This is a genomic window from Sinobacterium caligoides (genome assembly GCF_003752585.1).
Lineage (GTDB): Bacteria > Pseudomonadota > Gammaproteobacteria > Pseudomonadales > Sinobacteriaceae > Sinobacterium > Sinobacterium caligoides.
The window spans coordinates 323,304-438,646 of sequence record NZ_RKHR01000005.1; the positions used below are offsets into that span (position 1 = coordinate 323,304).

The 115,343-nt window shown below is 47.7% G+C and carries 93 protein-coding genes (2 of these 93 cut by a window edge); 38 read left to right on the forward strand and 55 right to left on the reverse strand.

Features of this window, described 5'->3' with window-relative positions:
• The 4 genes from EDC56_RS13730 to EDC56_RS13745 form a co-directional block, all read left to right on the forward strand.
• Positions 1-262: the 3' end of a DUF6603 domain-containing protein gene (locus EDC56_RS13730; RefSeq protein ID WP_162844197.1), read on the forward strand. The gene continues 2,822 nt to the left of window position 1, outside the view; only the last 262 of its 3,084 coding nucleotides appear in the window; its start codon lies beyond the left edge, outside the window; its stop codon occupies positions 260-262.
• A 77-nt stretch (positions 263-339) separates the two neighbouring features.
• On the forward strand, positions 340-2,760 hold the full coding sequence (locus EDC56_RS13735; protein ID WP_123713144.1) for a hypothetical protein: 2,421 nt from the start codon (positions 340-342) through the stop codon (positions 2,758-2,760).
• Positions 2,761-2,762: 2 nt separating this feature from the next.
• Complete coding sequence (locus tag EDC56_RS13740) at positions 2,763-6,761, forward strand: hypothetical protein (RefSeq protein WP_123713145.1); 3,999 nt, start codon at positions 2,763-2,765, stop codon at positions 6,759-6,761.
• A gap of 62 nt (positions 6,762-6,823) precedes the next feature.
• Positions 6,824-9,670, forward strand: coding sequence for a hypothetical protein (locus EDC56_RS13745; RefSeq protein WP_123713146.1), 2,847 nt, complete (start codon positions 6,824-6,826; stop codon positions 9,668-9,670).
• A gap of 95 nt (positions 9,671-9,765) precedes the next feature.
• Here the strand turns inward: EDC56_RS13745 and EDC56_RS13750 are convergent, their stop codons facing one another.
• From EDC56_RS13750 to EDC56_RS13815, 14 genes are all read right to left on the reverse strand, one after another.
• On the reverse strand, positions 9,766-10,062 hold the full coding sequence (locus EDC56_RS13750; protein WP_123713147.1) for a c-type cytochrome: 297 nt from the start codon (positions 10,060-10,062) through the stop codon (positions 9,766-9,768).
• A 337-nt stretch (positions 10,063-10,399) separates the two neighbouring features.
• Positions 10,400-10,948 (reverse strand): cytochrome b, encoded by a 549-nt coding sequence (locus EDC56_RS13755; RefSeq protein WP_211333698.1) that lies wholly within the window; start codon positions 10,946-10,948, stop codon positions 10,400-10,402.
• A 234-nt stretch (positions 10,949-11,182) separates the two neighbouring features.
• Positions 11,183-12,361: a hypothetical protein gene (locus EDC56_RS13760; RefSeq protein WP_148059414.1), complete on the reverse strand. Its 1,179-nt coding sequence runs from the start codon at positions 12,359-12,361 to the stop codon at positions 11,183-11,185.
• 100 nt (positions 12,362-12,461) lie between these two features.
• Positions 12,462-16,733: a hypothetical protein gene (locus tag EDC56_RS13765; RefSeq protein WP_123713149.1), complete on the reverse strand. Its 4,272-nt coding sequence runs from the start codon at positions 16,731-16,733 to the stop codon at positions 12,462-12,464.
• A gap of 466 nt (positions 16,734-17,199) precedes the next feature.
• Entirely contained in the window at positions 17,200-17,328 is a 129-nt protein-coding gene (locus EDC56_RS19960; RefSeq protein WP_281273366.1) for a hypothetical protein, read from the reverse strand.
• A gap of 209 nt (positions 17,329-17,537) precedes the next feature.
• Positions 17,538-19,598 carry a BspA family leucine-rich repeat surface protein gene (locus EDC56_RS13775; RefSeq protein ID WP_123713151.1) on the reverse strand — a complete coding sequence of 687 codons (2,061 nt, stop codon included), beginning with the start codon at positions 19,596-19,598 and terminating at the stop codon, positions 17,538-17,540.
• A gap of 355 nt (positions 19,599-19,953) precedes the next feature.
• Entirely contained in the window at positions 19,954-20,862 is a 909-nt protein-coding gene (locus EDC56_RS13780) for a ParB/RepB/Spo0J family partition protein (protein ID WP_211333699.1), read from the reverse strand.
• Between the two features lie 9 nt (positions 20,863-20,871).
• The gene (locus EDC56_RS13785) at positions 20,872-21,990 is read right to left on the reverse strand and encodes an AAA family ATPase (RefSeq protein WP_123713153.1); all 1,119 of its coding nucleotides are present in this window, start codon (positions 21,988-21,990) and stop codon (positions 20,872-20,874) included.
• A 239-nt stretch (positions 21,991-22,229) separates the two neighbouring features.
• Positions 22,230-22,769, reverse strand: coding sequence for a YgjV family protein (locus EDC56_RS13790; RefSeq protein WP_123713154.1), 540 nt, complete (start codon positions 22,767-22,769; stop codon positions 22,230-22,232).
• A 255-nt stretch (positions 22,770-23,024) separates the two neighbouring features.
• Complete coding sequence (locus tag EDC56_RS13795) at positions 23,025-23,882, reverse strand: hypothetical protein (protein ID WP_123713155.1); 858 nt, start codon at positions 23,880-23,882, stop codon at positions 23,025-23,027.
• Between the two features lie 3 nt (positions 23,883-23,885).
• The gene (locus EDC56_RS13800) at positions 23,886-25,115 is read right to left on the reverse strand and encodes a hypothetical protein (protein WP_123713156.1); all 1,230 of its coding nucleotides are present in this window, start codon (positions 25,113-25,115) and stop codon (positions 23,886-23,888) included.
• A gap of 403 nt (positions 25,116-25,518) precedes the next feature.
• Positions 25,519-26,838 (reverse strand): Na+/H+ antiporter family protein, encoded by a 1,320-nt coding sequence (locus EDC56_RS13805; RefSeq protein WP_123713157.1) that lies wholly within the window; start codon positions 26,836-26,838, stop codon positions 25,519-25,521.
• Between the two features lie 230 nt (positions 26,839-27,068).
• The gene (locus tag EDC56_RS20045; RefSeq protein ID WP_123713351.1) at positions 27,069-27,236 is read right to left on the reverse strand and encodes a cellulose-binding domain-containing protein; all 168 of its coding nucleotides are present in this window, start codon (positions 27,234-27,236) and stop codon (positions 27,069-27,071) included.
• Between the two features lie 148 nt (positions 27,237-27,384).
• A complete protein-coding gene (locus EDC56_RS13815; RefSeq protein WP_123713158.1) occupies positions 27,385-28,158 on the reverse strand; it encodes a hypothetical protein in 774 nt (257 codons plus the stop codon).
• A gap of 306 nt (positions 28,159-28,464) precedes the next feature.
• Here EDC56_RS13815 and EDC56_RS13820 point away from each other — a divergent pair, with 306 nt between their 5' ends.
• Entirely contained in the window at positions 28,465-29,322 is an 858-nt protein-coding gene (locus tag EDC56_RS13820; RefSeq protein ID WP_148059415.1) for a hypothetical protein, read from the forward strand.
• 135 nt (positions 29,323-29,457) lie between these two features.
• Here the strand turns inward: EDC56_RS13820 and EDC56_RS13825 are convergent, their stop codons facing one another.
• The 4 genes from EDC56_RS13825 to EDC56_RS13840 all read right to left on the reverse strand — a co-directional run bounded on the left by EDC56_RS13825 (position 29,458) and on the right by EDC56_RS13840 (position 32,822).
• Positions 29,458-30,096 carry a LysE family translocator gene (locus tag EDC56_RS13825; protein ID WP_211333701.1) on the reverse strand — a complete coding sequence of 213 codons (639 nt, stop codon included), beginning with the start codon at positions 30,094-30,096 and terminating at the stop codon, positions 29,458-29,460.
• A 107-nt stretch (positions 30,097-30,203) separates the two neighbouring features.
• Entirely contained in the window at positions 30,204-30,872 is a 669-nt protein-coding gene (locus tag EDC56_RS13830) for a sulfotransferase family protein (RefSeq protein WP_123713160.1), read from the reverse strand.
• Between the two features lie 376 nt (positions 30,873-31,248).
• Positions 31,249-31,848, reverse strand: coding sequence for a DJ-1/PfpI family protein (locus tag EDC56_RS13835; RefSeq protein WP_123713161.1), 600 nt, complete (start codon positions 31,846-31,848; stop codon positions 31,249-31,251).
• Positions 31,849-32,336: 488 nt separating this feature from the next.
• Complete coding sequence (locus EDC56_RS13840) at positions 32,337-32,822, reverse strand: MarR family winged helix-turn-helix transcriptional regulator (protein ID WP_123713162.1); 486 nt, start codon at positions 32,820-32,822, stop codon at positions 32,337-32,339.
• A 113-nt stretch (positions 32,823-32,935) separates the two neighbouring features.
• On the opposite strand from EDC56_RS13840, the gene EDC56_RS13845 reads away from it, so the two are divergent.
• Positions 32,936-33,718, forward strand: coding sequence for a type 1 glutamine amidotransferase domain-containing protein (locus tag EDC56_RS13845; RefSeq protein ID WP_123713163.1), 783 nt, complete (start codon positions 32,936-32,938; stop codon positions 33,716-33,718).
• 359 nt (positions 33,719-34,077) lie between these two features.
• Here EDC56_RS13845 and EDC56_RS13850 read toward each other — a convergent pair whose 3' ends face one another.
• Positions 34,078-34,590, reverse strand: coding sequence for a hypothetical protein (locus EDC56_RS13850; RefSeq protein WP_148059416.1), 513 nt, complete (start codon positions 34,588-34,590; stop codon positions 34,078-34,080).
• Between the two features lie 412 nt (positions 34,591-35,002).
• On the opposite strand from EDC56_RS13850, the gene EDC56_RS13855 reads away from it, so the two are divergent.
• Positions 35,003-35,470, forward strand: coding sequence for a hypothetical protein (locus tag EDC56_RS13855; RefSeq protein WP_123713165.1), 468 nt, complete (start codon positions 35,003-35,005; stop codon positions 35,468-35,470).
• Positions 35,471-35,748: 278 nt separating this feature from the next.
• Here the strand turns inward: EDC56_RS13855 and EDC56_RS13860 are convergent, their stop codons facing one another.
• Positions 35,749-36,777: a DctP family TRAP transporter solute-binding subunit gene (locus tag EDC56_RS13860; RefSeq protein WP_123713166.1), complete on the reverse strand. Its 1,029-nt coding sequence runs from the start codon at positions 36,775-36,777 to the stop codon at positions 35,749-35,751.
• A 574-nt stretch (positions 36,778-37,351) separates the two neighbouring features.
• On the opposite strand from EDC56_RS13860, the gene EDC56_RS13865 reads away from it, so the two are divergent.
• The gene (locus EDC56_RS13865) at positions 37,352-38,545 is read left to right on the forward strand and encodes an MFS transporter (protein WP_123713167.1); all 1,194 of its coding nucleotides are present in this window, start codon (positions 37,352-37,354) and stop codon (positions 38,543-38,545) included.
• A 96-nt stretch (positions 38,546-38,641) separates the two neighbouring features.
• On the opposite strand, the gene EDC56_RS13870 is transcribed toward EDC56_RS13865, so the two are convergent.
• The 3 genes from EDC56_RS13870 to EDC56_RS19815 all read right to left on the reverse strand — a co-directional run bounded on the left by EDC56_RS13870 (position 38,642) and on the right by EDC56_RS19815 (position 41,774).
• Positions 38,642-39,130, reverse strand: a complete 489-nt coding sequence (locus tag EDC56_RS13870; RefSeq protein WP_123713168.1) for a hypothetical protein — start codon at positions 39,128-39,130, stop codon at positions 38,642-38,644.
• A gap of 92 nt (positions 39,131-39,222) precedes the next feature.
• Positions 39,223-39,744, reverse strand: coding sequence for a hypothetical protein (locus EDC56_RS13875; protein WP_123713169.1), 522 nt, complete (start codon positions 39,742-39,744; stop codon positions 39,223-39,225).
• On the reverse strand, positions 39,741-41,774 hold the full coding sequence (locus tag EDC56_RS19815; RefSeq protein WP_211333702.1) for a hypothetical protein: 2,034 nt from the start codon (positions 41,772-41,774) through the stop codon (positions 39,741-39,743). The genes EDC56_RS13875 and EDC56_RS19815 overlap by 4 nt, the downstream gene beginning before the upstream one ends.
• 631 nt (positions 41,775-42,405) lie before the next feature.
• Here EDC56_RS19815 and EDC56_RS13885 point away from each other — a divergent pair.
• The 10 genes from EDC56_RS13885 to EDC56_RS13930 all read left to right on the forward strand — a co-directional run bounded on the left by EDC56_RS13885 (position 42,406) and on the right by EDC56_RS13930 (position 53,013).
• Positions 42,406-43,185, forward strand: coding sequence for a BspA family leucine-rich repeat surface protein (locus EDC56_RS13885; protein WP_123713170.1), 780 nt, complete (start codon positions 42,406-42,408; stop codon positions 43,183-43,185).
• Between the two features lie 155 nt (positions 43,186-43,340).
• Positions 43,341-43,517, forward strand: a complete 177-nt coding sequence (locus EDC56_RS19820; protein ID WP_211333703.1) for a YjfI family protein — start codon at positions 43,341-43,343, stop codon at positions 43,515-43,517.
• A gap of 716 nt (positions 43,518-44,233) precedes the next feature.
• Positions 44,234-45,685 carry a DUF4332 domain-containing protein gene (locus EDC56_RS13895; protein WP_123713171.1) on the forward strand — a complete coding sequence of 484 codons (1,452 nt, stop codon included), beginning with the start codon at positions 44,234-44,236 and terminating at the stop codon, positions 45,683-45,685.
• Positions 45,686-46,172: 487 nt separating this feature from the next.
• A complete protein-coding gene (gene ribA / locus EDC56_RS13900) occupies positions 46,173-47,234 on the forward strand; it encodes a riboflavin biosynthesis intermediates N-glycosidase (protein ID WP_123713172.1) in 1,062 nt (353 codons plus the stop codon).
• A 380-nt stretch (positions 47,235-47,614) separates the two neighbouring features.
• On the forward strand, positions 47,615-48,499 hold the full coding sequence (locus EDC56_RS13905; RefSeq protein WP_123713173.1) for a hypothetical protein: 885 nt from the start codon (positions 47,615-47,617) through the stop codon (positions 48,497-48,499).
• A 111-nt stretch (positions 48,500-48,610) separates the two neighbouring features.
• A complete protein-coding gene (locus tag EDC56_RS13910) occupies positions 48,611-49,804 on the forward strand; it encodes a hypothetical protein (protein ID WP_123713174.1) in 1,194 nt (397 codons plus the stop codon).
• Positions 49,804-50,667, forward strand: coding sequence for a hypothetical protein (locus tag EDC56_RS13915; RefSeq protein WP_123713175.1), 864 nt, complete (start codon positions 49,804-49,806; stop codon positions 50,665-50,667). The genes EDC56_RS13910 and EDC56_RS13915 overlap by 1 nt, the downstream gene beginning before the upstream one ends.
• Positions 50,668-51,151: 484 nt before the next feature.
• A complete protein-coding gene (locus tag EDC56_RS13920; RefSeq protein WP_123713176.1) occupies positions 51,152-51,757 on the forward strand; it encodes a hypothetical protein in 606 nt (201 codons plus the stop codon).
• A gap of 81 nt (positions 51,758-51,838) precedes the next feature.
• Complete coding sequence (locus EDC56_RS13925; RefSeq protein ID WP_148059417.1) at positions 51,839-52,186, forward strand: hypothetical protein; 348 nt, start codon at positions 51,839-51,841, stop codon at positions 52,184-52,186.
• The gene (locus EDC56_RS13930; RefSeq protein ID WP_123713178.1) at positions 52,174-53,013 is read left to right on the forward strand and encodes an alpha/beta hydrolase; all 840 of its coding nucleotides are present in this window, start codon (positions 52,174-52,176) and stop codon (positions 53,011-53,013) included. The genes EDC56_RS13925 and EDC56_RS13930 overlap by 13 nt, the downstream gene beginning before the upstream one ends.
• 292 nt (positions 53,014-53,305) lie before the next feature.
• On the opposite strand, the gene EDC56_RS13935 is transcribed toward EDC56_RS13930, so the two are convergent.
• From EDC56_RS13935 to EDC56_RS13955, 5 genes are all read right to left on the reverse strand, one after another.
• A complete protein-coding gene (locus EDC56_RS13935) occupies positions 53,306-54,151 on the reverse strand; it encodes a hypothetical protein (protein ID WP_123713179.1) in 846 nt (281 codons plus the stop codon).
• Positions 54,152-54,307: 156 nt separating this feature from the next.
• Positions 54,308-54,835 (reverse strand): hypothetical protein, encoded by a 528-nt coding sequence (locus EDC56_RS13940; protein WP_148059418.1) that lies wholly within the window; start codon positions 54,833-54,835, stop codon positions 54,308-54,310.
• Positions 54,832-55,452, reverse strand: coding sequence for an AHH domain-containing protein (locus tag EDC56_RS13945; RefSeq protein ID WP_123713181.1), 621 nt, complete (start codon positions 55,450-55,452; stop codon positions 54,832-54,834). The genes EDC56_RS13940 and EDC56_RS13945 overlap by 4 nt, the downstream gene beginning before the upstream one ends.
• A gap of 175 nt (positions 55,453-55,627) precedes the next feature.
• Positions 55,628-56,035 (reverse strand): hypothetical protein, encoded by a 408-nt coding sequence (locus EDC56_RS13950; RefSeq protein ID WP_123713182.1) that lies wholly within the window; start codon positions 56,033-56,035, stop codon positions 55,628-55,630.
• Positions 56,036-56,092: 57 nt separating this feature from the next.
• Complete coding sequence (locus EDC56_RS13955; RefSeq protein ID WP_211333704.1) at positions 56,093-56,785, reverse strand: hypothetical protein; 693 nt, start codon at positions 56,783-56,785, stop codon at positions 56,093-56,095.
• A gap of 131 nt (positions 56,786-56,916) precedes the next feature.
• On the opposite strand from EDC56_RS13955, the gene EDC56_RS13960 reads away from it, so the two are divergent.
• Complete coding sequence (locus EDC56_RS13960; RefSeq protein ID WP_123713184.1) at positions 56,917-57,891, forward strand: transposase; 975 nt, start codon at positions 56,917-56,919, stop codon at positions 57,889-57,891.
• A 372-nt stretch (positions 57,892-58,263) separates the two neighbouring features.
• On the opposite strand, the gene EDC56_RS13970 is transcribed toward EDC56_RS13960, so the two are convergent.
• The 9 genes from EDC56_RS13970 to EDC56_RS14010 form a co-directional block, all read right to left on the reverse strand.
• Positions 58,264-58,527 carry a hypothetical protein gene (locus EDC56_RS13970; RefSeq protein WP_123713185.1) on the reverse strand — a complete coding sequence of 88 codons (264 nt, stop codon included), beginning with the start codon at positions 58,525-58,527 and terminating at the stop codon, positions 58,264-58,266.
• Between the two features lie 53 nt (positions 58,528-58,580).
• The gene (locus EDC56_RS13975; protein WP_211333705.1) at positions 58,581-60,347 is read right to left on the reverse strand and encodes an anti-phage dCTP deaminase; all 1,767 of its coding nucleotides are present in this window, start codon (positions 60,345-60,347) and stop codon (positions 58,581-58,583) included.
• Positions 60,348-61,529: a restriction endonuclease subunit S gene (locus EDC56_RS13980; protein WP_123713186.1), complete on the reverse strand. Its 1,182-nt coding sequence runs from the start codon at positions 61,527-61,529 to the stop codon at positions 60,348-60,350.
• Entirely contained in the window at positions 61,526-63,124 is a 1,599-nt protein-coding gene (locus EDC56_RS13985) for a type I restriction-modification system subunit M (protein WP_123713187.1), read from the reverse strand. Before EDC56_RS13985 ends, EDC56_RS13980 begins: the two co-directional genes overlap by 4 nt.
• A gap of 143 nt (positions 63,125-63,267) precedes the next feature.
• Positions 63,268-66,756: a DEAD/DEAH box helicase family protein gene (locus EDC56_RS13990; RefSeq protein ID WP_245980706.1), complete on the reverse strand. Its 3,489-nt coding sequence runs from the start codon at positions 66,754-66,756 to the stop codon at positions 63,268-63,270.
• Positions 66,757-66,816: 60 nt separating this feature from the next.
• On the reverse strand, positions 66,817-68,151 hold the full coding sequence (locus EDC56_RS13995) for a protein NO VEIN domain-containing protein (RefSeq protein WP_123713189.1): 1,335 nt from the start codon (positions 68,149-68,151) through the stop codon (positions 66,817-66,819).
• Positions 68,148-68,726 carry a class I SAM-dependent methyltransferase gene (locus EDC56_RS14000; protein WP_123713190.1) on the reverse strand — a complete coding sequence of 193 codons (579 nt, stop codon included), beginning with the start codon at positions 68,724-68,726 and terminating at the stop codon, positions 68,148-68,150. Before EDC56_RS14000 ends, EDC56_RS13995 begins: the two co-directional genes overlap by 4 nt.
• A 404-nt stretch (positions 68,727-69,130) precedes the next feature.
• On the reverse strand, positions 69,131-69,922 hold the full coding sequence (locus EDC56_RS14005; protein ID WP_123713191.1) for a VPLPA-CTERM sorting domain-containing protein: 792 nt from the start codon (positions 69,920-69,922) through the stop codon (positions 69,131-69,133).
• A gap of 268 nt (positions 69,923-70,190) precedes the next feature.
• Positions 70,191-71,048, reverse strand: coding sequence for a VPLPA-CTERM sorting domain-containing protein (locus EDC56_RS14010; protein ID WP_123713192.1), 858 nt, complete (start codon positions 71,046-71,048; stop codon positions 70,191-70,193).
• A gap of 362 nt (positions 71,049-71,410) precedes the next feature.
• Here EDC56_RS14010 and EDC56_RS14015 point away from each other — a divergent pair, with 362 nt between their 5' ends.
• From EDC56_RS14015 to EDC56_RS14025, 3 genes are read left to right on the forward strand one after another with little or no spacing between them, the layout of a single operon-like run.
• Positions 71,411-72,640, forward strand: coding sequence for a hypothetical protein (locus EDC56_RS14015; RefSeq protein WP_123713193.1), 1,230 nt, complete (start codon positions 71,411-71,413; stop codon positions 72,638-72,640).
• 32 nt (positions 72,641-72,672) lie between these two features.
• Positions 72,673-73,533, forward strand: coding sequence for a hypothetical protein (locus EDC56_RS14020; RefSeq protein ID WP_211333706.1), 861 nt, complete (start codon positions 72,673-72,675; stop codon positions 73,531-73,533).
• 21 nt (positions 73,534-73,554) lie between these two features.
• On the forward strand, positions 73,555-73,923 hold the full coding sequence (locus tag EDC56_RS14025; RefSeq protein WP_123713195.1) for a hypothetical protein: 369 nt from the start codon (positions 73,555-73,557) through the stop codon (positions 73,921-73,923).
• Positions 73,924-74,013: 90 nt separating this feature from the next.
• Here EDC56_RS14025 and EDC56_RS14030 read toward each other — a convergent pair whose 3' ends face one another.
• Positions 74,014-74,685 carry an outer membrane beta-barrel protein gene (locus EDC56_RS14030; RefSeq protein WP_123713196.1) on the reverse strand — a complete coding sequence of 224 codons (672 nt, stop codon included), beginning with the start codon at positions 74,683-74,685 and terminating at the stop codon, positions 74,014-74,016.
• Positions 74,686-75,683: 998 nt separating this feature from the next.
• On the opposite strand from EDC56_RS14030, the gene EDC56_RS14035 reads away from it, so the two are divergent.
• From EDC56_RS14035 to EDC56_RS14050, 4 genes are all read left to right on the forward strand, one after another.
• The gene (locus tag EDC56_RS14035) at positions 75,684-76,067 is read left to right on the forward strand and encodes a diacylglycerol kinase (protein ID WP_123713197.1); all 384 of its coding nucleotides are present in this window, start codon (positions 75,684-75,686) and stop codon (positions 76,065-76,067) included.
• Positions 76,068-76,219: 152 nt separating this feature from the next.
• Positions 76,220-77,023 carry a ribonuclease H family protein gene (locus EDC56_RS14040; RefSeq protein ID WP_123713198.1) on the forward strand — a complete coding sequence of 268 codons (804 nt, stop codon included), beginning with the start codon at positions 76,220-76,222 and terminating at the stop codon, positions 77,021-77,023.
• Between the two features lie 378 nt (positions 77,024-77,401).
• Positions 77,402-80,149 carry a winged helix-turn-helix domain-containing protein gene (locus tag EDC56_RS19885; protein ID WP_123713199.1) on the forward strand — a complete coding sequence of 916 codons (2,748 nt, stop codon included), beginning with the start codon at positions 77,402-77,404 and terminating at the stop codon, positions 80,147-80,149.
• A gap of 111 nt (positions 80,150-80,260) precedes the next feature.
• Positions 80,261-80,767, forward strand: coding sequence for a helix-turn-helix domain-containing protein (locus EDC56_RS14050; protein ID WP_148059419.1), 507 nt, complete (start codon positions 80,261-80,263; stop codon positions 80,765-80,767).
• Between the two features lie 46 nt (positions 80,768-80,813).
• On the opposite strand, the gene EDC56_RS14055 is transcribed toward EDC56_RS14050, so the two are convergent.
• Both EDC56_RS14055 and EDC56_RS14060 read right to left on the reverse strand, forming a co-directional pair.
• A complete protein-coding gene (locus tag EDC56_RS14055) occupies positions 80,814-81,170 on the reverse strand; it encodes a RidA family protein (RefSeq protein WP_123713201.1) in 357 nt (118 codons plus the stop codon).
• A gap of 262 nt (positions 81,171-81,432) precedes the next feature.
• A complete protein-coding gene (locus tag EDC56_RS14060; protein WP_123713202.1) occupies positions 81,433-82,344 on the reverse strand; it encodes a hypothetical protein in 912 nt (303 codons plus the stop codon).
• Positions 82,345-82,873: 529 nt separating this feature from the next.
• On the opposite strand from EDC56_RS14060, the gene EDC56_RS14065 reads away from it, so the two are divergent.
• A complete protein-coding gene (locus EDC56_RS14065) occupies positions 82,874-84,571 on the forward strand; it encodes a DUF885 family protein (RefSeq protein WP_123713203.1) in 1,698 nt (565 codons plus the stop codon).
• Here EDC56_RS14065 and EDC56_RS14070 read toward each other — a convergent pair.
• Together EDC56_RS14070 and EDC56_RS14075 are read right to left on the reverse strand one after the other, a co-directional pair.
• Entirely contained in the window at positions 84,562-85,596 is a 1,035-nt protein-coding gene (locus EDC56_RS14070; protein ID WP_123713204.1) for an NAD(P)H-dependent flavin oxidoreductase, read from the reverse strand. The two genes, EDC56_RS14065 and EDC56_RS14070, sit on opposite strands and share 10 nt — an antisense overlap.
• A gap of 194 nt (positions 85,597-85,790) precedes the next feature.
• The gene (locus tag EDC56_RS14075) at positions 85,791-86,027 is read right to left on the reverse strand and encodes a CDGSH iron-sulfur domain-containing protein (RefSeq protein ID WP_123713205.1); all 237 of its coding nucleotides are present in this window, start codon (positions 86,025-86,027) and stop codon (positions 85,791-85,793) included.
• Positions 86,028-86,241: 214 nt separating this feature from the next.
• Here EDC56_RS14075 and ahr point away from each other — a divergent pair, with 214 nt between their 5' ends.
• Positions 86,242-87,252, forward strand: a complete 1,011-nt coding sequence (gene ahr, locus EDC56_RS14080) for an NADPH-dependent aldehyde reductase Ahr (protein WP_123713206.1) — start codon at positions 86,242-86,244, stop codon at positions 87,250-87,252.
• A 30-nt stretch (positions 87,253-87,282) separates the two neighbouring features.
• Here ahr and EDC56_RS14085 read toward each other — a convergent pair whose 3' ends face one another.
• From EDC56_RS14085 to EDC56_RS14105, 4 genes are all read right to left on the reverse strand, one after another.
• Positions 87,283-87,513 carry a DUF2789 domain-containing protein gene (locus EDC56_RS14085; RefSeq protein ID WP_123713207.1) on the reverse strand — a complete coding sequence of 77 codons (231 nt, stop codon included), beginning with the start codon at positions 87,511-87,513 and terminating at the stop codon, positions 87,283-87,285.
• 1,548 nt (positions 87,514-89,061) lie between these two features.
• Positions 89,062-90,549 (reverse strand): PepSY-associated TM helix domain-containing protein, encoded by a 1,488-nt coding sequence (locus EDC56_RS14095; RefSeq protein ID WP_148059420.1) that lies wholly within the window; start codon positions 90,547-90,549, stop codon positions 89,062-89,064.
• A 7-nt stretch (positions 90,550-90,556) separates the two neighbouring features.
• The gene (locus EDC56_RS14100; RefSeq protein ID WP_123713210.1) at positions 90,557-91,102 is read right to left on the reverse strand and encodes a hypothetical protein; all 546 of its coding nucleotides are present in this window, start codon (positions 91,100-91,102) and stop codon (positions 90,557-90,559) included.
• A 25-nt stretch (positions 91,103-91,127) separates the two neighbouring features.
• Positions 91,128-93,329 (reverse strand): TonB-dependent siderophore receptor, encoded by a 2,202-nt coding sequence (locus EDC56_RS14105; RefSeq protein ID WP_162844198.1) that lies wholly within the window; start codon positions 93,327-93,329, stop codon positions 91,128-91,130.
• 551 nt (positions 93,330-93,880) lie between these two features.
• On the opposite strand from EDC56_RS14105, the gene EDC56_RS14110 reads away from it, so the two are divergent.
• From EDC56_RS14110 to EDC56_RS14130, 5 genes are all read left to right on the forward strand, one after another.
• Entirely contained in the window at positions 93,881-95,593 is a 1,713-nt protein-coding gene (locus EDC56_RS14110) for a pyridoxal phosphate-dependent decarboxylase family protein (protein ID WP_123713212.1), read from the forward strand.
• Entirely contained in the window at positions 95,593-96,957 is a 1,365-nt protein-coding gene (locus EDC56_RS14115) for a lysine N(6)-hydroxylase/L-ornithine N(5)-oxygenase family protein (RefSeq protein ID WP_123713213.1), read from the forward strand. The genes EDC56_RS14110 and EDC56_RS14115 overlap by 1 nt, the downstream gene beginning before the upstream one ends.
• Complete coding sequence (locus EDC56_RS14120; protein WP_123713214.1) at positions 96,948-98,174, forward strand: MFS transporter; 1,227 nt, start codon at positions 96,948-96,950, stop codon at positions 98,172-98,174. The genes EDC56_RS14115 and EDC56_RS14120 overlap by 10 nt, the downstream gene beginning before the upstream one ends.
• A 79-nt stretch (positions 98,175-98,253) precedes the next feature.
• Positions 98,254-100,752 carry a GNAT family N-acetyltransferase gene (locus EDC56_RS14125; RefSeq protein ID WP_211333707.1) on the forward strand — a complete coding sequence of 833 codons (2,499 nt, stop codon included), beginning with the start codon at positions 98,254-98,256 and terminating at the stop codon, positions 100,750-100,752.
• A 63-nt stretch (positions 100,753-100,815) separates the two neighbouring features.
• A complete protein-coding gene (locus EDC56_RS14130; RefSeq protein WP_123713215.1) occupies positions 100,816-101,922 on the forward strand; it encodes a heparan-alpha-glucosaminide N-acetyltransferase domain-containing protein in 1,107 nt (368 codons plus the stop codon).
• Here EDC56_RS14130 and EDC56_RS14135 read toward each other — a convergent pair.
• Entirely contained in the window at positions 101,919-102,425 is a 507-nt protein-coding gene (locus tag EDC56_RS14135; RefSeq protein ID WP_148059421.1) for a hypothetical protein, read from the reverse strand. The two genes, EDC56_RS14130 and EDC56_RS14135, sit on opposite strands and share 4 nt — an antisense overlap.
• Positions 102,426-103,129: 704 nt before the next feature.
• Between EDC56_RS14135 and EDC56_RS14140 the strand changes: the two genes are divergently transcribed.
• Together EDC56_RS14140 and EDC56_RS14145 are read left to right on the forward strand one after the other, a co-directional pair.
• Positions 103,130-104,413, forward strand: a complete 1,284-nt coding sequence (locus tag EDC56_RS14140) for an outer membrane protein transport protein (RefSeq protein ID WP_123713217.1) — start codon at positions 103,130-103,132, stop codon at positions 104,411-104,413.
• Positions 104,414-104,469: 56 nt separating this feature from the next.
• Positions 104,470-106,953: a hypothetical protein gene (locus tag EDC56_RS14145; RefSeq protein ID WP_123713218.1), complete on the forward strand. Its 2,484-nt coding sequence runs from the start codon at positions 104,470-104,472 to the stop codon at positions 106,951-106,953.
• Positions 106,954-107,022: 69 nt separating this feature from the next.
• Here EDC56_RS14145 and EDC56_RS14150 read toward each other — a convergent pair whose 3' ends face one another.
• The 7 genes from EDC56_RS14150 to EDC56_RS14180 form a co-directional block, all read right to left on the reverse strand.
• Positions 107,023-107,298 carry a hypothetical protein gene (locus EDC56_RS14150; RefSeq protein WP_123713219.1) on the reverse strand — a complete coding sequence of 92 codons (276 nt, stop codon included), beginning with the start codon at positions 107,296-107,298 and terminating at the stop codon, positions 107,023-107,025.
• 195 nt (positions 107,299-107,493) lie between these two features.
• Entirely contained in the window at positions 107,494-107,862 is a 369-nt protein-coding gene (locus tag EDC56_RS14155; protein WP_123713356.1) for a YajD family HNH nuclease, read from the reverse strand.
• 88 nt (positions 107,863-107,950) lie between these two features.
• Positions 107,951-108,919: a TIGR01777 family oxidoreductase gene (locus EDC56_RS14160; protein ID WP_123713220.1), complete on the reverse strand. Its 969-nt coding sequence runs from the start codon at positions 108,917-108,919 to the stop codon at positions 107,951-107,953.
• Positions 108,920-109,029: 110 nt separating this feature from the next.
• Positions 109,030-109,464, reverse strand: coding sequence for a thiol-disulfide oxidoreductase DCC family protein (locus EDC56_RS14165; protein WP_211333708.1), 435 nt, complete (start codon positions 109,462-109,464; stop codon positions 109,030-109,032).
• Complete coding sequence (locus tag EDC56_RS14170; protein ID WP_211333709.1) at positions 109,461-110,009, reverse strand: DUF4166 domain-containing protein; 549 nt, start codon at positions 110,007-110,009, stop codon at positions 109,461-109,463. The genes EDC56_RS14165 and EDC56_RS14170 overlap by 4 nt, the downstream gene beginning before the upstream one ends.
• A gap of 49 nt (positions 110,010-110,058) precedes the next feature.
• Positions 110,059-110,601, reverse strand: coding sequence for a GbsR/MarR family transcriptional regulator (locus tag EDC56_RS14175; RefSeq protein WP_123713223.1), 543 nt, complete (start codon positions 110,599-110,601; stop codon positions 110,059-110,061).
• A gap of 161 nt (positions 110,602-110,762) precedes the next feature.
• Positions 110,763-111,671, reverse strand: a complete 909-nt coding sequence (locus tag EDC56_RS14180) for a LysR family transcriptional regulator (protein ID WP_123713224.1) — start codon at positions 111,669-111,671, stop codon at positions 110,763-110,765.
• Positions 111,672-111,845: 174 nt separating this feature from the next.
• On the opposite strand from EDC56_RS14180, the gene EDC56_RS14185 reads away from it, so the two are divergent.
• From EDC56_RS14185 to EDC56_RS14195, 3 genes are all read left to right on the forward strand, one after another.
• Positions 111,846-112,709, forward strand: a complete 864-nt coding sequence (locus EDC56_RS14185; protein ID WP_123713225.1) for a pirin family protein — start codon at positions 111,846-111,848, stop codon at positions 112,707-112,709.
• 80 nt (positions 112,710-112,789) lie between these two features.
• A complete protein-coding gene (locus EDC56_RS14190; RefSeq protein ID WP_123713226.1) occupies positions 112,790-113,206 on the forward strand; it encodes a globin domain-containing protein in 417 nt (138 codons plus the stop codon).
• Positions 113,203-113,802 (forward strand): glutathione S-transferase family protein, encoded by a 600-nt coding sequence (locus EDC56_RS14195; RefSeq protein ID WP_123713227.1) that lies wholly within the window; start codon positions 113,203-113,205, stop codon positions 113,800-113,802. Before EDC56_RS14190 ends, EDC56_RS14195 begins: the two co-directional genes overlap by 4 nt.
• A 160-nt stretch (positions 113,803-113,962) precedes the next feature.
• Here the strand turns inward: EDC56_RS14195 and EDC56_RS14200 are convergent, their stop codons facing one another.
• Positions 113,963-115,343: the 3' portion of a TonB-dependent receptor plug domain-containing protein gene (locus tag EDC56_RS14200; protein WP_123713228.1), read on the reverse strand. The gene runs 1,019 nt beyond the window's last position; 1,381 of the gene's 2,400 nt are visible here — the last part of the coding sequence; the start codon falls outside the window, past its right edge; its stop codon occupies positions 113,963-113,965.

Sequence of the window (115,343 nt, forward strand, 5' to 3'; positions counted from 1 at the left end):
AGCACTGGATGCCGATGACTTTAGTTATTCCGATGTTGACGAGGAGGATGCTGGCTGGCAGTGGGCAGAAGCGCTTGCCTGCCAGCCTAAAGAGAGAACAGAAGAAGATATTATTGAGGCTTTAACAAGTACCAATAATACCGTTCAACGACAAACTATTGCAGATTTCTTCGATCATGACACTGACATCGATTTAACCCTTTTACTGAACAAAGGGGTAGACGAAACATTTATTGGCTTACCAAAGGTGTATAGCGCTTAAACATAACGTCTTTGCCACTCACCCACTTTAGCCTTAACAGCCTGTTTCCGGCTAAGGCTAATGCTTAGGACCCTATTATGACAGACGACCAGCTACAGTTTATTGACTACAGAAAACCTAAGTTAGAGGCCGGTGATTACCGCTTTACAGTGACCCATCAATACGGTGATCCGGCGAGTAATTCACCAACCGAAAAAAAAGAAAGTAAAATCAATATACGCGCGACGGGCACAAGGGTCGATATTGCACAAGACGACATTTTTGCGCAGTTCCCGCACCCTGGCGATATTGGCGACTTCACCACGATCATGCCGCATATCTCCTTTAAAAAGGGCACTTTGCCCTGGTTAAGGTCAGCCTACCTTAACAAGGGTGATAACACTGATAACACCGCTGATAACGAACCTTGGCTGTATTTAATGGGCGTCAACCAACTTGACATTGACAATGGTAGAGCCACTTTTAACGACAACTGTTTATTAACAGCACTTGATAATGGTGCTTACTTCCCAAAAGCACAAAAACAACAGCTAGTTGACGACCTCTCTGTTACACAGCAGAGCGTTAAAACCGTTGATATTAAAAAATCGCTTTTTAGAAAGCTATTTTGTCGTGACGACAAAGACATTAGTTCAAACAAGGATCAAATAGAGTACTTAGCCCACATCAGGCGACGATGGCAACCACAAGCCACTGACACCCTAGGCGACCCCATCAATATTGACGTTGAAAAAGGCATCATCGACACGCTCAACGCCTCAGTCTTTAAGTTAGGCACAAGTAATATCCACGATACATTCAATCTACCTAAAACAGCAGAAAATGTCGTTGTTATTGTCGAGAGTGTGAGCTGGCTAATCAGCGACCCCGATAACGGTGATATCTTAATCGATACAATAAAACCGATAGATGGCAGCTCGAAAAAAGCAACACTACAAGTATGCACACTAAAGCGTGAACTTTCCGTATTAGTATCAAACCGGTTAGGGCAAGCCGATCATCTAACCTACCCCGAAGGCACCAAGAATCATGCTTTAGTCGTATCATTAGAGCAGTATTTAAAAAAAGACACCATCAATGAAATCAACGAATTAGACGACGATGCAATGCTGCGCTTTATCGTGCTCACTGCCTGGTCCTATACCTGCACGCCATCACAAGTTAACTTTCAAGATCGCACAAGCAAACTTGACGTTGATTCTTTTAGGCTTACTGAGGAGAAACGTGAGCAAGCACAACTAACGGGCAGCACGGCGCTGTACCAGCGTTTATGTTCGGGATATGTCGCACTGCCACATCAGCTACGCCAAGGAGCGCAGTCTGCCTCATGGTATCGTGGCCCGTTTTCACCCACGATGAAGGGTGGGAATAGTGGCGATTTAACACCTGCTGAGCGGGGTAAAATTCTTCAACCAAAGGATGAAGATGATAGCAATCAGGTAGATGAATATACTTTTGAAACTTCAGATGCTGACAGACTGCTATGTATTGATGAAGACAGCGGCCTTTTTGATGTCAATTATTCGTCAGCTTACGAGCTCGGCCGATTACTTTCCTTTAAAAATAGTGAGTACACCCAGCTGCTATCACAATTTAAATCAGCTAAAGCGCGCTATGTAAAATTAAGCAAAGATGACGCGTCAAGAAAATCCATCGCGGAAGAAAATGGTATCTACATCGATACGCTACCCTATGCGAAGCTCAATACTGAAAAGCTCGACGCACAAGAGAAAGAAGTTGGTGATTGGCTGATTTCACTAGCCGAGTTGAATAACATCCCAACCTGGTGCTTAATTGCCGACCCCGAGCTGCTGCCTACCGCGAGTGTTCGAACCTTTAGTATTGATAGTAAGTGGATCCAAAGCTTATGGCTAGGGGCCCTATCATTAAACGGACGACCTGAACTCACTTACGAGTTATTCGACTATTTCTACAAGAAATTAAAAAGCGCTATTCCAACACACGGCGCCTTACTACGTTCGGATGTGGTCTGGGCCTATCCAGAGCTAGTCGCGGAGTTCAGGTTATTAGCTGACCTATCTTCACCTTATAAAATTCCAGAGAAGACGCCAGCCATCGAAATCATAGCAGAGCATAACCTAGCGCCGGATACGCAGTTATTCCTGACAAAAGAGCCCTTCAACTACCTTTCACTATCACTACCAATTGAGAGTTTGCATTACGGCATCAGCAAACGGAGTGATTCAGACTCCTACTATAAAATCCTCAATTTTAAAGGCCACTCGATAAAAGTGGCTGCCGATGGTGATGACGATGAGAAAACGAAGGTGCCGCTATTTGACACTGACCTAGGGATTATTCAAGTAAAAGAGTTAGCTGATAATATTTTAAATAAAATCAAAAAAAGCACAAACATGACCGAAGAAAGTGAACAGAAGTTTGTCAACAACCTAACGCAGATTAAGTCAGCACGATTAGGCCGTTTCATGCTCAAAGGTGAACCTAAAGTCGAATTTGTAGTAACCGATAAGGATTAAAAATGAATATTTTATGCGTGCCTATAAAAGTCGATGCTCTAGTGGCAGATAGCACTATTCAAGCAGTAACGACTAAGGACCAATACACCCGGCTGCCTTATGTCGACGAGAACAACACAACAATAAACACTCAAACAGCGAACCTGTCATCTTCAATAACGGTAAAGCCCTTTGACAATTATTACAATTTAGAACCGGGCATTCATTTGCACTGGAAATTACCTGACATGCTGTTACATGGCAAGAGAGAAGGTAACCAGCTAAGCATGCCATCGGTACCCAATCGCTGGTTAGTGATACGTAAGCATAAAAGTGATCCTGATAAAGGAAAGCAATGGGTTGTTGAAAGCGACTACTTACATCCCGTTGGCAGTAAGCCTAATCGAGCTATTTGCATACCAAACACCATAGCGAAAAGTGAGAGCACCACCCTCCCGCCCTATCGCTATCTTGGCCGCCAGGTTACACTCGAGGAATGGAACGAAGAAGCCAAAACAGGGCATGATTATCTACCATCGCTGAATGGTTTAGGCTGGGGAAACCCCTATTTCTCTGCCCTTTATACAGACTGTTATAGTGTCTTTGGCGCCTATGATGACGAACTATCAGGGAGAGAAACCAAAAACTACAACTATGAGGTGTATGGCTGGTATGCCGATAAAAGCGATGACTATGTCTATAATATATTAAATAAAGACGGCGCAGATATTGCTAAAAATGCTGCGGAATTAAGCGATCTAATCAACAGTACCGATGGCCTTACAAAGCAAACAGGCATGCTGTGCTATGGAAAGGTCTGCTTTTCTACAATGGAGGCTCATTACCAGGAAGACGGCATAGACCTGTCTAAAACAAGCATCACATTAGCAAAAAGCCCCTATGAGGCTGCAGCAGCATTTATTGCCAATGAATTCAACGACAGTGAAGGTGTCGATGGTAGTAAGCTACAACTCGAAAATCAAATACAGTCCCTGTTATTTAACGATGACACCTCAGGGAAAAATATAGATTTTGTCGATCATTTAAAACAAGCTCGACATAAAAATGAATTTACGCCTGTTACTTCAGGAAAACTCTATGAGTACGTCGATGAGTCGGGTCTATTTGATGATTCCACGCTAACGATAGATGAGAAAAACAACATAAAAGCAGTGTTCTCAACCTTCAAAAAGAAACAGCAGAGTAGCTTAAACCGCTTAAACACACTCAAAGAGCAGCTGAATACCATTCAGCTGAGCTGCCGGCACTACACGCGTTTACTCTACAATGATTGGAGTAAATACATGTTACGCTTGCATCCAGGCGAATACGCAGCTCTGAGCGATGTTGACCCCCAGATCGTACGATTACTTATTGAACGAAATACGTTACCACAACTTGAAGCCTATCAAGATAGAGCCAATCAGTTAGAAGAAGAGGTGAATACACTAGAGGCTAGTATCAAACAGGTGTATACCGACTCAATGTCTAGTGTAGACAGCAACAAAAAAACATGTGATCAATTAGGTGTCGTCAAAAACCCGCTTTTGCTGGTCCCAGGTTCACGATATTGGCAGCCTAGCAACCCATCGCTCCTTATTGCTGGAGACGTCGCCAAGCAAACAACTGATGTTCCACTCTATGCTGACGATGAAAAACTGAAATGCCAGTTGGTTAATACCGGTAGCGATACATTAAAATCTTGGTTAGTCAAAGCTGATAATACAGCCGCACTTTACTCCGAAGGACTCGCTGTTAATACATGGGGGAAACAGCCTTGGTCGCCTTTAATGATCGAGTGGAAAGTCAATGTTTACCCTGACAGCCGTACGTTCAGTAGTGGCAAAGTAGGCGAAAGCAACTATGACGAAGAGTTTATCTCGTCCAACTACCGTATTCCACTCAACGACGGAGAATATGGGCTACCAAGCGCCGGAATTGACCTTATGCTGAACAACCTCAGCGAAGCCGTCACACCTCAGAAAGAATCTACAACGGTAAAAGGCCGATCACTGCTCACCTTTTCAGGTAAGTCACCTATCGAGAAAAAAATTCACAAATACCTAAGTAGCCAATCAAAAAGCAGTGACAACACTGTTTTCAATAACATTAAACGTTTAATCACTAAGTTCGAAGAAAGTCACTGCATGATGCCAGTTTTAGAAGGCTTCCATGAAAAGCTCTTGATGTATTCCAACGATACGATGTTAGTCGCAGATGACCCCTCTAAATTTTCTCCCTCACTTGGATTTGAAGATAACATTACTGACAGGGTAAGAGAGCAGCTAAATAATAAGAACTTCAAATTACCATACCCAGACGACCACTTCTTACCTATAAAAAGTGGTTCAACCAAAGTAAATGTAGTGGAAGTCATCGACACATTCGGACGGTTTAAAGCACTCGACTGCGGCCTTATCAATCGTCCAGAAACCAGCACTCGTAACAACGAGCTATATACCCCTCCTCGCCTAGTACAACCAAGTAGGCTGATGTTTCGCTGGAAAAATGTTAACGCCAGTGATGATTCGATGAGCTCACCTATTTGCGGCTGGCTATGTTACAACCATTTTGACGATAGCCTAGTGATCTATAGCGCTGACGGTACACATTATGGCGCCATCAACCCTGATGGTCTTTGGGTCGACCGCTATGGTGCTCAGACACGACTAACTAACCCTAAAAGTGTCGATCTCAATAAATTTGTAACAAAAGCATTAAGCTTTCATAACAAAAACCGCATTGAAAAAAATCTGATTATTCGACAAAGCAGTCAAAAGGTATGGGATGAGCTGGTGAAATCTGGCATCTTACACCCCTACGGTGACGAGACAAAAGCCTATTTAAAGCCAGTACAAAAACAAGACTGGCCGACAGACCTTGAAAAGAACTTCGAAGATGGGCAACAACTGATTGAGGCATCTTCAACTACGGTCAACTATCTCCCTCAGTTTAAAAAGGCGATTTTACGGTCTCAAGATAACATTGAGCCCCTACAAACTCAGCTGTCTTCTTCGGGCATGCCATACAAGCCGTTAGCAATTGTCAAAGCAAGCATTAACCTTCAGCTTTTGGGTGAGTCTGAAGTTAACAAGAGTTTCGATGCGATAAATTATGATTTGAAAAACAACCAGAGAAATAACCGCGGCTTTACCAAGGTTAAATTCCCCGTAAAACTAGGTGAGTACAACAACTTAGACGATGGTTTAGTGGCTTATTGGCCAGAGCAAGATAATGCCGCCCTTTCACAGCGCGGCTACTTCCCACAGTCTGATATGTCTGACGCTGGTAATTACATTGATGGCGCAAGTTTTAACACTGCAGAGAACTCGGACGATCATTCTATCAATGATTACATTGACAATACGAAGTCTCAAGGTGTCGACAATTTACAGCTAAGCATTGAAAAGCGGGCAACCTCACTTTTGCTATTAATGGACCCTCAGTGCGCCGTCCATGCAACCTCCGGCATACTGCCCAAAAAACGCCTGCTGATTGACCCTACGGTTTATAAAGATGTATTAGAAAAAATGCAACCAGACTACTTTGCTGCCCCAATATTGACACCAAAGAATGACTTATCAATTCCTCTACCACTTGAGAAGGGTTGGTGTTGGCAGCAAATCAAGTCACGCCCTGTCAACAAGGGGGGGGATGATAAAGAGACTTACATCGAAAGCACTTTAAGCCTGAAAGTCGCAGATAAAAGCCGCTTCATTAACTATTTCGACGCCTCACAGGATGCAGAAACAATCACTGAAGAGGTCTTATCAGCCAGAGAGTCTGACTGGAATAAGTTAATAGCATCAAGTTACTTAAAGCCAAAAACAGACAATCAAGATCATGCTTATTACCATCAAGGCGAGCTTAAAGAGAACGATTATACTTGCTCAATTGAAGAGGTCTCGAAATGCCTGCAAGCCTCATTCCTACCGGAAATAATGCCTGCTCAGGGCTTGCCTGCGCTAGATAACAAGGTTCAGATCATCGAGGGTTGGTTAAAACCAATTCACTTAGCTTAACAAATCCTTTCAAGCGTTAAGGCGCTACAACTTTATACGCGATATGCGTAGGAGATAATAGAATGTACGATTTAACAGATGCGATAGCGTTTCCATTAAACTCCAATGACCTTTTGCCAGACGCAAAGGTTGTCGATGAAGAAAGGTTCGGCAAGTGCGCGGTCTTAAAAACGGGGGAAACACTTGATTTCGGTAAACCAGATGACGTCGCACTTAACATCGCTGACTCTACGTGTACAGTATGGTTACGTAACAATGAGGCCGGATCAACCTTTAACTTTTTGAATAACATCGGTTGGAAGTTCGACAAAAATGGCCTTTTACATACCGCTGAAAAAGAATGCACCTATACCCTTCCCGACCAGCAGTGGTTGCATATTACGATTGTCAAACAACAAAATGAGCTCACTGTTTATGTCAATGGAACCTTGGCCGGTAAGGCGCAACCAGTTACCTGGACCTCAGACAAAGGATACCCTGGCGGCAGTGTAGTCGTACACGAAGGCGTCATTTACACGGCAGAATGGTATGCCAACGCAGGAGACATACCTGCTCTATCTGAATCCGTCGACGCCCCTAATGCATGGCACGGCTGGGTCGAAGGCGGCGGTAATTTCGAAGCGACAGACAAAAAGCCTGACGTACAGTTCCGCTGTGACAGTGGTGAGATTTACCTTGCTCACCAACATTTTTATAACCGCGCACTATCGCTTGCGGAAATATTGCAGGACTTTTATCAGAGCCTGCCATCAGCCGAAGACGCAGCACCCGAGGTCTACCCTCTATCAGCCACACTCACCAACCCAGGTGAAGGTGATTGGTCCAGCTTCACCAACAACTTAATGATCGTCGACTCTACTGGAAACATTCAACAAGCTGTCGAAATTAAAAATATTAATGAAGAATCAATTAAGCTAAATACGCTGCAATCCGTTACAGCCAGCAGTGAAAACTTTCACTTCGAGCTTCGATTTAAGAACAAAACCTTTGATGATCAAACAAAGCATCCTGATTTCAACGTCTCTTTTGATAGCAATGGGCAAGAAGTAGAACAGCAGTTTGAAACAACCGAAGACTGGAATATTTCAGCTCCTACGCGAAACAACGACGATGCCAGCTGGTCTATTTTCTTCGCGTGCAAAAAAGCCATTGAAATCAACCCAAAAGCAACACTTAATTTTGTATTTGAGTACAGTTCAGCCAATAAAGGTGAAGGTGCAAGAGATACTAAATTTGCCTTTTATTACAAGAACATGCAATTTTCATCTGAAAAGACAATTCAAGGCGACACTACCAACGCTATTAATGTATTCAACGAATCCAGCAACAACAGTGTAATCACTGGGATTCGAGATGATGTTAATAAAGCAGATGCTAAAGTTGGAAGCATTGAAGAAAGTCTGTCTAAAATAACCACCTTAAATACTTTAAAGAACAAAAAACAAGAAATACAAGATAAGTTAGATCTCATTGACGCCTCATCAGATAGCGAAAAGGACAAGCAGGCAGCCAAAGACTTACTGTTAAGTGAGACATCACGAAGCATCACTGAGAGGACAGGCGTTGAGTCTCACCAAGCGATTGAGCTATTAACAGAGCATGCTCTCGCATTAAATGCAGAAGTAGACCTCAGGGCTGAATTCAATAATAAACGCTTCCAACTTCTCGAGGAGTTATATCCACTTAATGTCAGCTACAATGCCCCAAAAGGGACTGTTGTTGACCAAGCATCGTCAAAGCTTGTATTTACCGTACATAACCACTCAAGTAAGAAAATAGTGTTTAATGACGCCATCATCGTCAGATTACCTATCGCCCCTCCGGCACCAGCTGCTGAAGATAGGGATGAAAAGAGTGTTTTGGATCAAATCAAATCATTATGCACCTCCGTGGAAAAATCTGGTGAGGCCTGCTCGCTCACTCTGCCTGACAGCAGTACCTCTAATGATTACCATGCTGCTGCAGGCTCGTTCACTTTTAACTGCAAAGACAGTGATGAGAAGTTCTCCCTTGAAGCTAATGAATCCCTGATCATTGAAATCGATAATATAATGATCAACAGCTGGGCTGGAACCTGCTTTGCTCAAGTTGAGTTTCAAGGCGTAAAGAACGAGGGAGACCATAGCTTTTCATTACCTATCACGAAAACAACCCGTGATTTGGCCAACTTGGTGGGTGGTGTATCAACACAATCGGAGAATTTCGCCGGTGTGGGGATCGGTACTAAAGACAAAGCACCTCAGGCCAGCTTAGATGTTCAAGGGAATGTCGCTATTAGCGATACACTCACTGTAACGTCTGACGTCGCTATTAGTGACACACTCACAGTAACATCTGACGTGGTTATTCCTGGCAGTGGTGAGTTTAAAGGCCATGGTATCGTGCCGATCGGTACAGTCATTGACTGGTGGAGACCTAACGCAGACACCAAGCTACCACCAGGTTGGGCAATTGCTGACGGCAGAACTCTTAATTCAAACCATGAAGTTGCATACAGCCCGGCTTTCGATGGTAAAGTTCTGCCAGACCTAATCGACAAATTTGTACGTGGTGCCAGCGAGAATAATGTTAAAGATAAAGGCGGGTACACCACAGGCGGGGCGGATACCCACAAACATTATTCCGATTACAAAACAGACACTGCTGGAAGCCATAACCATAACTGGTGCTGGTTTTCGGGAAAAAAAATGTCTACTTATAACAGTAGCGGCTCGAGGTGGTCAGTCATAAACTGGGGAGATGGTACCGGCACTGAAGGTAGTGGATACTACGGTTTACTTGGAGGGAAACCATTTGATGGCTATACCGATAAACATAACGGTCACCAACATACTACCAATGGCTGGACTCACGAAAGATCATCCATACCGGCCTATGTCGGCTTACTCAAACTGATTAGAGTGTTGTAACCACACCTTAGAATAAACACACACCAATAGCCTTACCTCACTCGATATTGATGCAGTATCGGGTGAGGTAACGTCGGTGACAAATTTAAGCTCACTTACTGAGTCGACATGAACTCAATGGCCAACTTATATTCCTCATCGGTGCAATCAGAACACATACCACCTGGCGGCATCGCCCCCTTACCCGATTTCACTACTGCAATTAATGCAGGCATCCCTTGCCCAAGCCGGGGCGCCCAAGCAGCGACATCATGCGCCTTTGGCGCCTCTGCAACCCCCATAGCATGGCATACGTGACACGACTTATCGTAGATCGCTTTACCATCAGCTGCCAACGCAGAAGCTGATAAAGCCATTCCTGCAACGATAGTCATTGCTAACATCCCTTTCATACGCTCTCTCCTGAGTAAAAAATACAATATAACGCCACCCTTGTTACGCCAATCAAAGCGCTAGGCAGACTTATTTTTACTATTCTAAGCTATTGAGTTCGTAGAGAGCAACGCATTTTAAACGCCTTCATAATAGGCGTAAAGATCACAATATATCGCTACAAATATGCTTCTTCGATGAGAACGAAATCACAATCGCACAGTAAACTCTTAGTGGGATCCGTTCGGCTGCGCATTTCAGCACTCACACTGCATAAACAAGCTAGGCCGTTGTAACACCTTGCTCGGCTTTTATTGCTGAAGGTGGCTGATGCCTAGCACTCGTTTAGCCCAGCAGCTACAACATACGCTTCATCGTCTCATCTTTATCGACAAAATGGTGCTTTAAAGCGCCGACGACATGGAGAGTAACGGCAGCAATGATGATATAACCCGACCAGTGGTGGACGCTGTGGAAGAATGAGGCCAAAGCCTTGCTATGCGCAATGGCCTTTTCCGGGTTTTCGGGGTCAATATTTTTACCGATCACCTCTAAGCCGAACATATCGATACCATGGCCTGCATAATAGGACATCAGTAAGCCTGATATAGGCAGCAATAGCGTTCCTAAAATGAGTAGCCAGTGGATGAACTTTGAAAGCGATAACTCAATCGTCGAATACTGCCCGACAGGGCTAGGCCAGCCGTTCTTAATACGCCAAGCAACTCTTACAATAACAATAAACAGCAATAAAAAGCCGAAAGACTTGTGCCACGGATAAAGCCAACCAGCTTCCGTCTCTACCATATACACGCCGGCAAAAAGCAGCGCAATCATAAAGATTGCAACAAGCCAGTGAAGCATTTTCGTTATCGCACTTAATTGATCTGCCGTATCGAGTTTCACGTTGACTTCCCTCTATCACCCTACATTAAATATAGCAGGGATCATTAAACCACCACGCCTCACATCAAGGCGCTTAAAGCAGTAATTTGAGAAAAATAGCCATAAATTAATCGACGATATTATGGAGAAATTATGTAAATTAATAACTTATGACAACCATCCTTGCCTTTGAATAATGTATGCATCATTAAAATAATTCGACTGCCCTAGTGCCGATATTGCCGAACGCAAATACTAGTCGCTTGGCGGCGTATTGACTTCAGATAAGTATTTTAAAAATAGGGGCTGAAGATAATCAACTGTTTCGCTGGGTGTATATAAACCTAAGGTGCTAGTGATCGCCTCTCGCAACTCTTCATCCGCCGGTATTTCAACAGACATCTCATCAGCAATAACAAGGCCTAAATTGTCAGCAATAGCATTATACAGCTGATGATAGGTAAAATATCCTGCTTGCTTGATTAACCTTAATGTCGCAACTGAAAGCTGACCACTAACTATCGTCTGACGATCTTTCTTTGTTGGAATGTAAACAGGCACCCAATCAACATCATTTATTATCTTGCTTGGTTTTAGATTATCGTTGATATCAAGGTCGAAATATACTGCGGCACTGTAATCATAATTACCACCTTGATGATCATTATACATCACGGTAGCTAAACTTGGGCACGCATGAAGATGCAGGTCTTGCGACCATTCAGGCAGAGCCACCGTATTCACTTCATTATTACTGCCCCCAATATTAGTGACGGTGCTTGCCGCTAACATATACTTCGAATTCTTATAATAAGAATATAAAACAATGGCCTCACCATAACTGGTGTAATCGATATTGAAAAAGTCTAGCGTCGCATCACAAAGCTTTGCACCATCAGGCAGCTTAATATCTATCGGCCTAGAGTAGGTTAAGTTTCTATGTTTGCTTAAAGGCCTCAGATAACTTATCTGCAGCCTTCCCTTAGCCTTAGACAACTTAACTAAAATATCATTAAGATCCATACTGTAATTAATAATACTCTCAGGTCTGTCATTCTCACGCCAAGAAAACACCTCTCCGCCAAAACGAAGTTCATCCTTAGTGTCATTCAAAGCTAACCACTTAGCCGAGGCCTTACCTCCATCAAATTCAACAACATAGCTTCTACCTTTGTGGTCCGCTATGATTTTCTTGCCTTTTAAATCGGGCGTTGTAATGACCTCATGTACTTTTTCACTGCTATTTAATAAATCATTTTTTAAATATGACTTATTGATATGCGTATTGGTGATTAATAAGTCCTTACCCATCTCTTTGGTTTTGTTACTCAATCCAGAGGCCAACGGTTGTGGTAAGACCTCCCACTCACCACCATATGAACTCAAGGGTGTCATCAGCACAAGAAAAGTACAGCAGAGTGTTTTCATCGACATAATTTATCCTTAACCACCCACCCGACTAGATTCAATCGAGTGGGGATTCTTATTTACAGTGTTAGCCGGTTAGATTTTTGTTAAAAATATCCGCATAGTTTTAAATACTTGCGGCCGCGATTGCGCTACAGTCAGTACCCTCGGCAGGTAACAGGCGGTCCACTCGCTCAACGGCATAACTGATTCTCCATGGGCTAGAGTTAGAAAACTTCTGTCTCTGCGCATAAAATGCATTATCATCCCGCGTCTTCAGCCACTCATCTCGCGCCGCCGTTTGATCCCAGACCTTGTTAATGAAGTGAGAATAATTATCTTTAGATTCAGGTATATAATAAGCAACACTAACCCAGCTTACAGCAAGCTGCAGACACTGTGCTTTCACGCTGTTAGCATCGGCAGAATCGAAAGTGTTAAATGGTAGCGTCATCTCGAACTTTCTTTCTTTCGTATAGCCCTCATTTAAGCTCGTCTGCATTTGCCAGTTAAAACCCGTCGTCAACTTCCCTTCTGCTTTGACAAAGAACTTCTCGTTTTTGATCCTGATGCCGGCAGAAGCATCACCCTTAGTCGTGAACCCTGACGAGACACTGACACTTGTTGATATTGATTCTGATGTCTCTTGGCTAACACCTGCCTCAAGGTCTATGCTGGTTGCTGTACGCTGGTGCAGCCCAGCAAGACTAATACCGTCGTTAATCCCGTCCTTAACGCCATCAAGGTTTAATAAGCCAGCATCATCGACTAGATCCCTGTGATCATCGAACTTGTCCTCGATCAGGTTACGCTGTGCATACAGGGCATATTGTGCTCTTTGTGCACTATCGCGCAGGCCGTCTGCAAGACCATAGTAGCTATTAGAGTTATTCTCAGGGTCATATTTATAGCCCCCAATATATCCATCAAGCGAACCAACCACTAAATAATGTGGATCGATGTCAAACGAGATAAATCGAGTATTAGTAATATCAGAATCAGCGTACGTAGGCCCGACTGGCACTGTAACAAAGCCAAAGATTGTATTTTCGGTAAGATCCGTAATACCGAACACCTTCACTTTTTGTGTCTGTGTTACAAGCGTGCCGGTATTGTTGGCGCACCGTAATTTGTACTCCTTTATCTGGTGATACATTGCTGAATACTTAGCGTATTCATCTTTATTTGACACATCTTTAATCGGTGTCTTACACCCTGGGTCGTCACTAACGAATGTAGGCCTAGCTCTTTTCTTGTCCTTTTGCTTGGTCTTTCTCTGCGTATTATAGCTAGCAATAGCCGTTGTGAGCGTGTTGTAGGACGTGGAAGGGCCTATACCAATACCAAACATCACTGACAAGTCGAATGCTGTCTGTCGCCCTGAGGCTGAGGATGTCGCAAGTGCAAGATCACTTTGGCTTTCTTCCGTAAACAGAAGTTCAGGCATTCTTAGCGTATCTCTGTGCTCTACCAGATTCTCAGACGGAAACGGTGGTGGCCCTTCAATAATCCCTTTAATGACGCTTGTCTCGAAATCAGTCTCAAGGAGCACTAACTTAACGGGCTTACAATTTAGGTTGAACGAGGAAAGCGGCTTCTCGTCTACTGATAGGGTGATTTGATTACACATTCTCGACGTCGTCAACGATGTACTTGGCTCCACCGAGGTGATCGTCCTGCCATAACCATTGAATCCTAGCTCTTTGTTGCTCACCTCAGCAACGTGCCCTTGCCCAGGCTTATAAAACAACATGCTATTCCCATCACCCGACTGCGCAACAATATTGAAGCCCCACAGGTTAGTGGCGTCAGGTATGACACCAAGATAACGTCTATAACCATCAACATAAGCCGCGTAGTTAATATTTACATTTCTACGACACGAGGTGAAGTCCTGCATAAACATACCAAAACCAGCCCTTGGGTCGCATATAAGCTGATCTTTTATACTTTGATCTAAAGCGGGGTAATCAACATCGTCTATCAAGTCCCCTTGAGGAGAGAAAGGAACGATAAACGCAGACATACCGACTTGGTCTTGCGCCCCCTGAGCCATAACAACGAGGTTAATTGTCGAAGGGATACTACTCTGCTCACTTTCTGAGACGGTTCTTTCGGTTGCTGTAATAGCCTCAACATACTCACTCCCCTTAATAAAAGTCAGCTGTCGAACATCGTCGATAGTCAACATATGGAGGTAGTTCTCAGGAATAGAGCCGTCCTTGTTGAGACTAAAAGATAGGTCTACAACCACATCTTCATCTTTAGCGTAGGTAAGGTGTACCTTAGATGTCTCCTGGGTTTCAGGTGACACGACGTTAACCGAAAAGCCGCTAGGCGCTGTGTATGTATAGCCATTCTCGCTACCAACACCGTGAGTCTTTTCCATCAAGGCATAACTGTCATCAAACTCAAAAAGCTCATAAGTCACGGTACTGTCTTTAACGCCGCGCCCATTATCAGTAAACGTCCTGCCAGGCACGAGCTGTTCGTATTTATTGATATACCAGCGGTTGATATACGCTCGAGGAGCATATATATCGCTATTATCAAAGCGAAAAGTATAAATATAATCGCCAATGACCAATGATTTGATGCCATTTTCTGCATACAAAGCATTATCGTTATACTCAGTTGGTGGTAACTCTTGGGTATCACTCCAGGCAAACTTCTCTGCACTTTTTACCTTGTAGCGTAATGTGCCCTCACCGTCGTACCAGATGATATAGTTATGAGCACCTAACGTCCCTCTACTGAACGCCTTTGAGCCACTGTTAACTTTGGTAAAGATATCAGAAATACTGCCGGAATCAGCAGCGTCTGCAAGCTTACTGTGCACCAAAAGTGAGCTCGAACCACTAACACCACTGTTTAGGAATATATCGGAGCTTCCATCACCGTTGAGGTCTGCAACAGACACTTTGTCCTGTAAGCTATTCTCACTATCGTTAACGTCCTTATAGGTGATGCTATGGCGGATAAGGTCAGTTACCCCTCCCGTACCCACACTGTATGCAGTAATTTTGTTGCCTTGAGCGCTAAATACTGCATTTCTTCCGTCTATTTTTCCAACATGCGCAAACGGCTGCCGACCTACAGGCAAGACCATAGGCGTACTAAGGTTATAGATATTAGCCCCCATTTCTGTCGACAGTAGCTGTATATTATGGCCGAACAGTCCGTTCAAAACACCATTCTCATCCACTGTACCAACACCAGTCCCATAGCCCTGCTGTATCACAATTAATGGCTTAGCGTTATGCTCTTGCGGCATAATTGAAACAAACTTTATATTATCAAGCTGTGGCCCGCCGAGATCACTTCCCTCCTCTCTCTGTTTTTCATCTATATCTAAGAAGATTTCTCTATGGGTGTATTTGAGGTCATCGCCATTGTTGAGTTCTTCACCATCTTGCCCCGGCAACGATTGATAGACAGCAAGTGCCGTTTTTCCATCTTCGTCTTCAGCGAAATATAAAATATCATCCATAGAATCATCATTGAAGTCGGCAACACCTAAAACAACGGCCTTATCGAAGATAATCTGAGCAGGGCTATCCTCATCGGCACTACTGTCTGTCGACTCCTTATTAAGTAGCAGCTCTTTTTTACCATCACCATTAAAGTCGCCAAAAAAAGGCAAGCTATCAATACCCTTAAGTTCTTCAAGCTCTGTTAACTTGATATGCTGACCGTCTTCGGTTGTATTAATAAAAACACGAACAGACATATCAAAGTATTGTCTTTGCCATAACCCGTCGTTCTCCCCCCTTAGTAAAGGTGAAAACTTAAGGGTAGCACCATCATTGATTGAAATATCGACATGGCCAGCGTTATTGCTACCGCGCGCCCTTAGTGTACCGTCGTCAAAAAAATCAAATCCTTGACCACGAGTTGAACTATCACAATACTTATAAAGGTGTGCTGAATAACCTTCCAAAGGAAACCTAATACATTGTTCTGGCAAGGCTTTTGAGCGTAATTCACCGGAATTTATATTATATGTAAAAACCTGTGAGATCGCATTCGTGTAGCAAGGCGCGAATGTAATATACTTCCAAACAGGTGGTGAACCATAAAAGCTAAAATCGCTGCCTATCGTCAGGCACTGATCCATATGGCTAGGATTTCTCGTGATATTTTTTATCGTAAACTCTTCAGTGTTTGAAGTTGTTAATACAGCGACATCATCAAGGCCATCACCGTTAAAGTCACCCCAGCGCATATTAAGGATTTTCATATCCTCTATATTGTTTCCATCATCATCGATAAACGTTATGTTTCCGCTGTCAAAAAAACTGTGGGTCTTTTCTGGGTCCTTTATGTCGACAAAGGACTCGACATTAAAAGACAACAAAGTAGCTATCGAAGCTAGCGATAACTTCCATACATTTTTCATGCTCAATTCTCTTGTGAGTTATTTTATATTTATATCTAAAAAAATATCATCCAAACAAATTTAATAGATACGATTCAAGAGCTTGCAGCAGGCAGAGGGCCCGCTACAACGAATCAAAAAACATGCTAACAAATGAAAATGTCAGTTTTATTCTTACAATGATTAGCGATATTTTTATTTTAATTTTATTAAACAAAAACAAACCGCGTTATACGCCGAAAAGCCGCGAGCATTAATCGCCACCAACGATACGACCATTTATTTCGCCACATACTAGCAACGATATATTTCAACCATATTTCTACTTGCAAATACTGAAAAGAAAAAAACAAACAAGAAAATAAGCGAACAAAAACAATTAGATAAACAACCGAAAAAACAAAGAAGAAAACTAAAAAGACAACGCAAATAAAAAATTAAATTAGCTTTGATAGCTATTTAATTAAGCTAGTACATAAAAAGCTAACTACACCACTAAGCCACACCAATCATCAATAAAAAACAAGCTTCCAGCAACAACAACAACAACAACAGCAACAGCAACAACCAACCAGCCAGCCAGCCAACCAACCAACCAACCAATAAAATTATTCACCACCAGCTCATGAGAATTGCCATTAGCCCCCTTAACGCTATCCAAGGCAGCGAAATTACGATATATAACGAGTGTAGATAGTGGGAGATAAATATGCGCGGCCATCATCTATGCCAAGCCAGCGGCTTCCCTGCCGCACTAACATTTAACAATCTCTCACAAGAGGCCAGCCAAGCTTTTAATAGAAAAACTCTTAACGAACGAACAGCTTAATCATCCAGCCATTTACCATCGACACTAACTACCTTGCAAGGCTGCTCAAGCTCATGCTTCAAATTTGATTCTTGACATGATTCCAGCGCATCTTTTCTTGCCTGCTGCTCTGTTATTCGGTCTGAACGCCAAGCCCATTCACCACTTGAAGACTGAGCAAAGGCCTTATGCTTAGCCTTGTCTTTTGATAGATATTTTTCATAATAAGCCTTCACAGCACTGTTTGTCACAAACCGCCCTGTAAAGTCTGGCTTATTATCTGCTGATAGAAGGCTGTCATAATCAAAACCAGAATAATATCCAAGACTGTTAAGGCGCCAAGCGGTTAATGGCTGATTAAAGCTTTTTGCCCGAGAAAACATCCACCCCATACGAACGACGTTAGAAGTATCCCAGCTCCCTATTGGCTGATTAAAGGCGCCTGTATCAGCAAACATTCTCTCCATATTAACCACGTTAGCTGTATTCCAACTGCCAATAGGCTGATTAAAAGATTTAGAGGAGCTAAACATTGACTCCATATCCGTCACTCTAGAGGTATCCCATTTACCAACCGGCTGATTAAACTCTTCAACGCCGCCAAACATATACGCCATACTTACCACATTAGAGGTGTTCCACTCACCAACGGGTTGATTAAACATCTGTGCACCACCAAACATATACGACATATCTGTAACATGTGATACATCCCAGTTTGCTATGGGTTGATTAAAGACATACGCATTCTTAAACATATAACCCATTGATTTAACACCAGACGTATTCCAATTAGCAAGCGAACCGTTAAAGGATTCTGCGTTTTTAAACATCGACCCCATATCGTTTACGCTGGATGTATCCCAATGACTGAGCGGTTGGTTGAAAGCCTGGGCGTAAAAGAACATGGAGTTCATATCGGTTACTTTCGAGGTATTCCAAGCACCAATCGGCTGATTGAACACCCTCGTCCGGCTAAACATGCTTTTCATGTTGCTAACGCTTGAAGTATCCCACCGTCCGATCGACTGATTAAACTCTTCTGCATAAAAAAACATTGAACGCATGCTTTTAACACTAGAGGTATCCCAGGCTCCAATTGGCTGATTGAATGATATTGCACGCTCAAACATGCTTTCCATCGTGCCAACATTAGACACATCCCAACTGCCTATCGGCTGGTTAAACCCCTCTGCAGAAGCAAACATATACGACATTTTTTTAACGTTAGACGTGTCCCAGGTGTCAATCGGCTGATTAAACACATACGCCCCCCTAAACATCTTCTCCATATTTTGAACATTAGAGGTATTCCAGCTAGCAAGCGAGTTATTAAAAGACCTGGCATAGCTAAACATCGCGCTCATATCTCTTACACGCCCAGTATCCCAGCTGCCAAGCGGTTGGTTAATCATCTTGGCCTCACTAAACATCGACGCCATACTCTCAACGTGAGAGGTATCCCAATCACCTATTGGCTGATTGAATACGTGAGCTTTATGAAACATATCAAACATAGAAGTAACACTAGAGGTATCCCAGCCGCCTATAGGCTGATTAAAGGCGATAGCACCGGTAAACATCGATTGCATGTCTTCGACTTTGGAGGTATCCCAATGACCTATCGGCTGATTAAATGCCTTCGCGTAATTAAACATATACGTCATCGTCGTCACATGGGATGTATCCCAATCACCGATTGGCTGATTAAAGCCTTCTGAGTAGCTAAATACAGCGTCCATAGCGGTAACATGTGACGTACAAAAACGAACTTCGCCGGATTTTAATGCATCAAGCTTTGTTTTTATTGTTTTGTTATCGACGACTAAATACTTATTACCCGCGCTCTCAAAGGTTGTTCCGACGCGCTTATCCTGACAAAAGACAGTCTCAAGCTCACTTACAGTAGTAAGTCCCCCCGGATAAGACAGCTCAGCAGAGGAAGACAGCTCGGTAGGGGCAGACTGAGAAATAGAAGAAGACTGCACTACTGGTGATGACTGTACTGCAAGAGAAGACATGCAAAAAGTACTAGAAAAAATCACCACTACGGATAAAAGTGACTCTCTTACTGCCATCAGATCGACCTCTAACTTTTAACGATATTATGTGAAAATAAAACGACTAAAAATGTTTCTCAGCGCCCTAGCAGGGGCCAACAAAACACCATAAGCCTCTATTTAATATAGCTTAAACTTAGCACTTAATCGTTTTGTCGGTATTGTCTTATGATAACCATAGGTGAGTTACTGATAAAAATACTATTCAAGCACAGGCCCCATGCCTATATAGCGTGGCCACTCTCCCCATACTATTGAACAAAGCCATCCAGACTTCTTTAGCTATCGCCTACCTTTAAAAGACTTACATTTAATTTCTTATTATTTTACAGAGCAATCGATCACAACAGCGCTGCGATCGATCGAATTTTATTTACTGACAACTCTTCAGCAACGCCTCTAATCCTTTGGCAAACTTCTTCTGATTAGCCTCTATCGCCTTAGCTGCCTCTTTTGAAAACTCTATTTTCGGCTTTTTTCCCTGGTAAGATAGTACAAAGTGCTCCGTCTTCATTGCTGGCTTCGCTGCCTGCGGGTTACTGCCATGTGTATGCAAAGCCCGCTTAATGACTGCGGGGGTAACCTTACCAGCACGAATGTCTTCGGCCAACTCTTCGATAACCGCATAAAAATTGGGGCGATCATCACGCTCTAATGCCGACTGCTCTTCTGCGACCAGTGTCTGCGCCACTTTGACACTGGTGTTGCTAAAGCTTTTAATGATCTTATTTAGTCGCGCCGATAGCTTGGTAAAAACCATATTGCGATTAAGCGTCTTACGGTCAATGTTCAAACTGCTGGCGAGAGCCGCCTGATTTTTATAGACGCCGGCCTTCAGTGCCTGATCGTAGCTGACAATCTGCGCCCAAATCGACACATCCTCAGTCTGGCTATTCTCAGTATGCTGCATGGCAAAACATTCTGCATCCGTCGTCGAAGCTGGCACAACCAAACAATCGAGACTAATATCATGCGCCCTAGCCGCTAACCAACGGCGCCGACCGTAAAACACCTCGTACTTCACCTTGCCCTTGGGCTTAGCCAACTCGCGTACGCCTATGTTCTGTAGCTGCTTCTCTGTCAGGCTGCGCCCCAGTTCTGCAAGATCACCGTATTCCGACTCCGGCCTGTTAGCGTGTTTCCATGCCACCAGCTCATTGTGATGAATTTTTCTGACGCCGTTCTCGGCCACGGCTGTCTCACTGTGAGACTTTTTAGCTTTGCGACCTAGTGCTGTTGGCTTCGCTGCTAAATCATCTAAATTTAGCTTTATCTTGCTCATGGCTGACATCTACTTCACTCCCCACAATTTGAACATCTCTTGCAGCAACTCTTCGTTAACCGCATTGCAAGCCAGCAACGCTCGGTCGTAAGTCGGCTTCCTCCCCCGTGGTGCTCTTTCGTAGATAGAGCTGAAATTTTTACTCGCAGTCTCGATAGCCGATGATGACATCACCGCATTCTCTGTAACAAAGGCACCGTACATCTCACGCATGCGAATCTCTTGAATCTGTGACTCTGGCTTACCATCGTGCTGCGTCGGAATAATCTTAAACATATCGAGGTTGCTGCCTAGGGTCTCGAACAGCGAGCCGAGGGACAAGCACAGCATGGTAAACGAGGCCCGATCTAAAGAGCGCGGCGGCACTGGCGACAGCAATACGTTGGCGGCGATAATGGCATTGGTCGTTAGACAGCCCATATTAGGCGGGCAGTCGAAGATAATAAGGTCGTAATCATCGCGCAATGTCTCGGTGATATTACGCAAACGCGTCGCCCAGTTACCCAGGCTCTTCTCGTTGTTCACCTCAGGCAATAACAGGTCTTGCTCTAGCTCCTGCATCATGCCGTTAGAGGGCATTAAGTCGACGCCAGGGAAATAGGAGCGTCTAATCGGCAAATCGCTAGGATCATTAAGAATGGCGTTGACCGGCACATCCTCTAACGACAACTCGGAATCAGGCACCAGGTTGCCCAAGTTCAACGTGGTACTGGCCTGAGGGTCTAGGTCCCACACTAGGATTTTAAGCCCCTTGATCGCCGCATACTGCGCCAGATTGACGGTGGTAATCGACTTACCGACACCGCCTTTGAAGTTCTGTATCGCGACGACATGAGCACGGCTTTTACGTGGACGCTTAAAGCCCGTACCAAGATGATCGCGAATAGCATTGAGCTGATCTAGCGAAAACGACTTGGTTGCTGAGCCCGCGACGATCTCACGCAACTCATCCTCAGTTATCGCCAGAATCTCTGCAGCCTCTTTCAAACGCCACGTGCGAGGCATACGAAAAAGGTTAGCACCGAGAATGCGTTGGCGAGTCTCAGTTAGCTCATCAATACCGACCTGAGCAAAGCTCTTAAACATTTCAGCCGTGTTTTTAAGTGTATTTTTTTTACTCTTAGACATCGTCAACCTTAGACAAACAATACAGTGGTGACATAATGCTATAGCGGGAAATATCCAGCAATCAGCGCGGCTGGGTGATTGACGATAAAACAGCAAAAAGGATTGCAGGCTTGATTTAACTCTAAATTCTTTAATCCCTTAAAATCATCCAATGAGACCGTTGTCTCACTGTGAGACAAAAAATACCGACAAGACGAATGCAGACTGATAGAACGAGCAAAAAGGATCGCTGGGGAACGCTAATCTGATATGACAGCACGATTATTGATTGCCGCCCGAGCCTCTCGGATATAGAAACGATAATAAGCGATGATATTGCTCGACAAGAAGATCGTTTCCATCAGCACAGCTGCGGGGGAACCTGCAAAGTAATTATGGGCCAACCAAACACTTGTCCCAATCATCATTAATATCCGCACCCGCTTATCTGTTTTTGAGAAGGCGGCGACCGTTTGAATTGACGTTCCCAGCAAGGCAACAATGCTTAAAATGCCAGAATAGGTGAGCGCTGTTACCGCAGAGCTTAGCGCAACAAAAAAACTCATGGTGTATTTTGAGGTACTGAAGATGCTCACCAAGTTCCTGAGGATCGATGCGGAAACCAGCAAAGCGGCGGTCATATTACCCAGCAGATAAAAGTGAACCGATATAAAGACGACCGATACCGTTAAACAGGCCAGTATCGCCTCTCGTCTTTTAAACTGAAAAGACATGATATCGAAGCCGATGGCCACAGTGATTAGGCACTGTGACAACTCAAAATTAGTTAAACCAAACATATAGCCTCAACTTCACCCGCTAAAATCAAACAAGGACAACAACTTGATCCTTGCCCGCTACTACTCGCAGGGAAACTATTAAACACTGTTTAGCCCTAGTTCGCTTCGAGCATCCCAGTCAATTGGCGATAAAGGCTAAATAAGCGTTATTAGTTTGATTTAGTGCTCGGTTTTAACGCTCGAACATTCATCGATGAGGCTTTTTGTCTCACAGTGAGACAAAAGCAACTCACCAGGCTATATGGGCTACTGCCCTCAATTAGAATCCGCTAACAAGGGAGAGCTCACCTCCCCCTCTCTAACCGGCCATTTCAATGGTGGAAAGTTCTCCGTGACACTCATATCTGGGCAGTGTTGCTGTACCAGCTCTAGCTGTTGCTGCGCCTCATCTGATAACGTTAATTGCAAATTAGCCAAGATATCATCGATAAGATCAAACATAGGCTGGCGTGATATCTGGGCATCGCGCTTCGCCTGGCTGCCGGGATATCTTTGCAAAAACCTAAAGCTTATTTCTACAAGGTAATGATCCCCAATTGAAAAGTAGCATTTACGCCGCATCGATGAAAAACCTGGCAGCATGGGGACAAGATCAAAACTCGCTGCCGGCACCCCTAAGCCACTCACCCCCTTCCAATCTACCGGCGCTCGCCATGCTGCAACGCCATTCTCCTCTTGGTGGCCTCGGTACGCTGTCTGCAACGCTGCCACAGCATGCTCAAACGCGCGAGGGTGGAAAAAAGATACCCCCTCCTTTGGCTCAACTGGCCTATACACCACAATATTCATTGTTAGGCGCGCTTGCCTTCCTGTGAACCATGGGCCATAAAAGCCCCAGCTACGACGAAAAACACTGGCATACTCCCAGCTTTGATCGGGTATCACACGCTCACTATCCATACGAAAACCAAAGTTCAGTATCGAGTCATGTCGAGGCGCAATATGCTCACTACAGTCATCACCAGGGCTGTGACGTGGGGCCTTTATCTTCAGCACACTCCCCGCCAACCGTGCAGCCACAACACCAGAGCTTGAAAAGCTTGGCCCTACAGGAATACATGGCTCTTTCAGGTCACGGAGCTTGATAGACGAATACTTGAGATAATTTCGCATGAGTTAAACCCAGCCTCCCTTTTTCATTTTATCGTGGGTCTCTGGAGCAGCCACCTCCAAAAGATCAACCCCCACACCTGCAGCCCCCTTGGCTGCTTTATACAATGCACCAGCAAAAACAACCGCGGCGGGTATCGCTGCTGCAGATATAACCGGCACAGACACGCCCGCTGCAGCACAGCCAGCTCCAGCAACAGCCAACCCAGTGGCACCTGCAGCCCCCGCCTTGGCCACAAACTTACGCACTGCAGTAGTCGCATGACCAAGCCGATAACTATCATCATGCTGACTGCGGGTTTTAACTACTGCAAGGGCATCCATATTACCAACTATATCGAGAGCAGACGACTGACTAAAGTCTCCATTGATACTGAGGTTGAGGCGCATCGCTTGCTTCACTGCTACATTTGTTCTCGACTTCGGTTTGTAGAGGTAAGCTGTATGAGTCTTTAACTCCACCCCTTGATCAGCCAGAATTCGCATTGCCTGCGTAAGAACGGCCGAACCACCAAATTCCGCCACCCAGTTAACCGCCTTGATCTTACGCGCATCATACATCGTTTGCGCAAGCTGCAACGCCGACGCGTTCAACACATCGTCATTTAACGGATTAAACGCTGTTTTTGCGTGAACCAATCCACCGATTTTATCTTTCCCCGGCGTGTAGTGCAAAGCAAATCCATGTGTTTTCATTTGATTAGGAGAGACCTCAGGTGCATTTGCTATCCTTAGCGCAGCCTGTTCTGCAGCAAAACTAGCATCCTCATAACCCCGATCAGATATCGCGACATGATGAGGCCCTTCACTCTTCAACCTTCCATCCTTGATATAACGTGTATCCCACCCATCTGCTTCGCTAACAACTCGGTATAACCCTGCAGCATTAGTCTCCTCTTGAGTAAAATAATTCTCATCCCTCTCAAAGTATAAAATCTTATAGCAATCAGAACTCATCTTCTCAATGGTCACTTTACAACCGGGTAGCACCGCAATAAATTCGTCAGAACCACCCTTCGTCACAGGGTTAATGAATATGTTAGCCATGTTTAAGCGGCCATGCGCAAGGTTATGCAGGCCTTCCACTGTTATTCTCGCCCAGTGACTGCCTTTACGTGAAAGCCTTACAAGCTCCTCATAAGTAGGCTTCGCCGCAGGAACGATATAAACAGGCTTCCCCGCATTCTCTCCTGCAATAATTAAATCTCGATTTGCCCTTTTGCTAAGATCGAACATTTATTAAACTCCTTTTTAATAAGCCACATAAACTAAGCTGCAACCTATAATTGACTGCCTCAAAATACCTACAACTTTTACAAAGCCATAGTATTCTGCTATCAAAGAACACTCAACTGTATAGCCCCCCCTAACTTTAGGGGGCACAGCGACAGATAACAGAAAATAATACCCGAAAGATATAGCATCACTGCTGTCACTGACCAGATAAAGTCAATACATAAGGTGCTAGAATTCTAGGCTAACAGATATTGTACGCCGATGCGCTAACGCAACGGCTCAAACACGCCGTCAACTGCCCCACACCTCCAACCACGGACTATATCGGTAAGCCACACCAAAGCCCTCTTAATAACGCCCACAAAAAAAGGCGCCTAAGCGCCTTTTTAATAAAGCTATGTGACTAGCCAATAGTAATAGCGGCCAGCCAACCAAAGACCAACAGTGGGATATTGTAGTGTATGAAGGTCGGGATAACAGTATCGCGAATATGATCGTGTTGACCGTCGACGTTCAAACCTGCCGTGGGGCCAAGAGTTGAATCAGACGCCGGCGAGCCCGCATCACCTAGCGCGCCAGCGGTACCGACTAAGGCGACAATCGCCAGTGGTGAGAAACCGAGTGCGACGGCGATCGGCACATAAATCGTAGCGATGATAGGCACGGTGGAAAACGACGAGCCAATGCCCATCGTAATCACTAAACCAACCACCAACATGACCAGAGCGCCAACAACCTTACTATTACCGACCAGCGCCGCAGACTGTTCAACGAGAGCAGGCACATCGCCGGTATCTTTCAATACCTGAGCAAAGCCGGCCGCAGCGATCATGATAAAACCGATCGTCGCCATCATTTTCATACCATCGATGAACAGGCCGTCAGACTCACGCCACTTCACCACCCCAGTACAGGTAAAAAGAATAAAACCTGCCAAGGCACCGAGCACCATAGAGTCAAACATCAGCTGAACGGCAAAGGTGGCCACAATAGCGGCGAAGGCCAACAGTATAACCGCCGGCCTAACCTCAGTATGACCAGCCTCTAGCTGCTCAATCACAGCCATATCGTAAGCACGCTTCTTACGATAACTGAAGAAGATAGCGATCAATAGACCGGCGATCATCCCCATGGCGGGCAACCACATCGCCGACATCACGGATAACCCCTCGGTATCAAGGCCCGCCTGCTGCAAGTTACCCAGCAGGATATCGTTAAGATAGATGGCACCAAAACCCACTGGCAAGAACATATAAGTGGTGATCATACCGCCGGCCAAGACACAGGCAACAGCACGTCTGTCGAGACCGATTTTAGCCATGGTGATTAACAGTGGCGGTACCAACAACGGGATAAAGGCAATATGAATCGGTATTAGGTTCTGCGAGGCAATGGCCGCCAGTAATAGCAACAAGCAGATTAGAATCTTGCCACCAAGCTGCTTACTATCATCGACACCAACCATAGCTAAAGCTTTTTGTGACAGATACTGAGGCAATCCTGATGTCGCGATGGCAGCAGCGAAGGCCCCCAATACCGCATAACTTAAGGCAACGCTCGCGCCATTGCCAATGCCACTATTAAAGCTCGCCATCGCTGCAGAGAGCTCCATGCCCGAAGCCAAGCCTCCGGCTAAAGCAGCGACAATAATCGCGGCAACCACCGGAAAACGTGCCAGACTCAAGGCCAGCATTAATACTACCGCTAAAACAACTGCGTTCACGTGTGTTCCTCATCCAATATATCGACCGGTAGGTTTAATTAGCCGGTTGAGTTTGTTTTTGTGTTGGGTCGACTTTACCATGCCCGCCGTTAACTATGGGCATCGTTGTCATTATTTAACAAAAACGGATCGACTAATAAGCAAACACGACTCCCTACAGAGACAGAAAACCCCAGAAAAGTCATCCAGTAGTGGCTCGCGAATTGAACGTGTTTTATCACTAATCTTGATTACTTGGCGCAGCTACCGACTTTGCTCCAGGAGCTATCAGAACCTGGTACAGAGACCGTCAACCAATTAGCTTCATAAACAATGCCAGCATATACGAGCTGATCACCAGCCCCTGCATGGACTAGGAGTACTCCTCCAATCTGTTTGAGGCTAATTTGGTTAGGTATTGATCACTTAACAGCCCTCACCAGGGGTAACGGGTATAACAAGAGTAACAAGCTTTCTGTACTTCACGCCGTCACAAAGAGGCGCACAAGTACTCGTTACCCTACACAATGAGCGACTACTGAAAGCAGTCGCTGATAGACGCCCCCACTAAATCGCTTCAGCAGCTTCTTCCGCTTTATTTAACTCTTTCAATAAACGGAACAGCTTTTCTGTTTTAGGGGTAAGCACCATCGTTTCATCGGGCTGAACATGCTTCGCGCCGTCACCGTAAAGCTTTGAATAATAGGCGACGTTCTGGCGATAGTACTTACCATCAGAACCACCTAGAAACTCTCCACCATGGTTGAGTGCAATTAAATCATAACCCGCTGATTCAGCCGTTCTCTGTGATAAACAGTGGGTCGTAGCGCACCAGACTTTACCCATCTGAGCGCCGCTTGCCTCAACCACACTGTCGAGGTACTGCCCTACATGCACCCAAGCACCTTTGCCTCTGTATTGAGGGTCCACAGCACCCCACACCCACTGCATATATTTTTGCCCCCGATTAATAAACATCGAGACGACAGATATCAAGTCTCCCTCTAGATAGATGCCGTAAAAAGCCCAATCGCCCGTTTGATAACGCGCTATTATACTCGCAGGATCATGATGCCATTCGTAATCAGAATTACCGACCATCTCATCAATTGCGTGGATATAAATATACGCAATTCTCTCCGCCGCTTCTTCTACATTAGCTATCTTCTTATAAACAAGATCATTGCCTTTTACACAATACTGCTTATATACCTCTGGGAACTGAATTTCCTTCACATCCTTTAGTTCACCAAGGCAGCTGCTAGGAACATCGCCAAACCTTTTCTTATTCAACGCAATCCTTGCTGCAAAATCTGGCGTCTTGCCACGAACTTGACTCATAAAAACTCCATTTCTATTTATTCAGCTATTAATTATCACAATATTTACCACAAGAATCTTATCCAAGACGCCGACAAAATAAAAGTTATTATCTCTACAACAACCACCTATTCAGGTTTACTAGCAGAAACTTAAAAGTGTTTCGGCAAGCATCATAAACAACTAAAAATAATTGGAAAGTGGGTAAATTGAATAGTGATAACTCTATCATTAAACAAAGCTAAAACATTAGCATTGAAAAAACCAACAAGCTGTGATGAAGTAGCGACCTGACTTATAAAGTTAATTACTGATAGGGAAATAATAATGTCAAAGCCAGCAATGCCGATTGATGACAAGCTGTATAATCTTAAGTTGAAAAGCGGCGGTTATTTAAGTGTTAAAAAGGATGGCACTGGGGTAGAGCTTGTTGCCAAGCCAGATGGCTCAAGACTGCAGAAATGGCGGTTTTTAGAATACTTTCAAGGTCCACCCAACAGCTATAGCTTCGAGTGCTTCGCCAACGGACAATCATACTTTCTCAACAATGCCCCCCATGAAAACGCTGGGGTTGTCGGATCATACCCTGGCGTCAATACGCACATCTGGCAAATCACTCCCCAAATTGACGGCTACTTTCATTTTTTTTCCGCTTTCAGCACTGTTCAGAGCGAGCGATATTTTGGCACCTCCACGAGTGGCGGAGCACTAAGCCTACAACACTTAGATGATGGCAGCGGTCGTCAACAATGGCTGCTGCGCTCAACTGAGCCCGTATCCGACACGCTTAACCCCTACCTGGAAGATGAAATACTCAACCTTATGGCCTCCTGCCCAGATATGGTTGCCGTTTTACTCAGCAACCAATGCATGACTGAGTCTAAGGTCGAAAATAATATATTTTATTCTAACCCGCAAAATGGTGCTCAGAATGAAAGAGCCATTGATGAGCTACTGAAAGCCTATAAATACCAGATAGATGCTCAATCTGATTGGCCTTTTGATCTATTCTGGTCGATTCACATCGCCATTGCTAGAAGCAACCCCAGCTCTAAGTGGCACAAGTATGCCCTCACCTTACCGAAGGGCAAGCAACAGATAACCAGCTGCGTGACAAAATCATGGCTTGGGACCATATCGACGGGGTGGAGCAACCCGTTTGCTTGCACAGTCTACGTCGTTTAGCATTCTGCCATAGCGCACCAGGCTAATGCTAGCCCCCTTATCGGACATGATAGGGGGAGCATGTGACTGATCTAGCTAGGGGCAACAACAGTACTTTTTATACCCTTTACAAGCACTCGTTTCGAAACAAACACTTCAAGGGGAGAAAAGCACTAACTTCACAGCAAAACCAATAAAAGTAATACCTATAGCAGACTGTATACCTCGAGAAAACCAACCATCCACTGCCAGCTCTTTTAATTTATGAACAACAATAACAAGCGCTGTAAACCAGAACACGCTAATTATAGCATGTGACAGTACCAGCAAGTATGCACGATAAACGCTGTCATTTATGGATAAAAACTGTGGGAATGCTGCAAGATAAAACATAGAAACTTTAGGGTTTAACATATTTGTCAGAAACCCTTCAATAAACGCTCCCCGAAGCGTTACCGAAGCCTTTTGCGGGGCAGCTGCAAGGCTCGATACTCTTGATCCAGACCACCAAACAGAGAGGAGCGATTTAACGCCAACCCAACACAAATACATTGCCCCTAAAACCTTCATTAAAAGAAAAGCATTAGGTGACTGCAAAAGAATAAGAGATAGACCAAATATCGATAAACTTCCGTGTATTATCAGGGCTACCAAAAAGCCAACAACAATAGCAAATCCCGCCGAAACACCTGATTTAGGTACAGTTTTTGCAATCAAAAGACTACTAGGCCCAGGCGATATAACAAGCAACAGCGCAACTAAAACAAACGTCAACAGACTTGTCAAATCCATCATTGACCTCTTATAAAACAGAACAATAACGCAACTAAATTAGCATTTAATCAAACATACAGAGGCCTAAAGGTTCATTAATGACCTCAGCACGTCTAAAAAATATTGCGTTAAGCCGCTGACTCTATTAAGTCTTCAAAATTTGACTTTTTCATCCGAGCAATCATATCATCGTTTAAATCACTCACTTCAGACATATTTTTATTCGACGAATAAAACGAGCCGTCCGGGTGCTCTTTCCCTAAGAAGTCACATAGTGGCCCCCAACCTTCGCCTTCCGTAACACTAAGAACGAGAAGGTCGCTTTCACGCCCTGCAAAGTACGCTTTCACATCCCTGACATGGTTCTCATAAGCCGCTCTAAACATCGCCTCATCAAAGTACGGCGTCCCAAAGACTTTCAGCCTTAAATCCATATAAAACTTCTTAACCTTTTCTAATTCAGCACTAGAAATAGCAAGATCAAAGTCGGGGTCTTTACTGTACTGCGGCGCACATGATGCCAGCCAATTGTCGACATTGCGTTCCGTTAGAATAAACTTAGAGCCAGGATACAGACGATCTAGACTCTCATACTGCGAAGCAACAGAAAGATTAACCGCCGCATCACAGCTAGCAATATCCATGTTCGTCACGGGAAAATGTATGCAATTATAGCCAAGCTGAGTTAAAGCATGATGTAAACTCGTGGTACCTGTCTTAGACAGTCCCAATCCAAAAATTTTTGACACAATAATATCCTTATAATACCGACAGCCATCAGAAATAAAGTCGCTCATTGATTATAAAAACCATTTTTTTAACACAACTTTACGTAGCCACCTACAACGTGGAGACACACACTAACAATAAAAATTAGTAATTAAAAGAAATTAAAAGAAATTGTCGACAAGGCCACACTAGCTTGTCGCGATGACAGCCTATACGCCCTCACCAACAATTTAGCAAAGACCCCCACTCTCTTCATGACTACGTCGCTCAAGATAAAAGCTGTAGCGAAAAAAGGCCTGAACAGCCATCGGAATACTTTCTATTTACCCTGAAAACAAGGCGATAATCAGCAAAATGAAAAGCATTGTTGATACGAAAACCTGCGCAGAATTAACGCAGACCTATGAAAACTTCTGCCACTAACCACTTGTTTCTTTGATAATTTTATTCTGCAACAGCCTGAAATGCATAGGGGTCATTACTAGAGTCATCATTCCAGCTATATTCTGTATTGTGCTCAATACACTTCGCCTCGCCTTTTCCTCTGATTTGCTGAATATAAAAAAGCGCTGTATCAATGCCAGCAGATACGCCAGAAGAAGTAAGAAACTTGCCATCATCTACCCAGCGCGCACTAGGCTGCCAGTTAACCTTATTCGATAAACTCGTTACCCACTGATAAGCCATCTTATTGGTCGTAGCACTCACCCCATCCAAGATGCCAGCTCGAGCCAATAAGGCGGCGCCGGTACAGACTGAAAATACTTTCTCCGATACCTTCGCCTGTTGATAAAGCCAACTCAATAACTTCTTATCGTCGACTAGCTTTCGAGTCCCTAAGCCGCCGGGAATGATAAACAAATCGCACGGATACGTATCCTCTAGATCCATGTCTGTGACAACTCTAGGTCCATGAGCACACGTCACCATAGCCTTATCACCCACCAGCTTTATATCAACATTCTCCATATGCCCCAACACCCCTATGGGACCATGAAGATCTAAGGTTTCATACTCATCAAAAACTAAAGCTAATATTTTCATAGGATTCTCTCTTGTGGCAGCAAACAATGAACTAGGCGCAATACTAACAGTAACGGCTGTACCTGCGGCAGATAGAATTATGGATAAAAACTCACCGCTTTCATATTCCCTCAAAATGATCGTTAATTAATTTGACTAAGGGAAACTGCAACCTCAGACCCATTTTAATCATTTAATTTAATTCAGCAATGTTGAAAGATAGAACACAGTGTTGCTCTTTTCTGACGATCGCGAAACCCACGACCAACACGGGCAGTCGAGGCGCAGATACGGCGATGCTCATAGGGCGGCACCGCGTAAGCATCAGCATCATAAAGAAAGGCTTTACGAATACAGCGATAAAACGCAGGCATTACTCTTGCGAAGTGTAGAGACGAACTAAGGCCCTCCCCCAGAGTCTTGTATCATATCTAGAAGAGTACTGGAGAGAGGTCCGTCTAACGTGGGCAGTTAAGTATTTCTGTAACTTTAATTTATATTTTTGATGACTACTCTTCAATACTCCCTAAAAATTTCCTTAACAACTTATTTAGGGTGTTATGTTCTTCCTCTGTTAAACCTGAAGTCAACCTATCTTGGGTTGCTACGTGCGCAGTAACCGCCGAATCGATAATGGCAAAACCTTTCTCCGTTAACGACACAATAACACTACGTGCGTCATCGGGATTCTGCATGCGCTCGACCAAACCTGATTTTGACAATTGGTCTATTCGATTCGTCATCGTACCTGACGTTACCATCATGGTCGCCAGCAAGTCATTGGGCGAAAGCGCATAAGGCGGGCCAGTGCGAAGTAGCGTCGCCAGCACATCAAAACTCGCAGCATTCAAGCCATACTCAGCAAAGGTCTTTGTCATTTCCTGACTAAGATGCTGCGTAATGCGCTTAAAACGCCCGACCAAGCTCATAGAGCTAACATCTAAATCAGGCCTGACTTGATTCCACTGTTCAATAATCTCATCTACTTTATCCACTTTATTTCCAAGTCTTATATATCCACAGCGATGATCACAAATATATGTCTTGACGTCAAGATAACGGATGGTATCTTGACGTCGAGACAAACAAAACAAAACTAGGGAACAGTATGAAACTTCTTATCCATTTAATAGCAACATTACTTATCACGCTCAACTCTTCGAGTAGCTTCGCTAAAAATAACGCCAAGGTACTGATCGTTTTAACCAGCCACTCACAATTAGGAGACACAGGGAAAAAAACAGGATTTTGGCTGCCAGAGCTCACCCACCCCTATTACGAACTGACTGACGCCGGTTACTCTACTGATATCGCGAGTATTCAAGGCGGGATGGCCCCGATTGACCCTGGCAGCTACGATGACAAAGACGAATACAACAACCGCTTCTTGAAAGACCCAGAGCTACTATCTAAGGTCATCAAATCCATTCCCATAGAGAATATTGACCCTGCAGACTATAGCGCCGTGATCTACAGCGGCGGCTCAGGCACAATGTGGGACTTTCCAAACAACGCACACGTCGACCGCCTCACCAAGGCTATTTATGAAAGCAATGGCATTGTATCCGCCATCTGCCATGGGCCAGCCGCCCTGATCAATGTGAAGCTATCAGACGGAAGTTACCTCATTGCAGGTAAAAAAATAGCCGCATTCACCAACGATGAAGAGGCCGATATCGGGCAAACTGAGATTCTGCCCTTCTTGTTACAAGATAAACTACTAGAGATAGGCGCAGACCACATCTATGCTAAATCGTGGGCTGAAAATGTTGTTGTTGATGGCCGCCTAATTACGGGTCAAAACCCTGCCTCAGCCAAGAAAGTCGCCACAAAAATTATTAAACACCTCAAGGAGACACAAAAAAACAATGAAAAGGGCTTACATTTATAGGGAGAGTGTTAAAAATAATAAAACTTTCCACCCACTTCACCTTACCTGAATTCACATATTTTCTGTCGAAGAGTGACGGCTATGAAGGTGGGCTTCACTGGTCTTTGTAATTTCTTCGTTGGCTATACGATCCATACATAAATACAACCTTCACAAAGCAGTATTTTTTGGTTACGCCTTAATATCAATACATCACTGACTAAGTTGGCTCTATATCATCTTACTTTAAATGAAAACATTTGAGATAGAGCCAACAACTAATGTGGGTGGCTTAGTATTTTGTAGATTACGTAAAAATCAGCGACCTACTAGAGATTCCAGAAGTCGAGCTACCATCTTCCTGCGTAATGGATTCAAATTTAAAAATTATTTGAAAGCCTTCGCTTAGGTTTGATAACCGAACCTGTTAACTTGTCCCTAATCATCATCAGACTTGTACCGTCGACACTTGGTTGAATTATATTGCCTTTCACCCAAGACATGGCACCAATAATAGCTTTCTGTATATTTCGTTGCCTTGAATGAGTTATGCCAAACTTTTCCCAATAGGCATATGAACCTAACTCGAATTGCGTTTCAGCGATCACAGTCGAACAATTCTGATGCGAAGCATGGCGTAAGGCCAATAGCATACCCAAAATCCCCCAACCTCTCCCTTCTTCGCCAGCTACTGTTTTTGGATAGTCGACACTAAGAGAGCTGCCTGCAATAGTGGCTTTAATGCTGAAGACTTGATATCCATTTTCATAAATCCTTATTTTACCAGAAGATTTATTAACCGTAATGCCATTTCCCAAGCTAAAATAGTGTCCACGGTTGTCAAGCTGCTTAGCACAAAGTATCACTGTACTTAACTCAATATCTTTAGGCATCGTATTACTCTCCTTGTTCGACCTTAATAAAATCGCAAACAAATACGTCAATCTCAACCACATTGTTTTCCATCTTCTAAAATATTATCAAGCTCAATAAAACTAAGCGAGTAATAAACGCCATCTAAAAATATTGTAACAAACACAGCTTATCGTACGCCAACTTTGATTGCTGCCGCACCCGGCTAAACGGAAGAAGTCTGGTTAATGCGAGTGACTTAGCATTTTCGCCTAGTATTTCGCCTTAGTGCTTTCTTAGAGAGAGTTTATGATCACGCCTGCATGACGCTAACATTACAGCCTACATTAAATATATAAATTTAAAAAACATGCAAAGCAAAAAACTTAACGCCTTGTTTAGAATTTTTTACTATGCAACAATGCAAATCAATCAAGATCAAGGAAGCTTGTTATGAATAAAAAACTTTTAATATTAACATTAGCCACTTTAGTTAGCGGCAATGCGTTGGCTTACAATACAAATATCACCAACACAACATCTGTTGAAGTAACAATTAAAGCAGGTTCTAAGGTCATAGCAACAATTGAACCTGACAAAACTGTAATAACAGAACTTAACCCCTACACTTCTTATGCATTTTCTTATCAAGGACAATGGGCTCCACAAGGGCTGGGTACCATACAAAAATATACCGATCTTGTTTATCAAATAACCCCTCAAGATCGAGCAAATGGAAGAGTCAACATTGAGACCAGCTTACAAACTGACAGCGGGAACGGCCACGTAGATAATGTAAACAATAGCGCAGGCAGCAACGTGTATGGTGGAATCTGTGACCAAGATAACGGAGGGATAACTTGCACACTATCAAAAGGCGATTCATTGAAACAATTGAACATAATATTTAAAGGTATTTAATAAGTTTGGCATGGATGCCACCGTGTACCATACGCTATATCACCAAAGCGGCATAAACCCTCAGCCGTGACCCACTACCTCTAAATGCCACTCAGAACCCATAATCACACTTGCCACCTCGCTTTCCCTTACCTCGATCCGCACGCTTTCTGGCGAAAAGTATTTGAGAGAGTGACAAGCTGACTATAGCAACGAGCTTTACTGGGCGCCATTGAGCATCGGAACCTTTGTCATTCTAGGCTTAGCCCGCGATAGCACTAAGCCTTCGATCAAGACGACTAGTACTGCGCATTCGCCTTGTTAATCTCGCTGAGATAAACCGACAGCAGTTGTTTCATGTTATTATCGCCCTCCTCTTCAAGCATCTTTTTAACTGCAGGCTGTGACACTGCCCGCATTCTCTCCCGCTCTTTTTGCGACAGTGTGTGGGTCTTCATTCTCTTGGCTAAATAAGGCAACCCCTTGGTCTTAGAGTTCTCAATCGCAAGAGCCACACCGCGCCCTGCAACCGTCGCAGCTCGAGTCGCACGTGCTATAATTCTCTTCTCCTCCTCGTTGATGCTGTCATAAAGCTTTTTATTCATGCTAAAAACATAAGGGGTAAAGAGATGATTAGTGACAGTAAGATACTTCTGAGTCTCATAGAGCTTAGCCACCGATATCGTCGATAGTGGGTTCATCTGGCCATCTACCATCCCTCTCTGCAAGCCCGTGTAGAGCTCTCCCCAACTCATAGGATAGGCTTGCGCCCCAATAGAATTAACCATCACCTGCTGCGCCGGCACCTTCATCGTACGGAGTCTTATTCCCTCAAAATCCTCCAGCTTAGTTATCGGTCTTTTGGAATTAGTAAATGAATAAAAACCGCCACTATCGGGGAAGCCGAGAACTTTGATGTCTTTCAAAGTATCCTCCATATCGGCAGCCAAAGCATCACCAAAAGGGCCATCCCAAACGCGATACGCTGCGGCAGATGAATTAAAGGCAAAGGGTAAGTCGATTAGCTCCATTCGCGGATAACTATCACCCATGGCCCCACTCGATGTGAGCGTTGCCTGGATGATTCCCTTACGCAGCATTGAAAGGTGCTCCCTATCTGAACCCAGTTGATTCATGGGGTACATTTCCACCAAAATCTGGCCATTACTCTCCGCCTCAACAATACTTTTAAATGTCCCCGCAAAGGCATGAGCGGGATTTTCCAAAATATCCTCCCTATTATCATGGGCAAACTTGATAACGGTCTGGCCAAAAGCGGCCGCTGACAGCCCCGCGGACAGCAACGCTGCTAGTAATATCCTTTTCATAAAATAATTCCTTTATTAAATGTATTGCTCAACTGTTTTTATTTTATTACCCACACCTATATTAACGGCACAACATTAAGCCTTTAAACGCTATTAGCAAAGCTTACTGCGAGCTCGCAACAATATTTTAGTGACCACTCCTTTGTATTTTCACCACACACTAGCGCAACACTCGCATAATTTGAAGTAACAATTGTCTGACAGCTGTAATTATTTACGACACACCGCGCGGATTACTACAAATGCCGTTAAGATTTTCACACCACACCCTCTTATCTTAACCCACATAGTGTCTGTCGTAAGGCTTTTGAGAAGGTAGCATGATGGCAGTGAATTCAACTTAACTTCGCATACTCTTCTTCTGCAATTAATTGTCTTTGTAAATTTTCATTAACCTATGTTAAAGTCCCCGACGCTAAAAAACACACCCAGCGAAGCAAATAACAACACATAAAAGTCGAACTACTACTAACTCAATATTCCTTATGTGAAAAGCTTAAATCTGCTTATTAAACAGATCATATCAGAGCCTACCGTTACGGCCTTAACCTTAATAATTTAAAGAATTGATTTTATGGATAAAACTACAGATTCATTCATGCTGCCTGAATTAAATATGCAGTCCAAAGCTGGCTGGTTAATTTGGGCCGCAATCCTAATCGGCGCTATCAACCTTCGCACAGTAATGACATCAGTTTCACCCTTAATGCCTGCCCTCATTGATGAACTGAAAGCTAGCTCTATAGGCGTAAGCTTTTTGTATTCAATCCCCATTTTATGCATGGGTTTATTTTCACAGATATCCGTATGGATTATTAAGAAAATTCATATTGAAAAAGCGATTTCAGCATTACTGTTCATACAGGGTATTAGCATGATTATGCGTTATTACTCCCCCGGCTATATCACATTGATAGTGAGCGCTATTATTTCAGGCGTAGCCATTGCCGCCCTAGGCCCATTGATATCAGGCTTTGTAAAAAAACACCTTGCACATAAAGCCACCCTCGGCATGAGCGTGTTTACATTCTCGATTGGGCTAGGCGCTGCCTTGAGTGCATCATTATCTGGCTGGCTCTATACCAGCGGCACAGCAGACTGGCCATTTAGCCTAGCAACATGGGGTGTTCTCTCCATCTTGTCCGCTATGTTTTGGCTCAATATAAAATCCGATAACAGTAACAGCCAATCACCTACCAACAGTGACTATACGATTCCTAAGAAAAACATCACCGTTTATTTTCTCGTTATTTTCTTCGCGTTACAGGCCGGGCTAACCTTTTCATTGATGGCTTGGCTGACACCTCTTCTAGTGAACAAAACGAACGACTACTCTTTGGCCACTTACTATTTCAGCCTCTTTAGCTTCCTTCAGTTGGTTGGGAGCTTGATATTCCCGCCTTTACTTGAAAAGCTGGGGTCAAAACATGGGGAATATATCTCAGCCGGTTTCGTTCTTTTAGGGGTGATTTCTTTATCTCTCCCCGGAAACATTCCTCTTGGCTTACTACTGACAGGGGTAGGCTGTGGCGCTGTTTTCTCATACTCTCTAATGATGCCCTTACAACTGACCAAAAACTACAAAGAATGCAGTGCCTGGTCTGCTTTAATGCTGGGCGGCGGCTACACACTATCTAGCCTATTTCCGCTAGGCTATGCTGTTTTACAAGACAAAGGCAGTGATCATCCAATGATATTTTTAATGCTCATCATTCAAGCTGCAAGCCTTCTTGGTGTTTTGGTCTTTCTAAAAAGGCGTATAGTATAACGCCCCGCATACGGTGGTATCAGACAAGCCGATACCACCTATTACCACCTCGCTTTCTCCCTGCGCATGGCGTGCTTTCCTTGGTGGCAGCACCCGTCACAAACGAGATAATAAACCGATAAAGTTACTGCGCTGTAAAAACTCACCTGTAAATGAAACCTCTTGTCTCATCCTACTATTCTCGCTCGCCCCATAGACTTTTCGACTTAAGTTATTCAGGCTAAACCCCGAATAACCTGTACCGTCAATGCTTACGACTCGGTTTAACAACAGATGCTCGCCATCAATTATAGCCTCCATATCAATCTTACCTGCATGCTGCCCACCCTCTGAAGGCGATGTATAAAAATTATTAATAGAATTAATAAGCCAGCTAATCGCGGAGTATGGAAGGCAAAATTGTGATTTCGAGTATTTCCCTTTATGAAATCGCCTCTCTTTTTCTTTAGATATAATCAACAACCCTGAATATTTCAATAAGAAGTAGGTCTGCTGATACTTAGAAAAGCTGTCTAACTCCTCACCTAAATACACAAACCCCGTAGGTACACCGATAGCAATATCTATTTTTTCTGGGACAATCACTGCACACCAACTATTGACTATATATATGGCTCGTCACAGCTTATAACTTTTAACAGCGATTAATGACGCAGAGTTATTGATTAATTATTTTCTTAAAGCTCACCACGCTCGTACTTCTCACCCAGCGAGCGCCATAAAGCAAGGAAGCCAAGCTCATACAAAAACGTCCAGCTTAGAGAAATATCCACCGGATCATAGTTTGATGCTGTGCCTTGTTTGTTGCGAGACCTATTAACCAACGCATAACCGTCTGTAGTACTTTGCACGCAAAGCATTTCACCATCGACATCCATATCCTTGCTTGTCATTGCTCCTGCATGCAACCCCCCTTCTGCGGGCGGTTTACGAAATTCTTCAAGGGCCCAAGGAAACCAACTTAAGGCTTTAAGAGGAAGGTCGTACTGCTTGCAGTAATACTGATTTTTCGGGCCTGAATGGTAGGAGATCAAAAGAGCCAAATGGTCTTCGTGTTTTACTAACAGGTACAACCTTTCTCGTAGCTGCGGTCTGCTATCTAAAAAACGCCCCAATTCCACCACGCCTTGTGGCAGTTGGTCATGCCGGTCAATACGGCTTAGGGGGGTCAAAAGTGGGTATTTCTGTACTCTGCTCATAACGGTTTTAATCCTGGCATAATAATGATTGCGTCGGCCTCGCTAAGCTCTTTCAGACTCACCTCTTTGCGCTCAAAATTCAAGGTTTCCACTGCGCCGAACTGATTGGGGCTATTAGGGTTTAAGTCTTTGGTCAAACCGTTGCCCAAATAGTCTTGATTATTACCAACTTTATCATGCATTAGCATGCGCAGCTTCATATCGTCGATATCCGCCTGTTTCATGTCGGTGGTTCTTAGGTAGTCATCGAAGTCCTCAGTATTTCTTGACCATTTGCTTTCCAAAAAACCCTGGTCCGCTGCGGCCTCATAATGGCGAGCATAATCGGCCTGAAACGCAGGCGTCATGGCTTTGTCGGTAAAAGCCTTCGTGAAATCATCAGGTAATTCCGTATTCGCAAACTCACCTACTTTTTCAAAGGTCGCCGGGACACTCTTCACCCCGGTCAGTGGAACTGCTTTCTCCGTGTCTACAATGACCAATGTATAATCTACATTAGGGTTGTAATCCAAACCTAATGATTCGGAGATCAGTTTAGGGTCTGAGTCTTTATCCTCCAGCTGGTCAAAACTGGTCGACCAGTACTTTGCTCCTTTGCCGTTGACGCTTTGCATATTCAACCCCAAAGCGCCGCTGAGGTGCTCCGTAGGGGCATCATGGCTGGACAAATGTTGCGTTTCCATAAATCGAACCTGGAAGCGCTCTGAGCCCACCTCCCCATGCTGTGCAAGATGAGCGAGCTCTTGATCCGAGTATTTTGGTTTGTAACCGCTTGCTTCAAGCTGTTTACGCCGATTCGCTAAAATGACTTTGGCTTCGACTAAACTGCTAGGTTGAATTGCTTTGTTTGGAGTAACACGTCCCTCCAGTGGCCTATCATTATTACTCCCTGTACTTTCAACCGGCTGCGCTCGCCTAACTGCCGGTACTGCCACAACGGGGCGCGCCGCCCCCCCTGCTTCTCCGTCAGCCTCAAAGTCCTCAAAACTGACCGTATCAGTGCCTGTGTAGCCTGTGCTCTGTTGCCGCTTGCTCTTTTTGCCGCTTTCGGCGAACGCTAACAGCAACTCGCCGAGCTGGGTAAATTTTACCAGCTGGCGCAGCTTACTTGCGGCATTGGCTACCGCACCGACGCCACCAGCGGCGAGCAACAGCAAGGTCAGTAATAGCTCAAACACTGCCACGCCGGCCATGTTGGTGTATTCAATCGCATGCTGCGCATCAGCATAGTCTTTAGCGAAGCGCTCTAGATCACCTCTTAATGACGCATCGGCGTAAATCACCTCCGCTGCTATCATCACTTGCTGTAACTGCTGACGATTAAGCTGACTCGGATCGAAACCTAATACCTCGACTAACTCCCGCCATTCAGAAGCAGCCAGACTCTCGCCAAAACTCGCCACGAAGTGCTCGCTCCCCCTGCCCGCCTGCGTTGCACGAAATAGGTGTCTCGCTCGCACCACCGGGTTAACCAAGTCGGTCACATCCTTCAACCACACCGCCAAGCCCCAGGCAGCCTCTCCCACACCGGACATCAAGGCACCGGTATAAATCAAGCCCTTGTTGAGTTCGCTCTCCCTGGCCATCAGATCCGCCAATAACCGACCGTAAACCTGCTCCGAGACAATAATATCGTGACAGGTGTTGCTAATCTTTACCCGCAACAACGCTCGCTGTGCCAACTCTGGCTGCAGTGACGAACTCGACTCAACCGATTTCAAGATCAGCTCGCTATGCACCATGGCATCGCCGAGCGCCTGCTTGGGGCAGAAAGGTAACAAATCCGATCGACCGTTATAAGCATGGGATGTCGAACGCTCTGCTAAACTGCGGTAGAGAAAGCTCTTAGCAAAACCGTGGTAGAAAAAATGAACTGCACTGTGTAATTGTAACGGCTTAAAACGCTCCAGCTGTGCTTGACCTTTAATCGGGCACTGAGCAAGGTTGCTCTCATCTGGCCACTGGCTACCAGCCCCCAGGCTGATGCTATATTCGTTACCGTCCTTATCCTTAAGATTATATACAGACATAACCGTGTCGTTATCTTTGTTATTGGAGCGCTACATTCTTACGCTAACTAATCCCGTTATAAAACAATGCTTTTTAAACAAGCATTTCAACGAAGTAAGCGACCGTGCTTTACTAGCGTCAATAGTAAACAATACCGCACTAGAGAAGCAATAAGAATATACAAGCAACTTATTTATTGTAAAAACTCACGACAGGCCAGCGCTATCACTCACAACAAACGTTTCCTCTAACTACACAAGTATGGCCAGATAGAAAATCGAGATTCAATCCAACTACGATGATACTCATCACACTGCCCTGCATGAAAATCGACAGTGCTAAGTCATATAATTCCTTTAGCACCGGTTCCCCCTCAGAAGTGACTCACTGCGCCCAAATACTGCTCAGATTCTCGCAATCAAACTTACCTGCCACTCCCCTTACCTCAGTTCACATGTTTTCTGTCGAGAAGTGCTTGAGAAGCTTTGATGATAGCTGTGGCAATGAGCCTTGCTGACTATAGGTGTCTTTGTAATTCTTAGGGTATTGCCTAGTGGTAGAAGGATATCTTGACATAGCACCAATTACTTCCCGATTTGATAGATACAATATAATCAATATGAATACTTTACCCTATGGAGCTTGAGTGCAATGAACAAAATAAGTTTATTAATCATTCCTTTGCTAGCGATCTTATTACCGGGCTGCCATGGAGTTACTTCTGAACGGGGCACTCAAGAAAACAGACCACATACAAGCTCACAGGGTAGCAAGGCTGTGACTTGCCTCGATAAAAAAGTAGGGTCCACATTTAAACTCAACAACATCACTTACGCTGTTGTTAACAACCAAACAATCAAAAGTATTCGTGCACTGAATGATCAACTTCGCTTCTGTACCTCCCACGTCACAAGCATGGAAAATTTATTCCAGTATGAGGACACTTTCAATCAGCCAATTAGTGATTGGGACACCTCCAACGTGAAGAACATGGACGGGGTGTTTATGGGCTGCAAAGCGTTCAATCAGCCAATTGGCGATTGGGATACTTCTCGTGTGACGACCATGATAGGCATGTTTGCTGGAGCCACCATTTTCAACCAACCTATTGGTAAGTGGGATACATCAAGGGTGAAGAATATGCTCGCAATGTTTAGTACTACTGACGCCTTTAATCAGCCCATTGGTGATTGGGACACCTCCAGCGTGACTGAAACCGCTCAAATGTTTTCTAGAACACGCGCTTTCAACCAGCCTATTGGCGATTGGGACACTTCAAAGGTGAGGTCCATGTACAATATGTTCGGTGAAGCTGCCACTTTTAATCAACCGATTACAACGTGGAATGTAACGAGAGTAGACACCCCCGCTAGCGACTTCGCTCCAGGCAGCGCCTTAGAAGCCAAAAATATGCCTAATTTCGGTAAATAAACACGTTACGCCCCAAGACCTAACAAGACACCCACATTCATTGCCCTCTGAACGCAATAAATTGATTTTATGCGACATGGTGGTGATGGGTGTTTTTGTTATTACGTTCTAACTATACCTGGCCTAAAAGTTATAATAATTCAAAGATAACAAACATGAATATTCACAATATTGCCAACCACCTAAATAATCTTGGCGACAAGAGCTACACAGGCCTTAAATTCGACTGTTACCCGATAGAAGGTGACGGAGAAGCCTTGATGGTTAATATCACTGGTCGCGAGGAGGTGCCTGTATCGGTAACACAGCAGCATACTCGCTATATCAGCTAACCTTGGAGTGAAGATGAGGTTAAACAAGAAAGTCGCATGGCAATGTTTGAGATTAATATCCCGATGCCATTGTCGGCTTTTGCAAAAATAGATGATCAGTACGTTATTTGTGAATACTTTCGATTATTTCTGATAACTACCTGAAGACCATCTATGAGATGAGCGACCTCCTCAAGTAGGTGTACCAGGAGGCTCCCCATCATTAAAGAGTATTGTATTGATCTTGTGGTAATTGGTCGTGCCTGTCCATACGAATTAGGAAATTCAAAAGAGGGTATTCTTGCACCTTGCTCATAACGCTTCTAATCCTGGCATAATGATGATGGCGCTAGCTTCACTGAGCTGATTCAGGCTTACCTCATTGCACTAAAATTCAAGGAAGTGAGGCTCAACCCAGCCACGTCAATTTTCATTACATCGTCCTTTATGAGAAATAGATACAATACGAAATTCTTTACAAATACATCAAGAAACGGAGCTAAATAAAGTTCTTGGCAAACCACCGAAAAATATATGGCCCGTCTATAATCGCTAGACTAGCGAATCAGTGATATTTTACCAATGAATTTGGCTATTTATCATAAATAGTATTACTATGCTCCGGCACCATGGCCGCGTAACAGCAGTGCCAAGTTCCCTGATAGGGCAACAACACGGACGTGTGGAGAGCAAAAGCTTTCCTATTTAATAAAAACAAATTAATTTAATGGATTATTATGCCTGAAGAAATCAATATACTGGATAATTTTAGCCAACCAATCAAAACCGATCTTATCCGCCACCGCCCGAAGAGAACCATCAAAAAATTTGATCAGCCACTCGTAGTTTCCGATGAATTAACGTTATACAGCGGTGATTCCTTTATTCTCAAAGATTTTAAAGGCTGTTACCTCGAGCACCGTCCTGACTATAATTATCGTGCAGACAGCGAGATACCAAAAGAGGAAGGCCTTTTCACCATCGAAGTATTGGACAGCGAGCACTTTTATCTATTTGCTTCCGATAGTACCTACTGCCACCCAGATCATTATTTCGGTTACGGCTGGACTTTTCTATCAACAATAGGGCTTCCGTACGAGGGAGAAATCAAACACAAGTTTACCTTTAAAACAGAAGCTAACAATAAAGTGTCATTACACTGTGCAGGTCACAGCGTAAAATCAATGGAAGGCTCCATTGTTTTTCTGAAGTATGATCCGCTACCTGAAGATGGCGAATACACACATTTCACGCTTGAGAAGGCTGCCACGGTCAGTAAAGAAATCATTAGCGACCTCGAATTTGATCTCGATGCACTCACAACATCAGTGCAGCCCTTTTCGATTGGCCAACAGGAGCTTGTCAACAAGACTTCTATTGATCAGGAAATGGAGTTTACCGTCAACAAAACCATCGAAACAAGTAAGAGCGTTGAGTGGAGTGATACCTTTACAGCGAGTATGTCGACGACGTTTACTGCCGGCGTTCCCTTTATAGCGGAAAACGAAACCACGATAACTGCAGAAATGTCCTTTACCAAAGGCGGCAGCGAAAGTAGCTCCGACTCACAGTCTTTTACAGCGAGGTTCCCGGTTACGGCTCCACCTCATACCACCGTTATTGCGGATGCTATCGTCAGGCTCGGTGTTTGCGATGTGCCGTACGTTGCCACGGTAAGTCGCTACGTCACTGATTATGACGGCCATACTACATCGTACAGCTATAAGGTTGAAGGGGTGTACAATGGCACAAATGCATTCAATCTCGAATGCGTACTCACTGAATATCCGCACACACAGGCGATCAAAAGTGTAACTCCTGATCAAGCAAAACAGTTAGAAGCTGAGGGGATTTTCGTTTTATCGCAACTCCTAACCAAAGGCTCAACCAGAAAAGGGCGACAAGACATCGCCCAAAAAACCGGTATCTGCGAAAAACTGATACTAACCTGGGTGAATACTGCGGATCTGACACGAATTAAAGGGATCAATCCTGAGCTAGCTAATCTTCTTGAGTTGATAGGAATAGACAGTGTGCCTGAACTGGCTCAGCGGAACTTGGACAACCTGTATATTTCATTGACAGAGGTGAATGACAACCGCGCTCTAATCAATGAACTACCACTATTCGAAGACGTTCAGGCGTGGGTAGATCTCGCTAAAGAACTGCCTAAGATAGTCACTCATTAACCCCTACTTTAGCGACAATATAACTGCATAATTGATCCCCCTGAACTTGTTGTGGTTTGAAACTGACGAGTTTAGGGTTTGCGTTACTGGTTGCCGGTCATTCTAACATCCCCTGCACTGCTCGATTCATTCGCAAACTATTCCTTCGTCAAGTTAATAAAAATGCGAAATAGGGCTCTGTTCAATCGGCAGAATTACCAAGCCACCCACTCTAATTAAAGCCTATCCGTCCCTCGTCTAAAGTCATTATGCGTGTCTAATGTTGGTGGGTTAGTGTTTTTGAGGAATAACAGGGTGCGCTACCTTATCAAGTTAACTCAAACCCAGGAAAAACCATACCCCAAACATCCGACCACCATATTAATTGACGCGAACCAGCAAGATTATTGACGCAACACAACATTCTCTTCATAATCGTCGCGGTTCAGCAGACTCTTATTCAATGACTGCTGTAACAAAAAGGATTGATTAAATTAAGGATAATATAATGAATTTCGAATTAAAAAATTGGTGTACGTTGCCTACTTCAGTAGGTGATTTTCGTATGTATGACATGGAAAACGAAAATATTAGCTTGATTTGCATGGGTGACATTAACGAACTCTCTAATAATACACTATTTAGAGTACATTCTTCATGCCGTGCTTCCGAAGTGTTTGGAGCATTAGATTGCGACTGCGCTGATCAACTGAAGGAAGCGATGAAGATGATCGCTAGCGAAGGTTCAGGTCTTATAATATATCAACATCAAGAAGGCAGGGGCCATGGCCTTTCACTAAAGATTCAAGCAGTTAGCTTAATGGAAGAAGGCGGGCTAGATACAGCAGAGGCGTTTGATGCATTAAACTTATCCCAGGATGTTCGATCATACGTTGAATCCATTGCTGTTCTGAAGCAGCTAGATATAAATTCTGTTCGACTAGTCTCTAACAACCCTAGGAAAAAAGCGTTTTTAAAAAAGCACGGTATTGAGGTTTCAAGCGTCAATACTCACCCCAATATTCGCCCTGAAAACTCTGAATATTTGAAAACAAAAAACACCAAACTTGGGCACAACCTACCATTAGAATCAGAAGCCTCAAGTGACACCATTCACTTTTACCATGCCGACCAACCTTGGGGAGAATTCACGAACGTCTCAGAGCATGCCATATTTCTAAGAAATAAAATTTGGCCTAGTGTAGAGCATTTTTATCAGGCACAAAAATTCAGTCAACTGGAACTGCAGGAGGAAATACGCTCGTGTGAAACACCAATTCTAGCAAAACAATACGCCTATAATATAAATGCTAAGCACTGTCGATCTGATTGGATGACTATACGCGAGGCCATTATGCTTGAAGGTTTAACTGCTAAATTTAGCCAACATCCAAACCTACGTACAAAGTTAATGAATACTGCCAACCGTCACTTAGTTGAGTTAACCAATCAAGATAATTACTGGGGAGATCCTGGCGACGGAACGGGCCAAAATCGTCTCGGCTATTTATTGATGCAAGTTCGGAAAGAGCTATTTGAATCGCCGAGAAAGCATACTGAAGCTGCCTAAGTCCAATATAAAGGCATGGTTAAGTAATACGCTATTTACTTAACCACTTACTTATTAAGCCCCACATCCTCACTGCCCTATAAACACATCAAATTGATCTTATGCGACATGGTAGTGATGTACGGTACCATTGAGCAAACCAAGCTCTAGTTGGGTAATGGTAAGTAATGCGTTTGTAACTCCCCATGCCGCTGCCCTAGCCAGGCGCGTCATATGCTACCCCCCTCAAAATTGGGTATTGGCTTCAGCTCAAATCAGCGTAATCTTTGCGCCACCGAGTCATTAATCACACTGTTCAAGGTCACTAGTAATTACAGGTAGCACACTCTACAATGCTGATAGTAAAAGCGCCTAACATAAGGATATAGGTCAGTCACACTATGATTAAACGACTCTTTGCCTCGCGCAAGCGACCCTACATTCCATTCCGCGATCAGCCCGAAAGAGTGCAAATCAACCTTTCCGGCACAATCATCACGATGGACCTCCTCCCGCATATGGACTACGAGGGCTTCAAGGCCGACCATCTGCCAACACACGTTAATGTGTTTGATGATAAGACCTACAATAACACCAACCATCTACCCGTCTGGCAGCGGTCGGATTCTGCAATGAAAAGCATTCATGCACGTGACTGGGAGCTACTCGGCCCCCCCTGGCGCAGTCGCCCTTTCGGCAGCATTACCTTTGCAATCACCCTGATGCGCACCGACCAGATGCCTGAAGCAATGAGCTGCTTTAACCCTGCACATTTCGAGCAACTGGTACTACGCTCTGCCCACTCCCGCGGCCCCGCATCACCGGAGTACGCCAAGGTCAAAGCCCCCGTCAATTGGCGACTGCATGAGCAGAACGGCAATACTTGGATTTACTATGAAACCCGCAAGGACTTTAGCGACTTTACGACAGCCCCACTCCCCTTTTCTGAAACTCAAGTAGACAGCACACTTCACATACCGCTCGGCGACCGCCATTACCTGTTTATCAACTTCTCTTATTTAGGTTATGCACCAGCAAAATACAGCTTCGCCCACATGAATAAGATACGAGATGCTGTCTGTAAGAGTATCGAATGCCAACTCAGCCCCAGTGCGCAGCAACAACTCATTAGCGCGCGAGAGCAATGGCCCACCGCCAAAGCACAGCCCGAGCGTGAGCCGGAGCCCTGGCGCTACCCTGAATGGCGACGCGGGGACAGGGATAAAGGAGAGGAAGACATATTGATTATAAAGCCAGGGAGCCCTGCACCTAGCTACAACAACTGAAACAATATCATTATCAACTAAAACGACAATCGCCAAAGCCGACAAGATAAGAGTATGATATCGGCGGAATAGCAATTTCTCATTCATTAAAGCGACCAAACGGATGTGGTTATGTTCTCTGACAAACGAGTTAAGCGCGAACTAGTGATAGCCGGCAATAATGCTGGAAAAAGTGTCACTATCACCCCACAAGCTGAACCAATCTATCACGAGATGGTAAAGCTAGCACGAAGAGGCAATCACTGGGCGCAGCTTAGCGTTAATGGTATTAATGATTTAGCAGCTGGGAGACTCCATCAAAATAATATCTTTATTAAACCCAACAGCCCTTGCCGTGGTGGCACTGAAGAGTTCTTTGTCATTCTACCTGGTTGCAAACTAACAGCAGAAAAACAACCTGACGATACTTTTAAAGTTCTACATCTTGAGGCAAACCTCGATTATGCCGAGTTACAAAAAGAAGAGCTGAGACCTGGTCTCTATAGCGCCGAAGTCACTGACGGAGCATGGTCGGCAAAGTATCAAGCTAAAAACAAAATTAAAAACTCAGAGTTCCGGCTGGTTGCAATAACAGATTCTGCACATGAGAGCCCTGATAGTGCCGCTGACAAATGCTTCCCCCGTATTACTGCAATGCCCACATCAGGTGGCGAACGACAAGTCAATGCAAAAGGCTTTGACATGCATTATACCCCTGGAGAAAAATCAATTGGTGGACTTAAAAATTTAAAACAATCAATCTCACCCGAGAAAATTTCAGATATTCACGAGTCCGCCCTATTATTAGCTCAAACCATGTACAAAGCTAAAAATATTCAAGGGGTGGCGTGGATTTCTGAATTCGGTGGCTCCGCCATACTTACACAAGCCTTGGCAATTTTAGCGCATCAAGGTATAAAGCTAGACTCTCACACAGCGTTCCTTTACCGCCCCACAACCTCGCCTAACAAAGCTTATCAAGCTGCCAATGCAGTCGGGCTGACATTCGACCGGAAGTTTTCTAAAACTCATGCACTTGATGTTATCGGCAATAGCGATCAACTAAAGGTCATCGCTAGCCGTAGGAAAAACGAAACAAACTATGGCATGGGAAAAGCGGCCGCAGATACTTTTGAATACGGCAAGGGGGTGATGGCTGCTGTCGGAACGATCGCCGCATCTGGCGGAGTGACTTTAGCAGCACCGGCGGCGGCTGTAACATTCCTCACTGCACTTGCTTCCGCAGCCTCTATCGCTAAACTTGGTAGCACGCTTACCGAGGCATACTTACCTAGCCACCATGACAAAATTAAAGGCAAATTCTAATGTTTAATAGTCTCAAATATAACCGCCTACGATTACGTACAGCGCAAGGTAGAACTACCCCGGTAGGCCCATCGTTTAACATCAATAAAGAGCTAGAAATCAATCTAGCAGATAATATACTAAGTTTAGCAATGCCACGGCATGCGCCTTATAACCGAAATAGAGAGCAGGCTCGTATATTATCAAAGCGTTACGAACTACGTGGAGTCGGTTACAACGATGGTGTATTACCCAGTAATACATGGAAAGCAGAGACTATTGCTTTTCGCTCATGGGGGTATTACGGTCCTTGGTTCACCGGTTATATGGCTGATCTCAGCATATATATCGGCGCTATTCACCTCAGCGAGCCTCAAGACAATATTTCATTTTTCCACCCAAAGGCCTTCGAGCTTGCAACGTTAAGCTACCTTACAGCCTTACATGGCCATGATGAATATAGCCCAAACACCCCCCGTTGGCAGGGCCCGCTTAACTGGCAACCTATTCTATGTTTACCAGTACCTGCTATAAGGCTAGATATCCACCCCATCAATGTGCCCAGTCGCCGCTACCATAATGTATTTTTCCCCGTCAGCAAAGATAAGATAATCAAGATAACATTTACCTATTCTCACGCCTGCGCAGGCTCGATGGAACAACGCGACGAAAGAATTAATTTACAACCTCTGCGCCAAATGATTGACGATATCGTCGGTAGCCTCGCATTAACGCTATCGCCCGAGTCGGAACTACAGATGGCCTCCATCGACGCAGCTGGTGCGGCTATCAGCAATAGCATGCCCCCTCTCAACTGGCCTGCAGATGTTGACCCTAGTGGTATCGGCATTATCCAGGAGAAGAATGCTGTACTGCCTAACTAACATCGGCAACACATCCCCCAATTACAGCCATGTGATTTACTGCGATAGAGTCTGGGTGGCTTAGTGTTTCGGCCTACTATGCTTACATGCCACTCAGCTCATCATACCCATAGCTAATTCTCACTGCCCCTTACCCTACCCACATGCTTTCTTTCGAAAAGAGCTTGAGATGGCGAGGTGATGGCTATGGTAATGAGCTTTACTGGGCTCTGCTTACTATGGGTGTCTTTGTAATTCACCTCAACCAAAAAGACTATGTGGCGTTCCTCGATCTAGAACTGAGCGCCTAAAAATCACCTCCCATTGCCTTAATCTGTACGCTTCTAACAGAAGGTGTCTATGAGATTGGCATGTTGGCCATGACAACGAATATTACAGATCTAAGCTAACAGATATATTTTTGTAATTTATGCCAAGACAGTCTAGCTAAGCTCTACCTATTTCTTTAACATTATCTTAATGGAATAAGAATAAGGATATTCTAATGACTGCCAGCCGCCGTATCGGATTGATTATCCGTGGTAAACACTCTGCCGATCACGAACCCGGGCTACTAGAACAACATGCCGACTGCATACTTAGCAATGGCGAGCCCTATGGCTTCTTTGGTGATAATGCGCCAGCAAGTGGCGGGGGGTTCTCGGTATCTTGGAACAGATCAGGGATGAATATGAAGGGGGTTGCCGCCGACTACGCAGTGATGAAGAGGATTCGCCCCTATTACGTGGATGCTGAAGAAGCGAAGCGATATGACGTAAAATCCACCCTACTCATTATAGATGCCAGTATTGAAGAAGCCGCTTTGTTCGACAACTTTTGGCGTCAGCTACGACTGAAACCAGGCCGATTCAACATATTGGGTAGCAATTGCTCCAGCCATGCCTCAAAGGCCTTTATAACAGCTAATATTGTCAGCGAGGGCATACCAGGGCTTGATACGCCCAATAATTTATTTAAACAATTACAAGCCAAACCCGATAGAAATATCGCCATTCGCAGCGGCCATATTGGCGCTAAGAAACTCAGTGAAAATCAATACCGAGCTGAAATTATCGCCCCTGAAATTGTCGAACCAGAGAAAACATGGTGAGAAGCTCACTAAAATATTATGAATACTATAAAATTGAACATAATTACCATTTTCATCACTTTACTCACGGGAGCCTGTGCTATGGCTGCAACGCAAGAATTACACTGGCAGTGGCCCAATGATCGCACCCCCGATCGTGTGCTTCAGCTCACTATCGACGACATAGCCCCCGCTAAGTCGGGCCTTTTCGGCATTCTGCGCACACCGTCCTTAATCGCAAACATGCCCGAACCACAAGTTGTGAGGGGTTATTTAACCGATAAGCCCGAGCAGACCATCACACTAACACTACCTAAAGTCGAGCTAGGCTCACTGACTGAAGGAGATTCCGCTGCCCTTGGGGTCATCGGTGATAACATCTGCATCTGTGTTAAAAAACTTATGGATGGTGACGATGGCATTACCCCTGAAAGCCTATGCCAAAGATGACCGCACTCATCTACACGCTAACCATTGCTTGCTCATGCTATGCCGTTCTTTGTGGCCTGATTTTTTTTAAGCAGAAGGCCATTTTATTCCCCGGTGCGATCAACGACCCTGTGATCATGCGGGGAACGACTTACCAGCCAATATTCATCACGGCGAATAATAACCGCCTCGCCGGCTACCAACGAAGCTTTCAGCACAGTGATAACGACGCGCCGACAATATTGTATTTTGGCGGTAACGCAGAGCCTAGTAGCCATATGCTTTACCACGCCCGCGAGCTAGAGGTGAATGAGTTTTATATCTTCGATTATCGTGGATACGGGCAGAGCAGCGGGACAACCTCTGAGGCGACCTTATTTAGTGATGCTGAAGCCATTATTGATCAGCTGCTAGCACAGGGCGTAGCGCCCTCTCAGTTGGTGATTATGGGCCGCAGCCTGGGGACTGCGGTAGCAGTACATGCAGCCATCTATTTACAAAGCAAGCAGCCCATTCACATTCGGGGCCTGTTGTTGATTACCCCGTTTACTAGCATGGCTGACGTTGCCAGCCATCACTACCCATGGCTACCAGTCAATATGCTACTGAACCAGAAATTTAATACCCTAGCCGCTATCGATAGCAATACAGTTCCGCTCCCCCCTACATTGTTCATGATTGCAGGTAACGACAAAGTCACCACCACGGCGAGTGCCGAGTCGCTATACCAGCACTGGCCAGGCAAAAAAGACAGAGCCGTTTATCACCAGGCGACGCATAACACCATCGATCAGCAGGATGAGTATTACCCCGCCATTAACCAATGGCTAGGGCAACTGAAGCCCTAATTAAAACCTTGAAAGCTTAACTCTGACCAGACATATAGTGATAGTTCACGACGCCTAAATACCTCTCAGAACCCCATAACCAAGCTTGCCCGCCGCTTTCTCCTACCCTGACGCACATTCTTTATGTCGAAAAGTGCTTGAGAGGGCGAGGTAATGGCTATGGTAATGAGCTTTACTGGGGCCTGCTTACTATGGGTATCTTTGTAATTCGATAGTCTTGCGAGGTGTAGCCATGGCTTTAACCCCCTATTCTAGAGCCTTTACTCAACTCTAGAAGAGGACTTTGAAGAGGTCAGTCTATTGTGAGTGGCCTAATATTTTCTTTAAGATAGCTATCAGTTAACTCATCCCACAAATTAAGCGCTAAGGTTTTATCAATAGCCAACCCCCTCAACCCCTCTGTCAGGTAATCAGTATCATAAATCAACTGTTCAACATCGATACGCTGCCCCATCGAAGACATTCCACCACTATGTTCATCTAACTTTGGAATGTTTCTATGATCTTCGAAAAATTGAACAAAATCTCTTTTTGTAATCAAACTGGCATTTATATAGACCCCCTGCTCCCTTGCATAAGCGATGAAAAACACAAAATAGCAACGACATCGCCAGTAGTGAAAGTCCATTTCATCATCTAGAAAATGGTAACGAAAAACCTGCTTATCACCTATATTACCTACACATTCCTCTATAACCAACTGGCAACTCTGCCAACCTTTTGACTCAGGGGCTATAAAAAAACGACCATGTATAATCTCCGACCGCTGCTTTAATGTGTTTATCAAGTTGACAAAGCGTTCTGGCATTTTATAGCAATAATGCGCTTTATATACCTTATCTGATGCTCCGTCCAACCACTCTCGCCGCACCGAAAATAAATCCGCAGCGTCCTGTAAAGTCTTATCCGTTAATTTATCCAGCAACCTATCGTTATCCTGCAAGTCTGCCAGCGATATATTATGCCCAAAGAACTTTGGAATTTGATTATGGTGAACACCGTGTGATTTAAACAAACGAATAAAACGCTCACCAATAGTCTCACCATTCGCCCCCTTCTCCGATGATGCACCACGTCCACGAAGCCAATTATACAAAGACGAGACTAACTCCTTAAATGCCAATAACTCACTAAACACTGCCCCCCCCTCTTATACATCCTGTATTCCATCAAACAAACCGACATGTGTTACCGACGTATATCCAGGCAATGTGCTGATAAATATATTCGATCTAATTTATACTACCTATAATCCATATGCCATTGATTAGCATACCTTAGAGCAAGTAATTATTCATAGCCAATCACCCTCAGCCTTGAAAGCAACACCCCGCAACCCCGCCTCTTCACAGCGGTTTTTAAAGCTCTCAGTACAATATAGGCCGGTATAATTATCAAGATTCGTGACCCATAGCTCACCATCATTAGCATCAGTACCTTCGAAGCTCAAAGATAACAGGCAACCCGAGCTATTTCTTTTCGTCTTTGAGCTAACCACGTCATTACACTTACGCAGGCAATTAAAACTCCAATACCTCACGCCTTTGATTGTAAAAGGTAGCAATTCACCATATTGGCGCAGCACAGGGAACAATGTTTCACATCGCGACGACAAGAATAAGCGGGAATGCATAACGCACGCATCAATACCTGAAATATCTTCAATTTCCGACACTCCCTCAAGCTCAACCCATCGATCAGCCAATATCTCATGCTCACTATAATCCATGATGAAGCCCTCCCCTAGCGAATCAAATAACGCAAACTCATCATCGCTAAAGGCAACATCCATTCCAGGGCTATCTAATCTAAACAGCTTCACTCTTCCCACTCCCTAACCCACGAAGGTATTTCTGACTTATTCTGCTGTAGCAATCGACCAATTGTCCTCAACTTCTCACGCAATTGATTCGACGTCAATCGCATTGGTAGCTCAATCTCTAACCATCGATAATATGACTTCCGATGTATTCTACTATGTGGCACCGCATGTGACAGCGCCCAATGATTTCGATCCTTAGACCACGACCGCGGTAACCAACAACCATTGTCCGCCTCATCAACACCAATTTGTCGCATTGACAGCGTAATACGCAACAATCGAGAATATTTATGCTTACCTGAAACGATGGCGTGCGCATCACAGCGATCATCGGGCTTTGCACGCCCCGCGGCCCTTAAATTTCGTCCTAGCCGCTTACTATTATGCCCCTCCTCACGCAATTCGCTTGCCGTCGCCTGACGAACCCAGCCCTCATACTCCTCAAGTCGCTGCTCTACTTGAGCCAGATTGCTAATAAGCCCCTCCTCTAGCTCTATATGGCGCTTTTGATGTACCGTTGGTGACTTACCCATGGCACCAAGGTGCTGCTTAAATTGATGCAACGCCGACTCTAGGGGGGATGAATTACAGTTGGGCGCATGGTTGACGCTTGGCATATTACAATCCTTGTAAGCTCAGTTTTCCCTAACATAACATTTGTTGTTAACTTGCTCTAGGGCCGATCGCAAGGCCAGCAATGCAGTTCCGTACCATTGAGCAAACCATGCTGATGTTGGTTAATGCTAACTATGGATGTTTTTATTATCCGTTTTGGAAATTCGGGGCTAATTTTTATAAGTAACCCATCACTGTTATGACATCCTGCGGTACCCGGCCGGTCAATACCAAGAAGTGACGCCAAACGTTATACGGCACTTTGCGCGTGCCTTGCTTAAACTCTCTAATACGGCGATTACCTGATAGGCCTAGCAGGTCAGCGAGCTTATTGTCAGTGTTATAGTCGGCGAAAATATCCTGAAACTGTTTAAAGTATGCGCGGACTATCTCCGGGGCTGGAGCCTCCCAGCCTTCCCGCTCACGCAGTAAGTGCTTGCTCGAGAATTCATTTTCGTCGAGTTCTGTAAGTGCTGGGGACGTAGGCGCCTTAAGATTACTCTTTAGCGTCGCGATCGCCTCTTGGGTACTTTGCTCGAAAACCATCCGTTTTTGTTCTTCGAGATCTGGCAATGCTATTTTCATCTCTACTACCTTGTCTGTTAGTGTTGATTCCGCCCCTTCCTTTGACAGCGACCTTATTTAGTAAACTTTCTTAAGTCTTTCCAGCAAAGACTCTAAAACTTCTCCAACCATCTCTACAGATAACCGACTCGCTATAATACCCTGAAGCCTAACCGCGACCCTTATATAATCTAGCTGTTCATCAATAGTGAAGCGTTGCCAATTATTACTGTTCTTTTTCCCGTTGTGAATTTTTAATAATAACTGAAGGTTATCAGGGTGATGCTTACCGTGAGCATGGTTATTCAGCAAGGCCTGTGCATGATCGACTTCAAAGTCCAAAGAAAAGAACTGCTTAAGTAACTTCGCCAATGTTTCTAGCTCAGTAATTCGATAGCTTTCTTGTGTGGTTAAGCATGCTAAATCTCGCTTAATAATCTCATCTCGTCGAAGAGGCGCAACATCATCTTCAACTTCTTCAGCTTCATGTTGCTTGATCTCTTCTGCTGTCGCATACCTTACTTTCCTCGGTCTTTCACTAGCATCGATATCTAAGTCATTAACATAGGCACCTCGCGAAATTGCAGAACTAATCCTTGCCGCAATCTCTCTTACCCCTGTTGTATCGTTAGCTTGATTACAAGCCTCTATTTCCGCCTTAGCCAACAAATCAGGATACTGCTCACCGACCTTAACAGCCCACTCTGAAATAGTTAGCCATTCAGAGGTTGATTTAATCGTTTCTAAATACTTCTCGGTGATATTCATCACAAACTCATCCCTGCCCCATTAACTTTCAACCAGCGCTAGTGCGCTTCATGACCTATCTTACCAAGGCACCTGCCATCATTGCCATACAATGCACTCGCTCCTAGACTCAAATAAGTCAGGGAGGACTGCCCATGCCAACACCACGCAAACAGCTCGTCAGCCTAGCCGATACCGCCTACTATCACTGCGTCTCTCGCTGCGTACGGCGTGCCTTTCTTTGTGGCAACGACCCATACAGCGGCGAGAGCTATGAGCACCGCCGGGCTTGGGTGGAGTCTCGTGCTTTAGAACTTGCTAGCGTCTTTGCCATTGATATCTGCGCTTACGCTATCATGAGCAACCACGTTCACCTGGTGTTACGTGTTGATGAAGATGAAGTTCAACAATGGAGCCAGCGCGAAGTCGTCGAGCGATGGCATCAATTGTACAAGGGCAACCTGCTGACCCAGCGCTTCGCCCGAGGCCAAGCTATTGCATCATACGAGCGAGATACGCTCGACAGTATCATCACAGAGTACCGTCGTCGCTTAGTCGACATCAGCTGGTTTATGCGCGCATTAAATGAGCCGATTGCACGACTGGCCAATCAGGAGGATGGCTGCACCGGCCGCTTCTGGGAAGGACGGTTTAAGTCTCAGGCACTGCTTGATAAAGGCGCCCTCATCGCCTGCATGGCCTACGTGGATTTAAACCCCGTTAGAGCCAAAATGGCGAAGACACCTGAGGCATCAGCCCACACCAGCATTAGGCTGCGCATAGCCGCCGTACATAAAGGCCAACAACCAAAAGAGTTACTACCCTTCATTGGTAACGAGCGTCAACAGATGCCCAAGGGGTTGTGTTTCAACCTAAAAGACTACGTTTGCCTTGTCGACCAAACGGGGCGAGTGCTGCGCAAGAGCAAACGCGGCTATATCAGCGACAACGCCGAAGACATCCTAACGCGACTTAATATCCCGACAGAAAACTGGCTGATGCTAACAACCTCGTTCGAGCAACTTTTTACCGGCCCCGTGGGTAGCACAGAAAGCCTCAATGACTACCAGAGACACCACAAGCGAAAACGACGACACGGCGTAACAACCTGCCGCTCCCTCTTTGGTTAGATAGCCCTCAATCAACATACCTTTACCACCGGCTGACCCCTTAGCCGTGATCCACTACGTCTAGATACCGCTCAGATCCCCATAACCAAGCCTGCCCCCCGCTTCACCTTACCCCGTCTCACCTATTTTCTGTCGAAAAGTGCTTGAGGGAGCGAGATGATGGCTATGGCAATGAGCTTTACTGGGTTCTGCTTACTGTGGGTGTCTTTGTAATTTTGATTCGCTCATAGCACTGCCCCGTATGGGCGTCGGTACCACAGAGAAAAGCTTTACGAACACAGCGAGAAACGCAGTGATAAAACGGCGTGTCATCCAAACTGACAATAGTCTTGCGAGGTGTAGCCATGGCTTGATATCCCTATTCTAGAGCCTTTACTCAACTCTAGAAGAGGACTGGGGAGAGGTCAATTTAATGTGGGTGGCTTGGTATTTTTGGTATTTCTGTGGGTGTCTTTGTAATTTTTCCTCGGCCTGATCTATCATCAGATCACGGACGTTTTCAATTTCACCAAACAGCGCCTTCAACTCACTGTAGTTGACATCCTGCTGAACCATTATGTGTTGAGCCACCGCATGGACCAGACGGCCCTTTCCATAGCTGTTGCCGTTAAAGAGATATTTTGTGCTGTCGGCCATGGTGGTTCCTGCTTTGGGGTGCTTGAAGGGGGCGAGTATTTTATTTCTTATGTTTAGTCTAAAAAGTAATCTAACTCGTCTTTATAGGACATTACTGGCTCATATAGTAAATGGTATGCCTTGCCAACTGCGCCACGAAATTGCACCAATTCTGGAGGGTTGTTGCCAATACTAATGATGTGTTCGCGTGCAATTCCAGGGTAAGGATCAATATAAATGACCTCCCTTATACCAAGCTGATAAGCCTTTTTTGCACAGAGCTCACAAGGGCTGGCAGTTGTGTATAGTTTCCCGCCTTGAATCCCTTGGCCGCCATATTTGGCGATTTGAAGAAATGCATTCTCTTCTGCATGCAGAGATCGAGTGTGCACTTGGTTCCTTTCATCGCTGATATTGTTCTTTGCATCTTTAAAACAATATGCCAAATTCCGGCCCTCAAGCGCGGTAGATTTTGCGATTAAAGCACCGTATTTTTTATCGATGTGCTTCCTGAAATCATCGTTATTTCTTTCGTATTCACTATAGATCTCGGGGTCAAATTCATTGAGTAGCCCCTCCGCAGACCGGAGGGAACACGGGTATTGCCCCTCTGCAACGTCGTTCCAGCCCACGGCTTTTATTGAACTGTTTTCGTCTGTGACTACCGCCCCAACCTGTCTTGAAATGCAGCCGGAGTTTGCTTTTGCTGTATAAGCAATTTGCATCACTCGCTCCATTGAGGTTGGCGATACTAAGCCTGGGTGTTTGATTAAGGATGTGTACCAGGCTAGCTGTGCCTTCAACACATTGTTGTTTCTTAATTCGTTTCGAGGGTTGAAAATATGAATGTCTGACATCTCGATACATTTCTTGACGTCTTGCCCAATCCACGCAGCTTCTTTTTTCTCCTTTTTGGACAATTTTTTGTCTTCCAAAGATTTTCCTGACTCTTTCTTGTCAAGCTCAATCAACTGGTCTTCTGTAAATTTATGGACAACTTTAAGGTATTCTTTCCTGTCCTTGTCCGGTGCGTTTACGGACATTAAATAAAATGCTGAGTAACGGTCCTTAAAGAAACGAGCCTCCTGAGGGTTTCGGATGGCATCTATGACGATAAAGGTACGTTGATCACTTGCTTTGTTTAATTGCCGGATTATTTTTATAATATTATTGACGGTCTCTGGGAGGAGGAATATTGCAGAGGGAATTACGTCTTTACTAATGTAATCAGGGGTTAGCTTGCCTACTTTTCTAATTGAATCCCCTGCAGCTTGATATACAGAAACATACAGGCTGGCATCCAAGCTCTTTAAACGCCGTTTTAATAAACCATTAAATGCACGGATGCTAAGCATAAATCCTTGGAAGTATTCGCGATCAAAGTCAGGAGTGGTCTCTTCTGTGTTCGTGAAATGTTTCTGTATGTCGCCATACTGACTAATCAACCTGTTCCTAGATATTAATGCTTTCACTATACATTCTTTTATCTGCTCTCGATCTGCTCGAACTGTTTCTCGTTGATGTTCAAATATAAAATTAACTAAATCACCTTCATTCAGTCGCAACAGGAAAGCAGATATTACATCGCTAATTTTTATGGAATAAAACCCTGTTCGGTTATGCTCCGCATATTTTTTTACTATATTGTAGCGTTTGCCGTTAAGGTCTTTGTAGAAAGCTGTCCCGTTAACTTTTGTGTCGTGGTATGTGGGGTATTCAATGGCTTCGTTTTCAAGCATAGAGGCTGCTGTCGTGCATCCTGAACCTGTGCGTCCCGTCATACCAATAATGGCAAATTCAGTTCGTCCATGGAACAGCTGTTCTATATTTTCGTTGTTCACTTATAATTCTCCTGAAAATGCACTTTGGCTGACTGAATCAAACATAGGGAGTGCCTCCGCGTCACTCTCGCTATGCTGAAGTGTCAAAATCTTATTTCGAATTTTCTTAAACTTGTTCTGAAACTCTAAGGGTGGCGTCCTGACCTTAAACTTTTTACATTCCGGTACTGACAAATGTTTTACAGTAGAGCCGCTGCTCATCTTATCCATCTGACGCTTTATACCTCCCCCCATCATTTCGTATAAGAGAAAGCATGAATTGAGTACAGATTGATCAGGTCGGAACTGCATAGTTCTTTGCCCTAAGAACACTTTTTCATCAGAGTTAAATATTGCCGCCTCACCAGCAGGAGCTTCTCTAGTAAAAATGATGTCGTCTTTTTCTGGTACTAATCGGCTCACCCATTTTTCATAAACATCCTTTTCAGCAAAACGACAGTTGGTTAAATCCAACTCATAATCACGTACATTAGTTGTTCGGATCATTTTATACGGCGTCTCATAATCAACTGTTTTAGCCGTCTTGTTAATACAATCAACAATGTCAGTGCAAACATCTTCTACATTCTGAATAGGCCACCCCTTCGGATTAGTCACCGGGTCCCCAAACATATCCAGGAATACGGCGCGGAGGAAGTCGTCGGCTAACTGGATGGCTTGTTGGCGTTTGCGGCGCAGGTTGTCGGCTTTGTCGAGGATGGCGGCGATGCGTTTTTGTTCGGCTAGGGGGGGGAGGGGGATTTCGGTTTCCTTAGCTCTACTAATTGTATAAGTACCAACCGTCGCCCCATCTGACTTTTTTATAATCCGCTGCACATCAACACTGTTTAAAGCGTGTAGGATATATGGAATATTTACTTCGGTCTTTTTTCGAAGCAAGATGACACTAGCGTCTTTAAAATAAAAACGATCATCCTTCTTTACAGCATAAGTCTGACCTAGCGTTCCTACAGCTGTAACTAAAATATCATCTTCTTGAGGCACGCCATATTTTTCTTTGTATTCTTCATACATAGCCTCTTCAATAAATAAATTATTCTCAACAACCCCATCTTTAGCAAGAATAACTACTTCTCTCGCTCGATAGAATGGAACACCTTCCTCCCGCCAATCTTCCTGATGAACACGTTTACTAGAGGAGATATCAAAGATATCTCCTAACTTAACAGTTGGCCAACTCACAGCATCCCCTCCAGCTCTTTCAGCTCCCGCTGAATCTCAGTCTCCAACGCCATCAAACGCTTGAGGATCACCTTCGGTGGATCGTAAACCTCCTCCTCGTAAACCACTTCTTTATAGCGGTTGATGGAGAGGTCGTATTTGTTGGCGGCGATGTCTGCCTTGTCGACGATGAACGCTTTTTGGGTCTTGTCGCCGAAGGCTGCGGTGATCTGCTCTGAATCATTGCTCTGGCGTAGCTGGCTGATGGCTTGCCACTGGGCTTTCACGTCGGGCAGGTCGCTGGCGTCTATCGGCGTTCTTTTGTCATCTAACGAGTAGCCGTCGGCAGCGACATCGTAGAACCAGACCTTGTCGGTCTCGCCGCCTTTGGTGAAGATCAGTACCGCAGTGCTAACACCGGCGTAGGGTTTGAACACACCGGAGGGTAGGCTGATCACGGCTTCTAGCTGGTTGTCTTCTATCAGGGTTTGGCGCAGTTGTTGGTGGGCCTTGGAGGAGCCGAATAAGACGCCATCAGGGACGATGACGGCGGCGCGGCCACCGGTTTTTAGCATGCGCAGAATCAGCGCGACAAACAGCAGCTCGGTTTTCTTGGTTTTTACCGTGCGCAGCAGATCGGGGTCGACATCCTCGGCATCGAGGCTGCCCTTAAACGGCGGGTTGGCGAGGATGAGGTCGAAGCCCTCGCTGGCGCTCTGCGGGTAGCGCTCTAAGAAGCGCTGGCTGAGGGTGTCTTGGTAGTGGATGTCGGGCTCGGCGACGCCGTGCATGACGAGGTTCATGGCGGCGATGCGCAGCATGGTGGCGTCGAAGTCGAAGCCGTGGAACATATCGGTATCGACGTGTTTGCGGTCATCCCCTAGCAAGTCACCGGAGTAGATGGTGTTGATTTGCGGTTGGCCCTTGTCATCGAGCACGGGGTTGCCCGCCTCGTCGGTGACGGGATCGCTAAATGTGCCCTCGGCCGAGCTGTATTTTTCTACCATGAACTCGTAGGTGGTGGAGAGGAAGCCGGCGGTGCCACAGGCTGGATCACAGATGCGGTCGGTGGCGGTGGGGTCCATCAGCTCTACCAGGGTGCGGATAATGTGGCGCGGGGTACGGAACTGGCCGTTGATGCCGGCGGTGGTGAGTTTGCTGAGTAGGTATTCGTATAAATCACCCTTGGTATCGCCTTTATCTAAGGGCAGTTCGTCCACCATGGCAATGGCCTTGACCAACAGGCTGGGCTTTTGAATCATCAGCTGGGCGTCTTTCATGAACTCGGCAAATAACGAGCCCTCGCCGCCTCTATCATTGGCGGTGTCTTTAAAGTAGGGGAATAGCTCATCGCGGATGGTGGCGTAGAGTTCCTCAGAGCCGAGGTGGACGAGGTTGCGCCAGCGGATGTTTTGCTGGTGGTGGTCGAAGCGGCGGTTGAAATCTTTGCCAGTACGCTGGGCTTTTTTCTCGTCCGAGGCCTCGTTCATATCCAGTAGGCGGGCGTACATCAGAAAGGTGATCTGCTCTATCACGGTGAGCGGGTTGGTGATGCCGCCGGTCCAGAATTCTTCCCACAGTTTGTCGATGTTACTTTTTAAGGCGCCGGTAATCATGGTGGTTATGTCTCTGTAGCCCGCTGCGGTTTGCCGCCGGGCTTTTTGTCTGTCGCCAGCCCGCTATTGCGGGTTGGCATGAATGTTAGTGTTGCTGGTGTCGGTCAAATGCCGCTGCTGTCGATTAATAATGCCGCTGCTGATCAGTTACTGACAGCGACCTCCTGCTCTAGCTGTGGCCGGGGTTCGCCCGGCTCGACGGTAAAGCCGGCAATAAAGCCGGCGATCAGCGTCGCCTGCTCGTCTTGGAACAGCCCGTCGATGCCGTCTTGGTGCAGCGATTGAAAGGGCTGATCATACAGGTCTGCGACGGTGATTTCCCCTCTTCTGCAGATTTCCCCTTTCAGTAGGCTGATAAAGCGCTGCTGCAGGGCAGAGAGGCTGATATGGTGCTGTTGCACAAACTGCTGGAACTGCAGCTCGATTGCCGCGGTGTCGAGGCCGATGATGGTGCGTAATAGCTGATCGACACCGGCGCTGGATTCGGGAAAGAACTCGGCCAGCAGCTGCAAATCGACGCTGGCGTTCTGGGTGTGGACCAGGGCGTTAAGCGCGGCCAGCTCTTGCTCGCTAATGCTTTCGCCGGCGCGGATTTTTTGCAGCACCGGGTCTTTATCAAACAGCGGTGTGAGGGTTTTCTCGACCTCCTGGCGGTAGATCTCATAGTCGACGGTGCGGATATTGGTCTTGCGCTCGGCGCTGGTTATCTCGGCCTCATCCTCTTTGATATCGATGATGTTGATTGGCTCTGGCGGCGGTTTGGCGCCCTTGTTTTGCAGGTGGATCACCGGCCGCAGTTTGGTTCTGGCCTGTTCTAAATCATCGAAGCAGATAGTTTGCCAAAAGCCATCATCCTGCAACTGACCGATGGTGGCAGCCTGGCTGCGCACCTGGTTGAGGTGCAGCGATAGGTTGCGGACTTTATCGCTGAGCTGCTGGCGGCACTGTTGCAGCTCGTCGCCCTTGCTGGCGCCTAACAGATGGGCGTATTGGGCGTTGGCGATATCCATATCCAGTTTGAGGGCCTCGCTCTGGCCCTGAATATTGCGCCACTGCATCAGCGGGGCCAGGGTATCGAGCAGATCGGTCTTAGTCTTGGGACTGAACTGGTGAATGACATCCAACTGGCTGAGGTGTTGTTTAAGCTGCCAGTTGTCTTTGACATTGATGTTGTTGTCGTCGAGACTGTCGATGTCCTGCTTAATCAGCACTACCATCTTGCCGAAGCTATCCAGCTGGCCTTTCTTCAGTGCCTCATCGGCGTAGGCCACGCGGGCCTCAAACAGTTTCTGGCTGAGTGATTTGGTTGGCTGGCGCTCCTCTTCTTCTGGGTCTAGCTCGAAGTATTCGAAGTTGGCCCAGTGATCGAAGATGAGGAACTTTTCTTTATCTCGGCCGGGGCCAAACAGGTCTTTAGATAGGCGGGTACCACGGCCGACCATCTGCCAAAACTTGACTTTGGATTTAACCGGCTTGGCAAAGACCAGGTTGAGCACCTCCGGCACATCAATACCGGTATCGAGCATGTCGACCGAGACGGCGATGGTGACGTTGTTGGATTTACCGTCATTGTTTTTAAAGTCGTCTATCAGTTCTTCGGCGCGCTCGTACTTGGAGTGGATAACACGGCAGAAGCTGCCGCCGTATTGTGGGTACATCTCGGTAAATAATTCCGCCAATAGTTCAGCGTGGGCGATGTTGCGGGCGAAGATCATCGATTTGCCGAGGGTTTGGCCATCAGCCAGGCGCAGGCCGTTATCCATCAGATTGCGGAGAATGAGGCGGTTGGTATCCTTGTTAAAGACGGTTTTATCGATGGCGCTGGCCTCGAAATCGAGGGTATTGGGGTCTTTGCCCTGATCTTCTAACTCGGCTATTTGTTCGTCGCTTAAGCTGTGACCCTTGATGCCCTCGCGTAAAAACTGGGTGGTGTGGCTAACCACCTTAAACGGCACCAGATTGCCCTCTGCAACCGCCTGCTCCAGCGGGTAGTTGGCGGTGGGCATTTTGTAATCGCAGCCAAACAGCCTGGAGGTGGAGCGGCTGATCATCTCGACCGGGGTGGCGGTGAGACCGAGCTGCAGAGCATCGAAGTATTTGAATACATCGCCGAAGACGTTGTAGATCGAGCGGTGCGATTCATCGGCGATGATCAGGTCAAAATAGCCGGGGTCGAACTCCTGCATGATGCGCAGCATGCCCGGATAGGTGGCGACATAGATGCGGGCGTTTTTTATGTCGGCCTTTCTGCTTTTGCCGACCACGTAAACGGGCTCGGAGAGAAACTCGGTATAGGCGTTGCCGGCCTGTTTACGCAGCTCTTTGCGGTCGCAGAGGAACAGCACACGCTTGGCCCAACCGGCGTCGATCAACCGTTTGCTCAGGGCGATTGAGACACGGGTTTTACCGGTGCCGGTGGCCTGCACTACCAAGGCCTTGCGGCTGTTTTGCGCAAAGCGCTCGCAGACACGGCTGATGGTTTCTATCTGGTAATCACGGCCGGCGATATCCATGTCGATTGGCGCTGTATTGAAATCTTTACGCTGTTGGCGCTGGCGCATTAAATACTGCAGGCTGGATTTGCTGTAGAAACCATAGAGCTCGCGGGGGGCGTAACCCTGTTGATCATCCCAGATGCTGATGTCGTAGCCGTTGGTGTAGAAAATCACTGGCCGCTGGCCGTATTTTGCCTCTAGGCTATCGGCGTAGAGCTTGGCCTGTTGGCGGCCTTTTTTGGCGCTTTCGCGGGTGCGCTTGGCCTCGATCACCGCCAACGGTTTGCCGTTGTCATCCCACAGCACGTAATCGACATAGCCGATGCCGGAGGTGGTGGGCTGCTTATCGACTTGTTCTTCCAGCGTCACTTCTTCGGTGTTTTTGCCGGTGACCAAGTCGATATCCCAGCCACGGCTGTGCAACTCGGTATCGATTAGGCGGCGGCGGGTCTCGGCCTCATTCAGCTCTAGGGCGTTCTTGGCGGTGTCGGATTGGCTTTTGTATTGACGACGGGTGGCTTCGTCCAGCCTCTTTTCTAAAAGTGCCGCCTGCTGCTGGGCCAGTTGCTCGACGGCTTCGGACTTGGTCAGCTCTTCCAGCAGTTGCTGGTGGCGTTGTTCCTGTTCATCGAGCTTGCCTTTAAGGGCATTGGTGGCATATTGCGCCTGTCGTTCCTGCACTTTGTTGCTGGGCTGGGGGGCGGTAAAGGCGATTAAATCCGTCGCCGGGCCTTTTTTGAAGGTGAGAAATAACCAGCAGGCTAGTGTGTACGCCTCTTTGATCAGCCATTGGCTGCTGCCCTTGCCAACCTTTCCCTCATGCGCAGCCTTATTGCCTTCGCGGCGAATAGCGTGCAACTTGTCGACGATGACCCTGTCTACCACTTCACGAAAAGCATGGCCCTCCAAACGATCCATAAACTTGTCGTTGGGCAGGCAGGGCAGGTTGAATTCGCGATAGACGATGCCTGTGAGTTTTTCGGCAAAGCAGCGCAGCTTGATTAACGCCGATTGCGGGTCATCGAAAGCGTATTTTTCAGCATCCGATGCGAACCGTGCTAAATCAGGCCAAAAGGGGATAATAAAATTAAAATTCGAAAATCGGTCAGTATTATCCTTATTAGGCTTCAATGACAAAACGTAACTCCTTCCCCGAGTGAAGACTTAAACTTACAGTTCTTATCGTTTTATTCTTCATCAAAAACTCGCCCTATAAGTAGTCGGCTGTAACTTCAGGTGTTGCTCCACCGCCCCCGCTAACCGATAAATCCTCGCCTGCCGGTTAAAATCAAACACTCGATACAAACTGTATTGATCGGCGTATTCGCGGGCGTAGGCCAGCTCGTTATCAGTGATAAAAAACGGCTGATGCTTGCCACTGTTGGTGGTCTTCACCTCGATGAAATGTGGTGTATCGATAGGCTTGTTATCCCGCCATACGAACGAGCGCACATCATAACCTAAACCGTCGCCTTTCTCTTTACTGCTCCACAACACTTCTTCCGCTAAATCATCCCTACCCGCTTGCCGAAGGCGGTGCTGCTCGAGAGCCACCACAAACTGCTCCCCCGCGTTGCCCAGCGAGCGGTTGCGTGCTTCACGCGCTGCATAGTCTGTGCGATAGGCAAGAAATTTGCGCGGGCGGGCTGGCGCTGGCGGCGGTGGCTCTGGCAAATCAGGGTCTAACACCTTATCCCAGTCGAGCTGTTGCTCTGCGATCGCTTGTTCTGGGGCTTGTATCGCGGTATCGATAACGCCTGCCAAATCTTGCCATTGCGCCGGGCATGCCAAGCGTGCCTGTACAGCCTGCTTCAATTGTGCTTGGTAGTTATAGGCGGGCTTATAGCCTGTTAAGTAAAACGGCTGGCCCAAGTCGATCATAATCGCCGAGATGTTTTGGTGCTTAAACTCCACCGCGCCTTTACTGCGGTTGTTCAGCTTTTGTTGTAGCTGACGGTTATGGGCGGCCTTGTTTAACGGCTGTCCTGCCAGCTGTTTAAAGAGCATGGCAAAGTAATCGTCTACCGCCGCCTCACACTCCAGCCAGTTCCAACCCTGCCCGACGTCGAGTAAGGCCTGGCGCTGCTGGTCGCCTATCACCACATTTTGATGCAACGCCGCGGTGAGTAGTTGGCGTGCTGTGCTGTTAGCCAGTAACTCAAACAGCACATCGTCGACACGGGCGTAAAGAATATATTGATCGATGGTGCCGGGACCGGTGACCCTCTTTAAGTTTTCATAAGCGGCACGCTGGCCGGGCCTTGGCTGGTGATGCCAAAAGCTTTCCCGCTTTAAGTGAAAGAACGGCAGGTAGGGGTTATCGTGATCGCGTGCGCCACGCAGGGGGGCGAAGTGCTTGCTAAAGGCGGTAGTCAGCGCATCGTTGTAGTAGATCTCGTTTTCAACAATCGTGCCGTTATCAATCAGCTCCATCACCGCCAATAGCATCGCCACCTTATGCGGGCTGGCCTGCCCCGTCGAACGATTGAGGTTCAGGTCAGCAAAACGCCGCTCATAATCCAGCAAACTCATTGCACCCCGCCCTCGCCTGTCGGCCCCATCACCACATACCGCCAAACCACCCCGTCGCGCCCATACTTATCGTCGCTGCTCAGCAACACGCCCTCACCAAACTGGGCGGTATCTACCGGGTAGAAGCGGCGCTCGGTTTCATCGGCTTGGTTGCGCCAGCTAATCACCAGGTTGCCGGTGGGGGCCAGCAGTTGCTGCAGTCGGCTGAGTGCTTGGGTTTGTTCCGCCGGCGGCAGGTGCATCCAGACGGCGCTGGCGAGAATCAGGTCGTAACCGCTCTCTTGCCCAGCCTGGCTGCTCAGCTGCGGCAGCGTATCGTCACACCAATCGATGGCGAGGCCGGCGGCGAGTGGCTCGGCTTCGCGCAGTGCCGCCACCGGCTCAATCGCCTGCACCTGCCAGCCCAAACTCGCCAACCAGGCGGCGTCGCGACCGCTGCCCGCGCCAACATCTAGCGCGCGCCCCGGTTGAACCGGTAGGTAACGCAACCAGCTGGCATGCACCCGCTCCGGCGCTTGCTCGTTGTACTGACGGCTCAGCCTCGCCGCATGGCGACGATAGAAATCAAGACTCATCGCTCAATGAGCGGGCAAAGCGGAACCATCACGCGCCTCCTGTCTCGGCTCACACCTTGTGAACGCTATACTGTATAGGGCCAACACATTAACAAATTCGCCCTAGCACAACCAGAGTTTCTCATGCGCTTAAGCGCTTTATTTTCAGACAATTAACCGATATAAACACAGCCCTTGTGGCACTAGCGCAACACCAAAACGATCGGTCTAATTGACGGTAAAAAGTCACTATCAGGCGACTCCGGCTATCGCCCCATCAACCGCATTATCAACGGGCGAATAGCACAATAGATAACGGTATAATATACGTGTAATTGATTTACCGCCCAAAAAAATGCCCGCCGCCGCTGTTAAGCGACGACGGGCATCAATAGGAGTAAGGAGAGAGTTAGCTATTACTTGCCTCAGGCAACCTTACGGGCTTTGCGGCGCGAGACAAAACCAAGGCCGGCAATGGCTGAACCGAATAACCAAACGGCGCCGGGGAGCGGCACAGACGAGACTTCATCTGCAGGGCCTGGGAAGTATTCATAGTAGTGGTCGTCATCATGAATAAGAGTGTAGAGTGAATAGCTTGTCGTTGTGACCCCTGAATTCATTCCTGTTCTAACGTCATAGGTTTCTAATGTGATATCGATCAGATCGTATAGGCCAAAGTCGACACTCTCTCTATAGTTAAAAGTAAGGTCCAGCTTTACGCCGTCAATGCTCGGCCCACTTAATTCGCTACATGCATCCAACCACTCCGGGTCTGACTGACAGCCATAGCCACCGGCAAAACTTGCCACATCATTACCATCATTCAGCACTTCCCCTGAGCGATAGGTATAAACAAACGTATCATTATCATCGTCGACTACGGCCTCAGTGTACTCCGCGAAAGGCTCGAAGGTGTAACCACTACCGGCCTCATAACGATGATGAATCGTTGTGGTGAAACCTGCGATCTGGTACGTCTCCTGGATATGAAGCGGCACTACATGGGTTAACTCAAAACTATCGATCCCCCCAGCCACCAAAAAGTCGCCCTCCTCATTGATCGTCATATCGAGCTCACCATAGACAAACCGCTCACCAACCAGCTCTCCGGTTCCTTGCGCAGCCTCTACGCTATCAACCTGCATTATAAAAGGCAGGGTAAACGCCTGAGCATTCGCCGCCAAGCCGAGCAATGACACTAACAGTAGTTTTTTCATCGTATATTCCTTTATTTTTATCTTATTTGTAATATCACCATGCACATCTAACCATCACACTATATTTACAACGCAAGTACTAAGCCAACTGATAGAAAGCGCTCAATTCGGCTTATTAACTCTGGTATTTTTTAGCAGAAAACCACTAGCCTGTAAGCTTTATCGGCGTCGACAAAGGCGGATTAAAAAACTCAATATTCATCACTACAATTAACGAAAGAGAATATTGAGCGGATACCACCAAGAAATAAAGCGCTAAGAATTACGCTCAGGAGGCAATACGGTTTCTTCGGCGTGCAAGTATGCCGAAGCCTGCCAGAGCCGAGCTAAACAGCCACACTGCACCGGGGACCGGCACCTGCGATACAGGCAGGTTTTCACACATCTGCGACCAATTTATATCACAATCAACCACAATCCCCTGTGAAGAAGGCTCGGATGGCGAAGGCGATGTTGTGGGCTCTAGCTCGTCAGCAATATCAGATATGGGTTGCGCTGACCCCCAGGCGACGAACGCTCCTGTACCGTAAAAAAAGCTTAACTTCTCTGAATAAGCGCCTCCTGTTGTAATATCAGTAAACACTAAAAAGTCCAATATTGTTGGTTCACTCTCCACCCAATGAACTAAAAGCACCAGTCCATAGGCGTCAATAGCCGTTCCTGAAACCCCCTCACAGCCCTCCACGGCCGCAGAACTTGACTGACAGTTATAACCTCCATCAAACGACGACATCTCACCACTATCAGCCCCGCCAGTAAAAGCAAGATAAGCAAAGCCGTCTAACTCCCCCTCATCTCTATCCTCGATATCAAAAGAGGTCGTGTTAAACGTATAGCGACTACCCTGTTCGTAGGTATGAGCAATATGGACCTGCTCATCACCCTGGAACGATTCTTCAACTGTCAACGCTTCAACATAAGTCATACTAAAGCTATTAATGCCAAAAAGTTCTCCCTCCCCTATATCCGTATCAATATCCAGTTCGGCAAAAATAGCCCCTTCATTCGCACTTATTGCCTCTCCTCCCTGGGTGATTACATCCAGCACCTGCATATCAAAAGTGATGATCTCTGCTTGAGCACTCGCCGCCAGAGAAATCATTGTCGCCATCAGTAGTTTTTTCATCGTATATTCCTTTATTTTTATAATCTATTCCATACAGACTCGCGATTTTGACTACTACGCCTGCTTTATAACGCAATTATTACGCCAACGGCACTCATTACACTGAGTAGTTAAATTGCCCGTCTTTGGCACAGGAAAAAGGACAATACTCTGTAAGTAATATCGGCAGTATAAATGCGATATTTGACTTTATTAAAAAGACAAACTACCGATTCAACAATGCGCTTCCCTGCACGCCCCCGCCTAACAACGAGTTATTCCATTACCCCCTAAACCCCCCTCAGATTAAGGGGCGCAGAATCGAGCGCCTCGCATACGCTTATGCCTTTCCGTTCACCCACGTTAAGAATCAAGGACGATTCATGGAACTTAATCAGGATAACTATACCTATCTGGCTTTAAATCATTGCGACATACAGCTCTCGCCCGCCGAGGTGCTGCAGCTGAATGCGCTGCCAATGATTCCCTTTAAACACTCCTTACATAACGACAACAATTTTGGTTATCAGATTTTTTTGTCGGGGTATTCGAACTCTGTTTTTGAAAGAGAGATGTCATCTGACTATGCAAACAACCTTGAAACAAGTATTGATCGACTAAAATCAGAACCCAGACCGAGCAACAGCCACACCCTTAAGGGCAGTACCGACACCTACAGTATAAACAGCAGTTACTACCGCATTGACTATCGTATCTATAGCGGTCAAATCACCATATTTAATATCCAACTCTCAAAGCGGTACCAAAATGAAAGAGACCGTCAGGAGAAAAACGGCCTCTACAGCGTCACAAAGAATCTTTCTGGCAATTGGCAGGTCGCGCGAAAAACCGATCAGGTGAAAACGGCATACGCCGCCGTCAATGGCCAATCAAACAACCTCGCCAAAGCCACCTGGCTGATGGGCAGCCACCTGGAGTTTGAGTTTGGTGATACCGTGCAGGAGTATTCACTGTTTCATAACCCCAGCGTCGGCGGCCCCGGCGATACTTGGGAGTCACTGCAGGATAAACTCGGCTTCACCACACCGGTGACCCAGGCCTTTGCTAAGGTCCTCGCCAACACACAACAAAACGGCCACAGCACCGATTGGCTAGTGCACAGCCAGGGCGCCATCATCTTCTCCGAGGCGGTGCGCTATCTGCTCAACGGCAATAGCAGCTCTGCCATCACCAGCCTCCAATTTAACGGCCTACGTCATCCGGAGCGGGGCAGCTTACTCGATAAACAGCGTGTCGCCCTGCACGGTAACGCCAACAACAACCTGCGCAGTGGCTTGCTGTTTAAACGTGCCGGGGTAGATGTCATCGCTATCCGCGCCCACGATTACGACCTGGTAAGCAATATCGTCGGTAAGAATACAGTCAATCCACGAAAGCTGTTAGGCTCTATCGTGTATGCTAACCATGTCTTTAACGGCTCTATCGCACAGAGCCCGCACACCACCACGCAGAGCATGGCTAGCTGGCAATTCAACATGGCTCACGGACCGGGCCGAGGGCGTAACCCCCTGCAGCAAGCCTTACATAACGGCCGCCAAGCCATCGACAACACCAAGGATACGGTGAAAGCCTTAACAAACTATCTGTCATGAACCCCTTACTTCACACATTACTGGTCATTGTTATGCTCTCTTTTATTCGTCAGGCCCTCGGCATGGGCAGCACCGCCCCTGCCCCACTCACCGCCCCACGTTATGTTGACCTTGGCGGCAACCAATTTCAGTTCGCGCTGCCGGAGGATTTCAGCCGCGATATGCCCGCAGAACCCCTGGTTACCCAGTTAAATGTTGACGATGCCAGCCGCTTTACGCCACCCAATCACGGCCTATTATTGCAACGCTGGTGGGATATCAAACAGCCAGGCTGGTTCGGCAAAAACCTCGGCACGATTATGCTATCGATCAACGTGCTACCAAAACCGCAGAACACAGAACAGCTGCTAGACGATAGCCCGTACGGTCTGCACGACCGGCTCGGCTTTATGCTGATGCTGAATCAAGTCCTCTACGAGCGCTACCCCGACAGCCGTATTTTTAAAGACGGTGAGCCCCCCCTGTACTCACCGTCAGCGTTCGTCTTCATGCTCGGCGCGAAGTTACAAAGCGGCTTTCGTAATCAAACCGCTAACCAGCAACAATGGACGCGTTATGATGTTTCCGGCCCGGAGGCTCTCATTATTGCCAATTACGCCATCCCGCTGACGCCAGGTTGTTTTTTAGAGGCATCGTTTCACTACAGCCCAAACCGTCATATTCCCCCGCGACTCTTTGGTGACATCGCCTTCGAGAAGATGCGTCCGGTGATCGAGAGTTTTGCCATCCAATACAAGGCAGATAACCCGATGCAGGCGGTGGTCGGCGGGCAATGGCTGGAGCAAACCCCGGACCAGGTGCTGCAACAGCACGAGACGGTCATCGGGCCGCGCCTGTTCGGCGAGCAGAGTTATCGTGGCATGCTTGAGCACCGAGCGCTGCTGCTAGAGTAATCACGCAGGCGTAATCGGTCTTTGTTCACTAAGCTTGTCAATGCCTCGCTGAGTGCCGACGCCGTCAAAGCGACACAGCAGGATGGTGCGAGGTGTATAATGGAAGGGACTAGCAGGCCGTTTGAGACAGGCGGCAGCGCACGGGGGTATACAACGATGATCAAGACACGCAGAGACACCGTTACCGAGGCCGACTATACCATTGTCGACTATGGCTGGGATGATCGCTTGGCGGGCAAGCGGGAGACAGACAACCCCTACCCGATCAATAACTGGAAGCACTACGATTGGGAAAAGGGTTGGAAGATGGCCGATATCACAGACGAGATCGACCATTATATGCACCCTGCCGCGCAGCCCAAGAAGCCATCACAGTCACCACCGGTGTGATGACTACAGCAGGTGGCCGGGCATATCGCCCGGCCCTAAGTCAGCTGTTTAGAACTTAAAACGAGCTGCCACTTAAAACGAACAAGCTATTTAGAACTTAAAACCAACAGAGAGTGCTAGATTGTCGATATCGTTTTTGACGCTCTGGTGACCAAAGTCGGCCTCCATGCTCGTCATGCTGTACTCGGCAGCCATGAAGAAGCGCTTGGTAAAGTCATACTGTAAGCCGACACCGTAGTACATCCCTACACCGCTATCACTCTCGGTATTGGTGGGGCCAAAGGCATGGATAATATCGATATCGTCGAAGCTAATGCTGGCGTTGATACCGGTCTCCTGCTTCATCGTCCAGTAAGAGGCACCGAGACGACCGTTAATCGATAGACGCTGCGTCAGTGGGTAGCTGCCTTTCACACCGGCATTCAGCGCTCTTGAGCTCAGCTTCTGCTCAACACCAATCTCCTGCTTCATGCCATGCACATCCAGCGCCATTGCACCGTAGCCCTGCTCTACACTGCCGTAATCCATATATGCCGCTTCAATAGCGAAGTAATCATTAAAAGCATAGGTACCGCGAATACCGTAGGAAAGGGCCTTATCGGATAAATCGAAATCCTCGGTTGCATCGACGGGTGGTCTATCCATGCTAACGCTCTGATCAGATGTACCCATCAATAGCTCAGCAGAGAAACCGCTGTCCGCCAGCGCAAGTGTAGGCAATGTAGTTGATAGCGCGAACAGACCCAAAAAAATCTTTTTCATGAAAACTTCCTCAAAAGCTCTCGTATTAATCCATGTCAATATCGAGAGATCAGCAGGCAACAAAAAATATTGCAGCCTAAGTCAATAAAATAAAGAGCGAAGAAAAACGTCTCAGGCTCTTTGATGGCCGCACGGTAATCGATCATTCGCGACTACACCAGCAATAAAAAGTTTCATAAACAAAACGTAACAAAGTCTATTTTGTGAAAAAATCTTTTATTAAAAAATCGAGTTCCAAAAGTAAAACAGCAAAGAAAAAACAAGCTTTACAAGATTAAACAACCGTCATCTTGGCTGTAACAGAGCCAGTTTGTGCACTCTAGCGTTGCTAACGTCCTCTTGCCAAAAACCTCACCCAAAAGTGTTAGGTGAATACATTGATTCACCAGCAGGCCAGCAGTGGCGGGGGCTCTAGACCTCAGGCAATAACGGCTGACATCAACAAGCCAGTGTGCCCCATCGTTTCATGACGGCGACAAACGTTTGCCCAGCACGATTATCCGTCACTTTTCGCCCGCACTAGCCGTCCAAAAACGCACTAACAAGGCGAAAAAATCCCTGCTTAGCTAGCGAAAAAAAATATTGATCCATGTAAAAAAATAACGCCCCTCGATTATCCCGAGCAAACGCAAAAAACAGCACCGCCACTTTTGTATCGAATATTTTAAAAACTCAACAAACATATAGGTATAAAAACGCATTCAGACTTTAGTGGCTATCGAGGATAATGCGCGACGCAAAAAAATGACGTAATACGCTGGCCACAACAGACGCTCAGAGTCATTGCTCACGACATCGCTAGACTGTCAGACGGGAACTAAACGCAGCACTTGCACACTAAGAGACAACAGCGATTATCGGTGCTCTCGCCCCCGCTCATGACAGCCTTTACTGCGTTCTCTGCAGCTGGTCTTTACAAGCGGTCTTTACGGCCGGCCTTTGCAAGCGGTCTTTACAACAAGCTTTAACAACCAGTCCTTTACGACAATAGGTAGATAATGAAAAGTAGCGGCACGTTTAATCTGCAACGCGTATTCAAGGCAGGCACTTACTCACTACAAGGTATCAAGGCTTGCTTCCAGCATGAGGCGGCGTTTCGCCAAGAAACGCTGCTTTGTGTCATTCTGATCCCGCTAGCGCTGTATATCGGCAAGGGACCGATGGATTATCTGCTAACCATCGGCAGCCTGCTGTTTGTGTTGCTGATCGAGATTCTTAACTCGGCGATCGAAGCCGTCGTCGACCGCATTGGCGACGAAGTACACGAGCTGTCTGGTCGCGCCAAAGACATGGGCTCTGCCGCCGTCACCATTGCTATCATCCTCGCTGCCCTCTGCTGGTGGGAAGTGATCAGCGCACACCTCTTCCCCGGCGGCTTCTAGCCAGCACAGCAGGTCATCGCTTGTGGCGATGGCCAACTCAACGATCATTGTCTCACCCAATCACTTATCCATGACAATATAAGCTGTTCGCCGTTTCGTGACGGCGGTAGAATGCTGCCTATCAGTAGCGATCTTGAGACAGACGATCCCCCATGGCAAAAAAATTCTATGTTATCTGGGCCGGCCACCAAACCGGCATCTTTACCGATTGGCCCACCTGCAAACGCAACGTCGACAAGTTCCCCAACGCCCGCTACAAGTCGTTTAAGACCTTAGCCGAGGCCGAGGCTGCCTTCGCCGGCAAGCCCAGCAGCGCCAGCCCATCGTCCAACGCCCGCAGCAGCACGCGAAACAGCGCTGGCAGCAGCCGAAAGCCCGGCACCAAAAGCGCTAAAAAAGGCCCTAAGACCTACACCGCAGCTGAGGTTGACGCACTGGAAGCCGACTACAAGCTATTCACCGATGGCGGCTGCAACCCCAACCCAGGCAAAGCGGGCTCCGGCATCGCCATCTACCACCACAACGCCCTCAGCGAGCTATGGTTTGGCCTGTATAACCCCCGAGGCACCAATAACACCGCGGAGCTCAACGCCTTGCACCAGGCATTGCTGATCGCCCGCGACAAACTCGCCGAGGGACGCAGCGTGGTCGTTCTCTGCGACTCTCAATACGCCATTCAGTGCCTCACCCAATGGGCGGCGGGCTGGCAAAAACGTGGCTGGAAAAAGGCCGGCGGAGAAATCAAAAACCTCGATATCATCCAACCTATGTTTACCCTGTACCAATCACTGCAAGAGCAACTACCGCTATTGCATGTCAACGGTCACGTTGGTGTCGAAGGCAATGAACTGGCCGACCGCATGACGATGGTCGCCATCGAAGCGAAAGAAAGCAATTTCATCCGTTACCAAGGGGATCTCGACATCCCGACCTTGCTGGCGATGCAAGCCGGCTAGTCTCCGCAATATCGACGTCATGGCCAGTTACGACTGACGCCATGGCGGCATGCTATCTCTCCCTGCTCTCAGCTTACGCAAAAACGTTTTTACAAAGCCCGTACAGAAGTCGCCTTTAAAAGACCCTCCTTTTAAAAACGTCCTTTAAAAACGCCCTTAACAGCTGTCTTAAAAATAGAACATTAAAAAACCCTCTTTTTTATGACGTGACCAGAAATAAAAACCATCACCCACAGTAGCCAACGCAACTCATTTAAGCTGTTTTGTTCTTGAAATATTCCTTTGATAATGTCTTCATAGAGCTAAAATCAATGCGTCATTTTTCAATGATTCTGCTGAGATTTAATCGTCAAGGAAGCACGAACTCAGGACAGACTATTGCTAAAAACAAAATTATATACGCCCAGGGCGTCCCTGCATGCTGTCGAGCGGCCCCAACTCAACAAACAACTCGCCGCAGCCGCCCATAACTCGGTCAGTATTGTCTGCGCCCCCGCGGGGTACGGCAAGACCACTGCCGTCGCCAGCTGGCTAAGAGCGCGTGAGGAGGCCACTGCCTGGCTCTCCCTCGATGCCTACGACGATGAACCCTATCGCTTCTGGCATTATCTCTGTGCAGCACTGCAAACCATCGACAACAGTCTTGCGCAAAAGGCCACCAGTCTACTCGACAGCTACCAGCAAGTGACCAAAAGCTTCGATGCAGACGAAGTACTCACACTGCTGATCAACGATCTCGTCGATTATCTAGAGGCCGACAACACCCCTGAGCATATCTATTTTGCACTCGATGACTACCATCATATTCGCAATGAAAGCATTCATCGCTCGATGGCCTTCCTACTGAAATATATCCCGCACGGCATGCACATCATTCTGTGCACTCGCCAGCAGCCCAAAATAGAGCTACTACAGATGCGCGGTGCTGGCCGACTGGTCGAAATCGGCCCCAACGAACTGAGCTTTAACTTGCTCGAGAGTGAACAACTACTCAACAGCCACTATCAGCTCGCCCTGGCAGACAGCGGTATTGACGAACTGTTACGTCGTACTGAGGGCTGGCCTGCCGGCTTATCGCTCGCCGCCATCTCACTACAAAGCAGCAATAACCCCTCCGTCGATGCCATCACCAATTTCTCCGGCTCCTATCAAGTCTTATCCGATTACCTGATGAGTGAAGTATTTGAGTGCCAGAGTGAGGAGGTACAGCAATTTTTATTACTGGGCTCGGCACTACCTCGGCTCTGCAGCTCACTGTGCGACTGCGCTTTTGGCATCGATTACAGCGCCATAATGATTGAGCAACTCGTTAGGAATAACTTGTTTATCGTGCCGCTGGGTGAGAGCCATAATTGGTTCCGCTATCACGACCTATTACGCGAGTTTCTCTTGCAGCGCCTACAACGGCAACGCCCTGCAGACTACCTACCAATGCTACGCCGTGCCGCACAATGGTTCGAGCAACACGACTACCCCGATGAAGCTGTCACCCTGCTGATCAAAGCAGAGGATTGGTCACAGGCCATCGCAATGATCATCCGTCTCTCGACTGCCTTGGTCAAACGTGGTGCCCGCCACCTATTAAACGATTGGTGCAACCGACTACCCAAAGACCTCGTTGATGACAACCCAAAACTGTTATTGTTACAGATGAAAGGTCTGCCCGAGTCAGAGCAACTGCTCCATTCACCACGCCTACTACAACGCGCCCAACAGCTCATCGACAGTTCCTCACCAAAGGAAACAACGAACGACAACCCCAGAGATAACGACGCGCTACGTGCTGAGATTTTTCTCAACGGCGCCATCTTAGCGCGCTTCACCCTCAAGATGGATCAAATGCAGGAGCTACTCGAGCGTGCCGAGCCACTGATCCCCACCGAGAATATAACACTACGGGGGCAGTTTCTCAGAGAAAACGCCATCAACCACTACATGCGCGGCGACCTGAATAAAGCGGTACCACTCATAGAAGAATCTATTGCCTTTGGCCGGCGCCACGATGCGATCGATAATGTCATTATCTCGCTGTGCTACCTGATTACTACCGAGGTCATCCGTGGCGACTTTACCAACGCCCAAGCCCATCGAGATAGCGTCCGTCGCTGGATGCACCAGCACAACCATATTAGCCACCCCCTGGCTAACAGCTATGACCGTTGCGCCATCGAGTTATTGCGTGAGCAGCACCAGTTAGAAGAGGCTGGCGTGCTCAGCAAAGCACAGCAAGCCGAGAATTACTCGGCACACATCATGCCTCATTCGGTACAGCAGCATTCCCTTAACTACCTTTACTGCCGGACGCTACTGTCGATGCACGCCTACGCTGAAGCTGAGACGATGGTGAGCGCCATGGAGGCCTCACCATGGATTCTGTGGTCCTACGGTGGCGCCTCTGTCGCCGCCACCCGTGCGCGCTTGGCACACATGCGCGGTCACTATGATGATGCCTGGCACTGGGCGGAACAGCAGCAGCAGCGGCTGCTCGCCAGCGAGAAGTTTGCCGATGAAGAAGATCAACTTATACTCGCGCGTATCTATCGCCACCGAGGGCTGCATCAGCCCTGCCTCGATCTCTGTGAAGGTATCGCGCAGCGCGCAACACCCAATGGCCGCATAGGTCGAGCAGTCTGCAGTAACATCATTAGCGCCTTGGTACTCGCGGATCAGGGCAATACTGATAGCGCCATGCAACACTTTGCCGGCGCTCTACACCGTGCTCGCGCCCACGGCTTCGTCAGCTTGTTCCTCGATGAAGGAGAGGCGTGTATTCACTTGCTGCGTCGCGCTATTGAAAACGGTATTGAGAGCGGTTATTGCGAACGTATCCTACAGCAGCGACAAAGCTACAACCCCACCACGACACCGGTACCAAAACTACTGTCTATTGCTGTCGATGCCGAGCAGAATGTCGCTGCGGAGCTGAGTTTACTGAGTCGGCGTGAACGAGAAATTCTCACCTTTCTGCAACAGGGCTACAGCAACAAGCTGATCTCGGAGACACTGTTCATTAGCCTCAGTACGGTAAAAACCCACCTCAGTAATATCTACCGTAAACTCGAGGTCAAGTCTCGCACCCAGGCACTGCGTAAGATATCGGCCGCGCCGCTGGTTCAGGTGGTGTGACGCTCACCACTAGATCACACGACCATCTGCTTGGAACAGCACCACAACAGCCCATTGTCTGTTACTATCGCCGCCATCACAGTTTGCATATACCCTTTGGAGCGCCAGCACATGACACCTGAGAACACCCCGAGCCCAGCTATCGACGCCTCCGGCCTCGTCGCCCTGCGTAACAACCTGGCCCTCAGTAGCGAAGCGATGGCCAGCACCCTCGGCCTCAGCGACGAGCAGCTCGTCGCCATCGAGGCGGGACAACAGCCAATCAGCGACAGCGTCGCCGCTATCGCCTCCTACCTGTTAATCCCTCAGCTACTGCAACAGCAAGGCTTTCCGCAATTCACCATGGGCGATGATGCCAGGGTCGAGAATAAACACGCGATCGACTACGTCTACCATAATTGGTATCCACGATTCATCGGTATGATGACCCAGAGTGAGGCCATAGCGGAAGACAGTACCCACATCGCCATCAACGATGATGAAGCCTTGGTTATCGTCACCTGGATCGATTCACCAATGGCGGTCGAGTATCAACAACTCGAGTCGATACTGCTAGAAGCAGCAAAACAGCTACAGGCTTACTATCAGGATATAGACCTCAACCTAAATGGGGTCTAAAGAGCAAGACGCGCCTAACCACCGAGCGGTGGTCGGCGCCTAGGCCTTACTGTGCGATCGGCGCCGCAGTAACGATCAGCTCAACCTTCAAGGTAGGGCGAGCCAGTTTGGCCTCACCACAGGCACGGGCAGGTGCAAAGCCCATTGGAATCCACTCATCCCATACTGCATTCATCTCATCAAAATCTTCCATGTCGGCTAACCAGACCAAGACCTGCAACATATGCTGCTTGTCACTACCCGCTTCTTCCAGCAAGGCTTCAACACGACGCATCGCTTCACGTGTCTGCTCAGCCACGCTCTCGCCAGCGACACCGACCTGACCACAAAGATAAATCGTATTGTTATAGGTGACCACCTTGCTCATACGATCACGGGTGTGCAGTCTTTTAATCTCGCTCATAGCCTCTCTCCTCATTACTAACTGTGATATCAGCGTTTTATTCACGCTGCCGGCCGCCCTGTGTTCAATCACACGGCATAACAAGCCACCACTGACCTATCGCTCGGCACGGCGACGCCATAATGCGTTAAGCCGCCCTCTGCAAACCAGTAAAATGGGCCGAATCCTGTAAAAAACAGGCTTGTTTTGATTTAACTCTAGTGTTTTTTAGCGCCTCTCGACAGTTGTTGACCGTTTCATCGACCGGTAAGGCACAAGCCTATCAGTCCGTCGGCAGTTGTAATGGGCGATTATGCGGTCTCGACCGGCAGTTATCGCACTTTAACCCCTTGCCCATCATCGGTCTGTCAGAGACAAAGTTCGCGCCGCACTCGTTGCAGCCAACGATGCGGCTTGGCACCGTACGACGCGCTTTATCATCACGCTCTAGCGCCGCCATACGCTGCGGCAAGGCATCGACGGTAAAAGGCGTGGCACGAGGTTGACGGGAAGGCGTGGTACTCGGAGTAACAGCTGAAGGCTGCGGCACCGCCACTGTCGATGGCTGCTTACGCCGTTCCGACGATGGAGGCACCGATTGTCTGTGCCGTAACGACTGCGGCAGTGCCTGCCAGCGCTTATGACCGAGATCACCAACGATCAATCGCTCGATCTCAGCATCGAGACTGACCTCTCGACCGCCGCTATCGAGATAACGGCGCTTGATACCGGCAATATCTATTAACAACACCGCCTCATGACTGCCCACAGTCGCAATCGCCTGCCGTCGCCCCGGGTAGTCGATAAGGAGATACAGCGTGTATTGCTCAAACCGACACTCGAAATCGAAGCCGCGCTGAGACGGTGATAATGCCAGCACCACCCCCTTCGGTTGATGACGGCCAGGCCTCGCGGGCAACAGCCACTTCATTGGCTTGCGACGCCGCGCAAGATACTGGTAAAGGTAGTGTCGACAGACACTGTCAAAAGAGAGCTCACAGGGGCGCTTCGCTAGAATTGGCGAATCCTTGTCATGGGCGAAGCTCCAAGTATTACGGTCTCCCTGCCGAGCCAACATACCCTGACCACAGCTCGGGCAGACACAACCACAGTCACGCCCGTTGTTGACGTCGAAGATCGACAACAAACGACCGCTGTCGGGCTGTAGCCCAAAGGGAATTAACTGCTGAGACACGATGGCATAGCTCTCTATTAGATCATTGACGGCCCATCATAATCCTATTTTGATAGACGGCCAATGCGAATCAGTGCGAGAAAAACGATCCAAATCGATCCAGAACAAGGGAACGATCAAAGCGCACGTCAGCACCATACAGAGCACTCAAAACTGCAGACGAGTAAATGACAGGCAAGAAAAAAGCCGCTAAAAAGCGGCCCCGTTCCCAACAATCCTTTGTTGCCGCTAACATCCGTATCAGCGTCCATCTCCTTATAACTTGAATAAATTATGGCGCATTTAATTTAACACTGTGTAACGATATTTTAGCGAATGCGTGTGCGATATTGACCATGAGTAGGTATTAACCCTTAGACCTCTGCAGCGCGGGGTTATCAGATTTTAAAAATGATATTAGAGTGAGTTATACTGCTAAATCGTTATATGGGCAGATATTAATGACTACCCTGTTGCCTTATTATAATGCCGACGCTACTTTACCAATCATCCATAATAATGAAATTTTCAGCTCAAGGTTTACAGAAGCATGCCCGATTTTCACAGCTTAGAAATCAAATTCAGACAATTCATCCTCAGCGACGTCGCTGGCAATATTGGATTGGGCGATGATGCCTACCTGGATCAGCTCGGTGATCCCAGCCTCGAATATCAGGCCAGCCGCACCGCCGAAGCAAAAGCCCTCATTGCTAAGCTCGAGGCCACCAGCAGCGATGACGCGGAGCAGCGACTCGATCTTGAGCTCATGGCGCTAAAGCTGAAGAAAGATGTCTTTTTTGACGAGCTAACACAGCACGGCCAACCTCAGCGCCGTCGCATGCCGAACGGCGTTGGCGGTATCAGCGCAGGTGTTTTTCAACTCTTTATTAATGATGAGCGTGAGCCCTACCCACGCCTCGATAACATCCTTCAGCGATTACTGCAGGCACCAGACTATCTCGCCAAAGAAGCCGCTGTCATCACCGAACCGATTACGCGCTGGCGTGACACGGAGCTAGCGCAGGGCGAAGGTATTCCCGACTTACTGCAAACGATCGTCGAATGGGCGACCCAGCAGGGCTACCCGCAACTCGGTGCGCTAAACGAGGCCGTAAAGCACTGTAACCGCGCCCTCGCCGACTATCTAGACGACCTTAAGAGCCGTAAGACCATCGACGGCTTCGCTATCGGCGAAGAGAAGGTCAAAGAACTGCTGGCACTTCGCCAAATTAGCCAGTCTCCCACCGAACTCGCCAAGATGGCCGCCGACTTTATGGGCGAGACTCAGCAACTGCTCGCCAGCCTGAGAGAGCGACTCTGCGAAAAGTACCAATTACCGGCAAGCACAAGCGAGGTAGAGCTGCACGAGTTTCTCAACCAGCACTTTGCCGCCAAGCTGAAAGCAGGCAAGATCGACTCCGTGTTGGACTATTACACCGATCAGATTGATAAAATTGAAGCCTTCATTGACGACAAAAAACTGTTCGAAATCCCCGAGCAGCAGTCCATGAAAATCATGCAAACACCGAGCTTCCTTGAGCCCGTCATTCCTGCGGGTGCCATGTTCCCGCCCCTCGCCCTACGAGAAGGTCGCAAAACCAGCCTGGTCTACTTAACCCTCAAAGAGGATCAGTTGGCCGAGCACACGGAGCTGGGTATTCCCGTGATGATGATTCACGAGGGAATCCCTGGCCACCATCTGCAATTTGCCTCCGCTGCACAGCACCCTTCGCTGGTCCGCCGCATCTTTAACGCACAAGAGCACTCTGAAGGCTGGACCACGATGCTCGAGGACTACATGCTTGATGTTGGCTATATCGGTGAAGAGCTCGTGGACGAGGTGCGCTTCATCGCCAAGCGTGATATCTCTCGCCTCGTCGCCCGCGTTGGCATTGACCTCTATTTCATGACCAGCAATAAAGACTATCTGCAGGTTGGCCTCGATCTCGACTTCGACAGTGACGATGTGTTTGTCAACGCCGCCAAACTGCTCAAGGAGGCCACCGGCTTCACCGACGGTCGTGTACAGGCCGAGCTGAACTGGTATTGCTCAGAACAAAGCTACCCGCTGAGCTACCTCACTGGCAATCGTTTGGTCTGGCAACTGAAACAGGAAATTCAAGCGGCCAATAAGAAAGGACTTACCCCCCTCGCCCTCGACCAGGCCTTCCACGACATCTACCTCAGCTCCGGCTGCATGCCCGTGGCAAGCCTGCGTCAGGTGTTCTGTCAGCGCGGTTATTTGTAAGCAACAAGCGAACGAGTAAGTTCGGCCGCAGCCAGCGCTTGGCAACCGCTGCGGTTTTCGCCACACCACAGTGGCGAGAAATCACTACTCCCCTGCTGTTCAGCATGCTGCCGCAGGGCGGTAATTGCCGGTGAGGTCAACGGGTAGGCCGGGATATCATCGCGCATAGCACCCAACTCCTCCATCACGCGATTGACAATGCCACGAGCAGGACGCCCCGTGAACAAGTTGGTCACCGCCGTTTCCCCTACCGCCGATGCGAGAGCTGCACGATGCAGCGCACTGGTCTTTGCTTCCGGGCAGAGCAAGTAGGCTGTGCCTAACTGGGCGGCAATCGCCCCCTGCTTCAACACCGCGGCGACCCCGCTCGCATCGGCGATACCGCCTGCGGCGATCACCGGAATAGAGAGCTTATCCGTTAGCTGCGCTAACAGAACTGAGCGACGCTGCTGTGTTGTCAGCGCTTCACTGAGAAACATCCCTCTGTGCCCACCCGCTTCAAGCCCCTGAGCAATGACCACATCTGCGCCATTGGCCTGCAACCAGAGCCCCTCCTGCAACGTCGTGGCCGAAGAGAGTACCGTCGCCCCCCAAGACTTCACTCTGGCCAGTAACGTCGGCTCTGGTAAGCCAAAATGAAAGCTGACCACCTGTGGCTGATACGCCTCAACAATATCCGCCACCCGATGATTAAAAGGCTGACGGCTCGGCACCGCCGGGATCTCTGCCGCATCCAGCCCTTGCTCTAAGAAATACGGTGATAGCAGTGCTCGCCACCGCGCCTCACGCACTTCATCGATCGCTGGTGTTCGGTGGCAAAAAAAGTTGAGATTAATGGGGCGCGTCGTTTGCGCGTCAATGATAGTCAGCTGCTCGCGCAGCGCCTGCTCCGAAAGCATGCCACAGGGTAGCGACCCCAACCCGCCTGCAGAGGCCACGGCCAAAGCCAGCGCACTATCTTGCACGCCGGCCATCGGCGCCTGAATAATAGGGCGCTCGACCCCTAATACCGTTTGACAATCCATCGTGTAAGCCCTCAATTAGCACTGAGCCACGGCGTTATTCTATGCCGTGGTGAACAGTCGGAATCTATTCGCTACTACTATTCGCTACTAGTATTCGCTACTAGTATTTGCTACCACTATAGAATCGAGGACGACTGAGCACAATGTATCTCAAACGTTTGGTAATTATCGGTGACACCAATATACGGCCATTGTCAGTGCTTGTGGCTGCCATCGCAGAGTGGCGGTCGTGCGGTTTGCTTACAGCCACAGAAGAAAACCCGCTCGGATACTAAGGCGTCATAACGAAGCGGTGAAAAAGTGGTTCCTTGATGGGAACCATCACAAAAAGGCTGTTTTTGACTGCGCCCACAAGCACACCAAAAATAGCACTTCCCCGCTTCAACATCGACGGCAAATGGGGTGTTGGACGCACGTATAGGCTCATTCATCACACGCTCCTTAGTACCCTTACCAGGTACCCGCTAACCATAATTTTCCCCATTAATCATAGTCCGCCACATACCGTTACCCCCACCTCACCTTTTATCACGACAAAATAATGGCCAAGATTGAGCACGATGCTTATGATCAACGGGCTAAGTTCCGCCCACAACGCGGGCTATAGCCTGAAACGGATCAATAACAAATAATAAGGATGATCACATGATTAAAGCCTATGCTGCGACCGATGCGGGAGCCGAGTTAACCCCCTACGAGTACGACCCCGGGCCGCTCGCTGACGGGGACGTCGAGATAGCCGTTGAGAGCTGCGGCATTTGCCACAGTGACCTGAGCATGCTCGATAACGAGTGGGGGCTCAGCCAGTATCCTCTCGTGCCTGGCCACGAAATCGTCGGTACCGTCGCCGCGATCGGCAGTGACGTCACCCAACTGAAGGTAGGCCAACGCGTCGGGCTTGGCTGGCAATCCGGCTTTTGCCTGGATTGCTCCAGCTGCGACAAAGGCGATCACAATCTCTGCAAACAGGCCTCCTTTTCAATCATCGCGCGCCATGGCGGCTTTGCAGATAAGGTCAGGGCACAAGCCAACGCTGTTGTTGCCCTGCCTGAGAATATCGACGCCGAATCTGCAGGACCGTTATTCTGTGGCGGCATCACCGTCTTCAATCCACTGGTCGAATTTAACATCAAACCGGGCGACAAGGTGGCCGTCATCGGCATCGGTGGCCTTGGTCATCTCGCGATACAGTTCCTCAAGGCTTGGGGCTGTCACACAACAGCCTTTACCTCGAGTAAAGACAAGGCCTTAGAAGCATTAGAGCTGGGTGCTGACAGCGTCCTCGACAGCACAAACGCCGCCAGTTTAGCTGCCGCCGCCGATCGCTTCGACTTTATTATCTCAACGGTTAACGTCACACTCGACTGGAACGCCTACATCGCGACTCTTGCACCGAAAGGCCGCCTGCACTTTGTCGGCATCACGCTTGAGAATCTCGATATTGCTGTTTTACCACTTTTAATAGGACAACGAACAATCTCTGGCTCGCCGGTAGGCAGCCCCGGCACGATGGAGAAGATGCTCAGCTTTGCCGCCAAGCATCAGATTAAACCGATGGTTGAGTACTTTGATTTTAGCGATATCAATAACGCTATTACCCATCTACGAGAAGGCAAAGCACGCTACCGGGTTGTCTTGAAGCACCCTAGCGACTAGATCAGCGGAATCAGCTCGGTATCAAACCTATCAGCGACGCAGCATGATATCGAGTTGATCGACAATCTCCACCCAATCCGCATCCTCATCTTTCGCCTGCTGCAGAAACATCGCCTGCGACTCACTCCAGAAGCTCGCCTGACTCAGCCTAACACCTTCAGGCACCACATGGCCGTCAATAAACGTGGCGATGGCCTCCGTAGAGCTATCAAGCCCAAGCTGATCGAAAAGTGAACTAATAGTATGAATAGGTGTTTCCATGACCACTTACCTTCTCTACAAGATGAGGTTCAATAACATGATCAAAGATAGCGGAATAGTGCCGTAATAGCGATAACGAGTCGGCTGCTTGGTTAGAGCCAATAAAAGCTTGGATAAATAGACAGGAAGAGAGATGGAAAAAATAGTAGAGAGGCCAGCGGTTTTATTATTGTTATTAATTTTGCTGTTGTACTCACCCAAGTGATTATCTCTGCGGATAATTTTCTACTTTAAGCAAGTGCCTCTCAATGCTTCACGGCGCTATACAATCGACTATTACCGTATTTATTGTTGTTATTCGGCTTATTATTAGTAGTCTCAAGGACCTTATGTCGATCGCTATATCCGTGTAACTTGCAATTGACTATATAGGTATTTTCCACTACTGCAATCACTTTTTAATCCGACAATAAAAATAAGCGGCAGACACGTCAGCCTGTTACTTTTGGTGCAAACGACGGTGGCAAATAACGATGATATTGTGAGCGAACGTAACAGTACAAAGATGTTATTACGAAGCACTAGAGGACGAAAACGGCAGAGACGAAGTCAGCTATTGATAACAGTTAGAGATGAAAGTGAGCTGCTGACGATACAGAAGTGAAATGCAGGTGGTTCGAACGACGGGGAATACTTGAGCGGAATAATACAGAAATCATGTTTCTTAAACGTAACACAAAAAAATGACCAGAAGGCCGACCATTTTATTATTTTTATATGGTCGTTCTGCTTAATTGGGTAGTTATCTCTGCGGATAATTTCTACTTCAACTACGCGCCTTCCAAAGTTACACGCCCTATTTTATTCTACGTTTACCGTTTTATTGTTTTTATTCGGCTTATTATTAGTGGTCTTAAAGACCTTATGTAGTTTCTATTTCCGTGTAACTTGGTGAAGACTATATAGGGATTTATACGTAGTTCAACCTTATTTAGGGTTTATTAACAAATCGACATGTACGATCGTGCCAAAAAACACTATCCCATTGATTTACTGTAGATCAATTCACATTGTTTTTATCGCTATCACTATTGCTCTGCTACACAGCCGTAGCCAGCACCACAGCGCAAGGTTCAATGACAGGCGAGAGAGAACAACCTTATAGTGAAACGCAATGCGTTAACCTAGCCCATATAATGGCTGCGAGCAGAGTAAGAGCGAGAGGGAAATGAATACGATATGAAGAAAGAAAAAAATAATAGAGAGGCCAACCGATTTATTGCTTTTATTATCTGGTCGTGATGCTTACTTAAGTGATTATCTCTTCGGATAATTTTCTACTTAGGCAAGCGCCTCTCAATGTCACATGTCCAACCAACTTAATCTTGCCGTTATTATTGTTTTTGATCGGCTTATTATTAGTAGTCTTGAAGACTTTATGTAAGCTTCGGTTGCTGTGTGACTTGCTAACGACTATATAGGGACTTATACCTACCGCAACGTTTTTCGTTATCTGACAAGAAAGTTTAATATGTCAGTCGTATTTCGTTACTTTTAGTACTCACGCTACTCAGCTTTTACGTCAGGCTGAGTTGCTGAGTAACACCGCTATGCTGGTTCGTTGGCCGGCTCAGGTGCCAGCACTTTACGTGGCAAGCTATGGCGCCCCAGCCAAGCAAAGGCAAAGCCGGACAACATTAAACAGCTACTAACGACCACCGTTACTGGAGTGCTGTCGCTCACCCCGTAACGAGCATAGTAGGCTGCTACCGTCGCCCAGCAATAAATAGCACAGAGCCGCTGTAGGTTACGTCGACTACGAGTAACATCTCGTCGCCGCACCGCAGCTAACACGGCCACCAGCAGTACACCGAGAAATACCCATAACACCTTCTCAGGTAACCAAATCGATGCTCCTAGCGAAACAATTAACGCCAGCGGTGTACCCCAAACAGCCCCTACCCAGGAATGATCGACAATATCGTTACGATTGCGACGAATCAGCCAAATCTGAATGCCGCTGACACAAATATACGTCAGCGCCAATCCCAGCAATAGAAAGCCCCACTTCACCCAGATAGGGCCAAAGGCACCAAAGTGTAGACGGTAAACAGAGTAAGCAGCCTGTCGCCCGGCGGGCCCGTCCGCTAACCCCTGCGGGCCAATATAGCTACCATCTGCTGCGAAACGATAGAGCTCTGAGTAAACCAAACGGCCTGGTAGCGTCGCCGCGACTTCAAAGAACTGACCTCGGCTGCCCAGCTGATGAATGACCACGTACAATGGTTCCGCCTCCGGTACTTCGCGATGCAGATTACTCAATGCATTATCGAAGTCCAACGCCACCACACGCTGATCAAACACCGGATCCTTGCCAAAGAAGTCATCCATCATCGCCTGTCTATCACCGTCATAATGAGCGGCAGAGCCTGCGACAATGAGCAAGCTCACCAAACCAAAGTAAGCACCAGTGATAGCAATCATCAAGTGGAATGGTAAGCCCCATACCGACAAACGGTTATGCAGGTCGACAGACTCCATGCGTCGACTACCACCGAGCCGTAAGCGGAAGGCGTCCTTGAATATCTTGGGATGTGCCAACACACCAGAGACAATCAGCGCTAACAACATCACGCCAAAAATACTCACGATGATCACCCCGAGCATCTCAGGCAAATGCAGCGAACCGTGCAGATGACGCAACATAATAGCCCAGCCATCGGCGACACTATGTACGGGTTCACCGGCGCTATCCAGATACCATTCATACTCTTCGCCGGCAATCTCACCAGAGACATGCATACGCGGCATCGCCTCCGTTGGAAAGACGACATAGAGCTGTTCAGGAAGCTTACTGGCATCGGTATCCGCACCGACACGCTCGATAAACCCCGTCACCGCAGTATCAATAGTCCGCGCGTCATAATCATGAAACTCAGCCACTTGCGGCGCCTCCCAGCGCTGCAAATGATCGGCAAAAACGGCTAGAGCGCCGGTCAAGCAAAGCCAATACATCACCACCGCTACCGCGATGGCCAGTATCGAGTGAGCCTGTAAAGATTGTTTAATCGTATTAGAGGGCAATGATAAATTCACAATAACATCACATATAAAGGAAACTAAAAGCGCCACCCGAGAGTAGCGCCATCAAAATCGTCAATCTTAGCTGCCGCATACTGGCACAAATCACTACAGCCAATACGGCCCACAACAGCGGAAACAACAACACCCCTACCAGCCACCGATTCGCCATTACCAACGGTAACGGCTGAATGACCAGCAAACTTAACAGGCAGGCGGTCAAGCCGGCCAGCAATGAGGTATTGAAAAAGAGCGCAGCGCGACGAAGCATCGTCGCCGATGCACTTTGTTTCGATGCTTTCGAAGAAGAGGGCTTGGCTGCAGGCTTGCGCGGCGTCCGTTCGCTGTTGAACAACACAAAGAGCGCGCCAAACAGCGACCAACCGACACAGAGGTAGACTAACGAATACTCAATCCCGATCTCAGCCGCTAACAGGTACAGAGGCGGCAACAAGAGTAACCACCCCCCTACCAGCGACAGCCGGGACAACACTGAAGTCCTGCGCCAACTCAGGCGCAGCAGTGCAACGGCGCCAAGCACTAATGACGCCGCCAACAGACTGATCATAGGGAAACTCCTTTCCTAGCCGCTGTTAGAAGTTATAACCGATACGGCCAATCACTGTCCGCTCTTGACCCGGGTAACAGTCACCGCGCGATAAACATGAAGCGTAATACTGCTTGTTTTCCAAGTTACGCACGTTAACACTGAAGTCCCACTGCGCTACTTCGTAACCCAACATCAAGTCGGCCAGCGTCACCGAAGGAACTTCCAACACCATAGGGTCAGGCTGAGAAATTGACTGGAAAATGCCGCCATAGACATCACCAACATAGCGAACACCGAGACCAGCTTTTAAGCCTGTCAGCTGACCACTCTGGGCATGGTAGCCTAACCATACCGAGGCTTGCGTCTCTGGCACACTAATCTGGCGCTCACCGTATTGATCCTCGGTTTCAAGCTGGGTGGCGTTGAGCTCTAAAGTAAAGTCCTTTGCCAACACCATCTGTGCCTCTAGCTCATAACCGCTGACCGTCGACTCCCCTTCTTGCTGGTCTATAGTGCCCGCAGGTGATAGCGGGTCTGTAAGGTTAGTCACCTTGGTATCAAAATAGGCTGCGGTAATAAATAGCGGCATATTCTCAGGCTGGTACTTGATGCCCAGCTCGTACTGCTCACCCTCTTGTGGCTTTAGCGGCTTGCCGGTTGACGATTTGTCGCTAGTGCCAATAACAGGGTCAAAAGACTGCGAATAGCTCGCATAAGGGGCTATACCGTTGTCAAACTGATAGAGCGCACCAATGCTACCGCTAATTGCGTCGTCTTTCTGCTTAGGATTTGACTTGGTCTTGTCTTTGGTCTCGACTTCGTCATAGCGCAAGCCAGCAGTGATGCGCCAACGGTCAATAGAAAGCTGGTCATTAGCATAAATGCCGCTACTGATGGTCTTAGTGTTGCCGTTATCAATATAACTGTCATCGAGTATGGACTGCGGAACGGTATTACCATATACCGGATCAAAGACGTTTATGACACCATAAGCCATAAACGGCTTGCCAGGTATTAGCAACTTATCAGCGGTTAGCATATAACCTTTACTACTAGTCCTTACATTCTGATATTGACTACCAATTAACAGCTGATGGTCAAAACCGCCGGTTGAAAAATCTGCCTTAAAGCGTAAATCGACGGCCCCTTGTTTAACCTCTTGATCCGCACGATAGAAAGTACGCGTCACATTAGTGTCATCACCAATAATCGTAGAATATCGGGGATCATAATAATAATAACGATTGCCTCCACCAGGGTAGTAACTGCCCCAAGCTTGCTGGTAGTCAGAGCTGCCCTCACTGTAACGGGCGGTGCCTTCAAACGTCCAAACATCGTTAAGGCGATGACGTGTTAATAACGTTGCTGACTTTGTCTCTGTATCGTATTTATTAAAACCCGGCTCACCCAGATAGGTACTACTGTCAATTGTCTTCCCGTTTGGAGAATCCAAAAACGTGCCTTCTGTTGGTAGGAATTGAATCGCTGTATCACTTTTAGTTTTACGGTAATTCAGTAACAACGTGATATCGCTATTCTCACTAGGACGCCAGCTAATCGACGGCGCCAATACCTTGGTTTCCTCGCCAACATAATCTACTTGTGAATCGCTATCACGGGTTAACGCCACCACACGGTACAACCAGTCACCGCTTGGGCTCATCGCGCCAGTTGAATCAACCGCCAACTCTTTATGATCAAAATTACCGTATTCGGCAACAATCTCTGTGGCTGCTTCTGCTTTCGGCTGCTTACTGACGACGTTGACGATACCGCCCGGTGAGCCCTGGCCATAGAGGACAGAAGCGGGGCCTTTAAGCACTTCCACCTGCTCTAAAGTGTAAACATCGGGTCGAGCACTGCTGTAATTGCCAAATAATGCCTGCAAGCTATCTTGGTACTTTCGCGCCTCTAAGCCACGGACAGTGACGTTATCGCTACGCGTCGAAAAACCGTAGTTATTCGCATTCACGCCCGCACTATAGGTAAGCACATCGGCCAATGACAGCGCCCCCTTGTCAACAATCTGCTGCTCGGTTTCGACCGAGATAGAGCGGGCTGTTTCCATGATTGGGGTGTCTGACTTAAGCGCAGAGTAGCGCGATAGCGTGCCAGTGACGACCACCTCTTCTATCGCTTCGTATGAGGCGTCTTGCTCAGCGTGAGCGAGTGGTGCCGCCGCAATTACGGCAGTGATAGCGCTACTGAGAGCGCTAAGCAAAAATTTCGGCTTTGTTCTTTGCATCTTTTTATCCTTCAACATCCTGGTAAATACTTCGAACGCCATAATACCTAAACGAGAATGATTATCAACAGCATTTTAATTAGCATTCTGTATAAGATGTAATGATTCTATAATGATATTTCTCTTTTGACTAACGTAAATTTAATTTGTTAACCAAGAAGACAACTTTAAACAAGGATAAAAAAACACCAAAAAAAACATTCTAGGCTACGAGAAAAAAACCCTTACCCATTGATTTAACGATATTTAATAGCTCACAAAAAGACAGCAAGAAATTAAATCAACAAGGCGCCATAGAGATAAATAATCGCTATAAGCCTAATTATTTTATGGTTATTAATCGTTGTAATAAAAAAATAATAATTTAATTAAAACTATCGATTATCGCTCACCTCTAACATATTCACCCATTATCGCTATTGCAAATGGGAATCGTTCTCATTACTATCCTCTGCCTTAACAGATCCTAGTGGCTCAGCGAAGCTGCAGTATTAGCCACACAAAACCCTAAAGAAATAGGGTTTTCATCAAACAATAGGGAGAGTTCTGCTATGGGTAGTACAATCGAAGCAATGGATACAGAGACAGAGTTTCTGTCTGAGAAGCAGGCCAAGCAACGGCCTAGCGCAAAAGAGTTTGTCTTTAATGAACACCAACTCAGCGCCTACGAGGAGGCCATGCAACAAGGTATCTCGTTGGTGCAAAAAACCATCGCCGGTAAAGAAAAACCCTTCACCGGTATCCTTCCCCACGAGCTAGCCGCTAAATTTTCAGACATCGATCTTAGCTCCCCTCTCGACTCAATAAACGATGCACTGGCCGAGGTGGATGACCTCTACCTACAAGATGCCGTCTATTTTCATCACCCAAAATATGTCGCCCACCTCAACTGCCCCGTCGCTTATCCGGCTATTCTTGCCGAGCTAATACTGTCATCGATCAACAGCTCGGTCGACACCTGGGATCAAAGCGCAGGTGCAACACTCATCGAACAAAAGCTTATTGATTGGAGCTGTTTTCAAATCGGGCTGGGGGATGAAGCCGACGGCATTTTTACCTCAGGAGGCACACAATCTAATTTAATGGCATTACTGCTAGCCCGCGACCACTTCTGCAGCAAACATTTTCCCGAGTACGATATCAAACACGGCGGCCTTCCTGCCTCAGCACAACGTATTCGTATTTTCACCTCAAGCGTCAGCCATTTCAGCGTACAAAAAGCAGCCGCGATTCTCGGCCTCGGATACGATGCAGTCATCAGCATCGACTGTGATCAACACTTCACCATGGATTCGGAAGCACTCGAACAAGCCATCAACCAGGCAAAAGCTGATGGTTTACTGCCCATGGCCGTGATTGCCACCGCCGGCACGACAGACTTTGGCAGCATTGACCCGCTACACAGTATCGCCGACCTCTGTGATGAGCATGACTTATGGATGCACACCGACGCCGCCTATGGCTGCGGTTTATTGGCCTCAAAGAACCAGCGTCACCTGCTTTCGGGGATCGAGCGCTCACAATCTGTCACCGTCGACTTTCACAAATCGTTTCTACAGCCTGTCAGCTGTAGCGCCCTACTGACTCGAAACAAAAAAAATCTTGGTGTAGTGACTCATCACGCCGAATACCTTAATCCACTGAGCGCACGCGAACAGGGTACGCCCAACTTGGTTGACAAGAGTCTACAAACCACTCGACGTTTTGACGCATTAAAGCTCTGGCTCACTCTGCGCACAGCCGGTATTGATGCCATCGGGGAAATCTTCGACAAAGTGTGCGAAACGGCAGCCAGTTGTTATCTACGCATGCTATTAAGCCCCTCTTTTGAGCCCATGCACCTGCCACAAATGAGCACCTTGGTGTTCCGTTACATTCCCTCGTCTCCATCGCTCACCGCTCAGCACACCGAGCAGGATATTGATGACACCAACGCCCACATACGCGAAGCACTATTCAGGTCAGGCCAGGCGGTTGTCGCCGGAACCAAAATAGGTGCACGCCGCTATTTAAAAATAACGTTGTTAAACCCGGAAACCACGTTGAATGACATCGACGAAATTTTGACAATGATTAAACAGCTTGGCGATGAGTACCTGCAATCAATCCCACAAACCAATAGCGACATTATCGCCAGTAACAAGGCCACTGACACGGTAACAATCATCACAGATAACCTTGGCAACCGTGCAAACGAGCAAGAAAAGAACGCCCCCATAAACGATCACAATACTTCTATCAACTCGCAAGAGGCCTGCCGCTAATGTCACCCGTTATTTATGATTTTGTCGCCATCGGCCTCGGCCCCTTCAACCTTAGCTTAGCCTGCCTTAGCTCGCCCATTGAAGGGCTGAACGGTTTATTTCTAGAACAAAAAGAGGAATTCAACTGGCACCCTGGGCTAATGTTTGAGAGTGCGCATTTACAGACGCCGTTTATGTCTGATTTGGTAACCTTAGCAGACCCGACCCACCCTCTCAGCTTCCTTAATTACATCAAAAAGCAGGGGCGACTTTATTCATTTTATATTCGCGAAGACTTTTACATCATGCGTCGCGAGTACAATCAATACTGCCGCTGGGCGGCGAATGAGCTGGACAATATCGCCTTCGGTCAATGTGTCACCGAAGTGACCCGTAGCGAAAAAACAGACTGCTATCGATTGGTCGTACGCAACACTAAAGATAATAGCGAGCGCATCGTCTACAGCCGAAAACTCGTTCTCGGCACTGGGCCATCCCCGTATCGGCCGGATTGCTGTCCAGACAGCGACAAGCGTATCTGCCATGCCTCCGATTACCTCTACCAAAAAGAGCAGCTACAGCAACAAAGCAGCATTACGTTGGTCGGCAGTGGCCAGAGTGCCGCGGAGATCTACTACGACCTTCTCGGCGATATCGATCAATACGGTTATGAGCTGAACTGGATCACGCGCGCACCTCGTTTCTTCCCCTTGGAGTACACCAAACTCACGTTGGAAATGACCTCGCCAGAGTACGTTGATTACTTCTACGCTCTTCCACAGCAAAAGAAAGATGAGCTCATCAACCGACAAAAACAGCTTTATAAAGGTATTAATGGTGATCTCATCAACGAGATTTTCGACCTGCTTTATGTCAAGCGGCTGCAACATAACTTCACCAGTAATATTCTCACTAACTCCACGCTGCAAGGTGTCGACAACCCTGACAACACAGCGCAACCGCTTACTCTGCGTTTCATGCAGAATGAGCAACAACAAGCCTACGAGCTCAATAGTCAGCGAATGATTCTCGCAACCGGCTATCAATATCAAATGCCTGACTTCATCGCTGGCATTAGCCAACAAATACGCTGGGATGACCACGGTCGCTTTGATGTTCAACGCAACTACAGCATCGATCAAAAAGGCGGTGAAATTTTCGTGCAAAATGCTGAATTACATTCACACGGATTTGTCACTCCCGATCTCGGCATGGCCTGTTACCGCAACAGTTATATCTTGCGTGAAATCCTTGGTTACGCTCCCTACGAGGTCGAAGAACGCATTGCTTTTCAGCAATTCACCGCGCCGACAAAAACGGGTGGCAACATTCGCGCCGTAGAACCTATTCCTCTGCGTCAGGAGAGCGCTAGCACATGTCGCTAAAACATAGCCTCATTCTACTAACGCTGATTTCGGTAGTCGCGGACACCATGCTGCTACCGTTTTATCCGCAATTCTTTCAGCAAGCCTTTGCCGTCGACAACCCAGAGCATGTCGGCTTCTACATCGCCGCCTGCTGTTTCACCGTGATGACGGCGCTGCCACTCTGGGCCAAGGTCGCCCGGCACGTGCATGAGCTGCACCTTTGGGTCTATACCCAAGTCGCTGCGGCCTGCCTAGGCTTATTCTGTTATCAAACCGAATCCCTTGTGGCATTCTGGATTGCATCACAACTCATGCTGGTTTTCAAAGCCAGTTACCTGTTGATCTACCCCTTCGTTATGCGTCTAGAGGAGAAGGAGCAACACCTAAAGGTTGTCGGCTTGTTCTCTGTACTGATGCATTTTGGTGCCATCGGCGGTGCCATACTGGGCGGTTTTGCGCTGCAGTTTTATCAGCCCCAAGACATCTACCTGATTATGGTAGGCTCTGACATTACCCAGGTGCTGCTGTGCTTGTACCTGATTCGCCTGCTTGCAACACCCTGGCGAGCACACGCTCAACCGGCAGAGGCTACTGAGAATGGTAGCAGCCGTTCTTGGCAACGCAGCATCGTATTTCGGTTATCTGTGGTATCGATGCTGTTCTATTTCAGCGCCTTTCTGATCCGACCTTTCTTTGTCAGTTATTGGCAGTCGATCAGCCAACTCAATAGCGAGCTATACAGTGCCATTGCTTACTCCATCCCCGCCTGGGTGGCGCTGTACTGTTTGTGGCTAAGCCATCGACGCCCGTCATCACAAAGCCATTTCGCCGCCATCTGTGTCGGCGGCGCCTGCGCTATCGCCGGACTGTTTTTACAGGGCTCTGGTGAGGCTTGGTGGGTCGCTGGCGGACGTCTGTTATTCGGCTACGCCATGTATCAGATAACCGTTCGTCTTGAAGTTCTGCTGTTCGAAAACAGTGACCCCGAGCGCTATGGTGATGACTTCAGTAAAGTTCATTTTTTCCAAAATCTCGGCGTCATTTTTGCGTCATTCAGTGTCGGGTATATTGTCGATAGCTACGGGCCTGCAAGTACGTTCACCATCGCCCTTGTTGGCTTCACCATCGCAACAATCTGCTTTTTCCTGTTCTTCAGGACACTGCTCAGAACACCGTCCACCAAGACAACCACGTCGCCGAATAATGCTCACACGAGCGGAGAACTCACCTCATGACGACGCCTTATAAAAGCACTTACCCCCCACACCACCTAGCGAACGGAGAAGTAAATCGCTATCAATTGGAGAGATGCCAATGACTGCTGCACCCCTTAAAGAGCCGATGAACCACACTACCTTCTTCGATCGCCACAGCGATGAACACGGTCGACTTAGCTTGATTCCTTTTTGCCCCGATAGCCACAGCGCGATCTTGCATCGCTGGGTCAGCCAGCCCTATGCAGCCTTCTGGGGCATGCTAGATAAAACCGAAGCAGAAGTTAAAGAGGAGTATTACAAGCTCTGCGACACGCCGCGCACCCGTGTATATCTCGGCCTACATAACGACAGACCCGCGTTTCTTGTCGAAACCTATGCCGTAGAAGATAGCCCCTTAGCTCGCCACTACTCGGTACAAAGCGGGGATATTGGCATGCATATTTTGCTTGCCCCACCGCGTCATCCCATTCCACATTTCAGTCATGCCGTGCTCTCTGCTGTCATGGACTTTATCTTCGAGCATCCTGACAACTTGCGTGTAGTGGTCGAACCCGATCACCGTAATGACAAAATCCACCGCCTTAATAAGCGCGTTGGGTTTTTTCATCAACAGCGTGTCCAGCTTGCCGATAAGGAGACCTACCTCGCCTTCTGCACCCGCGAGCAATTTGCCATGGCTAAGGCACGGGAAGACCGTGTCAACGAGCCACACACGCTGCCCCACTATGACCCCTACCGATCAACCTGTGGCAACGCACTAACGACTGCGCCTGGCATTGCCAGTGAATCGATCGACAGCGAAACCTGGGCGAAGGTCAACCGGCAGCTGGTGCAAAAAGCGCTATCAGAGCTCTGTCATGAGCGTATTTTGGACCCTCGCTGTGTCGACACCACCGCGCTGTGGTGTAACTATCGTCTTTCAACCGACTCCGGCGACGTTGAATATCGCTTCACCGCTCAACGACTGCCGCTCAACCACTGGCAGATCGACCTCTACTCCATTGAAAGGATGGAGTCTGGCCGCTCCCATGAACTCGACGCCATCGACTTTATCGTCGACTTTCAGGGCTCGCTCGGCATCGACAGTAGTCGTCTAGCAAGTTACTTAGAAGAGGTTACCAGTACACTCTGCAGCAGCGCCTATAAGCAACAACGTCCCTGGCAGAGTGCAAAATATCTCGCTTGCGCCGACTTTCAGAGTGTCGAAACCGGCATGACAGAGGGGCACCCCTGCTTCATCGCTAACAACGGTCGTATCGGCTTTTCTGCTGCCGACTTTCGCGCCTATGCCCCAGAAGCCGCAGCACCGGTGACGCTGATGTGGCTCGCCGCACACAAACAACGCGCACACTTCTCTGTCGGCCCGGATCTCGATTACCAGCAGTTACTGTCCGAAGAGCTTGATCTCAGCACCCGCAACCGCTTTACCCAGACGCTCGTCGAACGCGGTGTCGAGCCTGATGATTACCTATGGATCCCCATCCACCCTTGGCAGTGGCTTAATAAGCTATCGAATATTTACGCGCCAGAGATCGCAAGCAACCACTTAATCCTGCTCGGCTACGGTGATGACGCCTACCTAGCACAGCAGTCCATCCGTACCTTCTACAATATATCCCAGCCCAATAAACGCTACGTCAAAACCGCCCTCTCCATCCTCAATATGGGCTTCATGCGCGGTCTATCGGCCTATTACATGCGCTCTACTCCTGCCATCAATCAGTGGCTGCGCGAACTGATCGATAACGACGCCTATTTACAAAGCAAGGGTTTCGACATGCTGCGTGAAATTGCCGCCGTCGGTTATGAAATACCGCACTACGACAAGCAACGCATTGGCGACAACCCATACCGCAAGATGCTCGCGGCACTGTGGCGCGAGAACCCACACAGCCGCCTGAAGCCGGACCAGCGTCTTATGACCATGGCGTCACTGCTACATGTCGATCCGGCAGGAGAGGCTCTATTGCCCGCACTCATCGAGGCCTCGGGGCTCTCTATCGACGATTGGCTCGCGCGCTACTTCGATGTTTACTTAACGCCACTACTGCACTGCTTCTATCAACATGAACTCGCCTTCATGCCTCACGGCGAAAATCTCATTTTAGTCTTCGACAACAATATCCCCGTGCGGGCCATCATGAAAGATATTGGCGAAGAGATTGTGCTGCAAAACAGCCGACAACCTCTACCTGAAGATGTCGAGCGCATCAAAGTCGACGTGCCCGAGGAGATGGAGGTGCTAGCGATTTTCACCGATGTCTTTGACTGCTTCTTCCGCTTTATGTCTGCGACGCTGTATCAACATGCCGACTACCCGGTCGAAGACTTCTGGCGTGGTGTTGGTCATTGCATTCGTGACTACCAACACGATAACCCACAGTTAGCCGCACGCTTTGAACAGCATGACCTATTTGCTGATGAATTTGCCCTGTCATGCCTTAACCGTCTGCAGCTGCGTAATAACCAGCAGATGGTCGATCTGACAGATCCCGCTAACAGCCTCTGCTTTGCCGGCACCCTCAACAACCCCGTCGCGCCGTACCGCCCCTCGCTACAGCTCGATTCTGACCACCTACGTTCACGTGAAGAATAAGTAGGCAAAAATAATAATTACCGCGGCCGTTGACGGCCGCTTTGTTAATAAGGAAGTACCACTATGAGTGGAGAGTTAGCCCCCCGACCGCCGCGTTTAATGGCCGTAGATCTCGGCCGCGGCCTCGCCGTTTTTTTGATGATATTAGTCCACACGCTCTGGATGTATGCCGATCAAGCAACACAATCTGCATCGTGGCTTGGCCACGTTATTCACTTCATTGGTAAAGGTACCCCCGCATTTCTACTCTGCATGGGTATCTCTATGCTGACATCACAGCAACAATCAGCGCTTGCCACCCTGCGCAAAGGATTACTGATTTTGTGCTTCGGCTACTTGATGAATGGTTTAAAGTTTCTCGTCCCCATCGCGCTTGGCATCATGCCCGAAAACTTCATACAGGCCTATGGCTGGGCCCACCCCCTCAACGCCAGTCAATGGCGCTATTTATTACTCACCGGCGATATCCTGCAAATGGCCGGGCTATCGCTGATTCTGCTCGCCGCTGTTCGACAGTATTTGCATAACAAATACACCGTGCTAGTCGTTGCCTTGGCCATTCTAGCCATCTCCCGTGAACTCAGTGGTTACACCCCTCAAATCGCCGGCCTCGATTATCTTGCGAAACTATTTTTCAGTAATAGCTTTCATGTCTACTTCCCGCTCTTTCCGTGGATGAGTTTCATCTTATTCGGCATGTTCATCGGCATGCTTATACGCGATAACAACTGGAACTATTGTACCATTTTCAACCGTCTGCCGGTCCCAGCGCTCGCTTGCATCTGTATCGGTGGCAGCCTCTGTTACTGGCGGTTCGACTATCACTTCGGTAACTTCTTTCACCTTGGCCCCGGCGGTGTCATCTACCTGTTAGGCATCAACTTCGCGCTGATGTGGCTGATCCATAAAGTCACTGAATCCGGTGTCAACAACCGAGCCGTCGACTTCCTCAACTTCTGCAGTCAACGAGTAACCTCAATGTACGTCATTCAATGGACGCTGATCTGCTGGGGTATGAGCGTCATCGGTTTCCAGTCACTATCACTGATGCAGACCCTTGCCATCATGCCAGTTATCGTCGTTTTAACCGTCCTAGTTCAACAGAGCAAAGACTATTTGGTCAATTCTCTGCAACAACTATCGAGTCAAAAAACGTCACTAAAACATTAGTGTAAGTATTTGCGATAGTCGCTTTCTAATAGTCCCCCCGCCGCGATTATTTTTCGGCGGCTATCACGACGAATTGTTACCGCATCATAAATCTCATTTTCTTTTGCTCTATTCTCTAAAGTCAAAACAAAGACCGGATCGCTACGCTTTCGGTGTAAATAAGACTTCGCCGCTCTCATCAACTCTCCTGCATGACCAGCGCCAACCCATTTTAACTGTAAATAAAGTGCAACAACCTCTCCTACGGATTCGCTATTGTCGTGAAATCGAACATAAACAAAACCTGTAATATTATTGTCGACTGTCGAGACAATCAGCTTACCCGGGGGCCCTAAAGCCTTCTCCCAAGCAATAACTCGAGCTTCTAAATCCAGCCCTAGCAAGATATCTTCATCAATAATGCTTTGATGGGCGTGGCACCAAGAGTCAATACGCTGCTTGGCAATAGCTAAACAATCTTCGCTTGCTGCTTCCCTTACTTTGACTGCTAATTTATTCATCATCTATCTCCAAAATAACACTTGCAAACGATCAACGCGTTTATCGAGCCGACCACCACATGACCACATGACCACATTCTTTTACCACCGGTGTCTTTATAGAACAAGTGGACGCAGATCACCGCTAAACTCCATAAAATGTAATAGCTGAACACATTGGGCCGACACTTTAAAGTTTAGCGCAAAACAAAAATAAAATTAAAAACCCGAAGAATCATTGATAAAAGACCATATTCCGAGTTAAAAAAACGCACTAATCCTCGCTAACACTGTTTAAATCATTCAAATCTTACTGTTCATTTTCTAAATATTACTTTTCGTTAGTGTTCGCGAAAGGTGATGGCGTTCAACGTTTGGTTATATTATGATCTTGCACATAAAGTTTGGGGCGACAACATCGGCAAATAAAAATTTCCGTCTGATCTGCCACAAACTATTTATTGGTTAAATAGTAACTTTGACTAACAATTAGCACGACTATTTCAACTCTTAGCAGTCTCTAATAGCTTTGATTAATAAAGACTCTACTACCCGCAACAAAAAATACGATAACAATAATTTTTTACTAGGAAAAAATATTTTTCGACCTTCACATCATCTCTGACAGGATAGTTATCTAGTCAGTTCAACTCGTTTACATCGACTTCCCTAATTCTCAATTCTTATCGCTGAGCGTTTCACCGTATAACCTAACAAGGTATCATTTAATGTCTCTTAAGATGAAAGCACTCCCGTTCGCCATCACGGCCGCGACCGTCTCCCTCAGCTCCTACGGCGCTGGTTTTCAAGTTTCAGAACAGTCTGCGTCCGGTTTGGGGCGGGCCTTTGCCGGTGAGGCTGCCGTGGCAGATAATGCTGCTGTAATTGCAAGAAATCCCGCGGCAATGACGCGTTTTAAACGTGCCGAGGTGTCCGGTGCCATTACCGTCATCGATGCCGATATCGACGTTGATTCCACCGATGGCAACGGTCGCCACCAGACCGCCCACGATATAGCCCCGACTCAGGCCGTGCCTGCCGCCTATTTTGTACAGCCAATCAATGACAAGTTAGCATTTGGCCTAGGGCTGTTTTCCAACTACGGTGTCACCAGCGACTATGACGAGAGCTTTGCACCCGGTACCGCTGCCGGCAAAACCTCGCTTATCACCTTGAACCTAAACCCCAGCCTTGCTTATAAGGTCAACGACCAACTCAGTGTCGGTGGTGGTATCAGCCTCGTCTATGCCGATGCCGAGCTCATTCGTCGCTATGGTGCCGATGCCAACTGGTTTCCCACACACCCCGCCCCCAGCGACAAAACGATTGAACTTGCTGGCGATACTTACAGCTGGGGGTGGAATGTTGGTGGTTTGTACGAGTTCGATGAGAATAATCGTTTTGGCTTAAGCTATCGTGCACAAGTTGATCTCAACTTCGAAGGTGACTTTACCGATTACACCGGTCAGGTCGTTCCCGGCTTACCTAGTCCCGGCGGTCAAAAAGTCGATGGCGAGCTCGACATTGTCTTACCCGCCACCGCCGAGTTCTCAGGCTTCCACCAGCTGAACGACCGTGTCTCTGTGCAATACAGCATTCTCTGGACCGACTGGAGCGCCTTTAAAGAAATTAAGGCAACCTCTTCTGACTGCAGCTACCACGGCCAGAGTGGTGTCTGTCTCGCCAAGGATGAAGACTTCGAAGACAGCATGCGCTACGCAGTCGGAGCCAGCTACTTGCTCAACCCTCAGTGGACACTGCGCGCCGGCCTCGCCTATGACGAAAAAGGCGGCCAACCGACGCTGAGCATTCCTGATTCCAATCGTTACTGGTACACCGCCGGCGCCACTTACCACTACAGCGACAGCCTTTCCTTCGATGCCGGCCTTGCCTATGTCCAGAGCGAGGAAGCCTCGTTCACCGAAGGCGGCACCTTGTTGGATGACGACTACGCACTTAAGTCAAACGGCGATGCCTACCTCGCTTCACTGCAGGTTAACTACAAGCTCTAACTCTAAGACGGGGCGAGATGCTCTCCCCCTCAACCCATCTTTGACAGGTATATCACATGAAAAAACGTTTAATCACGCTGCTCGTTAGCACTGCCATTACTCTCGTCGGCTGTGGCGGCGGTGGTGGCGGCACCTCCGGTGACGACACCGTCCCCAAGCGCCCCGAAACACAAATTAAATTCGATCTGTTCGCTGCCAATAAAGTACTGGTTACCCCATCGTTCATCGCCATGGATCAGAGTGATGGCACCCTCGCCGCCGATGGTTTTAATGGCAGCGCTGACTACAGCACTAACATCAACGATCCCGCAGTTGCCATCGGCAAGATGGATGGCTGGGGGCTCAGCGTACCGATCGACATTGCCTTTGAAGGGAAAGACTTAGACCCCGCCAGCGCTTCAGCCGGTTTCGTGATCATTGAAGCCTTTAACCCCACAACGGGCGTCGCTGGTACGACCAGAGTACTCGAGGAAGGCCGCGATTACGCTGTATCTACCGTGGGTAAGAAGCTATTGGTGAATTTCTTAATGCCGCTACAACCGGCCAGCAACTATATGTTCGCTGTGACCGACCAACTGAAAGACGTCAACGGCAAGGCTGTCGGTGCCTCCGTTTCTTACGAGAAGCTCAAGTCGAACGACAACGCGCCAAACGAAGAGTTTGCCGCCATTCAAAAAGTCACTCATGCTGTCGAACAAACCATCAGCCAGGCGAGCGGCACCAACAGCAAAGACATCATCTTCTCCACCTGGTTCGAGACCGAATCTGCGGGCAACAGCCTACACGCTGTCAAAGTCGCCACCTACCGCACGATACAGGCAAAGCTTAGCGGCCAAGACGTCGCCGGCATTTGGGGAGTAGAGGATAACGCCAACATTACCGTCGAAGATCTCTTCGAGATCACCGAGCCCACAAAACAAAATCCTACGGATATAGTTTCCCCGGGTACTAAGCCTGATCAAATCGCCTTGCTTCCAACTCTATATGCTGCCACTCAAGTCGAGATATATAAGGGAACAGTCACCCTCCCCTATTTTCTCGATAACCCATCGGACGCCGGCACCAGCCCCGACGGCCAACTCGACCACCCTTGGCAGAGCGCCACACCGAGCCTGCGCAAAATCGCCATCGCCCTAGCCCAGGGTGACGATAACGCCGCCGCCATCCAGCAGCAGCTTATCGGCTACGGCATCTCCGAGAGTGAGATGGCTCAGTTATTGAGCAACCCTGCGGCACAGGCCTCCGTGCTCGCCAAACTTACTGGCAAGACTCTGACCCTCGCCGACGGCAGCACCCCCCTCGATAGCGAACGCCTCGTGACCCGCTACAGCCCGATGCCCCAGCTGAGGTCGACACAACAAGTAAGCTACCTTCTATGGATGCCGTCGACGACTAACAGCCTCTGCCCGGCAGGTAGCACCGTGCCTGTTAACCTAATTATTCACGGTTTCGGCCGCTTTAGCTCGGATGCCGTCATGTATGGTTTGCAAACCATTAACAGTGGTGCAGTTATTCCGCCCGCCGGCAACTGCCAGGCTATCTTAGCCATCGACCTACCCAAACACAGTAGCCGCCATGCCGCCGGCATTGATCCTACTGACGACAAACAAGTCATGTACTCTTACCTGTCCCTCGACTCACTGCTAGTCAGCCGCGACAACCTCCGCCAGTCGGCCATTGATCAGGTCAGCCTGCGCGCCGCGGTCGGCCTCGCTCTTTCCGATAGCCGCCTGCACCCTGACGGTTCACCGCTGAGCCGGCTGACGCTGCAACAACAGGATGATGCTACGACGCCAGGCGTCGGTATCGTTGGCGTCTCACTCGGGGGCATTACCGGCATCAACTATGTGGCTGCCGCCGACCGCCCGATCAACAGTGACGACCTCGCCGGCGACACCGTCGAGGGCGACCTCGCCAATAGCTTGTTCCAGGTTTCCCGCGCCCACTTCGATGTCCCTGGTGGCGGTATCGTACCCCTGCTCCTCAACTCTCCAGAGCTCGGTGACATCGTTGTCGAAGGCTTACTGGCCAGCGAGGGTTATACGGCATTCGAGGCGACGAATTGTACTGGCATAGCAACGGATATATGCCATCGTGTCTTCTTCCAGGCCTTCGGCTATGCGGCACAGACCATGCTGGACGGTACCGACCCGGTAAACCATATCAGCGAGATCACCACCCCAAGCCTACTTACGATGGTACAAAACGATCAGGTCGTACCCAACGATACCCTTGTGGCTGATAGCTACCTACCCTCGGCGCTCGGTGGCACGCTGCCTTTACTCAAAGCTGGCAACTATACACAACTGACCGGTAGCGAGGGTGCCGCCTTCACACCAGAGGGCCCGCATATCGCACTAGCAGGCCTCTATGACAATACCGTACACACGACATACCACGGGGATCTAATGGCTCCTGTATTTAAAGAGGATGGTTCAATAAACGAGGTCGTCATCTCCAAGCTAGTGCTTTCAACACACTGGTTAACAGAGGGTAAGATCGACGTAGATGGGCAATTCCTTTACCAAGTGGAGCAGTAAGAGACGAGCAGTGGCGGCGTTGCGCCGCCACTGTTAACTTCACTCTATCTCTATAATCAGGCTAAGTGCTTATGAGCACGCCTTCATTTTGATCTCTTTCAACTTGTCCCAAGACGCCTGTGGGCAGTTCGCCGGCTTATCAGTCGTCGGCATGCAGTACTCACTAAAGCTACCCATATTCTCGGTCGACAAGCAGTCTTTCCAGTTCGGAATCTGCAGGTACTCTGGCGGTAATCCGCCTTCACCACCGATTAGCTCAGCTGCTTTTTCTTTATGATCTAGGCCATTACAACCTGCTAGAGCGATGGCTGACAAACCCAGTAGTAAACAACCTAGTTTTTTCACGTGTTCTTCTCCTATGTCTCAATCATTAAACGGCAACAACATTATTTACCGCGCTATTAAATATAATTAACGCCACGCAAATAACAAACAGAACCGTACTCTTTTCAACAATAGCGCGACCACCATCAAGAAATGGTCAATTATCAATAGGCTAAGAGTGTCGACTGCGGCACATTTTAAGGCCGCAGGCTTCGGCTAGTTGTTGTTCATTTTCGCCTTTAAGTCGGCAAAGGGGTTATAGGTCGCCGCCTTCACCTCCTTATCGACCGTACTACCGTAGCGAACCAGGTTCTCAAACTTGGTATGCTCTTCGTCGTGACAATAAATGCAAAGCAACTCCCAGTTGCTGCCATCACTGGGGTTGTTGTCGTGATTGTGGTCAACATGGTGAACGGTCAATTCAGAGAGGTTCTTGCGGTCAAACTCCCGCGTACATCGGCCACAAACCCACGGGTAGAGCTTTAACGCCTGCTCACGATAGCCCTTGGCACGTTTGTTGTTGTATTCGATTTGCGCGGCACGGACCTGATCAAAGGAGGTCGACGACGGTTTTTGCGGGCTCATAACGGCTGTCTCATCGCTGAAGAAATTGCCCTTATCATACAGGTCGCGCAAGGGAAAACAGAGCCACATGAGCACTCAAAGGAGAAAATCATTCAGCCGGCTGAGTCAACAGGGCCGTTAACGCACTACCAAGGTCGCGATAGAGGAACAGAAAGCCTGCCGCCTCGAGCTTCTGTGGCACGACGCGCTGTCCGGTCAGCAACACCTCCTCGGCCAGCTCACCCACGGCTAGTTTCAGTAACCAGCCCGGCATCCGACAGCGCAGAAGAATACGGTAGTGCTCAGCCATCAACTCTGTTAATTGCGCATTGGTCACCGGCAACGGCGCGGTACCATTAAAACAGCCGTGACACGCCGGCTTCGTCATCAAGAACAGTAGCATCGATACGATATCATCACGATGCACCCAGGAAACCCACTGCTTGCCATCGCCAATCTGCGCCGCCACCCCCTTGGTAAACGGCTGCTTTAACTCCTGCAGCGGACCACCGCCCTCCCCCAGCACCATGCCAATCCTCAGGATACAGACTCGCACGCCTTCCTCTTCGATGCGCTGCGCCGCACGCTCCCAGACAGCACAGAGCCCATGTGAATAGCCCTCAACAACCGCCCCCTCTTCAGTGAGCACCTCATCACCGTGAGGGCCGTAAAAACCAATTGCCGAGGCGTTGATCCATACTTCCGGCTTTTTCTGCAGGCGCTGTACTAGCTGCTGCAGCTGCTCCGTCACCTGCAGTCGGCTCGCGATAAACTGCGCCTTACGCTGTTTATTCCAGCGATGTGCCGCGAGCGACTCCCCCGCCAAGTTAATCACTACATCAACCGCAAAGTCATCGCCCAATGAGGACAGGTCGGTGACATAGCACAGCGATGAGGCCGCCTCTCCCTGCACTCGTTTGGCGCTGCGCGTCAACACCGTCACCCGGTGCCCCAGCGCGACGAGCACAGGCACGAGCCTCGAGCCAATAAAGCCGGTGCCACCGCTGAGCAGAATATTTTTTCTATCGCCGCGATAGCGTTCAAAACATGACACGGAAAGCGCTTCAACCTGCAACATGGCGACAGTTTCACTCCTTAAAATGTTATAAATTAATCTCTAAAAAAACCTCTAAAACAGTCCATTAAAGAACCTCTAAAACAATCTTTCACGCAAAAAAATCATCGCCCTCAATCAATAAAGCGCTGTCGCAGCGACTCGTCAGCCAGCCAACATTGCGCTCTCCGCCCCGCAATACGATAGCGGTTGCGAGCCACCAAAGTGTAGAGCGCATCTCTAATACTGGCCGGGAGAGATAAACCTAAAGACAGCAACGGCCAACCTCCCGACAGCTGCCGCACCACCTGCAAGAAAGCAGTCGATCGCAGGTGAACGGTTCCATCCTGAATATAGACCATTGTCTCAATAGACTGCATCGGTAGCCCACATTCCGCCAACAGTAATTTACCCACCGCCGATTGTACCGAGCAGAAATAAAAGCGCTGCCCTCGGTCGCGAGCGATAACAAACTGCACCCAGCCCGAGCATAAGTGACAGACCCCATCAAAGAGGATGATCTGAGGGTAGCGACACATCAGCTGTTCTGCAGAATATGATGACTTCACTGAGTAACCTCCTCCGTCGTAGGCTCGCTGATCACGCGCAAGTTGCCGGAATAGCTCACGAGTAGACCAATAACAGGCAGCGAGACTGAGACATCGAAACGATAAAACCCTCCCTCCTCTCGCTCACGCGCCATCACTAACGGTGATAGTACGCGGGGGATCGGCACACCAAAGCAACTGACTTTCCTTAAGCGATAGAGCAGCACCTCGTTCTCCACCGACAGTCGCATCTGTAAGCGAAGCGGCCCCAGCTGCTCGACGAGGCATTCATCGCGCCGATAAAATTTCGAGTTCATAACATGGTCATCAAACTGACGATTCCAACGCATTTTACCGGGTGAATGCTCCCCCTTGACCACAAGCAGACAACGCTCACGGGCCGGCGGCAAGCGCAGCAGATGACAAATCAACTGCGCAAAAAAGCCGCCACGCTCGACTTTGGCCTCCCCCCGAAGCAAGACACTCCCCTCATGTGCTCGACGCACCACTGTTGGTAGCCGTTCAAATTGCTTCTTATCTAAACAACACGCTAATAGGCTATTCATCATCACTCCCTTACGATGACAGATTAACTCTCCGTAGTTCCGCTAAATACTATTTTGACGAACGACTCACCGAAGGAATAAAACGCGCTACCTTCGCTCCCATAGCAAATAATTTCATTAACGTCGCTTGCGGCAGTGTACTGATCTGCTCATACCAAGCCGTCAAGGTAGAAACAAAGTGTGACATCTCCCGAATCTGCTGTTTGACACTTTCTGGAGTCGCCTCATCTTCCGACATTTCGAGTTCACACTGACGAAGCATCGTCAAAATAGGGTCAATCTCACGGCGCTTACGCTCCTCGACAATCGTTAGCAGCATGTGCCAACAATCTCCCTTCGCGCTAAAGTGATCGCGTCGATCACCCAACACACTCGAACGCTCTATTAACCCCCAGCTTTGCAGCTCTTTAATACTGGTACTCACATTGGAGCGAGCAACCGACAGTAGTGACGCGATTTCATCCGCCGGCATAGGCTTAACGTTAAGGTAAAGCAGCGCATGAATCTGAGAAACAGTACGGTTCACCCCCCAACGCGTGCCCATCTCGCCCCAGTGCAATATATAGCGTTCCATCAACGGCGTAATTTCCATCTCTCACTCACCTATTTATCTATCTATAAGATCCATAATCGGATCAAAATACGAAGACAACGATATGATTAAGCTATTATTTCTGTTAGTACAGAAACAACTGTATTAACAATAGATAATAAAGTCAACGCCATCGTGAAGGTAACGCATGCACTCACTCGCTAGTCGAAGTGATCCCAGTAAGGATTATCGCCAAAGCGCTCGAGAATAAAATCAATAAACAATCGCGCCCGTAGCGGCAGAAATCGACTGCGGGGATAAACGGCAAAAGCCGTCAGTGTGGGTAATCCGCACTCGGGTAATACGGTAACCAGATCACCTGCAGCCAATGATTTCCAGCAAATAAAGCTTGGCAACATCGAGATACCATGACCTGCAACGCTCATCTTCGCGAGAAAGTCACCACTGTTAGTCGCCATCTTACTGTTCAGTTTCAGCTGATGCTCCACCCCCTCAGTATCATCGATAGTCCAAACAAAATTGCGTGCGTAGCCATAGCTCAAAATATCGTGCTGCATCAACGCCTCAGGACTATGCGGTGCCCCCTTACGCGAAAGGTAATCCGGACTGGCGACCAACCTATGACGTACCGTGGAGATTTTTCGCGCCTGCAGGCTGGAGTCCTTCAAGTTGGCAATTCGAATCGCAAGATCAAAGCCCTCCTCGACCAAATCAACCTCTCTATCTGAGAAATCAACCTGGATGACAATATCTGGATACCGCTGGGTGAATAAGTCGATAGCCGGGCTGAGGTGAAGCAGACCAAAAGAGAGCGGCACAGCAACACGCAGCACACCTGAAACATCGGTGGCTGTTTTAGTCGCCTCACAATTAATCTCGGCAATATGATCCACGATTTTCATCGCCTCTTGATAATATCTGCCGCCAAAATCTGTCAGGCTGGAGCGCCGTGTCGTGCGCTGAATCAACCGCGTACCAAGGCGCTCTTCCAGCTCACTCAAGCGCCGACTGACCGCCGACTTCGCGATACCCAGCTGATCCGCCGCACGGCCAATACCACCGGCATCAACGACACGGATAAACATCTGCATGTCTTCTAGCTGACCCATAATTTCTCTCTTTAGCCTCTATTGTTCTCAAAACAAGAACTATTAAAGACCAAAATCACTGTTTATTCCACAGTTGACAACAATTAATCTACACAGCAACAAAGTACAGACCAACTCTGGCCTGTATCACGGGAGAAGTGTCATCAACTCAGGCATTTCGTACGGAGATTAGTAATGAACGCAAAAACACACATCGCTAGCAAAAATCGACAACTGAAAATCACGATTGCTGGTCAAGCTACGTCAGATGGAGACGGTGTCAAGCTGACACGCATGATCGGTACACGTGAGCTCGATATGCTCGATCCATTCCTGATGCTGGATGTTTTCGAGTCTGACCAGGCGCTGGACTATATCGGTGGCTTTCCCAGTCACCCGCACCGAGGTTTCGAGTCTGTTACATACTTGCTCGAAGGGCGGATGCGCCATAAGGACAGCGCAGGTAATGAAGGCATTATTCAATCCGGGGGCATGCAATGGATAACCGCCGGCAGCGGCATCATACACTCTGAAATGCCGGAGCAGGAAAACGGTATGCTAGCAGGTTTTCAGCTATGGGTTAACCTGCCTCGCAGTCACAAAATGACCACCCCAAAATACTTAGAGTTTCCAGCCAACCCCGACACGGTTGAGCAGTGGGAAAGCGGCAGTCAGATCCGTGTAATCGCGGGCCGTACCGACCTAGGTACTGAAGCGGCAATAAAAGATACCCATGTCGATCTCACCTACATGGATGTTCAGCTACAAGCCGGTGATGAGTTTATTCAGCAGCTACCAAAGACTCATCACGCGTTTATCTACATGATTGAAGGAGACGTAACACTGGGCGAGCGTAACAGCGCTATTGAAGCACGTAGCCTAGCAATACTGAGCCAGGAGGGGGAACAGGTAAGCATTACAGCCAAGCAAAACAGTCGTTTCTTGTTAGTCGCAGGCCAACCACTCAATGAGCCTGTTGCCCGTGGTGGCCCCTTTGTGATGAACACAAAGGATGAGATAACGCAGGCATTTGCCGATTATCAAAGCAACCGTTTTTAACTAAAGCGTAAGTGATCTCCCCCTAATTTATGTAACAGGCGTCGTCATTAGGCGCCAATGTGGTATTACAGGCATTGAGCATGAAATCTATTACCTTATTTGACGCTGTTGGTGGCGAAAGCAAATTCATCGAGTTGTGTGAACATTTCTATAACAAAGTCTTAGCGGATCCTCTCTTGGCACAGCTGTTTGATCGACCCGAGGAAGATCATGCAGGAAGACTAGCCGCATGGTTTACAGAGGTTTTTGGTGGTCCTGCACGACATACCGAAACTCGCGGTGGCTTTTCGACAATGGTGCGCTCTCACTATGGTTTAAAAATTACGGCGCCTCAAAGGGAAGCATGGCTAGAATATATGAAACAGTCGACTACAGAACTTAATTGGTCTCAGCAAACGAGTGATGCATTAATCGGTTACCTCAATCAGCATTCTAAATTCTCTGTCCGAGACTCACACGCATACCCCAAGGACCAACCCACAGGAAAAACCTCATGAAACTTTACTTTGCTCCAGGCACATGCGCACTTGCTCCCCATATAGCCTTAGAATGGGCGAGCGCTAACTATGATACACAAGGTGTAAAACTTGGTGATCCAGTATATTTAAAGGTTAATCCACTCGGCGCAGTTCCTGCCTTAGAAGATGGTAATCGTTTGATGACGCAAGCCGATGCTATTTTGAAATACATTGCAGAAAAATACCCAGAAGCAGAGCTGGCAGCCCAAGGCACGATTGATTCGAATTATGAACTCGACAAATGGCTGGCTTTTTTGACGGGAGACCTTCACCCTGCGTTCTACCCCTATTTTAGCCCCGGCCGTTATACGGTGGACGAAAGTGAAGAAGCCTACGCAAAAGTTAGGCAAGCGGGGAGTTTATTAATCGCCAAATTTTTGACGCACCTCGACCATCATATGAAGGGCAAAAATCACATTGCTCTAGGTAAGCGCACAATCGCTGACCCCTATGCCTTTGCCATGTTACGTTGGGCGCAACCTTTGGATCAATACCCTGAGTTAAAGCGTTTCTTTGACAGCATGATGGAAGATACCGGTGTTATCGCAGCATTGAAGATGCAAGGTATAAAGTAAACTGCTGCCCTTTCAACCCACTTAATACAACTAAAAAAGAGCAGCCTGCGCTGCTCTTTTTTCGTTCTCACTCCATCGCCAAAGCCACTCTAAACAACATGACATCGCTTGCATTGAGGCAAGAGAGCCCCCGCGACTTTAGCCGAAGCACTGACTGAGTTTAAAAGTTATAGGTCGTCTGCAAGTACCAAGCACCGCCATCGTAGTTAGCCGGTGTTCGACGCGAGTACTGCAGCCCCACACTCTCTCGATTAGCGTAGCCCTCACCAATCTCATTGACATACTCATCAAATATATTGGTACCACCGGCAGCAAAGCGCAGGTTCTCGTTAAAGTCATAACCGACCTCGAGATCGATATAAACGATATGATCTATCTCGGCGGATGGCTGTACCGGGTCGTGAATCGTGCCACGCTCGTCATAGTGCGAACCATAGTAGTTAGCACGTACCAGCACATTCCAATTATCGGCAAAGAAGGTGTTCGCCGATAACACAAAGCGTTCGTTGGGATAGTTATGCTCTATATCTTCAACCGTCGCATCACTCACGGGCAAAATGCCACCAACAGAAGCCTGATCTGTCACCTCCATCTTGTTATAGTTAAAGGCGAAGCTAAGCTGCGTATTGACGCCCGCATTCCACTCTTGATTAGCACTCAGCACCACATCGATACCGTTGGTCTCGACATCAAGCGCATTGGTGTAAAACGAAATGCTCCGTCCATCAGGTAGAACAATGTCCCCCGTACGATAGATACGGTCATCCACCTCAATGTGGTAAGCGTCGACAGAAAGGTTCACATTCTCTGCTAACATCGCCGTGAAACCAACACTGTAGTTGATCGCCTTCTCTTCGGTCAGTGCTGCACCACCGACTGACAAGGCCTCTGGACTCGTAGGAGATACCAAGCCTTCTTCTTGCTGTAATCCTGTCGTACCGTCGAACGTGGTAATCGTCGTACGCACATTAGACTGGCCTGGCGTTGGCGCATGGAAGCCCGTCGACACTGCGGCACGGAGCGCCACGCTATCGGTTAAGCGATAGCGGGTCGCCAACTTACCATTGAGTGTGCTACCGAAGTCAGAGAAGTCTTCGTAGCGTGCCGCATACTGCACCATCCACGCCTCGGTAATATCCTGCTCGATATCGACATAAACAGCATAGTTATCACGATCGAACTCACCGGCATCTGCTGGACCAAATCCTCTCAAACCGTTAGAGCCTTCGCCTTGATAAGAGGCCGCCTCGCCCTGCTTAACAATATAGGTTTCCTCCCGCCACTCAACACCGAAGGCCAGGTTAATATCGTCCGTCAGCTGCTTGGAGAAATCAGCGTTAACGTTAATCTCTTGCTGCTCATAGCCTCCGACATCAAAGTCACGCTGCCAAGGCTCACCACTGGCATTGAGCCCCAATGTGGGGTTAAGGGTATTATTGAGGAAGTAATCCAACGCATTCTGACCATAGCCAACACTGTAGTCATAGATAAGGCCGTTAGTCAGCTCACCACGGAGGCCACCAACAACACTAAAATCTTCC

Coding starts and splice junctions, on each gene's coding strand:
- EDC56_RS13735 (WP_123713144.1), top strand. CDS start 340: ATGACAGACGACCAGCTACAGTTTATTGACTACAGAAAACCTAAGTTA.
- EDC56_RS13740 (WP_123713145.1), top strand. CDS start 2,763: ATGAATATTTTATGCGTGCCTATAAAAGTCGATGCTCTAGTGGCAGAT.
- EDC56_RS13745 (WP_123713146.1), top strand. CDS start 6,824: ATGTACGATTTAACAGATGCGATAGCGTTTCCATTAAACTCCAATGAC.
- EDC56_RS13750 (WP_123713147.1), bottom strand. CDS start 10,062: ATGAAAGGGATGTTAGCAATGACTATCGTTGCAGGAATGGCTTTATCA.
- EDC56_RS13760 (WP_148059414.1), bottom strand. CDS start 12,361: ATGTCGATGAAAACACTCTGCTGTACTTTTCTTGTGCTGATGACACCC.
- EDC56_RS13765 (WP_123713149.1), bottom strand. CDS start 16,733: ATGAAAAATGTATGGAAGTTATCGCTAGCTTCGATAGCTACTTTGTTG.
- EDC56_RS13775 (WP_123713151.1), bottom strand. CDS start 19,598: ATGGCAGTAAGAGAGTCACTTTTATCCGTAGTGGTGATTTTTTCTAGT.
- EDC56_RS13780 (WP_211333699.1), bottom strand. CDS start 20,862: ATGAGCAAGATAAAGCTAAATTTAGATGATTTAGCAGCGAAGCCAACA.
- EDC56_RS13785 (WP_123713153.1), bottom strand. CDS start 21,990: ATGTCTAAGAGTAAAAAAAATACACTTAAAAACACGGCTGAAATGTTT.
- EDC56_RS13790 (WP_123713154.1), bottom strand. CDS start 22,769: ATGTTTGGTTTAACTAATTTTGAGTTGTCACAGTGCCTAATCACTGTG.
- EDC56_RS13795 (WP_123713155.1), bottom strand. CDS start 23,882: ATGCGAAATTATCTCAAGTATTCGTCTATCAAGCTCCGTGACCTGAAA.
- EDC56_RS13800 (WP_123713156.1), bottom strand. CDS start 25,115: ATGTTCGATCTTAGCAAAAGGGCAAATCGAGATTTAATTATTGCAGGA.
- EDC56_RS13815 (WP_123713158.1), bottom strand. CDS start 28,158: ATGAGTCAAGTTCGTGGCAAGACGCCAGATTTTGCAGCAAGGATTGCG.
- EDC56_RS13820 (WP_148059415.1), top strand. CDS start 28,465: ATGTCAAAGCCAGCAATGCCGATTGATGACAAGCTGTATAATCTTAAG.
- EDC56_RS13825 (WP_211333701.1), bottom strand. CDS start 30,096: ATGATGGATTTGACAAGTCTGTTGACGTTTGTTTTAGTTGCGCTGTTG.
- EDC56_RS13830 (WP_123713160.1), bottom strand. CDS start 30,872: ATGAGCGACTTTATTTCTGATGGCTGTCGGTATTATAAGGATATTATT.
- EDC56_RS13835 (WP_123713161.1), bottom strand. CDS start 31,848: ATGAAAATATTAGCTTTAGTTTTTGATGAGTATGAAACCTTAGATCTT.
- EDC56_RS13845 (WP_123713163.1), top strand. CDS start 32,936: ATGAAACTTCTTATCCATTTAATAGCAACATTACTTATCACGCTCAAC.
- EDC56_RS13850 (WP_148059416.1), bottom strand. CDS start 34,590: ATGCCTAAAGATATTGAGTTAAGTACAGTGATACTTTGTGCTAAGCAG.
- EDC56_RS13855 (WP_123713165.1), top strand. CDS start 35,003: ATGAATAAAAAACTTTTAATATTAACATTAGCCACTTTAGTTAGCGGC.
- EDC56_RS13860 (WP_123713166.1), bottom strand. CDS start 36,777: ATGAAAAGGATATTACTAGCAGCGTTGCTGTCCGCGGGGCTGTCAGCG.
- EDC56_RS13865 (WP_123713167.1), top strand. CDS start 37,352: ATGGATAAAACTACAGATTCATTCATGCTGCCTGAATTAAATATGCAG.
- EDC56_RS13875 (WP_123713169.1), bottom strand. CDS start 39,744: ATGAGCAGAGTACAGAAATACCCACTTTTGACCCCCCTAAGCCGTATT.
- EDC56_RS19815 (WP_211333702.1), bottom strand. CDS start 41,774: ATGTCTGTATATAATCTTAAGGATAAGGACGGTAACGAATATAGCATC.
- EDC56_RS13885 (WP_123713170.1), top strand. CDS start 42,406: ATGAACAAAATAAGTTTATTAATCATTCCTTTGCTAGCGATCTTATTA.
- EDC56_RS19820 (WP_211333703.1), top strand. CDS start 43,341: ATGAATATTCACAATATTGCCAACCACCTAAATAATCTTGGCGACAAG.
- EDC56_RS13895 (WP_123713171.1), top strand. CDS start 44,234: ATGCCTGAAGAAATCAATATACTGGATAATTTTAGCCAACCAATCAAA.
- ribA (WP_123713172.1), top strand. CDS start 46,173: ATGAATTTCGAATTAAAAAATTGGTGTACGTTGCCTACTTCAGTAGGT.
- EDC56_RS13905 (WP_123713173.1), top strand. CDS start 47,615: ATGATTAAACGACTCTTTGCCTCGCGCAAGCGACCCTACATTCCATTC.
- EDC56_RS13910 (WP_123713174.1), top strand. CDS start 48,611: ATGTTCTCTGACAAACGAGTTAAGCGCGAACTAGTGATAGCCGGCAAT.
- EDC56_RS13915 (WP_123713175.1), top strand. CDS start 49,804: ATGTTTAATAGTCTCAAATATAACCGCCTACGATTACGTACAGCGCAA.
- EDC56_RS13920 (WP_123713176.1), top strand. CDS start 51,152: ATGACTGCCAGCCGCCGTATCGGATTGATTATCCGTGGTAAACACTCT.
- EDC56_RS13925 (WP_148059417.1), top strand. CDS start 51,839: ATGGCTGCAACGCAAGAATTACACTGGCAGTGGCCCAATGATCGCACC.
- EDC56_RS13930 (WP_123713178.1), top strand. CDS start 52,174: ATGCCAAAGATGACCGCACTCATCTACACGCTAACCATTGCTTGCTCA.
- EDC56_RS13945 (WP_123713181.1), bottom strand. CDS start 55,452: ATGCCAAGCGTCAACCATGCGCCCAACTGTAATTCATCCCCCCTAGAG.
- EDC56_RS13950 (WP_123713182.1), bottom strand. CDS start 56,035: ATGAAAATAGCATTGCCAGATCTCGAAGAACAAAAACGGATGGTTTTC.
- EDC56_RS13960 (WP_123713184.1), top strand. CDS start 56,917: ATGCCAACACCACGCAAACAGCTCGTCAGCCTAGCCGATACCGCCTAC.
- EDC56_RS13970 (WP_123713185.1), bottom strand. CDS start 58,527: ATGGCCGACAGCACAAAATATCTCTTTAACGGCAACAGCTATGGAAAG.
- EDC56_RS13985 (WP_123713187.1), bottom strand. CDS start 63,124: ATGATTACCGGCGCCTTAAAAAGTAACATCGACAAACTGTGGGAAGAA.
- EDC56_RS13995 (WP_123713189.1), bottom strand. CDS start 68,151: ATGAGTTTGCTGGATTATGAGCGGCGTTTTGCTGACCTGAACCTCAAT.
- EDC56_RS14000 (WP_123713190.1), bottom strand. CDS start 68,726: ATGAGTCTTGATTTCTATCGTCGCCATGCGGCGAGGCTGAGCCGTCAG.
- EDC56_RS14005 (WP_123713191.1), bottom strand. CDS start 69,922: ATGAAAAAACTACTGTTAGTGTCATTGCTCGGCTTGGCGGCGAATGCT.
- EDC56_RS14010 (WP_123713192.1), bottom strand. CDS start 71,048: ATGAAAAAACTACTGATGGCGACAATGATTTCTCTGGCGGCGAGTGCT.
- EDC56_RS14015 (WP_123713193.1), top strand. CDS start 71,411: ATGGAACTTAATCAGGATAACTATACCTATCTGGCTTTAAATCATTGC.
- EDC56_RS14020 (WP_211333706.1), top strand. CDS start 72,673: ATGCTCTCTTTTATTCGTCAGGCCCTCGGCATGGGCAGCACCGCCCCT.
- EDC56_RS14030 (WP_123713196.1), bottom strand. CDS start 74,685: ATGAAAAAGATTTTTTTGGGTCTGTTCGCGCTATCAACTACATTGCCT.
- EDC56_RS14035 (WP_123713197.1), top strand. CDS start 75,684: ATGAAAAGTAGCGGCACGTTTAATCTGCAACGCGTATTCAAGGCAGGC.
- EDC56_RS14040 (WP_123713198.1), top strand. CDS start 76,220: ATGGCAAAAAAATTCTATGTTATCTGGGCCGGCCACCAAACCGGCATC.
- EDC56_RS14050 (WP_148059419.1), top strand. CDS start 80,261: ATGACACCTGAGAACACCCCGAGCCCAGCTATCGACGCCTCCGGCCTC.
- EDC56_RS14055 (WP_123713201.1), bottom strand. CDS start 81,170: ATGAGCGAGATTAAAAGACTGCACACCCGTGATCGTATGAGCAAGGTG.
- EDC56_RS14065 (WP_123713203.1), top strand. CDS start 82,874: ATGCCCGATTTTCACAGCTTAGAAATCAAATTCAGACAATTCATCCTC.
- EDC56_RS14070 (WP_123713204.1), bottom strand. CDS start 85,596: ATGGATTGTCAAACGGTATTAGGGGTCGAGCGCCCTATTATTCAGGCG.
- EDC56_RS14075 (WP_123713205.1), bottom strand. CDS start 86,027: ATGAATGAGCCTATACGTGCGTCCAACACCCCATTTGCCGTCGATGTT.
- ahr (WP_123713206.1), top strand. CDS start 86,242: ATGATTAAAGCCTATGCTGCGACCGATGCGGGAGCCGAGTTAACCCCC.
- EDC56_RS14085 (WP_123713207.1), bottom strand. CDS start 87,513: ATGGAAACACCTATTCATACTATTAGTTCACTTTTCGATCAGCTTGGG.
- EDC56_RS14100 (WP_123713210.1), bottom strand. CDS start 91,102: ATGATCAGTCTGTTGGCGGCGTCATTAGTGCTTGGCGCCGTTGCACTG.
- EDC56_RS14105 (WP_162844198.1), bottom strand. CDS start 93,329: ATGCAAAGAACAAAGCCGAAATTTTTGCTTAGCGCTCTCAGTAGCGCT.
- EDC56_RS14110 (WP_123713212.1), top strand. CDS start 93,881: ATGGGTAGTACAATCGAAGCAATGGATACAGAGACAGAGTTTCTGTCT.
- EDC56_RS14115 (WP_123713213.1), top strand. CDS start 95,593: ATGTCACCCGTTATTTATGATTTTGTCGCCATCGGCCTCGGCCCCTTC.
- EDC56_RS14120 (WP_123713214.1), top strand. CDS start 96,948: ATGTCGCTAAAACATAGCCTCATTCTACTAACGCTGATTTCGGTAGTC.
- EDC56_RS14125 (WP_211333707.1), top strand. CDS start 98,254: ATGACTGCTGCACCCCTTAAAGAGCCGATGAACCACACTACCTTCTTC.
- EDC56_RS14130 (WP_123713215.1), top strand. CDS start 100,816: ATGAGTGGAGAGTTAGCCCCCCGACCGCCGCGTTTAATGGCCGTAGAT.
- EDC56_RS14135 (WP_148059421.1), bottom strand. CDS start 102,425: ATGATGAATAAATTAGCAGTCAAAGTAAGGGAAGCAGCAAGCGAAGAT.
- EDC56_RS14140 (WP_123713217.1), top strand. CDS start 103,130: ATGTCTCTTAAGATGAAAGCACTCCCGTTCGCCATCACGGCCGCGACC.
- EDC56_RS14145 (WP_123713218.1), top strand. CDS start 104,470: ATGAAAAAACGTTTAATCACGCTGCTCGTTAGCACTGCCATTACTCTC.
- EDC56_RS14155 (WP_123713356.1), bottom strand. CDS start 107,862: ATGAGCCCGCAAAAACCGTCGTCGACCTCCTTTGATCAGGTCCGTGCC.
- EDC56_RS14160 (WP_123713220.1), bottom strand. CDS start 108,919: ATGTTGCAGGTTGAAGCGCTTTCCGTGTCATGTTTTGAACGCTATCGC.
- EDC56_RS14170 (WP_211333709.1), bottom strand. CDS start 110,009: ATGAATAGCCTATTAGCGTGTTGTTTAGATAAGAAGCAATTTGAACGG.
- EDC56_RS14175 (WP_123713223.1), bottom strand. CDS start 110,601: ATGGAAATTACGCCGTTGATGGAACGCTATATATTGCACTGGGGCGAG.
- EDC56_RS14180 (WP_123713224.1), bottom strand. CDS start 111,671: ATGGGTCAGCTAGAAGACATGCAGATGTTTATCCGTGTCGTTGATGCC.
- EDC56_RS14185 (WP_123713225.1), top strand. CDS start 111,846: ATGAACGCAAAAACACACATCGCTAGCAAAAATCGACAACTGAAAATC.
- EDC56_RS14190 (WP_123713226.1), top strand. CDS start 112,790: ATGAAATCTATTACCTTATTTGACGCTGTTGGTGGCGAAAGCAAATTC.
- EDC56_RS14195 (WP_123713227.1), top strand. CDS start 113,203: ATGAAACTTTACTTTGCTCCAGGCACATGCGCACTTGCTCCCCATATA.